At 58.8% G+C, this 93130-nt stretch carries 80 protein-coding genes, 9 pseudogenes and 1 riboswitch (1 of these 90 running past the window's edge); of the genes and pseudogenes, 53 read left to right on the top strand and 36 right to left on the bottom strand.

Annotation, left to right across the window (positions count from 1 at the left end; genetic code table 11):
• The coding region (gene ubiA, locus OKW39_RS43590) for a 4-hydroxybenzoate octaprenyltransferase (protein ID WP_429565633.1) at positions 1-660 on the bottom strand (660 nt) is incomplete at its 3' end.
• 152 nt (positions 661-812) lie between these two features.
• Between ubiA and OKW39_RS43585 the strand changes: the two genes are divergently transcribed.
• The 7 genes and pseudogenes from OKW39_RS43585 to OKW39_RS43555 form a co-directional block, all read left to right on the top strand.
• Positions 813-1463 carry a polyprenyl synthetase family protein gene (locus OKW39_RS43585; protein WP_429565632.1) on the top strand — a complete coding sequence of 217 codons (651 nt, stop codon included), beginning with the start codon at positions 813-815 and terminating at the stop codon, positions 1461-1463.
• A 40-nt stretch (positions 1464-1503) separates the two neighbouring features.
• On the top strand, positions 1504-2481 hold the full coding sequence (locus OKW39_RS43580; protein ID WP_429565631.1) for an IS5 family transposase: 978 nt from the start codon (positions 1504-1506) through the stop codon (positions 2479-2481).
• A 52-nt stretch (positions 2482-2533) separates the two neighbouring features.
• Positions 2534-2887, top strand: coding sequence for a polyprenyl synthetase family protein (locus tag OKW39_RS43575; RefSeq protein WP_429565640.1), 354 nt, complete (start codon positions 2534-2536; stop codon positions 2885-2887).
• A gap of 20 nt (positions 2888-2907) precedes the next feature.
• Positions 2908-3084: pseudogene (locus OKW39_RS43570) on the top strand (antirestriction protein); the annotation flags it as partial.
• Positions 3085-3146: 62 nt separating this feature from the next.
• A complete protein-coding gene (locus tag OKW39_RS43565; protein WP_429565630.1) occupies positions 3147-3479 on the top strand; it encodes a hypothetical protein in 333 nt (110 codons plus the stop codon).
• Positions 3448-3672, top strand: a pseudogene (locus OKW39_RS43560) (IS110 family transposase); the annotation flags it as partial. The gene OKW39_RS43565 and the pseudogene OKW39_RS43560, both read left to right, overlap by 32 nt.
• 3 nt (positions 3673-3675) lie before the next feature.
• Positions 3676-4178 (top strand): annotated as a pseudogene (locus OKW39_RS43555) (helix-turn-helix domain-containing protein); the annotation flags it as partial.
• Between the two features lie 463 nt (positions 4179-4641).
• Here OKW39_RS43555 and OKW39_RS43550 read toward each other — a convergent pair.
• Positions 4642-4872, bottom strand: coding sequence for a hypothetical protein (locus OKW39_RS43550; protein ID WP_429565629.1), 231 nt, complete (start codon positions 4870-4872; stop codon positions 4642-4644).
• 257 nt (positions 4873-5129) lie between these two features.
• Between OKW39_RS43550 and OKW39_RS43545 the strand changes: the two genes are divergently transcribed.
• The 4 genes from OKW39_RS43545 to OKW39_RS43530 are packed head-to-tail and all read left to right on the top strand — an operon-like array spanning position 5130 to position 8002.
• Positions 5130-5396: a hypothetical protein gene (locus OKW39_RS43545; protein WP_429565628.1), complete on the top strand. Its 267-nt coding sequence runs from the start codon at positions 5130-5132 to the stop codon at positions 5394-5396.
• Entirely contained in the window at positions 5371-6330 is a 960-nt protein-coding gene (locus OKW39_RS43540) for a tyrosine-type recombinase/integrase (RefSeq protein ID WP_429565627.1), read from the top strand. The genes OKW39_RS43545 and OKW39_RS43540 overlap by 26 nt, the downstream gene beginning before the upstream one ends.
• Positions 6331-6384: 54 nt before the next feature.
• Complete coding sequence (locus OKW39_RS43535) at positions 6385-7533, top strand: ImmA/IrrE family metallo-endopeptidase (protein WP_429565626.1); 1149 nt, start codon at positions 6385-6387, stop codon at positions 7531-7533.
• Positions 7520-8002 (top strand): DUF4411 family protein, encoded by a 483-nt coding sequence (locus OKW39_RS43530; RefSeq protein WP_429565625.1) that lies wholly within the window; start codon positions 7520-7522, stop codon positions 8000-8002. Before OKW39_RS43535 ends, OKW39_RS43530 begins: the two co-directional genes overlap by 14 nt.
• A gap of 320 nt (positions 8003-8322) precedes the next feature.
• On the opposite strand, the gene OKW39_RS43525 is transcribed toward OKW39_RS43530, so the two are convergent.
• Positions 8323-9855, bottom strand: coding sequence for a transposase (locus tag OKW39_RS43525; RefSeq protein ID WP_429562411.1), 1533 nt, complete (start codon positions 9853-9855; stop codon positions 8323-8325).
• A 343-nt stretch (positions 9856-10198) separates the two neighbouring features.
• On the opposite strand from OKW39_RS43525, the gene OKW39_RS43520 reads away from it, so the two are divergent.
• The 4 genes from OKW39_RS43520 (at position 10199) to OKW39_RS43505 (ending at position 15908) form a co-directional block, all read left to right on the top strand.
• Positions 10199-11629, top strand: coding sequence for an ISKra4-like element ISBte2 family transposase (locus OKW39_RS43520; RefSeq protein WP_429565624.1), 1431 nt, complete (start codon positions 10199-10201; stop codon positions 11627-11629).
• Between the two features lie 259 nt (positions 11630-11888).
• Complete coding sequence (locus tag OKW39_RS43515) at positions 11889-13052, top strand: M24 family metallopeptidase (RefSeq protein ID WP_429565623.1); 1164 nt, start codon at positions 11889-11891, stop codon at positions 13050-13052.
• Positions 13053-13152: 100 nt separating this feature from the next.
• Positions 13153-14376, top strand: a complete 1224-nt coding sequence (argE, locus tag OKW39_RS43510) for an acetylornithine deacetylase (RefSeq protein WP_429565622.1) — start codon at positions 13153-13155, stop codon at positions 14374-14376.
• Between the two features lie 93 nt (positions 14377-14469).
• Positions 14470-14559, top strand: a riboswitch (glycine riboswitch).
• 146 nt (positions 14560-14705) lie between these two features.
• Positions 14706-15908 carry a D-amino acid dehydrogenase gene (locus OKW39_RS43505; RefSeq protein WP_429565621.1) on the top strand — a complete coding sequence of 401 codons (1203 nt, stop codon included), beginning with the start codon at positions 14706-14708 and terminating at the stop codon, positions 15906-15908.
• 76 nt (positions 15909-15984) lie between these two features.
• On the opposite strand, the gene OKW39_RS43500 is transcribed toward OKW39_RS43505, so the two are convergent.
• Positions 15985-17169 carry a glycine C-acetyltransferase gene (locus OKW39_RS43500; RefSeq protein ID WP_429565620.1) on the bottom strand — a complete coding sequence of 395 codons (1185 nt, stop codon included), beginning with the start codon at positions 17167-17169 and terminating at the stop codon, positions 15985-15987.
• Positions 17170-17182: 13 nt separating this feature from the next.
• Entirely contained in the window at positions 17183-18142 is a 960-nt protein-coding gene (locus OKW39_RS43495; RefSeq protein ID WP_429565619.1) for an aminotransferase class IV, read from the bottom strand.
• A 637-nt stretch (positions 18143-18779) separates the two neighbouring features.
• Between OKW39_RS43495 and OKW39_RS43490 the strand changes: the two genes are divergently transcribed.
• Entirely contained in the window at positions 18780-19274 is a 495-nt protein-coding gene (locus OKW39_RS43490) for a hypothetical protein (protein ID WP_429565618.1), read from the top strand.
• Positions 19275-19342: 68 nt separating this feature from the next.
• Complete coding sequence (locus tag OKW39_RS43485; RefSeq protein ID WP_429565617.1) at positions 19343-19720, top strand: RidA family protein; 378 nt, start codon at positions 19343-19345, stop codon at positions 19718-19720.
• A gap of 1157 nt (positions 19721-20877) precedes the next feature.
• On the opposite strand, the gene OKW39_RS43480 is transcribed toward OKW39_RS43485, so the two are convergent.
• From OKW39_RS43480 to OKW39_RS43445, 8 genes are all read right to left on the bottom strand, one after another.
• Positions 20878-21975 (bottom strand): ABC transporter ATP-binding protein, encoded by a 1098-nt coding sequence (locus OKW39_RS43480; RefSeq protein WP_429565616.1) that lies wholly within the window; start codon positions 21973-21975, stop codon positions 20878-20880.
• Complete coding sequence (locus OKW39_RS43475; protein ID WP_429565639.1) at positions 21972-22862, bottom strand: ABC transporter permease; 891 nt, start codon at positions 22860-22862, stop codon at positions 21972-21974. The genes OKW39_RS43480 and OKW39_RS43475 overlap by 4 nt, the downstream gene beginning before the upstream one ends.
• A 2-nt stretch (positions 22863-22864) precedes the next feature.
• Positions 22865-23722: an ABC transporter permease gene (locus tag OKW39_RS43470; RefSeq protein WP_429565615.1), complete on the bottom strand. Its 858-nt coding sequence runs from the start codon at positions 23720-23722 to the stop codon at positions 22865-22867.
• A gap of 47 nt (positions 23723-23769) precedes the next feature.
• Positions 23770-24846 carry an ABC transporter substrate-binding protein gene (locus OKW39_RS43465; RefSeq protein ID WP_429565614.1) on the bottom strand — a complete coding sequence of 359 codons (1077 nt, stop codon included), beginning with the start codon at positions 24844-24846 and terminating at the stop codon, positions 23770-23772.
• A 65-nt stretch (positions 24847-24911) separates the two neighbouring features.
• Entirely contained in the window at positions 24912-25685 is a 774-nt protein-coding gene (locus tag OKW39_RS43460) for a maleate cis-trans isomerase family protein (RefSeq protein WP_429565613.1), read from the bottom strand.
• 72 nt (positions 25686-25757) lie between these two features.
• Entirely contained in the window at positions 25758-27269 is a 1512-nt protein-coding gene (locus tag OKW39_RS43455; RefSeq protein WP_429565612.1) for an amino acid ABC transporter permease/ATP-binding protein, read from the bottom strand.
• A gap of 40 nt (positions 27270-27309) precedes the next feature.
• A complete protein-coding gene (locus OKW39_RS43450; RefSeq protein WP_429565611.1) occupies positions 27310-28146 on the bottom strand; it encodes an ABC transporter substrate-binding protein in 837 nt (278 codons plus the stop codon).
• 381 nt (positions 28147-28527) lie between these two features.
• Entirely contained in the window at positions 28528-29007 is a 480-nt protein-coding gene (locus OKW39_RS43445) for an Lrp/AsnC family transcriptional regulator (RefSeq protein WP_429565610.1), read from the bottom strand.
• A gap of 334 nt (positions 29008-29341) precedes the next feature.
• Here OKW39_RS43445 and OKW39_RS43440 point away from each other — a divergent pair.
• Positions 29342-29639 (top strand): annotated as a pseudogene (locus tag OKW39_RS43440) (IS110 family transposase); the annotation flags it as partial.
• A 150-nt stretch (positions 29640-29789) separates the two neighbouring features.
• Here the strand turns inward: OKW39_RS43440 and OKW39_RS43435 are convergent.
• Positions 29790-30509: a hypothetical protein gene (locus tag OKW39_RS43435; protein WP_429565609.1), complete on the bottom strand. Its 720-nt coding sequence runs from the start codon at positions 30507-30509 to the stop codon at positions 29790-29792.
• Between the two features lie 83 nt (positions 30510-30592).
• Between OKW39_RS43435 and OKW39_RS43430 the strand changes: the two genes are divergently transcribed.
• Positions 30593-32125, top strand: a complete 1533-nt coding sequence (locus OKW39_RS43430; protein WP_429562411.1) for a transposase — start codon at positions 30593-30595, stop codon at positions 32123-32125.
• On the opposite strand, the gene OKW39_RS43425 is transcribed toward OKW39_RS43430, so the two are convergent.
• The 3 genes from OKW39_RS43425 to OKW39_RS43415 form a co-directional block, all read right to left on the bottom strand.
• Entirely contained in the window at positions 32094-32501 is a 408-nt protein-coding gene (locus tag OKW39_RS43425; RefSeq protein WP_429565608.1) for a DUF3800 domain-containing protein, read from the bottom strand. The two genes, OKW39_RS43430 and OKW39_RS43425, sit on opposite strands and share 32 nt — an antisense overlap.
• Before the next feature lie 129 nt (positions 32502-32630).
• Positions 32631-33152, bottom strand: a complete 522-nt coding sequence (locus tag OKW39_RS43420; RefSeq protein ID WP_429565607.1) for a hypothetical protein — start codon at positions 33150-33152, stop codon at positions 32631-32633.
• Between the two features lie 44 nt (positions 33153-33196).
• The gene (locus OKW39_RS43415) at positions 33197-33835 is read right to left on the bottom strand and encodes a hypothetical protein (RefSeq protein WP_429565606.1); all 639 of its coding nucleotides are present in this window, start codon (positions 33833-33835) and stop codon (positions 33197-33199) included.
• 140 nt (positions 33836-33975) lie between these two features.
• On the opposite strand from OKW39_RS43415, the gene OKW39_RS43410 reads away from it, so the two are divergent.
• Both OKW39_RS43410 and OKW39_RS43405 read left to right on the top strand, forming a co-directional pair.
• Positions 33976-34749: a hypothetical protein gene (locus OKW39_RS43410; protein ID WP_429565605.1), complete on the top strand. Its 774-nt coding sequence runs from the start codon at positions 33976-33978 to the stop codon at positions 34747-34749.
• Positions 34746-36665, top strand: coding sequence for a phage integrase family protein (locus OKW39_RS43405; protein WP_429565604.1), 1920 nt, complete (start codon positions 34746-34748; stop codon positions 36663-36665). The genes OKW39_RS43410 and OKW39_RS43405 overlap by 4 nt, the downstream gene beginning before the upstream one ends.
• 154 nt (positions 36666-36819) lie before the next feature.
• Here the strand turns inward: OKW39_RS43405 and OKW39_RS43400 are convergent.
• From OKW39_RS43400 to OKW39_RS43390, 3 genes and pseudogenes are all read right to left on the bottom strand, one after another.
• Positions 36820-37626, bottom strand: a pseudogene (locus OKW39_RS43400) (tyrosine-type recombinase/integrase); the annotation flags it as partial.
• 259 nt (positions 37627-37885) lie between these two features.
• Complete coding sequence (locus tag OKW39_RS43395; RefSeq protein WP_429565603.1) at positions 37886-38887, bottom strand: ParB/RepB/Spo0J family partition protein; 1002 nt, start codon at positions 38885-38887, stop codon at positions 37886-37888.
• Positions 38884-40095, bottom strand: a complete 1212-nt coding sequence (locus tag OKW39_RS43390) for a ParA family protein (protein ID WP_429565602.1) — start codon at positions 40093-40095, stop codon at positions 38884-38886. Before OKW39_RS43390 ends, OKW39_RS43395 begins: the two co-directional genes overlap by 4 nt.
• Positions 40096-41005: 910 nt before the next feature.
• On the opposite strand from OKW39_RS43390, the gene OKW39_RS43385 reads away from it, so the two are divergent.
• Complete coding sequence (locus tag OKW39_RS43385) at positions 41006-41251, top strand: hypothetical protein (RefSeq protein ID WP_429565601.1); 246 nt, start codon at positions 41006-41008, stop codon at positions 41249-41251.
• A gap of 320 nt (positions 41252-41571) precedes the next feature.
• On the top strand, positions 41572-42936 hold the full coding sequence (locus OKW39_RS43380; protein ID WP_429565600.1) for a replication initiation protein: 1365 nt from the start codon (positions 41572-41574) through the stop codon (positions 42934-42936).
• Between the two features lie 186 nt (positions 42937-43122).
• Here OKW39_RS43380 and OKW39_RS43375 read toward each other — a convergent pair whose 3' ends face one another.
• Entirely contained in the window at positions 43123-43428 is a 306-nt protein-coding gene (locus OKW39_RS43375; protein WP_429565599.1) for a hypothetical protein, read from the bottom strand.
• A 711-nt stretch (positions 43429-44139) separates the two neighbouring features.
• Here OKW39_RS43375 and OKW39_RS43370 point away from each other — a divergent pair.
• Positions 44140-44409 carry a DUF1778 domain-containing protein gene (locus OKW39_RS43370; RefSeq protein ID WP_116150182.1) on the top strand — a complete coding sequence of 90 codons (270 nt, stop codon included), beginning with the start codon at positions 44140-44142 and terminating at the stop codon, positions 44407-44409.
• On the top strand, positions 44406-44894 hold the full coding sequence (locus tag OKW39_RS43365) for a GNAT family N-acetyltransferase (RefSeq protein ID WP_116150184.1): 489 nt from the start codon (positions 44406-44408) through the stop codon (positions 44892-44894). Before OKW39_RS43370 ends, OKW39_RS43365 begins: the two co-directional genes overlap by 4 nt.
• Before the next feature lie 481 nt (positions 44895-45375).
• Here OKW39_RS43365 and OKW39_RS43360 read toward each other — a convergent pair whose 3' ends face one another.
• Both OKW39_RS43360 and OKW39_RS43355 read right to left on the bottom strand, forming a co-directional pair.
• Positions 45376-46209 (bottom strand): DNA-binding protein, encoded by an 834-nt coding sequence (locus OKW39_RS43360; RefSeq protein WP_429565598.1) that lies wholly within the window; start codon positions 46207-46209, stop codon positions 45376-45378.
• A gap of 118 nt (positions 46210-46327) precedes the next feature.
• Positions 46328-46632: pseudogene (locus OKW39_RS43355) on the bottom strand (integrase); the annotation flags it as partial.
• A 32-nt stretch (positions 46633-46664) separates the two neighbouring features.
• Here OKW39_RS43355 and OKW39_RS43350 point away from each other — a divergent pair.
• Positions 46665-46850, top strand: coding sequence for a type II toxin-antitoxin system YafQ family toxin (locus OKW39_RS43350; RefSeq protein ID WP_429565638.1), 186 nt, complete (start codon positions 46665-46667; stop codon positions 46848-46850).
• Between the two features lie 8 nt (positions 46851-46858).
• Complete coding sequence (locus tag OKW39_RS43345) at positions 46859-47722, top strand: hypothetical protein (RefSeq protein ID WP_429565597.1); 864 nt, start codon at positions 46859-46861, stop codon at positions 47720-47722.
• Between the two features lie 25 nt (positions 47723-47747).
• Here the strand turns inward: OKW39_RS43345 and OKW39_RS43340 are convergent, their stop codons facing one another.
• From OKW39_RS43340 to OKW39_RS43320, 5 genes are all read right to left on the bottom strand, one after another.
• Positions 47748-48350, bottom strand: a complete 603-nt coding sequence (locus OKW39_RS43340; RefSeq protein WP_429565596.1) for a hypothetical protein — start codon at positions 48348-48350, stop codon at positions 47748-47750.
• Between the two features lie 307 nt (positions 48351-48657).
• Positions 48658-48888, bottom strand: coding sequence for a DUF3717 domain-containing protein (locus OKW39_RS43335; RefSeq protein ID WP_429565595.1), 231 nt, complete (start codon positions 48886-48888; stop codon positions 48658-48660).
• Positions 48889-48942: 54 nt separating this feature from the next.
• Positions 48943-49251: a hypothetical protein gene (locus OKW39_RS43330; RefSeq protein ID WP_429565594.1), complete on the bottom strand. Its 309-nt coding sequence runs from the start codon at positions 49249-49251 to the stop codon at positions 48943-48945.
• A gap of 53 nt (positions 49252-49304) precedes the next feature.
• Positions 49305-50132 (bottom strand): DUF932 domain-containing protein, encoded by an 828-nt coding sequence (locus OKW39_RS43325; RefSeq protein ID WP_429565593.1) that lies wholly within the window; start codon positions 50130-50132, stop codon positions 49305-49307.
• Positions 50133-50196: 64 nt separating this feature from the next.
• Positions 50197-50613, bottom strand: a complete 417-nt coding sequence (locus tag OKW39_RS43320; protein ID WP_116150198.1) for an antirestriction protein — start codon at positions 50611-50613, stop codon at positions 50197-50199.
• Between the two features lie 195 nt (positions 50614-50808).
• Between OKW39_RS43320 and OKW39_RS43315 the strand changes: the two genes are divergently transcribed.
• Positions 50809-52848: a ParB/RepB/Spo0J family partition protein gene (locus OKW39_RS43315; protein WP_429565592.1), complete on the top strand. Its 2040-nt coding sequence runs from the start codon at positions 50809-50811 to the stop codon at positions 52846-52848.
• Between the two features lie 332 nt (positions 52849-53180).
• Here the strand turns inward: OKW39_RS43315 and OKW39_RS43310 are convergent, their stop codons facing one another.
• Positions 53181-53630, bottom strand: coding sequence for a hypothetical protein (locus OKW39_RS43310; protein ID WP_147308773.1), 450 nt, complete (start codon positions 53628-53630; stop codon positions 53181-53183).
• A gap of 600 nt (positions 53631-54230) precedes the next feature.
• Between OKW39_RS43310 and OKW39_RS43305 the strand changes: the two genes are divergently transcribed.
• Together OKW39_RS43305 and OKW39_RS43300 are read left to right on the top strand one after the other, a co-directional pair.
• Positions 54231-54596, top strand: coding sequence for a plasmid mobilization protein (locus tag OKW39_RS43305; RefSeq protein WP_429565591.1), 366 nt, complete (start codon positions 54231-54233; stop codon positions 54594-54596).
• A gap of 176 nt (positions 54597-54772) precedes the next feature.
• Positions 54773-57829, top strand: a complete 3057-nt coding sequence (locus OKW39_RS43300; protein ID WP_429565590.1) for an LPD7 domain-containing protein — start codon at positions 54773-54775, stop codon at positions 57827-57829.
• 469 nt (positions 57830-58298) lie between these two features.
• Here OKW39_RS43300 and OKW39_RS43295 read toward each other — a convergent pair.
• Together OKW39_RS43295 and OKW39_RS43290 are read right to left on the bottom strand one after the other, a co-directional pair.
• Positions 58299-59047: pseudogene (locus OKW39_RS43295) on the bottom strand (IS6 family transposase).
• A gap of 159 nt (positions 59048-59206) precedes the next feature.
• Positions 59207-59362 (bottom strand): hypothetical protein, encoded by a 156-nt coding sequence (locus tag OKW39_RS43290; RefSeq protein WP_429565589.1) that lies wholly within the window; start codon positions 59360-59362, stop codon positions 59207-59209.
• Between the two features lie 758 nt (positions 59363-60120).
• Between OKW39_RS43290 and OKW39_RS43285 the strand changes: the two genes are divergently transcribed.
• The 14 genes and pseudogenes from OKW39_RS43285 (at position 60121) to OKW39_RS43220 (ending at position 75357) form a co-directional block, all read left to right on the top strand.
• The gene (locus OKW39_RS43285; protein WP_429565588.1) at positions 60121-61494 is read left to right on the top strand and encodes an MmgE/PrpD family protein; all 1374 of its coding nucleotides are present in this window, start codon (positions 60121-60123) and stop codon (positions 61492-61494) included.
• Positions 61495-61734: 240 nt separating this feature from the next.
• Positions 61735-63144 carry an amidase gene (locus OKW39_RS43280; protein ID WP_429565587.1) on the top strand — a complete coding sequence of 470 codons (1410 nt, stop codon included), beginning with the start codon at positions 61735-61737 and terminating at the stop codon, positions 63142-63144.
• Between the two features lie 29 nt (positions 63145-63173).
• On the top strand, positions 63174-64412 hold the full coding sequence (locus OKW39_RS43275; RefSeq protein WP_429565586.1) for a pyridoxal-phosphate dependent enzyme: 1239 nt from the start codon (positions 63174-63176) through the stop codon (positions 64410-64412).
• A 270-nt stretch (positions 64413-64682) separates the two neighbouring features.
• Positions 64683-65657, top strand: coding sequence for a LysR substrate-binding domain-containing protein (locus OKW39_RS43270; RefSeq protein WP_429565585.1), 975 nt, complete (start codon positions 64683-64685; stop codon positions 65655-65657).
• A 392-nt stretch (positions 65658-66049) separates the two neighbouring features.
• Positions 66050-67208 (top strand): annotated as a pseudogene (locus OKW39_RS43265) (porin).
• Between the two features lie 245 nt (positions 67209-67453).
• Entirely contained in the window at positions 67454-68335 is an 882-nt protein-coding gene (locus OKW39_RS43260) for a transporter substrate-binding domain-containing protein (RefSeq protein WP_429565584.1), read from the top strand.
• Positions 68332-68991, top strand: a complete 660-nt coding sequence (locus OKW39_RS43255; protein ID WP_121311341.1) for an amino acid ABC transporter permease — start codon at positions 68332-68334, stop codon at positions 68989-68991. Before OKW39_RS43260 ends, OKW39_RS43255 begins: the two co-directional genes overlap by 4 nt.
• Positions 68981-69640: an amino acid ABC transporter permease gene (locus OKW39_RS43250; protein WP_429565583.1), complete on the top strand. Its 660-nt coding sequence runs from the start codon at positions 68981-68983 to the stop codon at positions 69638-69640. Before OKW39_RS43255 ends, OKW39_RS43250 begins: the two co-directional genes overlap by 11 nt.
• 19 nt (positions 69641-69659) lie before the next feature.
• The gene (locus OKW39_RS43245) at positions 69660-70460 is read left to right on the top strand and encodes an amino acid ABC transporter ATP-binding protein (protein ID WP_429565582.1); all 801 of its coding nucleotides are present in this window, start codon (positions 69660-69662) and stop codon (positions 70458-70460) included.
• 54 nt (positions 70461-70514) lie between these two features.
• Positions 70515-71291: a GntR family transcriptional regulator gene (locus OKW39_RS43240; protein ID WP_429565581.1), complete on the top strand. Its 777-nt coding sequence runs from the start codon at positions 70515-70517 to the stop codon at positions 71289-71291.
• Positions 71240-72496 (top strand): M24 family metallopeptidase, encoded by a 1257-nt coding sequence (locus tag OKW39_RS43235; RefSeq protein ID WP_429565580.1) that lies wholly within the window; start codon positions 71240-71242, stop codon positions 72494-72496. Before OKW39_RS43240 ends, OKW39_RS43235 begins: the two co-directional genes overlap by 52 nt.
• A 13-nt stretch (positions 72497-72509) precedes the next feature.
• Positions 72510-73517, top strand: a complete 1008-nt coding sequence (locus tag OKW39_RS43230; protein ID WP_429565579.1) for a succinylglutamate desuccinylase/aspartoacylase family protein — start codon at positions 72510-72512, stop codon at positions 73515-73517.
• An 81-nt stretch (positions 73518-73598) separates the two neighbouring features.
• Complete coding sequence (gene ehuB / locus OKW39_RS43225) at positions 73599-74483, top strand: ectoine/hydroxyectoine ABC transporter substrate-binding protein EhuB (protein ID WP_429565578.1); 885 nt, start codon at positions 73599-73601, stop codon at positions 74481-74483.
• 61 nt (positions 74484-74544) lie between these two features.
• Positions 74545-75357 (top strand): maleate cis-trans isomerase family protein, encoded by an 813-nt coding sequence (locus tag OKW39_RS43220; RefSeq protein WP_429565577.1) that lies wholly within the window; start codon positions 74545-74547, stop codon positions 75355-75357.
• Positions 75358-75801: 444 nt separating this feature from the next.
• Here the strand turns inward: OKW39_RS43220 and OKW39_RS43215 are convergent, their stop codons facing one another.
• Positions 75802-76341, bottom strand: coding sequence for an Lrp/AsnC family transcriptional regulator (locus OKW39_RS43215; RefSeq protein ID WP_121311348.1), 540 nt, complete (start codon positions 76339-76341; stop codon positions 75802-75804).
• A gap of 177 nt (positions 76342-76518) precedes the next feature.
• Between OKW39_RS43215 and mdeB the strand changes: the two genes are divergently transcribed.
• The 9 genes and pseudogenes from mdeB (at position 76519) to OKW39_RS43170 (ending at position 88602) form a co-directional block, all read left to right on the top strand.
• The gene (gene mdeB / locus OKW39_RS43210) at positions 76519-79233 is read left to right on the top strand and encodes an alpha-ketoglutarate dehydrogenase (RefSeq protein ID WP_429565576.1); all 2715 of its coding nucleotides are present in this window, start codon (positions 76519-76521) and stop codon (positions 79231-79233) included.
• A gap of 22 nt (positions 79234-79255) precedes the next feature.
• Positions 79256-81034 (top strand): biosynthetic-type acetolactate synthase large subunit, encoded by a 1779-nt coding sequence (ilvB, locus tag OKW39_RS43205; protein WP_429565575.1) that lies wholly within the window; start codon positions 79256-79258, stop codon positions 81032-81034.
• Between the two features lie 126 nt (positions 81035-81160).
• A complete protein-coding gene (gene aceF / locus OKW39_RS43200; protein ID WP_429565574.1) occupies positions 81161-82828 on the top strand; it encodes a dihydrolipoyllysine-residue acetyltransferase in 1668 nt (555 codons plus the stop codon).
• 18 nt (positions 82829-82846) lie between these two features.
• A complete protein-coding gene (gene lpdA, locus OKW39_RS43195; RefSeq protein ID WP_429565573.1) occupies positions 82847-84598 on the top strand; it encodes a dihydrolipoyl dehydrogenase in 1752 nt (583 codons plus the stop codon).
• Positions 84599-85216: 618 nt separating this feature from the next.
• Complete coding sequence (locus OKW39_RS43190; RefSeq protein WP_429565572.1) at positions 85217-86557, top strand: EAL domain-containing protein; 1341 nt, start codon at positions 85217-85219, stop codon at positions 86555-86557.
• Positions 86550-86933 carry a hypothetical protein gene (locus tag OKW39_RS43185; RefSeq protein ID WP_429565571.1) on the top strand — a complete coding sequence of 128 codons (384 nt, stop codon included), beginning with the start codon at positions 86550-86552 and terminating at the stop codon, positions 86931-86933. The genes OKW39_RS43190 and OKW39_RS43185 overlap by 8 nt, the downstream gene beginning before the upstream one ends.
• A gap of 245 nt (positions 86934-87178) precedes the next feature.
• Positions 87179-87523, top strand: coding sequence for a hypothetical protein (locus tag OKW39_RS43180; RefSeq protein ID WP_429565570.1), 345 nt, complete (start codon positions 87179-87181; stop codon positions 87521-87523).
• A gap of 200 nt (positions 87524-87723) precedes the next feature.
• Positions 87724-88418: pseudogene (locus OKW39_RS43175) on the top strand (FAD-dependent oxidoreductase); the annotation flags it as partial.
• Positions 88419-88449: 31 nt separating this feature from the next.
• Complete coding sequence (locus OKW39_RS43170) at positions 88450-88602, top strand: hypothetical protein (protein ID WP_429565569.1); 153 nt, start codon at positions 88450-88452, stop codon at positions 88600-88602.
• A gap of 147 nt (positions 88603-88749) precedes the next feature.
• Here the strand turns inward: OKW39_RS43170 and OKW39_RS43165 are convergent, their stop codons facing one another.
• The 4 genes from OKW39_RS43165 to OKW39_RS43150 form a co-directional block, all read right to left on the bottom strand.
• Complete coding sequence (locus tag OKW39_RS43165) at positions 88750-88920, bottom strand: hypothetical protein (RefSeq protein WP_166799490.1); 171 nt, start codon at positions 88918-88920, stop codon at positions 88750-88752.
• A 1482-nt stretch (positions 88921-90402) separates the two neighbouring features.
• Positions 90403-90756: a hypothetical protein gene (locus OKW39_RS43160; protein ID WP_429565568.1), complete on the bottom strand. Its 354-nt coding sequence runs from the start codon at positions 90754-90756 to the stop codon at positions 90403-90405.
• A 786-nt stretch (positions 90757-91542) separates the two neighbouring features.
• Positions 91543-92703, bottom strand: coding sequence for an enolase C-terminal domain-like protein (locus OKW39_RS43155; RefSeq protein ID WP_429565567.1), 1161 nt, complete (start codon positions 92701-92703; stop codon positions 91543-91545).
• Positions 92704-93080: 377 nt separating this feature from the next.
• Positions 93081-93130, bottom strand: partial view of an MmgE/PrpD family protein gene (locus OKW39_RS43150; RefSeq protein ID WP_429565566.1) — the end only. It continues 1354 nt past the right edge of the window; the window shows 50 of its 1404 coding nt (coding positions 1355-1404); its start codon lies off the right edge, out of view — the gene reads right to left on this strand; it ends in the stop codon at positions 93081-93083.

Raw genomic sequence — 93130 nt, 5'->3', positions numbered from 1 at the left:
GATGGCGAGCATACCCGCATAGCAGAACATGATGACAGCGACGTCGGATTGGCCCAGCGTAATCGCAGCACTACGGATCCCGATCCGGATGTCGTCGTCCCGATCTACCATGGCATATTCAGTGTCATAGGCGATGGACCAGAAAACATTCGCAACAAGAAGTACCCATGCTATCAATGGAACCGCCCCGGAGACGGCGGAAAACGCCATCGGCACGCCGAAACCGAAGGCGACCCCAAGATATGCTTGCGGTAGCGGAAAGAAACGCTTGGTAAAGGGGTAGGAAAACGCTAGAAGCAAAGCGCAGAGGGACAATTGGCGTGTAAGCGTATTTAGTGAAAGAACCAACGCGAACGCGATGGCCGATAAGGCGGCTGCCACGGCGACCGCCTCCCACGCGGCCATGTGCCCCGAGGCAAGTGGTCGGGATTTCGTGCGGTTCACGTGTCTATCAAAGTCACGGTCCGCGAAGTCGTTGATTGCACATCCTGCAGAACGCATGAGGAATGTTCCAGCAGTGAATATGACCACGAGCGACGCAGAGGGACTTCCTTTCGTGGCGATCCAGAGACCTGTGAGCGTTGGCCAAAGTAATAACAGACTCCCGACGGGCTTGTCGAGTCGGGCAAGACGCATGTAAATCAAAGCACGGTTTAGCATAAGATTGTATTTTGGAGCAAAGACGCATGTTATCTGTAACGGGAGCGCCCGCGCAAACGATATACATGTCGGGCATATGAAGGTGTGGTTGAGACTCACACGCTTAGTAGCTGGTCTCAACAGTGATCACAAGGGACACTAAACGAGGACCCATGGAAGCAGCAATTCAAGAGACCTTATCATTTGACGTGTGGAAGCAGAATTGTATTGAGCGGCTCGACACGCTGCTCAGCGCGTCGTTGACTGGCGTATCCACGGGCTCTGAAGCCCTCACCGAGGCCATGAGGTATGCGGTGTTGGATGGTGGGAAGCGTCTACGGCCCCTATTGTGTTATGCGGCAGCCGAAGCTGTCGGCGCAAGTCCGTACGATGCAGATGGAGCTGCCTGTGCTGTTGAACTAGTACACGCCTACTCGCTCGTCCATGATGATCTCCCATCCATCGACAACGATGTTCTTCGACGGGGCAAACCAACGTTGCATGTTAAGTTCGGAGAGCCAATCGCATTACTTGCGGGCGATGCTTTACAGTCGCTAGCGTTCGACGTTATCACCAGCACTCATCTTTCCCCCGACAGGGCGGTCGCTCAGATCCGCGTGCTCTCGAGGGCGATCGGTTTCAAAGGCATGGTGGCCGGACAAGCGCTGGATCTAGCAAATTCGGTGCGCAGTTCGACGAAGGAGAGCGTGGAAACGTTGCACCGTTATAAGACAGGTGCGTTGATCCAAGCAGCTCTTGTGTGCGGCGGCCTTTGCGCGAAAGACGCCGAAGCGTCCGAGATCGCCTGTTTAGGGCTACGCTGAAAAAGGTCAACGCCGTTGGGCGGTAAGACGTTAAATGCGGATGAAACAACAGACCCTTGCGATGGCGGCCGATCAAGGCGCCGGATTCGAACAGTATCGACGACCAACCAAACGTGATGTGTTCCTTGAGACGATGGAGCAGATCGTACCGTGGACGCAATTGTGCGAGGTTGTCGAGCCGCACTATCCGAAGGGGCAAGGCGGGCGCCCGCCAGTTGGCCTGGAGCGCATGCTGCGCATGCACTTTGTGCAGCACTGGTTCAACCTGGCGGATGAAGCCTGCGAGGAAGCGCTGCTGGACAGCACCGCATTGCGGCGATTCGTTGGGATTGACCTGGGGCGCGAGCGCGTTCCCGATGGCACGACGCTGTTGAAGTTTCGCCGGCTGCTGGAGCGCAACAAGCTCGGCGAGCAATTGTTCGCCAAGGTCGGCGAGGTACTGCAAGGGCACGGCCTGAAGGTTGGCACCGGCACCATCGTGGATGCCACCATCATCGGTGCGCCCAGTTCCACGAAGAACGCGGACAAGGCGCGAGACCCCGAAATGCATCAGACGAGGAAGGGCCAGCAGTGGTACTTCGGCATGAAGCTGCACGTCGGCGTGGATAGTCAGACGGGGCTGGCACACAGCGCGGTAGTGACGGCTGCGAACGTGCATGACAAGCATCCGCTGCCGGCGCTGCTGCATGGCGCCGAGCGGCGTGTGTATGGTGACAGCGCGTATGCGAGCCAGAAGGAACTCATCGCCAGCAAGGCACCGCAAGCGAAGGACTTTACCAACCAGCGTGTGCGCAGGCGAAGTGGTGAGGTCGATGACACCAGACGCCCGAAGAACCGCAACAAGTCGAAGATACGTGCGCGGGTCGAGCACGTCTTTGCGGTGGTCAAGCGGCTGTGGGGTTTCGTCAAGGTGCGCTATCGCGGTCTGGCGAAGAACGCCACGCGCGCCTTCACCGCACTGGCGTTGAGCAACATCTACATGAGCCGCGAGCGGCTCATGGCACAGGTGCGTCCATGATGGGCCAAAGTGGGTCGAGAGACCCGCTTGCAAGGCCCTTCAGGGCAAGAAAATCGAACCAATCGCGTCGCTGATCTCGCATTCCGACATTCAGCAGCAAACCGTCGCCGAAAACGGTGGCTTCTTCAGCGTAGCCTTAGAACACTACGCAGAGCAAATCGGGCTCGCCTATCAAATTGTGGACGACATATTGGATGTGTCGGCGGATTCCACCGTTCTCGGCAAAACGCCCGGTAAAGACAAGTTTTTAGGAAAAGCCACTTACGTTTCGCTGCATGGCATCGAGTCCGCAAGAGCGCTTGTGGAAACGTACCGCATAGCGGCCTTAGAGTCTTTACGAACGTTCGGCACCCGAGCCCACCGGCTGCATCGTCTTGCGGAGTCGCTCACGAATAGAGTCGCCTGATTGTGCATGCCTTTCCCTGGAACACATTTGACAACATGATGGGCGCGGACGCGTTCGGGATCGTCGTCACGCTGTTCGCCCTGTGCCACCTGGCGGAAAAGCGTGGCGATGACAGGATCATTGACCACTACCACTCCCTGCGAGCCTTTGCGACGCAGTACGCAGAGGCCGCGAACATTCTCCGCGCTATCGACTAATCAACCGGCCCCGGCCTGCGGGCCGGGGTCTTTCGCCCTACCTGAAAATCAGTGAGGAAGAAATGGACATGACGCAAATTCGCCCAACCTGGCTGACCGCGCTTCTGCCTTTGCTGGCTGTCTACCAGTATGGGGACCGTGAAATCGTGCGTGCTGAACTGTTCCGTATGGCGCTGTCGGCGGATGCGGCGGCGAAGACAGCCGACGCGCTGCACCGTATCGCCAACATGCTCGACCGGGAGGGTCATGCGATCGACATGCACCGCGAAGAGCTTCGCGCGATCGCGCGTGCCGCGCTTGCTGAGTTTGACCGCGTACCGCCCCGCGCGCCTCTGGTAGCGGTTCACGAAGCAGTCCGCCATCAACCTGCGCGCGTGGCTGCGCGGCGAGCGTGACCGCATGCACGTGGTTCACGTGCCGTCGCCGAAGGACGAGGCGTCGCGCCAGCTGATGCGCGATCGCGGGGAACTGCAGAAGGAGGTACTGTAGCATCGCGACCGGATGCGCAAACTGCTGGTCACGCTCGGCTGCTGGGATGAGGTCAACCACAAGGCCTTCGCCGGCCGGCTCGCCCGCGACCAGGTGCGGTAACTGTTCGAGATCGACGCACGCCGTATCACGTGCGCAGGCGGCACGGCGCGAAACTCGCCGCACAAGTGTAGGAGCAATTCGTGCTCAGCCGCATCCGGCAACGCTCTGACCACCAGCGCATGCAGATCGCCGCGCGCTACGGCATCCACAATCGCAAGCTGATTCAGGTGATCGGCGTGATGGAACAACACATGGAAGAACCGCTCTCGCCGGATGCGCTGGCGGAGGAAATTGGCGTAACGCGGCGCCAGTTGGAACGCCTGTTCTGCGCGGCGCTCAAAGACACGCCTACGCATTTCTATCTCGGACTGTGCCTTGCACGCGCCCGCGAGTTACTGCAACAAACCGACATGTCCATCACCACGGTTTGCGTGGCAGGCGGCTTCGAATCGCCTTCCCATTTTTCGCAAACCTACCGTACCTCACTTCCGAGAAGCCGGTTTCAGCCGCGCTGGTCCAGTCCGTGTTGTCGCCTCAGCTTGACGACCTGGAGCCGACCCTGACCCGTCACGGCTATCGCGAAGGATCTCGCGGAACAGTTCGACGCCAAACCGACGGAGATCAAAGCGCTCTTCAGCGACTCATTGGATCCGGTGCGGACCGCGACGTTGCGGGACAAGATGCTCGCGGCCGGGCTGCCGATCTGACTTCCGTCTGTTGCAGATAATGTGAGCACGCCATGATGGAATGCAAGCACGCGTGGCTGAATGCAAGCACAGTTGCAGATAATCCGAGCACGTGCGTTGCGCCAGTTGCAGTTATTTCGAGCCGGAAACCGCGTCGATTGCAAGCACGGCCGGTTTCAAATGCAAGGCGTTACACATAACGGCCCAGGCGAGTTGCTTACTTGCGTACGAAAAGTCCGTTTCCTGAGAAGGGCATTCCGCCCAGGTTTTCGCAGGCCTGTCAGTGCCTGCCTTTCGAGCCAACCAGCACGCTCTGATTCGGTGAGCATGCTCCACCAGGTCATCGCTTCATTGATGGTTTGCTCTGTCTGCTACAGTTGAGGGTCGGCCTCGCGACGTCGTCGATACAACCGTCGTCGATGAGCTGCGCGAGTGCCTGCCGGTACCAGTCGCCATACGTCGCGACGAGGTCGACGAACGCCACGTGATTGCGGCATTGCCCGGGAAGCGCGCCAAGCCCCACAAATCGGACGAGGATAGCGGCACGTGCTTCGTTACTGAATTCCATCATGGTGATTTTTCTCCATCGAGTGAGATCGTTGCCCGAACACCGATGGCGATCGGGTCGTCTCACCCATGAAATGGGTAAACGCGCGGTGCCAAACCCCCGAAATCATCATTAAATTTATTTATCATAGTCCCAAGACAATAGGCGCATCCATGACGACCGCTTACTATTGATAAAATATGTTATCAAGAGTAAATTGTGGCCGGTGGCGGTGAGCGGTCACGGGCATCGCCGGTGAGCCTTTTCAGGAGCCTGCATCAATGACAGCCCTTTCCAGTGGCGCGCACGGCGCGGTCCACCTGCTGACCGACGGCGACGCGCTGACCGCCAGCGTGCGGCGCACCGTGCGGCTCGAAGCCGCAGCCGATGGCAGGAGCCTGCTGCTGGTCGACGTCGATGCGCGCAGGCCCGGTATTCACCGCGAAGTGCGTTACGAAATCACGCCGGCCGAACTGATCGCCGCAATCCGTGCGCACGGCGCCGAGCTCCCGGGAGAAAGCCATGCCGATGCTGCCGGTTGCACCTGAGTCGCAGTCTGCCTGGCGACGCCTGACCGCCGCGCAGTTCCAGCAGCTCGCGGCCGTCCCGGCCGAAGCGGAGTGGTTCGCCAACCTCAACAACCCGCGTACGCGGCGCGCGTACCGGATCGACCTGCACGACTTCATGGACTTCACCGGCATCCAGCGGCCGGAGGAGCTTCGCGTCGTCACGCGTGCGCATGTGCTGGCCTGGCGGACAGCGCTCGAGACCCGTGCGCTGTCCGGTGCGACGATCCGGCGCAAGCTCGCCGCGCTGTCGTCGCTGTTCGAGTACCTGTGCGAAAAGAACGCGGTGGACTTCAATCCGGTCAAGGGCGCGAAACGCCCGAAGGTCGACAGCAACGAAGGCAGGACACCGGCACTGGGCGACCACCAGGCCCGCGCGCTGCTCGACGCCCCCGATCCGGCGACGCTGAAAGGCCTGCGCGACCGCGCGCTGCTGTCGGTGCTGCTGTATCACGGGCTCCGCCGCGAGGAGTTGTGCCGCCTGACGGTGCGCGACATTCACGCGCGCCGCGGCGTGCCGCATCTGCGCGTGCACGGCAAGGGCGACAAGACCCGCTATCTGCCGCTGCATCTTGCTACGGCCGAGCACGTGCACGCGTACCTGGAAGCGGCCGGCCACGGCGAGATGCCCAGTGCGGCGCTGTTCCAGCGCGCGCGCGGTGGCTCAGGTAACGCCATCACACCGGACGGCGTCTACAAGGTCGTGCTCGCGTACGCCGCGCAGGCGAAGATCGCGGTCGACGGCTTCGGCGTGCACAGCCTGCGCGCGACGGCAGCGACCAACGCGCTCGAGCACGAAGCGGACATTGCGAAGGTGCAGGAGTGGTTGGGCCATGCGAACATCGCGACGACACGCATCTATGACCATCGGCGTCATCGGCCCGAAGATTCGCCGACGTTCAAAGTGGCATATTGAGCCGTTGCTTCGGCGCCCAGATAGGTCAGATCACCGCTCGGTATAATTGCTTTTATGGAACGAATCCAGTCGATCAACCCGGAAAGGATCGCATGGTGTTGCGCTGACCTCGGCACAACGCCAGGTGATCTCGCGTCCGAAATCGGCATCGCACAGGCGACGATGGATCGTGTCATAGCTGGCGAAGGCGGTCTGACGTTTGCGCAGCTCAGCAAACTCGCGGGGTTCTTCGGACGCGGAGCACTGTTCTTTCTGGAACCGGGCCCTGTTGACGAAACACTCGCGCACACACCGGCTTTCCGGACGCTCGCGAATCAAAAGCCTGAGTTGACGCCAAAAATCAAGGCGCTGATCGAGCGGGTGGAGAAGCAACGCGAGATATACCTGAGCTTGCGTGAGGACCTCGGCGACGGTGGTTTACCGTCGTTCAACGAGCCCGATTTGCCGCGCGATAACCCGGCTGAAGCGGCGCGAGTTGCACGTCGATGGTTGCGTCTCGGCGACAACAATTCCTTTGATAGCTATCGTGCCGCAGTTGAGGCGCAAGGCGTGCTGGTTTTCCGTAGCAACGGGTACAACGGAAAGTGGCAGATCGCCAAAGAAAGTCCGATCCTGGGCTTCAGCATCTACGACGTTGCCTGCCCGGTCATCGTGGTCAAAAAACAGCCTTGGGAGCCGCAGCAGTCGTTCACGCTCATGCACGAACTCGGGCACCTGCTGTTGCATCGGGAAAGTTCGATCGATGACGAAACCGATATGCAATCGCGCCAGGGACACGAGCGCGATGCGAACGCCTTTGCGGGTCACTTGCTGGTCCCGGACGCGTTTCTCGCGAGGATCAACGACGCCAACCGGCCGCGAGAGGTTTCTCAGTTTGATGATTGGCTACAACCACTTCGGCGTGCATGGGGTGTCAGCGCCGAAGTGATCTTACGTCGTCTGCTCGACAGCGGAAGACTGGCGCAGCATCAATATGCAGCCTATCGGCAGTGGCGTGCAGAGCAAGCACAGCCGGTGCTGGATGGTGGCAGCAGGGCGTATCGCAATCGCGAACCGTCGCATATTTTCGGCGACACTTTTGTGCGCACGGTGCTGGATGCCCTGAACGGACGCTATATCACCTTGGCACGGGCGAGTAGCTACCTCGATGGATTGAAGATCAACGACCTGCATCAATTGGAACGACACTATGCAGGTGTTTGATGCGTCGTCCATGGTTCACGCGTGGGACAACTATCCCGCGCATCAGTTTCCCGGCATGTGGCGATGGATCTCCACCGAGATTAACGAACGAAGGCTCGTGATGCCCTCCGTCGCCTACGGCGAGGTATGTAATAGAGCGCCGGACTGTGGAGACTGGCTAGCCGCAGCAAACCTCGAGCGACTGGAAATTACAAACGCGATTGTCCAGGATGCGATGCGCATCAAAGGGCTACTTGGAATCGTGGACGACCGATATCATCCCAAGGGCGTCGGTGAAAACGATCTACTGATCATCTGCACGGCTCGTGTGCACGGGCGAGATCTCGTATCCGACGAAGGGCGACAAAATATCCCGCCCGACGTGAACTCGAAGCGCAAGATCCCTTCCGTGTGCTCCATGCCGGAGGTGGCCGTACCGTGCATTAACTTCATCGAATATATAAAGAGAGCCAACTTTGTTTTTGGCTGAACCGGTAATCCGAGCACGTGTGTTAATGATTCGGCGGGTCGCCCGAGAAGAGGTTGTCATACTTTTCGTGAAAATTCTGGCGGTTTGAATCTAAAAAGCCATATTGATCAATGGCTTGCGAGGTCGCTGATTCTGCGAAAGCCCGATAGCCGGCAATCCTTGCTGTGAGCGGCGCTACGTGCGACTACCGCCAGATTTCGTACGATTCGGACGATTACCCCCAGGCCGTGGCGCTAAGCACTATTCCCCGTGCTCCAGCTAAACCGGTCGTTCGTCGATAGCGGCGTATCCGACGACCCGGGCTTTTTACCCAACGGCGATCACCCCGAGGCAACAAGCAGATCATGAGTAATCCGAGGCAATTTCGAAGGGACGATCTGTGCGCAGATGTAGCGCAGCAGCGCGCGCCAGCGATCGAGTTTCGGTGATTGCTCCGCGAGCTGTCTGACATGCTGCAGTGCCTTGCGGATATTGCCCACCAGCGCACGGATGGTCTGCGTCATCGCATGCAACGGCGTGAGATAGAGCCGGGTGCCGCCAGCGTGGCTGGCGCTCGTACCGACGGCGGCCAGCAGCAGCGGCCGGCTCGTCACCGCTTCGAGCCGACCTTGCGGATGAGCGGCGCGGCAGTACCACGACCACCAGTTGTAGACCAGCGCGCCGATCCGGGCCGTCGTCTGGCAGCGCGTGATGTCCTGCGTCGTGAAGCCGCCCAGGCCCCACTGGTTCTTCAGTTCGTCGAAGCCGTTCTCGCAATCGCCGCGGTCGCGGTACAACTGCGCGATCGAGTCCAGCGGATACGGTGCGTTGGTGACGAGGATCGTGTACTCCCACATCTGATGGGCGTCGAGCACCGCCACGTCGGCGATCGGCAGCCGAAGCTGTTGCTGATCCTTGCGCGGCGCGTTCACCACGTCGTCACGAATCCGGCGGCGCACGACGACCACGCGGCGTGTGCGCGACCAGCCGTCCAGCCGCAGTTCGCTTTCGATCGCCTGGCATCCCTGGGCATCCGCCTGCCCCCAGCTGCTGCGCCCCGCCAGCCGGGTAATCAGACGCTTCGCATTCCTGGTCTGGCGCAAACGAAGCAGGTAGGGCTGCGCCCGTTGCTCCAGCACGGCCAGAACACCTTCGTTTCCATAGCCGCAGTCGCCTCGTACCAGCACCGGGCGACACCCATCCAGTTCGTCGAGCAGTCGACCGAGCCCCTCCCTGGCGTGCAGCGACGCATGCTGGTTGCCCGGGCTCACCTGCACGTCCAGCACCAGCCGCAGGGTGCTGACCCAGAAGGTGTGCAGCACGTGGCTCGGACGCCCCGGCTTGTGCGGGTTGTAGCCCAGTTCCGCGCCTTCCTGACGTCCGTACAGCGGCTTGATGCTCGCGTCGATGTCCATGATCCACGGCGTCGCGAGCGCCTCGCGTACGCTGTTCATCAGCGCCGGGCGCATCCACGCCTCGCTGGCCACCGCATCGATCTGCAACAGCGAGCGTCGCACGGTGTCCTCGCTGACGGTGCGCTTCATACCCAGCGCCTGCGCCGCTACCGCGTCACCGCGCAGTGCCGTCACGTGAGCATAGCGGCGGTGGCCAGCAAGGACCGCGAGCACCAGCGTGCCCAGCACGTCACGTTTGTCCGACGTATTGCCGCCGCGATGCACGAGCGGACAAGCATCGACCCACGCATCGAACACGCCGGCGGTCGCGAGAAACTCGGCAAAGAACACCAGCTGGCCGTTTGGCGTCGCGTGCGCGGCCTCGTCCCAATGCACGTGCATGCGCCCGCCCATCGTGTCGACAATCATCGGTTCGGCGTCCGGTGCCGCCGCAATATCCCGGTCTGTCTTTTCACCCATCGGGTGAGTTTGCCAGACTTCCGAAGACCGTTGCCCGCATTGCCTTGGCGCCTGATTTCAAACCTTCAACTGCCGTTTCTAGGGTAACCGACCAGGGCGCTCATAGCGGTGCTGTGCCGTGGTCAGCTCGAGGTCGCGGCTCTGGCGGGTACGGAAGCTCTGCCACTCGTTTTCGAAAATGTAGCCGCCCGTCCAGCGTTCTTCGACCGGAGGTAGTTCGCCTTGCGCCGGGTCTATCTGTCAAATGACACAAAGTCGTCCGGACCCAAGGGGACTGTTAAAAAGCGTGGGGTTTTCGGCGCGATAGGATGGAGCCTCTCTGGTGTGTATGCCGAGGTGTGCGATGAAAATCGTCGTTCGCGTCGAATTGATTACCGACTGGGGTGATACTAATACAGTCGAGGTAGGCCGCATTGACCGGCCAAGCCAAACGCTCGATTCCGGATCGGTCGGGCTGTCATTGGCGGACGGAAAGCAACTGCTGCATAGCTTGCAGCAGGCGGTGATCCCAGCTCAGACCGACGAGATTTGCGCCTTGCGCCGCATCTGTCGCCGATGCCATCGCTGGACGGGCGTTAAAGGACTACCGGAATCGCAAAGTCGATACCGTCTTTGGTACCGTCAGCTTTCGCAGCCCACGCCTCGTATCTTGCGCCTGCGAGCCGCCTTGGTATTTGGAAACAGCGTTCTGCCCGCTATGGCCGATCATGCCGGAGCGCGCTACGCCGGAGTTGTTAGCCCTCCAGGCGAAACTCGCAGCGCAGATGTCGTATCGACGAGTGGTCGAGACGATGCGGAATTTTTGCCGGTCGGCGACAAGATCAACCATGTGACGATCCGGAACAGGACGTTGCGGGTCGGCGCGCGGATTGACACCATCGAACTGCCGAGCATACAACCGCGAAGCCCGACTACCGAATGGACTCTGGCGATCGACGGTGGGTTCGTGCGAGGAAGAGGGAAGACAGAAATCCGGAGCTTCGAGATTCTGACCGGACGTCTTGCCGCGCCAGGAGGAAAGCCCCGCGTCTTCGCATGCGTGCGGAGCGAGTTGCCGGACGTGGCGGAACGGCTCACTTCGCTTGTGCAGACGCACAGCGGTACATCGCACCCACGACTCTCGGTGATCACCGACGGTGCCAACGGGATACAAAGCATCTATCGGCAACTCCCATTCACGGCGACGCCGATACTTGACTGGTTTCACATCTCGATGCGGGTGCGGCATCTCGAGCAGATCGTCAAGGGCCTACTGCCACGGTCCGAGACCGAGAAGTACACGAAGAAAGCGCTATGCACCTATGCGAACCGATTACGCTGGTGCTTCTGGCACGCCAACGCAGCGAAAACGGAGCAACGAATGCAACAGACCTTGCTGCTCTGTCGCATCGTGGTGGCGCAGACGGCGCGATTCACGAGAAGCCTGGAGCAACTCGACTACCGCGTCGGCGAGTTGCTCGCGTACCTCAAGAGCAATAGCGGCTCAACGATCGCCTACGGGAAGCACTATCGCGAGCACAGGCCGATTTCGACGGCGATGGCAGAGTCGGCGGTGAACCAGGTAATCAACGTTCGCATGTGCAAGCACCAGCACATGCGCTGGACGCCACGCGGCGCTCACTTACTTGCCCAGGTGCGATGCGCGGGAATCAATGGCGACCTGGCAGCCAAACTTGCGGCGTATAGGGCGCGCATTGACGAAGTACCGGAGGACGTGGCCCGCTTTCTCGAATTCATGCAACGGGCAGAAGAAGCGAAACCCCACGCTTTTTAACAGTCCCATCAGGAACCTGTGGACGAAGCGCTTGGCCGCCATCATGAAGTATCCGGACAGTACACTAAGCCTCCATATCGAGCGCGACTGAGCCGATGCGCATGCTTCAACCACAAGTCCTCCTTGAATGCACGATTCTTGCAAAAAGTGGGCAATTATTGCTGGGATCAATATTGAAACGTGTTTATAGTCAATCAAGAGACAACCTGGCCTTGTGAACGCATACCGCATCACTTATCCATCTTCACCACAGAACGAAATGGAAAATCTACCCTTTCCCCGCAGCGAATACGAGCGACGCATTGACCGTTTTCAAGAAAGCATGCAGCGTCGTCAGCTTGATGCGCTGGTTTTTACTACGCCCGCTAATTTTCGTTACGCCACTGGCTTGAACAGCCAGTTTTGGGAGAGCCCTACTCGACCTTGGTTTCTGGTTATCCCACGCACAGGCTCATCGATTGCCGTCGTTCCGGCGCTTGCCGAAGTCCCAATGAAGCAATGTGTATTCGGAAGCATCGAATCATGGATGTCGCCGTGTCCAGAGGACGAGGGTGTAAGCCTACTTACCTCGGTGCTTCAACGTCTTCCGAACCGTTTCGGAAAGATAGGATTCGAACTTGGTCGTGAATCGACGCTTCGAATGCCGATCCTTGACTTTTTCCGCATTCGCGACAATCTGACGAGTTTCCAAATTGTCGACGGGTCCCCATGTATCTGGGAGGTCAGGAATGTTAAGTCAAAACTGGAGATCGAAAAGATCCGCAGCATTTGTCAACTCGTTAGCCAATCCTTCGAAGCAGTCCCTTCGTTCGCACGACAAGGTATGACTGAAGCGGAGGTAGGTCAACGTTTCACTATTGACATCTTGGATCGTGGCGCACACACGATACCTTATCTTGCTTGTGCTTCAGGACCCGGCGGATACGATCAGGTGATCACACGAGGAAAGAACCGCACTCTCAGCGAAGGCGATGTATTGATTATGGACGTTGGTGCCACGATCGACGGCTACCACTGCGACTTCGATCGCAACTACGCGATCGGGAATATCTCAGACGCGGCGGATAATGCAAACGAAGCGGTGTGGAACGCGACCAACGCCGGAATCAACGCAGCTCGCCCCGGTGCTAAAGTCTCGGACGTTTGGCGAGCCATGATGCGCGTGTTGGAAGATGAAGGAATGCAAAGCAACAACGCCGGGCGCATGGGTCATGGTCTCGGCCTTCAACTCACAGAACCACCGTCTAACTGCGCGGATGACGAAGCAGTCCTTCAGCCTGGAATGGTGATCACGATTGAGCCGGGAATGGAGTATCAGGAGGGCAAGATGATCTTCCATGAAGAGAACATCGCAATTACGGAGGACGGCATGCCGGATCTCTTGACTGTCCGAGCGCCTCGAGAGATGTGGCGGGTTCGTTAGAGCGAAGTGTTCACAGGCAAAAATGCGTTGCCTGACATTTTCCTGATACCCCTGCAATTAAGTTTCCGCGCATGAGTCACTACCCGAAGGCAACCAATTGATGATGCAATATGCAACCAACGTCGACGGCAGCGACAAGCAACAGCAACGCGATAGCGATGCGGTCCAATGGACACGACGGCTGGTCGGATTTGATACGGTCAGCCACAAAAGCAACTTGGCGCTTATCGATCTCGTCGCCGGCCATCTCAAGACGATCGGCCTCGACGTCACGGTCCTCCCCGATGGTAGTGGTCAGTGGGCCAACATACTGGCCACCTTACCTGCGCAGGACGGGAGCCGAACGGGAGGGCTTATTCTCTCCGGGCACACCGACGTTGTCCCGGTAGACGGGCAAGACTGGTTGACCGATCCATTTTGCGCCGAAATCCGGGAGGCGCGCATCTATGGACGCGGCGCGTGCGATATGAAAGGCTTCATCGGCGTAACGCTCGCGCTTATTCAACGCCTAGCGAAGCTGCCACACGAAAAGCCGGTGCATTTGGCTTTCTCGTTCGATGAGGAGGTCGGATGTACGGGAATCCCCATATTGATCGAGGAACTAGCACGCCGAGGGTTGAATGCCGAAGGCTGTGTCGTCGGCGAACCTACAGATATGTTGCCGGTATATGCTCATAAAGGCCAGAGCGCTTATCGCTGCTGCGTGCACGGAAAAGCGGCGCACTCTTCATTGACCCCCTACGGCGTCAATGCAATCGAGTATGCATCATTGCTGGTAAGACATGTCCGCGACACTGCAGATGATCTAAGAAGGACCGGCCCCTTTGACAATGCATTCGATGTTCCCTACTCCACCGCACAGACAGGGTTGATATCGGGTGGCATCGCGACCAACACTGTTCCCGATACGTGCGAGCTAAGCTTCGAGTTCCGTACCTTACCCGGTGTAGATCCAGACGACTGTTTTCAGCGAGTGAGAGAGTACGCGTACCAATCCGTACTTCCCCAAATGAAAGAAGAGAACCAAGCGTGCAACATTGAGTTCTCGCGTATCGCTGACGTGCCAGCATTCGAGGCTCCCGATGAGGCTCAACTCACGAAAGTCGTCAGACAGTTGCAGCAAGATTTTGTGCCTCGGAAAGTGGCGTATGGCACGGAGGCCGGGTTCTTTTCGAAGGCACAAATCCCCACACTCATTTGCGGGCCGGGAAGCATTTCGCATGCACATAAAGCAAACGAGTTCATATCTCTTGAACAACTTCGCTCCTGCGAGGTCTTCCTGAACAACCTCATTAGTTACTTTTGCAAACGCACTTCGGCATGACTTTGAGTAGTTCGATATGGGCGTCTTAGACTTGTATTCAGGATAACAAACATTGCAGGAATATTTGCACTGATGTAACGTAGACAAGTTCCAACATGCAGTATGGAAGAGTTCGTCTTCAAGACGGCGCCGACGGAGCAACCGCCCCGGAAACTCTCAGGCGAAAAGGACCGTGCTGTTGGAGCATCTGGAGAGCGGCGCTGCGCGCGCCCACCGAAGGGGAGCCATTGTTCGATTGAGTAATGGCGAAACTCTCAGGTACATGAACAGATGGTGCATTGAGCCAACCACAAATCAGTGGCCGGCGTTCTAAACCATCTGGGAAAACCATGTCACGTATTGCTATCATCGGCGCCGGCGTTACTGGCGTCACCACCGCGTATTCGCTTTTGCAACGCGGTCATCAAGTCACCGTCTTCGAACGTCACCGCTATGTGGCTATGGAGACCTCGTTCGCCAATGGCGGCCAACTTTCCGCATGCAATGCGGAAGTCTGGAACAGCAGCGCAACGATATTGAAAGGCATCCGCTGGATGTTAGATCGTGACGCTCCCCTCCTCCTCAATCCGAAACCAAGCTGGCACAAGTACAGTTGGATCGGCGAGTTTGTACGTCAGATTCCTCGGTACAAGGAAAACACTATCGAAACTGTCCGACTCGCAATTGCTGCGCGTGATCCTTTTTTCAGCATTGCCGAGCGAGAAGGCATCGAGTTCGACCTTGAGCGTCGGGGCATACTCCATGTCTACGGAACGCGTAAGGAGTTCGACGCAGCTGCGCGCGTGAACGAGATACTGCGCGAAGGTGGCTTAGTCAGAAATCCGGTGTCCCCTGAAGAAATCGCTTCTATTGAACCGAGTCTTTCAGGCGAGTTTTACGGGGGGTTTTTTACCGAATCCGATTCGACCGGCGACATCCATAAGTTTGTGCGCGGATTATCCGCAGCTTGCGAACGGCAAGGGGTCGTGTTCAAGTACGAGGCGCTGGTCCGTTCAATAGCGCATGACAGTCACGACAAGATCGTTATTTCCTTGGAGCAGGGCGAGCAGGTCTTCGACGCTATGGTCATCTGTGCAGGGGTGGCAAGCCGGGCGTTTGCCTCGATGTTGGGTGATCGAGTGAACATCTATCCGGTCAAAGGATATTCAATCACTGTCAATCTAGAAGATGAACAGAGTCAAAGCTCCGCTCCATGGGTCAGCTTGCTCGATGACCGGGCAAAGATTGTTACCAGTCGACTCGGTCCGACTCGATTGCGCGTTGCCGGAACTGCAGAGTTCAATGGAATGAATCGCGACATTCGTGCAGATCGCGTGGCCCCGCTTGTGGAGTGGACTCGACGGCATTTTCCCGGCGTCTCCACTTCCAGCGTGATTCCATGGGCGGGCCTCAGACCTATGATGCCTAGTATGTTGCCGCGGGTCGGACGGGGGCAGCGTCCAGGCGTCTTCTACAATACCGGTCATGGGCACTTGGGATGGACCCTATCGGCTGCGACCGCTGAGACGGTGGCTCAAGCAATTGATAGATAGAGACAATGGGAACGGCCGGCTGTGAAGCCGGCCGGTGTTGAGAAGTAACGCTCTATATACTGCTCAGTCCGCTCACTTACAGTAAAGACTGCGCTGATTTGAATGCGGCGATGACGCGCTCGATATCCTGCTCCGAATGCGCGGCGCTGACCTGCATTCGAATGCGGGCAGCGCCATTCGGCACAACCGGATAAGAGAATGGAACGACTAGGATCCCAAGCGACCTGAGATGATCGGCAACGCGCACCGCGACGGCGGCGTCTCCCGTGATCACCGGCACAATCGGATGATTGGTTCCGGAGACGGTGTATCCAAGTTCTTTTAGTCCCAATCGTAGCTGCAGCGTTCGCTCAACCAGATTCTTTCGCAGATCCTCGCCTTTTTCGGCCAGCTCGATGGCAACGAGCGAGGCTTCGCAGATGGCTGGCATAAGGGAGTTTGAAAACAAATATGGCCGGGCGCGCTGCCTAAGCCATGCGATGATCTCAGGTCGTCCCGAAACATATCCGCCGGACGCACCACCAAGTGCCTTACCGAGCGTTCCCGTGACTATGTCAACTTTGTGTTCGAGCCCGAACAAAGAGGGTGTGCCTCGACCGTGCGGACCAATGAAGCCGACCGCATGTGAATCGTCCACCATCACCAATGCGCCGTAACGCTCTGCTAGCTCGCAAATCCCCGATAGGTTCGCAACGACCCCATCCATCGAGAATACGCCATCGGTCACGATAAGCACTGTCCGGCACTGGCGGGCGTCTTTTAAGCCCTGCTCAAGTTCTTCCATGTCGTTGTTGGCATATCGGAACCTTTGCGCTTTGCACAGGCGAACACCGTCTATGATGCTAGCGTGATTGAGACTATCGCTAATCACGGCATCCTCAGCACCAAGCAATGCCTCAAAAATCCCTGCGTTCGCGTCGAAGCACGAACTGAACAAGATCGTATCTGCCGTACGAAGGAACTCGCTGATTCGTCGTTCCAGGCTGCGATGGACCGTATTAGTCCCGCAGATAAAGCGCACGGATGACATTCCGAAGCCGTGCTCATCGAGAGCCGCGCGAGCGGCTTCGACGATAGCAGGGTGATTTGCGAATCCGAGGTAATTATTCGCGCACATGTTGAGAAGGCGCTTCTCACCCGTGTCTTGGAGCTGAATTTCCGCCCCTTGAGGAGAAGTGATCTCGCCTTCGACCTTATAAAGGTTGCGCGATGAGAGGTCCTTAAGATCGTTCCGAAGTCTTTCAGTTAGTGACTGCTTCATACCCGACCTCGCCTTACGCGTACGTGACAGCCGTCGACCATGCCGGATCATCGTGTTTTGCCCAGTAAAGATCCATGAGACGGCGAGTCACAGGGCCAACGTTTCCGTCGGCAATGACGGCATCATCGATCCGGGTGACCGGCATGATGCCACCGGCTGTCGACGTAATGAACACTTCGTCAGCCGCTTTGAGCGCGTGTCGATCGACGTCCGCGGCCGTAACCTTCAAGCCCAATTCTGCGCTCAGGTCGAAAACAGTTCGACGAGTGATGCCAGGCAGAACGCCGAAGGCTGGCGTCAGAAGGTCTCCACGTTTGACGACAAAGACGTTGAAGCCCGGACCTTCTGCAATAAAGCCGTTCGTATCCAAAACGAGCGTTGTCTCTGCTCCCATGTCGTAGGCCTCAAGTAGCCCTTTGACGAGATCCAGCCAATGATAATTCTTGATTTTCGGATCAACCGACTTTGGGGGAATGCGAACGGTGTCACTGATGGCGACATGCAAGCCCCGTTGCAGTTGCTCTTCGTTGGCCACGGAGCCGTACGGAACTGCAAAAGCAATAAATCTATTTTCAGATTGCCGCGGATCTCGACTGAACGTGGGCGACGACCCGCGCGTGCAGATCATCTCTACGTAAGACGCCCTATGTCCAGACAGAGCGACGCAATTTGCGAGAATCGCAGCAATTTGATCGCGATCATATGGCAGTTTCATTCGGAGGCGTTCCATTCCGCCGAAGAAGCGATCTAAATGCAAGTCGAGACGAAAGAAACGTCCGTTCCACACGTGTACAGTGTCATACGTTGCGTCAGAGTGGAGAAAACCCCAATCTAGGACGGAGATTTTAGCTTCTGACATCGGCAGATACTGACCGTCCATGAAAGCGACTCCGTGCGGATAGCGTCGATGGTCATTGTGTCGGGTCGTTACAGCGGGCAGCGAGGTTTCGAGCCCTGAAGTGGCGTTGGTCATTTCGATCTCGGGACAGAGACGTTGGTCACGCTCATTTAGTGTAACGAACGTCTGGTGATATAGAGTGAGTCAAGCATTAAAGGCAGGTTTTTTCCTTGTCGACCAGCGACTGTTTAGCGTCTGCCGATCTGGTTACATGGAAGCTCACACAAAATGCTACCTGCGGAAAAAGTATAACCACGTACCGCGCTCGAGAAATTCATAGTTGAGCGCCGTCTCGCGGGATCATTGCGTAATCGATGATTAAATGCAGATTTTTTGTTCCACGGCCAAAAGGTTGGCGGCAGGTGTCAGCAGCTGCCAGAGAAGCATCGCGCTCTCGCTGATCAATTTGACTTGCCCTGCTTCTTGAGGCTTGGCTCGTGCAGACAGTCACGCGTTGCCACACTCTATTGCACGACTGCGGTGAACCCCTAGACGTTCAGACGTTTGCGCAAGTGCTTTGAACCAAAAATCGCTACAAGTGCATGATTGTTGCGACACGTCCCCTATTTTCGCGTGGATCGATATCAAAACTTGGGTATAGTCAACGTACAGAGTGCTCACCCGTATGTACTACCCTCTCAGCAAGAAGCAACCATAGAGCGGGCGATTTGGCACACACAGTGTCGATAACAATAGCGCGCTGGACACAGGTTTGAAGAAACATGCCATTGCTAATTCCCGTGCGATCTCCGGCGAAAAACGTCGTATCAACAGAGCGGCTCTTATGGAATTGTCGCTGCGTAACTATCTCTGTTTGTTCGCGCTACAGACAGAACACGGCACGGCGTTCCATGTCGGGACAATTGTGCGGACGATGTTCGATTCGTTTTTCCTCTTCGATGCTGGGTTCGGGGAAGGCGATTTGGCGACTTACACGGCAGTGGACCTTAAGCTCGGGGAGGTCGTCTTGTCATTCTTCCCTGGACGACCGTGGCGCCTTAGTTCAGACGCCGTGTTGTCGGTTGCACGCTTGCTAAACCTCTTTGACAACCCGCTTCAAACGGCGCCTGTGAGTGAGATTGTCACTGCGCACAGGCTAGCGGAAGCAAACTTCCAAGCGCCGTCGGACAAGCGGCTCTCAATCGCTGCGCTTGTTCAGAGTTCGAAATGCAATGGCGCGGAAGTTCCATCTTTCGCTATTGCATAAAGAAACTGTGGCGCGACGCTTGACACTCGTCCCTTCAACCGCTGAACCATCAACCTCGAGAGGAACATATGAAGAAAATCGATACAGCGCAGGCTCCATCGGCTATCGGCCCATACTCGCAAGCCATTGCAAAGGACGGCTTTCTGTTCGTGTCAGGGCAGCTTTCGCTTGACCCGGCCACCGGCGAGATTGCTGGGGCGAACGCTGCGCAGCAAATCGAACAGGGCTTGAGAAACATGAGCGCCATCGCGGCGGCCGCCGGTACGTCGCTCGCGAAGACAGTGAAGACCACCGTCTTGTTGACCGACTTGGGTGAATTTGCCGCAGTCAACGAGGTTTATGGTCGCTTCTTCAGTGAACCATATCCAGCGCGTGCTTGCTATCAGGTGGTCGCGCTGCCAAAGGGAGCTCGTGTCGAGGTAGAGGCCGTGATCGCGCTCAGCTGATCCGAACTGTAAATTGACCCCGTCAATTGACCTTGTGGGTGCATCTGCGACAGCCGATGTACTGGACTTGTCTTTCTTCGATAGCGGTCGCTCAGTCGAATACTCTTCACGGTTGCGCGTGGTGCCGATAGCCGTGGCCTCCAGTGCCGCTGCGAGGGCGGCTTGTTCGCCTCACTGTGGCCGCGGACGTCGAGCGCAGTTGTAGCTGACTTAGCACTTCAAGGTTCTTCACAATGGTCACCAGGTTCGGATCATAATCTCCTCGTTAGAAATTCGTTCAATTTTCTAGATCGTTGTTCGCCTTTGCATAACTATCCTTGTCCAACGAGGACGCGATAACGGCGGCGTTTCAGTGGTTCCTTCCGAAGCATGCATCTGCGGCCTCAGCCGGCGACAGGCCACCGTGGAAGTAGCCTTGGAGACGCTTTATGAGCGTCGCATCAGGGTGAAACGGCGGGCGCACAAGATTCGCTGCGACGGCGGCATCGTACCAGGCACACGTCCATACCTCCAGCTCCCGAGCGTATTCGAGCGTTAGCGGTTCCGACTCATCAAGCATTTTTTAACTCCACTCATTCCTAGACTTGCCAGGCGTTAGATCGACCCGCAGATGCCTCAATCTCGCTGCACTCGGAGGAAACACTCATCGCCGGACGCTCGGGCTCAGGCGGGAACACGCACCAAGCGCCGTCATGGTGGCGGAAGAAGAAAATTGCAAGCGGACCTGCAGGTCTCGATGCCTCGACGCAGATATACCCTCTGGGACTCGAGCTTGTCCGACTGAATCGGGTTATGCGAACCGGCATCGCCGGCGTTGGCGCAAACCATTTTTCGACCAGCGTACGCAAAGACTTCTCCGCCTTTTCCATGGGTTTCCCCTTCAAACTCGATCCCGGTGACGCAGTAGCGGCTTGCTGCAATCGCCATTGCGCAGCTTGTGCCACCGGAAATTCGATCACTTCGCGCAATCCGCAGAGGCTTGTCTCGACAACGTGTCGATGGACAACATGACGCATACCTTGCATGCGAATTTCTAACTCAGGACACTAGCCGGGGTAGGCTTACTCGTAGGAGTATCGACCGCGAATGAGCTCAAAGCGCAAACCACCGGACCGGCGCAGCCAACTTATCTTCGCCCGCGCCCGGCAAAGATGGCACTAGAATACTTTGACGTCCTCTGCGAAGAAGGTGACGGCGACTGGACGCCCGACCGCGAATTCAGTAGAGCCAAAGGAACGGCTGTTTTTGCATACAACTAGCATTCTAGTCGCATCCGTTAGCTGGACAATGATGTGGGAGTCTGCGCCAAGCGGCGCGACATCCGCTACCGTGCCTTGAATAACATTTACGTTATCTCCTGTCTGCCGCGACTGATCGTTGCCTCCGAAAGCAAGTTCGACGTTCTCGGGTCGCACACATAAGCGCAATGGGCCGGATTGAGCCGCCGTCTTTGTTGCAAGTGCCCGGACGATAATGCCGTCGTCGGTCCTGCATGATATAAGTCCGTTAGAGCTCGAACCTTCACAGCTGGCTGAAAACCAGTTCGAGCGTCCGATGAAGTCCGCCACAAATTGATCTTTTGGGTTGTCATAGATATCTGAAGGCGTTCCTCGTTGGACGATCCGCCCAGACTTCATCACTACGACCTCATCTCCCAAACTCAGCGCTTCTTCTTGATCATGGGTGACAACAATCGTAGTCGCTCCTACCGAGCTGAGGATTTCCTTTAGCTCTAACCGCAACTCGACCCGAAGCTTGGCGTCAAGGGCGGAGAGAGGTTCGTCCAATAGCACGATCTGCGGGTCTGTCGCTAATGCCCGAGCCAGTCCAATGCGTTGTTGCTGACCGCCGCTCATCTGAGAAGGGTATCGGTCACCCATGCTCTCAAGACGCACAAGCGACAGCATTTGCTGGGTCTTCGCGGGGACGTCTGCTTTCGGGTAACCGCGATGACGCAGCCCGTAAGCGACGTTTTGCGCCGCGGTCATATGGGGAAATAGCGCATAGTCCTGGAAGAGAAGCCCAACGTTGCGTTCATAAGGCTTCATGCGGCCTACGTCATCGCCGGCGATACGGACTGTTCCGCGGTCAACTGTCGTGAAGCCTGCAATGACGCGGAGGGTGGTTGTCTTGCCGCAACCGCTGGGCCCCAAAATTGAGATTGTTTTGCCTTTTTCGATGGCCAAAGAGACATCGTCCATGGCGTGAAAATCGCCATACTTCTTCGTAACACCTGATAGTTCCAAGACGTTCATTTGTCTTCCGTCCTATAAAGACTTTGTCCCATCACTTTCTCCAGCCCGATTACCCTATCCAAGATTAACAGTAGAACGAGGGTTAGAACCATGAGGAATACTGCCGCCGCGGCAACCGTTAAATCGAAGCTGGATCGAATAAGGCTCACCAGCGCGATCGGCAATGTGAACGTGTTGTAGTCGCTTGCAAACATGCTGATTGCCACATCGTCCATGGAATAGGCGAAGGCAAAAATAGCGCCGGCTGCAATTCCGTTCTTGGCAAGAGGCAAGGTCACTGAGAAAAGCGCCTGCCGTTCATTCGCGCCTAGACTCAGTGCAGCATCTCTGAGCGAAGGATTAATACCCGCCAATCCTATCAACGTCATTCGAACCGTATAAGGAATCGTAATGATCAGATGGCCAAGAAGGATGCGCCAAAACGCTGGGATAGGCGTGAACGACAATACCAGCAACAGCGCGAACCCGATAATAACAGAAGGTAATACAAGCGGCGAAAGAAACAACGTGGTGACAAGATCTCGCTTACCGGGCTGCATCTCTACGATAGAGAGTGCAGCCATGGTTCCTACGACAGTGGATATGACCGTTGCCGCTACGGCGATCAAGACACTTGTCTTAAAACCATTAATGATGTAGTCGCTAGTCAAAAGCTTTGAAAACCATTGCGTCGACAAGCCAGGCGGCGGAAACGGTCCAAAGTATGCTCGGCTGTCGAACGCCATCAGCGTAGTGACGATCACCGGGAATATCAAGAAGATGGCCGTCACAACGATCAAAATTCCTACAATCACGCCCGCCGGCGCGTCTAAGACTCGCTTAAAATTTTGCATTCTTAACGAGTTAACATTAACCGGCGCCTCTAAGACTCTTTTCATGTTTTGCATTTTCACCGTGTTCCCGTTGGATCCAATTTCCCCGCTACGCGAGACAGCAAGAATATCAACGCAAAAGATAGGATCATCATGACAACGGAAATGGCCGCGCCGCTAGGGTAGTCTGCCACCTCGCTGAATCGACTGTAGACGAGGTTTGAAACAAACAACACTTTCCCTTTACCGAGAATCCATGGGATTACAAACGCGCTTATACCAAGCGTGACCGATACGATGAACGCAGATATGATACTCCTCGCGCACATTGGCAATGTGATTGTCAAATGAGCTCCGAACGTCGAAGCGCCAAGCGATTCCGCAGCCTCATGTAACCGCGGATTGAGCTTCTGTATCCCGCCGATCAATATCAACATCGACATTGGAATCGCGTAGTGCAGCAGCCCCGCGATGACGACGCAGTCCAAATAAAATCCGCTGTTCATGTTGATGCCCAGTGCACGAAGCACGGGAGCTACTACTCCCGTATTTCCGAAGGTCAGCTGAATCGAATAGACACGCACAATCGCACTGAGGAACATCAGTCCGACAATTCCAGAAATCAAAGTCTTGCGCCATGTCTGGGACGGGTGACGCGCGACATAATAACTCGCAGGAAACGCGAAAATAGTTGCTAGAATAGAGGCTACAAATGACAGCCAGTATGTTTTCAGGAAAAAAATCGCATAGACCGACTTGAAGATTTCCGTGTAATTGACTAACGTCCGTGGGGCATTTGCCACGGCGCCAACGCGCCCCGGCGTGAACGTCTGGAAGCTTTCATTAAGCACGGCTAACATCGGCAAAACTAGAAACAAGCCGAAAATTAGAAGCGCCGGAAGCAGTAGCAATGCTTTGGTGCGCCAGCTTTTCATTCAAAACTCCAAAAAACCAAACGTGCCGACGGAAGCGCTGTGCAGATTCACAGAAGCGGAGCGATTTCCTGTTCCCAACGCTTCAACCAGGCATCCGACTGGGACGATACGTACGACCAATCCGGGATATACGCATATTTATCCATTTCCTCAGAATTGAACACCATATACTTCAGCTCTGCTGGGACGACGGATTTAGTGTTGACTGGAATTCCGTCAATGCCTTTGTTAAATTCTGCGTTGTTGACGGGATCGATCGCGAAGTTAGCGAATTTGAACGCGCCGTCAGCGTTCCCGCCTTTTAGTACGCACCAGCCTTCTTGATAAATGAAAGCTCGAAATCCCGTCTTAGGATCAAGCTTAATTAAGTTCTTCAGCTTCACGGTACGTCCCAACTTACTCGCCAACGAACCGGCCTGGAAGGCCACACAGGTTTCTCCTGAACCGATCGACGTAGTAACGTCAGTGTCGGCGTTCGCAACACGACCAATGTTGCCCGACTTCGCGAGCTTCTTGACGAAGTCCCAAGCTGGTTCCATGTTCTTCTCATTTCCTCCGCGATGGAGGGCGATCGAGATCATCTGGGTGTTCGAGTTCAGGATCGGAGACGGAAACAGAATCTTTCCAGCTAGTCGCGGATCTAATAGGTCATCCAACGTCCGGATCGCAAATGGGGCGTTGTCTTCACGATAGAACCAATGGAAGGCAGTCAGCGTTCGCGGAATGTTGACGATATGTCCCGCAGCGTCCGCCACCAACAATTTTTTTGGAATGTCAGCAAGGTTCGGTACCTTAGCGGCGGTAACCGGCTCCGCCCACCCTTCTCGCGCCACAACCTGCCAAGATACATCCCATCCTGTTAATAGATCAATTCCTGGCTTGGGCCAAGTCGCCTTGATCTTCGGCAGAATCGCGGCAGCGCCACCCGCATGCAATTGCCAATTGATCGACACGTCAGACTGCTTTGCTGCAATACGCTTTATCGAGTCGATATAAGCGCCGCCCCATTCGATCGCCGTAATGGTCGATGCAGCGAAGGCTTGATTAATTTCCGCGAACGGCGTTCCTATTAGCGCTGCGGCAGTTGCAGTTGTCTTAATGAAATTGCGGCGTGAAATAGACATTTTTGCTTCCTTTATGCTGTGAGTTGTCACGGGACGGGGGCCGCCACCGGCGGTGGTGGTCCTAATCAACTGAGAGTAGTTAGCAAGCGTCCGTAACCACTCAAGGGTCGTTTAAACCCCGCTAGCGTCAACGCATCCCACAACATCGCCTGGTGAGCAGTAATCACTGGTACACCGAGCCTCTGCTCCAGGTCGTGAATAACGGATGAGGTGCGGAAACCGGTGCATGGGATAAACAGCGCGTCGGCTGCAGGATCAACAGCAACCTGCGCTGCCTCAGAGATGCATTGAGGCGCTATGTTGCCTATCTCATAGTCGTTTTCGATGTGGAATGACGTGCTCCCTACAACCGAGACCCCAGCCTTCTCGACGCACCGAATCATAATTTCGGCAACGTCGTCCGGATACGGGGTCAACATTGACACTTTCCGAATGCCTAGCGCTTTGAAAGCGCGCAAAGCGCCAGTCATCGGAGATGTGAGTTTTGCACCCGGTACCGACGCGTGCAGTTTCGCTTCAAGCTCTTCTTGGCTGCTGATGGCGGAGCCGGACGTGCATGCATAGGCAAACACATCTATGCACCCTGGGGGGTCATACAGGGTCCCCGCCTGCGCGATCTCAAGTGCGTGGCCGGCGAGGTTTTCGATCGTGATTGGGTTATGCGTTTTGATTCTGGTCGTTGCGAGCGTGATGCCGTCAGGGGGCAGCATTCGGCGCAACTCGTATTCTGTAACGATGTCACTTGATAGCGTAATCAAACCGATCGCTATCTGGTCGGACATTCCCGTGTCGAACTGAGGTTCGACATGTCGTGCAGAAAATTCAGTCTCGTTGTTCATGGTAATTTGAACGTCGTTTAGTAGTTACGGAAGCGTTAGTGGTCAGCGCCCGCTTGCCTATCAAGTCCAAATTCATCGATAACCAGTCATGAAGCGACGGACTCGTGAGTCCGTCGACATCTCTCTATATGAACTTGGTGTAAGGTCGTGAACGATCACGCCGCCTTCCATGAAGACGACACGATCAGAAACCTTCATAGCGAAGTCAATTTCATGGGTGACGATGACCATGGTCATTCCTTCACGAGCGAGCCCTTCGATAATGCCGAGCACCTCGCCTACCAACTCAGGATCGAGGGCGGAGGTCGGCTCGTCAAACAGGACGACCGAGGGCTCCATAGCGAGCGCCCGCGCTATCGCGACCCGTTGTTGTTGTCCACCGGACAGCTGGTGCGGGTACTTACCTGCGTGCGCGCCCATGCCAACTTTATTGAGCAAAGTCATTCCATGGCTTTGTAACTCAGCGCCTTTCTTCTTCCCGTGATAGCCGGGTGCAAGAGTCACGTTGTCGAGAACGGTCAGATGGGGGAAAAGGTTAAACCCTTGAAAGACCATGCCGAGCTCGGAAATCGCATGTCGGTAGTTGGCGCGAGACCGATTTCCATGCGATTCACTTCGTGACCCGAGAAACGGCTTGCCATGCAAGCGTACGTGTCCTTCGTCGATCGTTTCGAGTCCATTGAACGTCCGAATCAAGGTAGTCTTGCCAGACCCAGACGGTCCAATAATGGAAATTACTTCACCGCTTTTGACAGTAAGATCGATTCCTCTCAGCACGTGATGCGGCCCGTAGGATTTCTGAATGTTCACGGCTTCGAGAGCGGGCGCCTTCTTGCGTACCTGCGTGGCCACTGCGATCGGAAGAACCTTATCTCCACGTGAGGTATCGGCGGTCCCAACACTTCCAGACCGACTGGTGAAGTCGAGGCGCTTCTCCAACCAGGTAAGCAGGTAGCCAAAACCTGTCACGATGACGACGTAGTAGAAAGCGACGGCTAACATCGTCTCGAGCACCTTGAAGTTCTGGGTGTATAGACGCTCACCGACCAGCAGGATTTCTTCAAGTGAGATAACAGACACTAGCGACGTCAGCTTGACGATACCGATGTATTCGTTGATTAGAGCCGGAAGTGCGATGCGAAATGCCTGCGGCATCACAACTAGTCGTTGCAGCCCGAAGTAGCCAATACCTAGCGCTCGGCCCGCCTCTAATTGTCCTCTGTTAACGCCAGCGAGGCCGCCTCGATGAATCTCGGCAATGTACGCCGTTTCGCTAAGCGCCAACGCAACGAGGCCCGCGCAAAAAGCATTGGAGAAAAAGCTTCCCGTCCACGGGAACATCTGAGGCAGGTTGTAGACAAAAATGAGCAGCACGAGCAGCGGCAAACTGCGAAAAAGCCACACGTACGCCCGGCAAACGTATCGCACCGGGACCCACGGCGCTTGTTTCCCAAGCGCAATCAAGAACCCAGCGACGATTCCAATCAACCATGCCGCCAGACTCAACTTGATAACAAGCCAAGCAGCGGCCCAGAAATCAGAGAACGTAAGCAGCGAGAGCGCATATCGCCAGTCGAAGATCATCGCCGCCCTTTATGTCAAAGATCCGTCTCGAAGGGTGAGATCAGCTTGCCGCGCCAGTGGCGTTCGCAACATCCGCTGCCGTCGGCTCGGTCAAGTGATACTTGCCGAGGATTTCCTGGTACTCGCCTTTACTTTTCATCTCGGAAATCGCTGATTCGATGGCAGTTTTCAAGGCGGTATTCCCTTTCTTGAGCGCGAGCCCGCAAAGCACCGGATCGATCGGACCATTGGACGTGATGTGAAGCCTCCCGCCTGAGCGTTCGGCGATCATTCCTGCAATCGCCATGTCGTCATATTGGACATCCACGCCTCCGGAAAGGACCGCTTGAGCGGCTTCCGCAGAGGTGTCAAATTCTCGAACCGCGATAGCAGGCTTCCCGGTACCCTCACACGACTTCTTGGAAACGTCGTTGAGCGATTTAACTAACGCACCGCCTTTGATAGTCGCAACTCTTTTGCCGCACAGTTCGGCTAGCGATTTGGGGGAAAACCCGTTTGAGGCACTTCCAAGTACCGCACCGCCGGTCATGAAATAAGGGACAAAGTCCACAACTTTGGCGCGCTCGGGGGTCACATAGAGCCCGGATGCGACGAGGTCGTACCGGCCCCCGGTTACGCCAAGAATGAGATTCGCAAAGCGCGTGTCGACGAATTTGGGAGTGGTCCGCATATGCGACGCGAGCTTTGCCACGAAGTCCGCATCGAAACCTGCCGGCTTTCCATTGTCGAGGTACGTGTAGGGTGGCAGAGTCTCGTCGCTGCCGACGGACAGAACGCCTGCGATCAGCGTCGGAGCTGCCTTTGCAGCACCGCTAGACAGAAAGCTGCCGACGATGAGCGAAGACATCGCTAAGCTGCGGAAAAGCTTCGATTTCATTGAAACCTCGCGGGGCTAATAGTCTGTTCCAAGGGAGCGTGGAATCTGCGCCGTTGCATCTAGATAGTCGCCGCAAACGGGGACTATCTTTGCTTCCTGGGAGGGGCGCGAGATCACGCTTCGTTACAAAGACTATATCGACGTTTCAATATTGATCCGGGCAAAGATGACCTGCGGCTTGCAATATTTTTGCGTGTATAGGAGCTTTTTGATTGTTTCCCCCGGCGCGCTTGTGCCGATTAGGGGAAACCAGAGTTCGACCGAGTGACGACCTGCAGCGAATTGGGAGTCTTTGCGTTCCGATTTTCCATCGCTAAGGCGTTTCAGAGGAATCCCAATTAAGCGTTGCAGCAACTCGCGGACGGGCGAGCTAAGCGTCCCTCAGTCGAAATCTTCTGGATCAATAGGGAAAGCGAAACTGGCCTTAACTCGGTCCATAACCACCATTGTCTTGAAGCTCTTAATGTCCGGGTTTTCGCGAAAAAACCGGCGCGTGAACTGCTCGTAATCGGCCATGGTTTTCGCCGTGATGACCAGTACGAAATCCGCGTCGCCTGTCGCGTAATAGCCCATCATGACTTCTCGCGTCGTGCGCACCGTGTGCTTGAAGCGGTCAACAATGTCTGCTCGCTCGCGCTCTAGTGCTACCAGTACGACCATTGTGACTGAGCGGCCTAAAGCCTCCGGCGAGACGATCGCGACTTCTGCTTCAATAATTCCTTCACTACGGAGCCGTTTGAGCCGCCGCTGGCAGGCCGACGGCGAGAGATTGACTTGGCTGCCCAGCTCATCCATCGTGAGGCGGACATTGTTTTGAAGTAATTCGAGAATTGCGGCGTCAGTACGATCGAGGCTGGCCATGCAAGGTTTTTGCGAGAAGGTGGGGACTGTGCATCTTTATAGACTAACAAGCAGAAAGCGTGCAGTCAAATTGCTGCTTCAGCGTGCCAGTCGAATGAGGCGTCGAAGGGCGCATTCCAGTCGTACGAGATGCATGTCGGGCGTTACACATTGACAAGGCGACATCGATGCTACTGCAACTGACGAACTCCGGCGGACGGCGGGAACTGGCCCAGATGGAATGGACACCGCCCTCCCTCCGGGGATGTGAGCCTCGTTGAGGGCCCCCAGAACCGAGGCATCAATGTGCCAAAGTGGAGTTGCAACACAACCACTTGAGGAACGGAGGCCCCAAATGAATGTTACGACCTATGGACTGGATGTTGCAAAGCGCGTGTTCCAGATGTACTGGGTTGATGCACAAACCGGTGAGGCCAAATCGCCGGTTCGGACGTGACGACCTGATCACGTTTCTGGCACAGCGCCCTGCTGGTCGAGTGGCGCTCGAGGCCTGCGGAAGCGCTCATTGGTGGGCACGTAAGATTCAGGCGCTCGGGCATCAGGTAGTGCTCTTGCATGCCCAGTTCATCCGGCCATTCGTGCAAACGAACAAGACCGACGCAGCGGACGCCAAAGCAATATGGACTGCCGTTCTTCCAGAACGGCTTCACTCAGCACGTTGCTCTCCTATGAAAACCTTCGTGAACGGGATTGTCAGGCCGCCGGAGCGTGCCGAGGCAACTTGACGCGGGTTCTCGTGCTTTGGTCGCAAGTTTGATAGCGACCGCCGGGACGCTGCTGGCCTACGGCTCTCGACGATCGAAGTAGCCGACTTCGCTCAGAAACTGGGCCGCGCCGTCAACGAGGCTGGACTGGCCGGGCTGGCGCTCGTTACTCCTGCCGACTTGCGTCGACGGCAACATCCCGTCGACGATCAGGTCCGGCAGACGCGTCGATCTCATTGCTTCGTGAAAACCAGTTGAGGGTTTCTTGCCCGACTGGGCGAGGAGGCAGTCGATCGCGGCGCCCGCGATCAGGTCGGCCATCTGAAGCGGTGCGTGATACGCTGAATCGGCGAACTCCAGGTTGCGGATTCGCAGCGGCAGTTCCACCTGACGCGTTCCGTAGCCGAACGTCCGCTTCGCGGCAGGCGTCATCAGCGCACGTAGAAACGGCTCGTGCCGCCGGAGCGGCTTTGACTGGTCATGCGTTACGTCAAAGAGGCTGGGGCCGGACTCCATCCACTTGTTGATCATCATGATGAAAAGATCCGGCGCAGGGTCGAACGTGTGCATCGGAAACGGTTTGAGGAATTCGCCGATGCGCCCGAACGAGAGTACAAGGCCAGTCGCAAAGTCACGGCTGCCCTCAGGCGCGGCGAGAAACGCCGTGCGAAGCGTCTGATCGAATTCAGCATAGGCGGTGGTGTTGCGCTCCCGTATCGCACGCAAAAAGGAGCGTTGCACTTTTTCCCAGGCGCCGTCCGGGAAGATGGTGTGCCCGGCGTGATACCAGACGTTCACCCTAGAAACGGCAGTTGAAGGTTTGAAATCAGGCGCCAAGGCAATGCGGGCAACGGTCTTCGGAAGTCTGGCAAACTCACCCGATGGGTGAAAAGACAGACCGGGATATTGCGGCGGCACCGGACGCCGAACCGATGATTGTCGACACGATGGGCGGGCGCATGCACGTGCATTGGGACGAGGCCGCGCACGCGACGCCAAACGGCCAGCTGGTGTTCTTTGCCGAGTTTCTCGCGACCGCCGGCGTGTTCGATGCGTGGGTCGATGCTTGTCCGCTCGTGCATCGCGGCGGCAATACGTCGGACAAACGTGACGTGCTGGGCACGCTGGTGCTCGCGGTCCTTGCTGGCCACCGCCGCTATGCTCACGTGACGGCACTGCGCGGTGACGCGGTAGCGGCGCAGGCGCTGGGTATGAAGCGCACCGTCAGCGAGGACACCGTGCGACGCTCGCTGTTGCAGATCGATGCGGTGGCCAGCGAGGCGTGGATGCGCCCGGCGCTGATGAACAGCGTACGCGAGGCGCTCGCGACGCCGTGGATCATGGACATCGACGCGAGCATCAAGCCGCTGTACGGACGTCAGGAAGGCGCGGAACTGGGCTACAACCCGCACAAGCCGGGGCGTCCGAGCCACGTGCTGCACACCTTCTGGGTCAGCACCCTGCGGCTGGTGCTGGACGTGCAGGTGAGCCCGGGCAACCAGCATGCGTCGCTGCACGCCAGGGAGGGGCTCGGTCGACTGCTCGACGAACTGGATGGGTGTCGCCCGGTGCTGGTACGAGGCGACTGCGGCTATGGAAACGAAGGTGTTCTGGCCGTGCTGGAGCAACGGGCGCAGCCCTACCTGCTTCGTTTGCGCCAGACCAGGAATGCGAAGCGTCTGATTACCCGGCTGGCGGGGCGCAGCAGCTGGGGGCAGGCGGATGCCCAGGGATGCCAGGCGATCGAAAGCGAACTGCGGCTGGACGGCTGGTCGCGCACACGCCGCGTGGTCGTCGTGCGCCGCCGGATTCGTGACGACGTGGTGAACGCGCCGCGCAAGGATCAGCAACAGCTTCGGCTGCCGATCGCCGACGTGGCGGTGCTCGACGCCCATCAGATGTGGGAGTACACGATCCTCGTCACCAACGCACCGTATCCGCTGGACTCGATCGCGCAGTTGTACCGCGACCGCGGCGATTGCGAGAACGGCTTCGACGAACTGAAGAACCAGTGGGGCCTGGGCGGCTTCACGACGCAGGACATCACGCGCTGCCAGACGACGGCCCGGATCGGCGCGCTGGTCTACAACTGGTGGTCGTGGTACTGCCGCGCCGCTCATCCGCAAGGTCGGCTCGAAGCGGTGACGAGCCGGCCGCTGCTGCTGGCCGCCGTCGGTACGAGCGCCAGCCACGCTGGCGGCACCCGGCTCTATCTCACGCCGTTGCATGCGATGACGCAGACCATCCGTGCGCTGGTGGGCAATATCCGCAAGGCACTGCAGCATGTCAGACAGCTCGCGGAGCAATCACCGAAACTCGATCGCTGGCGCGCGCTGCTGCGCTACATCTGCGCACAGATCGTCCCTTCGAAATTGCCTCGGATTACTCATGATCTGCTTGTTGCCTCGGGGTGATCGCCGTTTTTAGGTTCACCAGTCCCACGTGGGCGTCCCCGTCATAGAGGTCAAGCCCATTTTCATAGACTGTCGGCTCGATCAGCTTGTCGACGAGATGGGTGATGAGGTAATACCGCTTGTCGGTCACCAAGGCTTTCGAGCTCGCCCGCGTGAGGTCGGGCGAGGCAAAAAACAGCAGCAACGCTGCCTGTCCGTCGCGGCTCCTCTGTAGCTTGGTGTACTTAGCCTCAGTCTGTTTCTGACGCAAAAGGGGTCGCACAAGCTCCGCGGCGCGTTCGCTATCCAGACACGTGCTGGCCAGTGCAAAGAGGGGCTGGTCAACATTGAGGAGGTCGACACCCGTGTTACCTGATTCGTCGCAAAACAGATGCATGTCGCTCCTACACAAAATGAGACGTCAGCGGTTCGCTCAGGTCTGCTACTGCGCGAGTGCGTCACAAACACGTCCCCAAAACGCTATCGCTCCCCCGGGGCCGTACACGTGATCATCGGCGCTGAGGACCTACAGGTGAGGTAGCAGCTTCGGTTCGTATTCTTCGCCCTCGTCCGGCGGGGGCGCCAGGTTCAGGTAGCTCTCCCAAAAGGCGAGCGCGCGATCGGCAAGATGAAGTGTCGTCAGGAACGGTTCGCCCACTTCCGACTGCTCCGCGTCCGAAAGCTCGACGATCAGCAACGTCTCAACGTAGTCGTTCGCGTAGTCGTCCTCCGCGTATCCGCTGCTGACGATGTTCTGGACGGACGGGTGTTGCACCGACTCCGCCGCAAAGTGCTTCGAGCCGTTAGCCACGCGGGAGACGATCCGCAGAACAGGACTGCTTTTGCGCAGCGCCGCCTGCTTCGCTTTCGGGCCTTTGTCCATGCCAGGGAATACCCAGTCCAGCATATGTTCGGCCGTAACGAAAAAGTCGAACGCCGCGTACGGATCGCGCGGCTCCAGCGCCACGCGCTTGGGGTCGTGCACGAGCTTCAGGTAAAGGTCTGCAGGCTGCTGGAGTTTCGCGAAACCCTTGAACGGGGTGGTCATCATCATTTTTCTCCAGGCGATCGGACCGGCGACCGCGAACGGCTTCAGTGCGAACTGCTCGTCCTCACGTGCGTCAGGACATCGCGCCGTTCGCCCGGCGTGAAGCCATGACGGTCAAGCAACTCAACCAGCGTCAGCAACACTTCCATTGTCGACACGCCCGGTTCGCCCCAGTGCATGCTGATTGCGCGGGTGCGACCGTTCTCTGCAGCCGCCCGGCGCCAGTCATCCGAGGCCAGCACCGCGGCACGCCATCCCGCGCGATCGGCAAAGCGCACCTCACGTCGATCGAGATCTGCGAGGAAGCTGTCGACTTCGGTCTGTTGCGTCTCGGCGCTTTTGACGGTGCCCAGAATCGCATCGTTGATGTTGCGCGCCGCGACGATCAGTTCCCGCTGCCCCTTTGCGATCAGTTCGATCTTTTCGTTGCTCACCGGCAAGCGGCCGTCGGAATACAGCTCAAGCCGCGCCTGCTGGCGAGCAACCATCTCGATCCAGGCGGCCTGATGCTCAATCAGGGTTTCGAGTCTCTTCTTGCGTTCGGCTTCGTTCATATCGGATAGGGGCTGGCTGATTGAGGGGTCAACCCGCTGCTCTGCGCAGCGAGACAGCGAGCATACGCCACTGGCGCGCGCCCTTCGCACACCAGCGGCAAAAAAGCGATCGTTTTCCCGGCCAGCCATTCTGCACATCTGATAACTGGAGTTATCACGAATGTGAAGTTTGCTCGTCAGATTTCGCACGTTCCGCTACACTTCGCTGGAACGCCCGCCGGGCAAGGGTCCGCGGGCGACTCCAATCTTGTGAGGCAAAGGATTCCCTGATGACGCCACCGAAGATCGACCCGACGAATCCGAAGGCGCTGCTGCATGAGTTGTTCGACGACGATCGCTGGGTCAAGGATCAGTTTGCCGAGCGGCTGGGCGAGCCGATCCTCGACCTGTGCGAGGCCCTGGCGGCCTGCTTCCGCCTCGTGCCGTTGCTCAATGAAGCCGCCAACAGGACGGGAACGATACGCGCCGCGTTCGTCGCGGGGTTCGTGTATGGCGTGCTCGACGACATCCTGATCTCGACCAAGCTGCTGCTGACCTGCAAGCTGCCCGCTTCGGGCAACGTGATGCGCCAGGTGGTCGAAGGCATTGCCATGCCAATCCTTTGCTCCGCTGACAGCCCGGCGACCGTCAGGCAGGCAACGAAGAAAAAGAACGAGGTCAGGGCGCTGTACTGGGAGCGGCTGGAGCAAGACGACACCTGCACGCAGCGCCATCTTGCACTCAGCCAGCTGGAATGGAACGCTCTCGCGCTGGGTGTGAGCGCCGGAGTGGTCGAGCGCCTGCGTCTGGCCAAGAACCACTACAACATCTTCACTCATTGCGGCAAGGTGACGATCGCCAGCCGGATGGCCCTCGAGCAGGTCGGCGCAGCCTACGTCGACGGCCACTTCGACCTGGCAAAGCGGGGCGGAGATCGCAACGAGCTGGATCAGCGCATCGGCCTGTGCCGGGTGCTGCCGCCCTTCATCGAACGCATGCTGGCCGCGATCACCCCACCGGCCGCCGCGCCCGGCGCGACCGCGCAACACGCGGAGCCGGCATGAAGCCGGCCGTACGCCGCCTCACGCGACAGCATTTCGCCCTGTATCGCGGCTGGCTGGAAGGCGCGACGATCGAAGGGCTGCATGCCGCCTACGGCGAGCCGGGCACCGACGTCCGGGTCACGCGCCGGCTGGTCGCCACGCTGCGTGATGCGCTCGCGGCCGCCGCGCGGCGCGCGCGCGACATCGAGGCCGCGCACCTGCTGCGCCTGAAACCCGGCAGTATCCCGCCCGCCGAGCTGCACGGCCGTGACGACACCCCGTCCCTCGAGGACTATCGCGCGCAGGTTGACCCGGAAGGCGTCTATGGCGAGGCCGAGCTGCTGGAACTCTACCGCGCCGATTTCCCCCCCGAGAATTCACCCCGCGTCGACCGGAAAATCGCCCGCAACGCGCGCCTGCGCGCCCGCCAGGCTGCGGCGCTGGCCCGCATGGAAAAAGCACTCGCGGAGGCGCCCGCCCCGGACCATCCGCTCGACGGCTGGTTCGAGCCGACGCTGGCCGCCCGGCTCACCGCAGCCGGACTGTCGACGCTGGCCGATCTGCTCGCGCTGATCCGGCGCCGCCGGCACCGCTGGTACACGGGCGTGCCCTGGATGGGTCCCAGAGGAGCGCAGCGCGTCACCGCCTGGCTGTCGCTGCACGCCGCGTCATTGGGCGAAGAACTGTCGATACTTGCGACCACGCCACGCCGGCATCTCGCCGCCGGCCACCCGGCGCTCGCACGGCCACCCCAGCTGGGGACGTCGGTCGATATCGTCCCGCTGGAGTCGCTGCGCGTACCGAACGAATTCGACGGCTCGTGCGGCCTCAACCGTGCGCCCCTGCCCGCGCATCAGGCCGCACTCAACACGGACCTCGACGCCATCAACGCGTGGATCTCGATCCGCGGGTCCCGCAGCGAGCATACGGCGCGCGCCTACCGGCGCGAAGCGGAGCGCCTGCTGCTGTGGGCCGTGATCGTCAAACGCAAACCCCTGTCGTCATTGAATACGCCAGACTGCGGCGAATACATCAACGGCTTTCTGGCTGACCCACAGCCCGCCGAACGCTGGATTGTCAAGGGCAAGGCGGAACGGTTCGACCCCGCGTGGCGGCCCTTCGCCAAACCGCTGCCAGAGAGCAGCCGGGAAATCGCCCGCAAGCTGCTGTCGGCCATGTGTGGCTGGCTCGTCAAGCAGCAATACCTGCAGGTCAATCCTTTCTTGGGCCTGCCCAGGGTCGGCAGCCGGGGACCCGACATCGACGCGACCGGCCGCACACTGACGCACGCGCAATGGCGCTTTGTGCTGCAGACCGTGAGCCGTCCCAGGGCGACGCCTGCGGAGCAGCGTGACCAGTTCGCGCTGCTGCTGGCCTATGCGACCGGCCTGCGTCGCGCCGAACTGGTGGCCGCCACCACCGGGGCGCTGTCGCGCAAGGCACTGGATGGGGCGCTCGAGGACGCCTGGACGCTGAAGGTGAAGGGCAAGGGCAAGCGCGAGCGGGTCGTGCCGATGCCTGCCCGGCTGATCGACACCCTCGCCGGCCTGCTGCGCTCGCGCCCGACACCCTGCACGCTGGAGACGGCCCCGAAGGATACGCCGCTCATCGGCCATCTGAAGACGGACCGGCCGCTGACCCCGGACGCGCTGGCCCGGCTGTACAAGCGGATTTTTGAACGGGCAGCGCAGCAGCTCGAGCGCGTCTATCCCGGCGCCGCAGCCGATCTGCGGCAGGCGAGCACGCACTGGTTGCGCCACACCCACGCGAACCATTCGCTGGATGCGGGTAGCGATCTGCGCGACGTGCAGGCCGGCCTTGGCCATGCCAGTCTGGCGACTACAACGATCTACACGAAGGGCGACGCGGCCCGCCAGTACCGGGCGGTGGAGAAGTTTTACGAGGCAGGTCTCGTGACGGACCCGTCGCCCGTCTAGGGGAAAGTCTTCCGCGAGAAACCGCCTTTACGGCGGTTTTTTTCGCATGCGAAATGCCATCCGCAATTCGTCCGATCTCGAGCTCTTTGTGAACTCTCGCCCCGAAACCCGCGCCCCGCAAGCATCCGCCGAAGTAATGGTGTGCGTTTTGCCCCCATTTTTCACGTGTGACCGGCAACCGGCGTTGCGCCAGATACTGGTCGAGCGCCCTACGCGCCAGCGCCGGGAGCGCCACCTTCCCAGTCTTGCCGCCCTTGCCGACAAGGTGCAGCCAGTGATCGCCATGCTCGTCGATGCGATGTCGCCGAGCGTTGTGCCAGTCAGACACTGGCTCTCAGGCCGGTCGTGCACCCGAAATCCAGCAGGAACCGAAGGCGTTGTGCGGCCGTCTCGCTCCGGCCGTAAGACCATTCGAGGCCATCTGCGATCGTGCGGAGCAGCAGCCATTCGCCTTCTGCAAAGCCGCGGTTGACATCGAGACCCGTCTTCATGCGCCCTCGCGCCTTGACACCCGCGAACGGATTGGCGAGGACGCAGCCTTGTTCGACCAGCCCAGCGAACCAGTGCCGCAAGTACGGTCAGCGCGTACGCGGCAGAGCGCGTCGATAATGGTCCGCTGAACGGTCGCCATTCCACGCTTTGTCGCGACCGCGCCGCGCCGACCCAGCGCTCGCGCGGTGTCGGCCGTCGCAGAAACGTCCGGTAGGTGATCGCGTCATCGGTGGTCAACGAGGACAGCGCGCAGCCCCCCTCGACGATCGCCCACAGAATCAGGCGTTCCGCCTCCTTACGGTAGGCGCGCTGTGTGGCTGTGGACTCGTGCAGGGAAAGCCCGCACGGCCTCGTAGTCGTTCGACGCCTTGAGCAAGCAGACGTGCCGTGGTGCGCGAAACTGTCCCTGCGAGCCGTCGACCTCGTGCGGCACGCGCAACTGTTCCCACGGCACGACCGGCCCGGAAGGTGCCGCCGCAACAAGCGCACAGATTGAAACTCCCGTGTCCTTTAAGGACACGCTTCGAGGCGCCATGGCACGCAGGCTATTAACGATCTCATCGTCACTCAGTGTCCTTTAAGGACACGCGCGCTCGCGGGGCATCGAATCCGGACTCCCACTTCGAGCATGCGCCGAGAGTGTCGTGCTGCCGTGTCCTTTAAGGACACGTTCCGACGGGGTGAAAAAAACCCCTCACGGTGAGGGGCTTCGACGGTCTGATGTGACTTCAGGCGTTCGGCCCGTCGCCGTACAACTCGGAAATCAACGCACGAATGCGCTCCTCCTGGGCGGGCGTAACTGCCGAGCTTTTTAACTTCACGGTGAAGTTCAACGCATCTTTGGTGATGCTGCCTGCCTGCGATTTCCCAGCGTAGACCTTGCGAATGTCACGCTGAGACGTGTGATTTGCCGATGAGGATTCCCTCCGGGCGACAGCAGCCGTCAGCGTCGGCGCGAATTTGGACTGGTCCAGACTTCCGGCCTTGAGTTGCTCCCACAGTTCTTTCGCAGTGGCGTCCGCCGCCGCGCCAAGCTTCTTTAGCACCGCCACCGTGTCACTTGCCGCATTGCCGCCGAACAACTCGGGAGCTTCTTCAATGTCGGCAATCATGTACGGAGGCAGCTGGCTGAACGACAAGAAGCGATAGAGAGTGCCACGGCCCAAACCCAGCGCCTCCGCCATGCGTTTGCGGTCCGGAAATTCGTTTTCTACACGTTGCATCGCCTTGCTGATTTCATAATCCGTCAGGTCTTCACGGCTGATGTTTTCGGTCAAGGCCATGACAGCCATTTCAGCGTCGGTGGCTTTCGTGATGATGACGTCAATCTCGCTCCAGGCAAGAATCTGATGCGCTCGCCACCGACGTTCACCCGCTATCAGCTCGAAGAACTCTTCGCCATTTTCCTCGGTCACGCGGCGCAACAGCACCGGCTGCATCAGCCCGACTTCCTTAATGCTCTCCGCGAGTTCCTGAAGCCTGGCTTCAACAAATCGCCTCCGCGGCTGCCAGGGGTTCGGGCGAATTCGAGCGACAGCGACCTTGCCAGCCGCCCCTTTAGCGGCCAGTTCCGCTTCTAGTTCGGCAATGCGGCGGTCGGCCTGGCTGAGCTTGTTTACCAGACCGATGCCTGTTTTGGGACGTGTATCCTCGGCCGTTTCCGTGACCTCTCTGTCCGCAGCAGGAGTCAGGTTTGCCGTGTTCGCCTTGAGACGGTCTCGCATATTCATTGTTCAGCTCCCAGCTTTGCAATGTAAAACTCATCCAGCCAACGGCAATACTCCTCCAGAGGGTCCTTAACGCGGGCAAGGGTCTTGTTACCGCCCTCCCATTTCGAAACGTCGAAGACGGTAGAAAGGCCGACGGCACCGGTGCTCATCACCGAGCTTGCCGGCACCTCTGTTTGACTCATCCAGGGGCCGTACGCAGCCTGAACCCAGCTTCGAACAATCGAAGCCGACGAAGTCGCGCTATTGTCGACTCGGGACAACAACACACTTACGAAATCGAACTTTTTGCTTCCATCGCCGCCGGCCCTGAACGTCGCCGTCATGTCGTTGAACAAACTCCAGAACGACACCGAGCTGATAAAGTCCAGGCTCTCTGGGACCAACGGCATTACCATGCTGTCAGCAGCCATCAGGCCGTTGATAGTCAAGAAGGAAAGCGACGGTGCGGTATCGAGAATGATGTAATCGTATTTGCTCCGTAGCGACCCCAAGCCATTTTGAAGGTAGCCCCAGAAGCGGAACGAGGCATCATTTTTCTTGATTTGCGCGGGAATGAAGAACTCGGCCGCATAGAGCGTGGGGTGTGCAGGAATAACGTCAATACCATCCCAGTACGTATGCTGGACCACATCCTCAAGCTGCACCTCATTCGGGTCGTAGATGTATGGAAGCACGGTGTCGTCTTCCCCGAGCATCTTTTCCGCGTACAGACCACACAGCTCCGTGAGCGACGCCTGAGGGTCGAGGTCTACCAGCAGCACCTTGCGCCCGCGCAAGCTCAGACCTTGTGCAAGACACATGGTCGTCGTTGTCTTGCAGCTGCCCCCCTTGAAATTGGATGTCACCAGAATCCGGCCCATTCCTTCGCCCTTTTCCAACAACGGCGATTTCGGGATGGGCGAGACCTGCTGAATCCATTTGCGCGTCTCGGCAAGCGTAAAGTTCCGAATCCGACCGTTGCTCTGCACTTCTCCCGGCGGCAGGTCGGCGCCTTCCCTGGTTGCCAGGTATTGAAGTTTTTGGCGGTCGATACCGCACATCTCAGCAACTTGAGTCGACGTAAACGTCGGGGGATGTTTCCGTGGATTCGGAGTGAGGATGTCCTTTCTCAGGTCTCGCGTTAACTCCTCGAGTTTCTTCGAAAGATCTTCGACCGATTCTAGCGTGACCGTTCTGTTGAGTTCGGGAAATTCACTCTTCACTAGCATATTCTTCGTTCCCCTCGAAATTTGCGTTGATGCGTAGAATAAGCGATGGATGGGAAAACTTCACCTATTACCTTAAGTTTTTGGTAAAAGCGACGCCCACAATCGCGCTCCACGGGCCTGGCGAGCGGTCGGAAATGGTCTCATGTGGGCGAAAGCGGCAAGCCGACCACGAGCCTATAAAGCGGCTTCTCGCCGCTCGGGGCAAAATACCGCGTGCGCGAACGGCTTTCGTATCTAGCTGGCACCTCCTCGCGGAGGGGAGGGCGCCGGATAGGACTACATCGTACTAAATCGCTGCGTGCGGAAAGGTCACCGTAGGAGCGAGCGCTAGATGGACGTTTTCATCGGAAGCAAAGTCACCGAAATTGTTCTGACCGTTAGCACAAGACGCAAGGTCACCAAAATTGTGGGACTTGCACTCGAGCAAAGTCACCAAAACTGTTGGATGCCTTCGACTTCTATGGCGACCGCGCCCTGAACGGGCGCGCATCCAGATACGCGGGCCCCGGACGATACAATTCTTACAATTAACCCTGTACAATGCGCTTGACATCAAAGGAAAATAGTACATGGCCCCCGGCAAAAGCATGCCTTTACGGGGTTACGGCCTTCAGTTCTACATTTTTGGTGACTTTGCCTCGCCTACGCCTTTGTCCGGCCCAACAATTCTGGCGACTTTGCACCGTCGCCCTGCGTTACCAAGGCGCACGACAGGGCCGGCTCGCCACATTTTTGGTGACTTTGCTGTCCAAGGAGAGGTGTTGCCTGAGCGCGAAGCCTCCGAGCTTACATTTCTGGTGACTTTGCTAGGTAGGGCGGGATCTCGGCGTCACAATTTTGGTGACCTTGCCGCTTGTGCTTACCGGGTGACGCCTCTTTTTTGAGCGTGGTGAGTCCCTTGGGGGCCGCCTTGAGCATCCTGAACAATTCTGGTGACCTTTCTCCGAAAAAATCCCACCAAACCCCGTCATTACAAGCTCTTGTGGCTGTCAGCACAATTTCGGTGACCTTCGCCACAATTCCGGTGACCTTCTCTTACGGCTGCGCCGCGCACGATACAAATCTGGTGACCTTCCTGCCACGAGTTATGACCTTGACGAACAATTCAGGTAACCACGCGCCCCTGGAATGTGACCTTTCCGAGCTAACTTCTTGATTTTTAAGATCACGCATTTTCCTTGGTTAGTATGTTTGGTTTCTTTAAAAACACGAACTACCAAACCCAAACACCAACCTGGGCGGGAAGCGTCATCGGCTCCGACCGGAGTATCGGCACAGTCGCAGTTGCGGCAAACCGCCCCGAAAGCAGAAATCGAAAGGTCACCAAAATTGTGCTGATGTACCTAACCCCGGGCCGGACCCGAATAGTTGAGGCCCGTGGCCGAACAACGGTACCACCAAGGCAAAGTCACCGGAATTGTTTTGACATATCGACCTTACTAGGTCACTCTCCCGCCCAGGACAAATGGAGAGGGTATGGAGAGCGCGGCACATCAACTCGCGCTGGCCTTGTTCGAAGACTACACGGCCAGAAGCGAAAGCGTTATTACGGCGCCCCATGACTTGGGTTTCCGACGGAGCAACGCTTTCGTCAAAATCGTGGACCTGAGTCTGGCCGCCCGTCGCCTTGTGGATGTCGCGTACTTCCTTGTTGCTGACGACCCTGAGATTCGTAAGGAATACCGGGTCGACTTTGGCCTCTTCAAATGGCTGATGTGCACGACGAGCGAGAACCGTCGGCACCTGACCAAACTCATTCGGGAAGCCCAGAAGGCCGCAATCGAATTGAACGAAATCGACGTTGCGGACCCGACCAGGGAACGGTGGGGTTCGGTTCCGTTGATGGGCCCGGCTTTCGTCGACGACGGCGAGTTCACCTTCGAGTTGGCTGAGCGCCTTCAGCGCGCCATCAAGAATCCAAGCGCCTCGCACTTTCTGAGCTTGCGCTACGTTTTCAAGTCGATTCACTCCAAAGTCCTTTTCGACCGCATGCAACCCTACATGGCTGACGGTGTCACTCCGTGGTTCGAGGTCACAGCCATGCGAGCCTTGATGGGCTGCGAAACAAAGACCTACGACCTCTTCAAACACTTCCGCAGCAAAGTGCTTGAGGTCGCCATGAGCGAGATTTTGGAGGTCACCGGGATTCGTATCGACATGCTCACGCAGAACGTTCCCGGGTCAAAACGCATCGGCCAGCTGCGCTTCCGGCTTCAGGGGGCGCACCCCTCAGATGAGCAGAAAACAGCACTCATCGTCCTCAAGTCCCTGTACGACACGCTACGCACGGAATTCGCACTCAACAAGACGGAATTCAACGAAATCATCGCGAACAGGTCGACCTACACGGACGACCGTATCAACCAGGCTATCGAGTACACGCGCCATGCCGCTGCTCGAGGCAGGGTGAAGCTCCGCGCCGGAGGCTATTTCATGAAGGCGCTGCGCGAAGATTACCTGCTGGGCACCATCGACAAGGACATTCATCAGCAGGCACTCGCGCTTGAATCAACCCAGCAGGGCATCCAGCAAGAGGCCGATAGCCGCGACGCTCAATTGTCGGCTGCGGACGCCGACAAGAAGCAGAAGGAAGTGGCGCTTGGCTGGGAGCACTACAACACGCTCTCGCACGAGGAACAGACGAGCATGGCCGCCGCTTTCACTAGCAGCCCGAGCGCGCGACTCATCGCGAACGTAATCAAGGTAGAGCCGCAGTCGCTGCTCTCCTATCTGACCGACCCCAAGGTGCACAGCACGTTCGGCTCCTTCGTTGCGAGCAAGGTGCTGAATAAAGCCAAGGCCAGGCGAGCCACAACCGCAGCAGTCGTCGACGAAGCATAGGCGGGCAGGGTACTCGGCTCCGCCGGAGCGCTGGTGCGCGGACGGCACCTAGCCACCCACTTTGTAGACCTGCTCTCGGAGGTGTCAGGAATTTTGTGTGCTGAGGTCGGTTAAAAATCTCAGCTGACGGCGGCGGTGAATCGCTCGCCGAACAGGACAGCTTCAACCCGGCGCACGTCCGGCTATTCAAAAGGCGGACACCTGAAGCTCGCTCATGCGCCGATCAACTACCTGCGCAAGCTGCTGCAGACGCCCACCGACTTCCGTCACCGGCGGCTGGCCCGTCAGACCGCGGTGGCTGCGAGCCGCGACGCGCAGCGTCACGCCCAGCAGGTGCAGGAGGAGCTTGCGCGTTGCGCCGGCCGCACGTCCTTCGACCCTGCCGGCACCTCGCAAGATCGTCCTCTCGACCGACGTGTCGATGATGACGCTGCACGAGGCCCATGAGGCGCAGCCGCGGGTCGCGGCCGGGGCATAGGCAGGCGGATTCATCGATGCGCTTCGTCGCGGGCGAATCGTGCCGGCGACAGCCGGGCTCGACGAGCAGTTCGCCGCCCGACGTCGTATGCAGCAGCCGCCACGCACGCCGGCTCCCACGGCGTCGCAGCCGCGAGTCCTGACCGCAGCGATCGGCGAACGGCTGCAGGAACTCAGGCGGCTAACGCGCGCGGTAGCCCGAACCGGTGGGGCGGCGTTTGCGTGACGGGCCGCCGTCGATCCCGGTCGGCGCGCGGGCAGAGGGGCACGAGGCACCTGAACCGCCGCGTTCACGGCGTCACCGAGCGGCGCGGCGAAAAGGCCGCGACATCCCATCCGGCATAGCGGCACCGTCCGACTGTCGGGGGTATCGCGGCGTCGGACCAGCGGTCATGACGGGGCAGGGGACACGCCGTGTCCCGTCCTTCCGGACCGGTTGAGTCCCGTACGGCACGTTTTCCCGCTGCATCGGGCACGCGGGGCTGCACCGCGACCGGGCGGCGACACTCCGGGCGTACGCGCGCGAGGTTGAGCGCTTCGTCCTGCAGGCCGTGATCGTGCGCGGGGTTGCGGTCTCGTACGGGTGGCCGCCGGCGGCCGTCCACCGGTCGTCGGGGTGGAGGGTGCGAGTACGCGTCAGCGGCAGCGACGCTGCCCGGCAATTTTCCGTACACCTTTACAGACCCGGCAATTTTCCGTACACTGGCGACTCGGAGGTAGATGGCTATGACAACCACCAGATTTGAAGCCCGAATTGAGTCGGACCTGCATGCGGCGATCAGACGAGCCGCGGAGATCCAGGGACGCACGATGACCGATTTCGTTGTATCGGCCGCCCGCGAAGCCGCGCAACGGGCGATCGCGGACGCCGAGGTGATTCGCTTGTCGCTCGCGGATTCGCAGCGCTTTGCCGACGCGATTCTGTCGCCGCCTCAGCCGGTCAACGCGCTCCAACGTGCGATCGCCAGCCACGACCAGTTGCTGCGTAACAAGTGAGCGCTGGGCAGCTGGTTGTCGCCGCGCTTGATTCCACTCACGATCGGTCCCGGTTCGAGTGTGGGTTCACCGCGCTTGACCGCTATGTCCGCGAACTGGTCACCCAGGATGTCCGGCGACGGGTCGCGGCATGCTTCGTCATGCTCGACGGTGACGTTGTCGCCGGCTACTACACGCTTTCCGCGGCCAGTGTGGCGCTCGCGGAACTGCCACACGATGTGGCTCGCAAGCTGCCGCGGTATCCGTCGATCCCCGCGGTTCGCATGGGTCGATTGGCGGTCGATCTAAAATATCGGGGCAGGGGGTTGGGTGCGGCGCTACTCGTCAATGCGTTGCAGCGAGCGGCGAGATCGGAGATTCCAGCGGTTGCCTTGACAGTTGACGCGAAGGACGAAACGGCTGCTGAATTCTACCGGCATTTCGGATTCGTTCAGCTGGCGAACGATCCGCTGGCGTTGTTTTTGCCGTTAGCTGCCGTCAAGTAGGTGCGAACAGGTGGGGACGGCACTTCGGGGGCAACCCGGGGGATCCATCGACATGGCAGACCGACGTGTTCGGGGAGGATCGTAGCGTCGACGAGAGGCCCGGGGGCCCCTGCTGACGGCATTTGCGACTCCGCACTACGTTTCGTGGCGTGCGCTACCTGATGCCGTGGCCCAGGCGGGACCCTCCTCGAGGATGCGGTCCAGCGCGTCCTGCGTGCCGGGATGGTCGCGCGCTGCCCGTCGACACAAAGGACGGGACGGGCAGGGTTTCTATCCGCATCACGGGCTTCATTATCTTTGCTGATGCGCCGCCGATGCTGTTCCACACGGCGTCGACCGCACGAGCCGCTGCCAGCCGGGACTGAACGGCAGCGGGAAACTCATTGGAGGTCAACCGGTGCACCGCCGGGCACCCACCGGGGCGATGGCGGCGCCCGGTCAACAACGCGTAGCATTCTGTAACGGGCGCGGGGATGCACCCTCACTCAGGCTTCTTGCGGGTTCGCGTCGCAGTCGGTGACCCGGCGGATCGCGGCTGGACGGTCCCCAGCAACTCTGCGCGCACGGCATCGGCCGCGGAGCGCGCATCCTTCAGATCCGCCCGCACACTCGCCAGTTCGGCATCCTTCTCCTGTTCATGACGCCTCGCTTCGCCGAGCGTGCGCTCCATCGACTGCCGCGCCTCAAGCGACGCTTCGAGCTTTGCGACGGCTACGGCGGCGGACTGTTCTGCGTTCACCCGAGCCACACGCTCGCTGTCGAGCTCACGACGTGCGTCATGGAGATCCTTTTCAAGTCGTGGCATTGCCTCCAGCCGAAGCAACGCTTTCGCCAGGTCGGTGCGCGCCGATTCCGCGGCCCTGCGCTCGGCAGCCGCCTCCTGGCGCGAAGCGTCACGTTCTGCCTCCACCTGGCCGAGACGCCCCGATAGCTCGGCCCTTTCCGCGTGCACCTTCTCAAGTGACGCAGTCAGGTTCTCGACGATCAGACCTTGTCGCTCGGATTCGATAATGAGGTCAGCGTTGGCCTGGTTCGCGATGTCCAGTTCCGTGCGCAACTCGATCCTGCTCCGGTCGACCTCGGCAGCGACGAAATCAAGCAGGCCCCGCTGCAGCGCCTGCGGCAGGGCGGCGGGCGGCTCGGCAGGCTTGACCTGCGCGTCCTGCCAGGCCTGAAAAAACCTGAGCACCGTCGCCATCGATCCGGTGCCGAGGCGTTCGCGTATGGCGCGTGCCGTGGGCCGACCGCCGGCTCCACGGATGCTCTCCGCGGCTTTGCTGACCTGGTCCTGGGTGATGTTGGGTTCGCGAGCCATAACATATCAATTAAGTGTAACGTTATGTTATGATATGTTATTTTGCGTAAAAACACAAACCTCGGTCGCGCGGGTTTCGCAAAAAGCTGCAGGGTGGCGGGCGCCGACGAGTTCGCCTGGCACGCCGGGCCCGTGCGTAGCCAAAGTCGAGCAGGAAGCCCAATCGCTGTGCGGCCGGCGCCGACCAGCCGTACGACCAACTCGAGATCGTCCGCGATGGTCCGCAGCAGCCGCCGCTCGTCTTCTGTGAAGCCCGCGTGTCGTGTCGAGTTCTGGCGCTGCGCCGGCCACCGCGTACCTTGACGCCCGCAAACGGGTTGGCCAGCACGTAGCGCTGCTCGATGAGCCCAGCGAAACAGGCGCCCCGAGGACCGTCAGTGTGTAAGCGGTCGAGCGCGCCGAGAGGCCGCCCGTCACGCTCCGGTTTCAGTTTGAATTTGTAGCCGCTCAAGACGCTGATCGCCCTGCTGCTCGATGGCTCACCGCTCCCCGCTGCGTATCGCGATCATCCGCTCAGGGGCGAGTGGGGCAGTTTCCGCGACGCCCATATCGAGCCGGACTGGCTGCTGATCTACAAGACTGATGGCACGACGCTTCGCCTCGAGCAAACGGGCACGCACGCCGATCGGTTCGACGAGTAGGAGATGATGTGGACCACGGACCGGATCCCGCTGTCCCCACCCACGCTGTCGTGCTGTCCGCGCTACGGCAGGTCCGGCTGCGGCAGGTGACCCGTCCGAGGCGTACGCGACTGCTCGACGCGCTGCACGGGCTCGGGCTGATTGACTGGATCCGGCAGCCATTGCGGGCTTCGCACCATTTGCTGTCCGCGCGCGCAAAAGCCCACCTCGTGCCGGATGAAATTGCACAACTGAGCGACGCCGGCCGTGCGGCGCTCGAACGGCTGACAGCGCTCGCAGAAACGGTGGACTGGCCCGGTCTCGCCAGACAGCCCCTACGACCACGGCCGGCAGGACCGGTATCGCGATGCGCCGACCAACTGAACAGCTGGCGCCCGCCGCCGCGCAGCGACACGCGGACCGACTTCGCCGCGCTGCGCGTCTGCGTGCAGCGCGTGCCGCCCCTCACGATCCCGCGGCTGTACTTCGATCCGGAGGCGCCGCCCGCGGCGTCATCCGAGGCGATCGAGCGCTACCTGAAGCCGATGCGCGCTGACCTGGTGCGGCTCGCGCTGCTGCACGGCTCATCGGTGCTCGCCGACCATCTCGAGCAGTCGATCCGTCGGCACGGCAGCGCGAAGCTCACCGCGGTCGGACTGCGCATGGTCGAACAGGCGTCGAAACCCGCTGCGGCGACTCCGGCCGCGGCGCATGCCGTTGGCCTGAAGTCAGGCCGCTCATTGCGCAGCGCCTCGCAGGCGAGGGCATCGCCTCGCCTCGCGAGCTCGTCGCGACCTTCAACCACCGCGGCGGCAGCTGGTGGCGATCGGTGCCACCCATCGGTCTGTTGCGTGCGCGCCCGATCGTCGCGTGGCTGCCCTGAGCGATGCTGACTGGCCGGGCGAGCGCAGCTGGATCTCATGCCAGGTCCGTCCAGCTGGTTATCACCTTGAGCTTTTCCTGAGCCTCAGCAATCCGCTGCTTCAATTGCGCCGAAATGTTGTGGGTCTTGCCCAGCATGGTTACGGCATGCTCGGCCTGCCGGATGCGAATCAGGGCATCGCGGCATTCGCCGATACTGGCAACCGAAGCCGGGACTTTCCCGCTCCAGACGCTGTCGATCTGTCGTTCGGCCAGCTCGATACTTTCCAGAAGTAGCCCGTTCTGTCCCGGCGCTGCCCGGTCAGCATCGACCGCCTTCTGATCGACGGCCGCGTTTTCCCCTCGCCAGATCCGCTCAAGGCCTGCCACATCGCAAAGTAATGCCCAGCTGGGGTACGGAATTGGTGCTTCGCCACCCGTGTAACGTCGGATGCCGCGACCCGTGGCCCCTTTCATGCCGAGGAGCCGCGCTGCAGCGGTGCCCGTCAGTCCTGCGCGTCTGAGCACTTCACGCACTTCCTCACCCGTCGGTTGAGCCCACAGGTCATCAGCGGGGCGCAGGCACTCGGGCCGAATAGGTATCTGTGTTTTGTCGGTCACATTAAGTTCTCTCTTGCTGCAGATGCGCGTAAAGCGCATGACGCCGTTATATCGAGCCCCCACGGCTTCGCCGCGGGGGATTCACGCGCCCTCCGGTCGCTTGACGACCCCGAGCCGATGGTCTGCCCGCGCCCGAGCCGGATCGTCACACCGCGATCCGCGGCGCGCCGGCGCGCTCCCCACGCGTTCCGCGCGGGTCCCCGGGCGCCTCGATCCGGGCGCGCGGCGCGCGCGACGCACCCGTGATTATCCAATGTCTGGCTTGCAGGAGGGAGGGTCGGCCGGAGCGCGGCGCATTGGCCAGCACCCGGAGATGCCGACGGCGGCCCGAGAACGCCGCCTGACGTCACAGCGGTAACTCCTGTGGATACAACGCCACCCGGAGCGCGTCCCACTGATCATCGTTGAGCTTCGCCGCTTCGACGGTGTCGCGATGCTCGAAGATCATCAGGCCGTACAGGTCAGCCAGCGGACGGGCCTTCGCGCAGAGTGCGCCATTCTCGCCGGGAACCTGCCGGGCGCACCAGTAGTTGATCGCCTGCTCGATCTCGGCGATTGAAAATTCGGATTTGTTCATGTAATTCTCGCAGGCCCGCGCAACCCTCGCGCGGGCGTTGATTGTCAGTCGGCGCTATTGCAGTTGGCCCCGGTGTTCGATGGCCATCGCGACCGGCGCGGAAGGCGGCACGCGATCGAAGTCAGCCAGGGCAGAGCGGGCGATCGCACGCAACTCCTCGCGATGCATGTCGATTGCGTGGCCGTCACGGTCCAGCATGTCGGCGATGCGCCTGAGCGCATCAGCGGAGTGTGCCGCCGCGTCAGCCGACAGGGCCATGCGGTACAGTTCGCCGCGAACCTGGCTTCTGTCGCCGTACTGCCAGATGGCCAGCAGCGGCAGCAACGTGGCCAGCCATGTCGGGCGGGTGTTGAGCGTGTCCATATGGTGTCCTCAATATCAGAAGACGCCCTGACCCGCAGGCCAGGGCGAGCCGGTTAGCCGCGCAGGCGGCGCAGTTCGTCAGCAAGGACCCACAGGGCACGGTTCAGGCGGATATTCTGGTCAATGCCCGTCACGGGGCGCGTAGTGGTCGCGCGGCCAGCAGCATTGCGACCCTGCAACCCGCCACGTGTCATGTTTTCCTGCACGCGGTTGAAGGTTTTCCAGAGATCGGACCCACGGTCCTCGATTCGACGCGGCGCGAGAAGCTGCGCTTCGGTGACCGGCGCGGGCTTGTCATCGTCATAGCGCAAGGCAAGCGCCGCGCGTGCAAAGGCGTGCTGTTCGCCCTCATCAAGGACCGCCCCAGCCATGCGTTCGCGCTGCTCTGTCTGTTCCTCGAAGCCGTCAAGCACCTTGAATGCGCCTTCAATCACCTGGCCGACTACGTCCCCCTTGTGCGGCACGCGGATATCGTTCAATGCATTGCCGCATACGATCCCGTTCTGGCAGACAAAGCGGATCATGCCGGAAACCATCTGAAATTTCGACTGGCCGTTGTGGCTGTTAAGGAGGATGACTTCGTTCGCCTCACGACCCTGGATCTGGTCAGCATGTCTCAGGCGCAGCAGATGTTTCGTGTAGTCCCGCATCCCATCATCCCGCACGCGCGTCTGGCAGACCATGAAGGGTTGAAACCCTTCCTTGCGCAACGCGTCGAGTACATCAACGGTCGGAATGTAGCTGTAGCGCGCCGAGCGGCTTTCATGCGGAGCGTCGGCCAGGATGGAAGGGGCAACCCCCGCGATTTCATCATTCGACAGCGGATGATCGGAGCGCAGGGCGACGGCGTTGCGGCTGAAACGGCTGGCAAGCATGTTCATTTGCTGTTCCTCAATCAGGGGAGCAGCCCCGACCCGCAGGCCGGGGCAGTGAGTGGTCGATGCGTCAGTCGATAGCGCGGAGGATGTTGGCGGCTTCCACGTGTTGCGCGGCGAACTCGCGCAACTGGTGATAGCGCTCGATGATGGTGTCGTCGCGCGTCTTTTCCGCGAGATGGCAGAGGGCGTACAGCGTGACGGTAATGCCGAAGGCTTCCGCGCCCATCATGTCGCTGTACCCGTTCATGTGCCAGCGAACATGCACACGGCCCAGGTTCGACGGCGCCATAAAGAAGCCGTCATTGGACAGCGTAAAGAAGTTCCAGTAGCCGCCCTCATAGCTGCGGTCCAGACGCGCGGCCCAGTCGTACACCAGCGACTCACCTTCCATATAGTGGCGCCCCAGGTAGCGAGGCAGAACGTTCAGGCGCAGTTCTTCGGGAACGACAGCAGACGAGATGCGGGCTTGTGTATCAGTGGTCATCGGAAAATCTCCCGGTTCTGTGTCCCAGCCGGATTGCTTGGACAACGATTCAATAATAGGACACAAAGACCTACACCGCAAGAACAAAGCTCAAATAAATGCCTAATAATCGCCTTGCATGATGGGACATAAAGTCCTACAATGGTTGTGTTGTCCAGGCAATCCGGCTGGGACACATAACCGGAGGAAACTCTGATGCAGACCGTCACTGAACAGAAGGTTGAACGCACAACGATTGAATATGTGGCCTATTCGCGGCTGATCCTCTCGCCGCTGAATGTGCGCAAGAAAGCGCCGACCGGCATCGAGGCGCTGGCCGGGACGCTCGCAGAGAAAGGCATCCTGCAAAACCTGGTGGGACACGAGATGAAGGGTCGCAGAAAACAGCCAAAGCTCGGTGTGTGCGCCGGTCAGCGACGGCTTGCCGCGCTCGATCTGCTGTTTTCGCAGGGCCGCATTACGAAGGACTACCAGGTGCCAGTGCTGATCGTCAGCGAAGGCGAAGCGGTGGCGGCTTCGCTGATCGAAAACCGCGAGCGCGAGGACATGTGCCTCGCCGACGAGGCGTTGGCGTTCCGGCTGCTTGCGGAGGAGGGAAAAAGTACGGGGCACATTGCCTCGTTATTCAAGGTGTCAGAAATGGTGGTGCGTCGTGCCCTGAAAATCGCGAATCTCGCGCCGGCACTGCTGGACCTGATGCGCGACGACGCCCTCGACTACGAGCAGGCGAAAGTGCTGGCCCTTGCCGACGATCACGCGACGCAGGAGCGCGTCTGGAACGACGCCCTTAACGCATGGCAACGCCGTCCGTCCGAACTGCGCGCGGCGATCACGCAGACCGAACTCGACGCGCGCGACAATGCGCTCGCAAAATTCGTCGGGCTGGACGCCTATGAGGCCGCTGGCGGCTATGTGAGGCGGGATCTGTTCAGCGACGACCAGAACGCCGGATACATCGCGGACCCGGACCTGCTGCACCGGCTCGCCACCGACCGACTGATCGAGCTATCCCGGGCAATCTCCGAGGAAGGATGGCAATTTGTGGAGACCCGCACGCGTGGCGACGTGATGGAGATGATGCGTTATGGCCGTCTGGCATCGACCACGCGCACGCCGACGAAACAGGAAAAGACCGAGCTTGCGGCGCTCGTCGCGGCGCGGGACGCGGCACAGGCTGAACTCGACGCGTACTACGACGAGGACGGCGAGGAAGACGAGGCCCGGTATGAGCGTCTGGACGCAGCGGTGACCGCAGCGGCCCACGCGGTCGACCGGTACGGCGAGCGCTTTGAATCCTTCGGCCCGGACGACATGAAAAGGGCGGGCGCGTTCGTCTACCTTGACGAGGACGGCCAGGTGAACATCGAGCGCGGGCTGATCCGGCGCGACGATGCGCCGCCTGCGCCAGGCGATGGCGCGCGTGCTGTCAACGCGACGGCAGGCCGGAGCCAGCCTCCGAAGGACAAGCCGCTGCACGGCGAGAAGCTGTGCAGACGGCTCACCGCGCACCGCACCGCCGCCGTTCAGGCGGAACTCATCAGGCAGCCGAACGCGGCGCTCGCCGTGCTGATGGTCCGCCTGATCCCGGTCGTGTTCGATGAGGTCTACGAGCGGCAGTATTCCGATCACGCAGTCCGGATCGACGTGCACACGTCGCGTGACGCGCTGGTGTCGAATGCCGACGACATGGCCGCGAGCGTCGCGTGGAAAGCGCTCGAAGGCGAGCGCGCGAAATGGGCGCGGATGCTGCCGAAGCGTACCGACCAGTTGCTCGCCTGGCTGCTGGAACAGGACGCGGACGTGACGTCCAACCTGTTTGCGTTCTGCGTGGCGGCGACGCTCGACGGCATCAGCGGGGCCGACCGCGCGCACCCGATCAATGAACTGGCGAACGTGCTGAATGTCGATCTGGCGACTTACTGGCAGCCCACGCAGGCGAGCTACTTCGAGCACGTGTCGAAGGCGCGCATCGAGGAAGTGGTGCGCGAAGCGGTGTCGCCCGAGGCCGCAGCGGACCTGCGGGGCATGAAGAAGGACGCGGCAGCGGCAGCCGCCGGGCTTCGCCTGTCGGAGTCGGGCTGGTTGCCGGAAGTGCTGCGCAACCGGGAGGTGCCGGAGCACCGCATCCATGGTTACAACGACGAGGAAGCGGACGAAGGGGGCGGCGACACCGGCGACGAGGCCGATGCCGACGTGACGGGTGAGGCGACGGAGGATGAAGCCGAGCCCATCTGAGCGGCCGGTCAGATGACGTGACGCGAAGCCGTCGGGGCGAAAGCCCTGGCGGCTTTTTTGTGACGGCGAAAAAAAGAAGCCTGGCCGGAACAGCCGGGCTCCGTGAACAACACACGCCGGACAGATCCAGAGATCAGCCAGCTAACCGTGTTATCGGCACGCCGCGTGAAAGCCCGAAGGCTTCCTGCTGCACGCTCAATCCGGACCTGGAGGGAGCGCTTACGCATTCGCGCGCGCCGCGCGCCCGGATCGAGGCCCCTGGGGACCCACGCCTGCGGCGTGGGGTGCGGGCCGACCCGGCGCATTGCGACGGGGCGATGCGGCTCAGCGGCTCAGGGGCTGGAGTGCTTTGTGGGTGGCGGCGGATATTTTCTCTTGAACTCTTCGATCTCTTGCGGGCTTAGGACCGGGCGGTCGTACTGCTGCGCGTAGAGTTTGTTGATCTGGATGCGCGGGAGGGTGGGATTTTCGGCGCGCAACTGTTCAGCGCTTTTGAAACCAGGCGGCTCGGAGCGGTCGGGAGCGACGGGAGGCTCTGGACGCTTCGCCACGGCGGAGCGGGGTTGCGGGGCAGCAGGGGGACTGGATACCGGGGCGTGCTTCTGGAGATACTTGCCGACGCTGGACAGGGTGGTGGTGAGACCGTTGATGCGAAGGAATTCAGCGATCTGGGCCAGGGTGCAGCCAGCCGCGCGCAGCTTGAGAATGTCGGGATGGAACGCGCGCAGGGCGGACGTACGCAGGCCCGGTTTTATGCTGTTCAGGTATTCATCGGCGTTCACGGAATGGCCACTTGTCGGCATGTCGGGGTTCGCATAACCTTAGTGGGCTTTCGCGTTTTCTTCAACCATTTTCGCGTATTGACGGAACGCGTTTTCTGTCCAGCGGAACTGTTTCGCACAACTTCGCGTCATTTCGAAGACGAGGGGGCGTATACTGATGGCGAGGCGAGGCACGTCGGATATGTTTACGCATCGCTACGCGCTCCGTAAAATATCTCGTGCCAAAGGGGCGAGCCCCTTTGAAACCCCGACGCGGGCCACTGCACCGCGTCCATCGCGCCGACGAGTCCGTCGTCGACACTAAGCACTGCCTGGTATGCAATACGAATAGGAGGCGCGTGTGATGATTCCGACCAGCGAATGGGTGATCCAGCTTGTGATGAAGCCACGCGCGCCTGAGCACAACAGGCGGTGGCGGTATCTCCCATGGGCGGGTTATACGTATCCCATGACGGGCGACCAGGCGATGTGTGCCTTGAGCGAATGCGAGAGGCATTGGCCGGCGTATGAGTTCCGCGCACATCCGATCGACGGCGACGCGACACGGTTCGATCTGCCAGGTCAGTCGGCAGACTGGACGCATCCCGCGGAGCTTTGACCATGCCGCGCAAGAAAAGCAACGATGGGGCAGGGCTTGGAAAACCGATCGCGTTCCGGTTGTCGGATGCGGACCGCGCGGTCTATCTTGAAAAGGTGAACCGAAGCGGGCTGACGCAGTCTGAATTTTTCAGGCAGGCCGTGCTGACGAACCGGACGCAGGTGATCGCACGACCAGTCGCCAGCGCGGACCGCAAGCGGCTCCTGTACATCTTCAACAAGACCAGCAACAACCTGAACCAGATTGCCCATCGCGCGAATTCGGAACACCGGAGGGGTGAGCTGTCGGAAGTGACCTACGAGCGACTGCTCACGCAACTGCAGATGATTTCGCGCTATCTGAAAAGCACGCTCGAGAAAGTGGACTGACCGGATACAACGCACATGGGAATCGATCATCCCTATCAGGCAACTGTCGTCATGCGGAAGACGAAACGGAATGTCGCGCGTGATGACGATGGCATGTACGTCACGCATCACGCTCCGCTGTTGCTCCCTCGAGCTGTTCGGCCCGCAGGTGGATCGTTCACCAGGGACGATGAACGATGTTAATCCGGGTACGCGGCTATCACGACGGCATCAAGGCCTATCTGGAACAGGGCCAGAAGCAGGACCGTGAGTTCGAGCGTGACGAGATGGATGAACGGGTGATTCTGGCGGGGGATCTGGCGTTGACCAACGACATCATCCAGTCGATGGACACGCAGGCGGAGCGCTACATCAACGTCACGCTGTCGTTCAAGGAGGACGAGGTCTCGCGCGAAGTGCTCGCGGAGATCGTGCGTGAGTTTGAGGCGTTCGCGTTTGCTGCCTACCGGCCCGACGAATACAACTTCTACGCTGAGGCGCATGTCCCGCGGCTCAAGAGCTACGCTGACCGGCGCAGTGGCGAGCTTGTCGAGCGCAAGGTCCATCTTCACGTGGTGATCCCCGAGGTGAACCTGCGCACGGGACGGCGGCTGGAGCCGTTCGGCAAGGTCGACCGGCATCACCGGTTCCTCGAAGCGTTCCAGGAGCACATCAACGCCAAATATGGGCTGGCGAGCCCGAAAGACAACCGGCGCGTGCAGTTCACCGATGCGTCGGAAATGATCAGCCGGTACAAGGGCGACGTGTTCGAGCCGATGAACCGCGAGCTGAAGGCCGCGATCCTCGAGGCACTGATTTCACGCGACGTCACCCGTTACGAGGACTTCAGGGCGCTGATTGCCGAATTCGGCGAGACCCGCACACGCAACGCTGGCCGTGACGGCGAATATGAAAACGTCAAGCCAGCAGGCGCGGCGAAGGGTGTGAACCTGAAGGAATTCGTGTTCTCGCGCGAATTCATCGAACTCGATGCCGACGGCAAGCGTGAATCGCTTGATCGGAACGTCCATGCAGAGTACATCGAGACGGGTATCCCGCGCGCGACACCCCGGCATTATCTCGATGCGCTTTTCGAGTGGAACGATATGCGGGCGAGAGAGATCAAGTATCTCAACAGCGGTAGCAGCTTCTACAAGACATATCAGGCCGCGTCGCCGACTGAGCAGCGGCGCATTCTCGACCACCGCGAACAGCGGTTCCATGACGCAGCAGGAGGACTTGATGAGCGAACACGACGAAGCAGTGGTGGACCAGGAGACTGGCGAGATTGGCGAGAGTGGCAACGACAGCGGTGGCCCGAGCCGCCACTCGCGCAACACGAACGCCGGGGCCGGTGGCGAAAGTGGAGAAAGGGAGCGGATCACGACCTTGACACTCGTTTCGATCGATCCAGCTCGTCGCCCCGATCCCCACACCGTGTGCGAGGTGTGCCCGGCCGCGGTGTGGATGGCGACGCCGCGCGACGTCAAATGCTTCTGCCGGCTGATGCACTACTGGAGCTGGGAAACCACCAAGCCGACCGAATTGACCAGCTGCGATGGACTGGCGATCGCGAGCGAGCGGGAAGAGAACAGCTAGATCCTGGCAGTAACCCCCTGCTCAATGCACTCGCGGCACGCATGTATGGTTCATGGGACGTTGCGGACAGTGCGGAGCGGGCGCGGCTTGCGGCGACAGCCGCTGACAAGTTCACGCGCGCCGGCGGACCGTTTGGCGGCCCGGCACAAAGGAGCGAACCATTTGGTCTGAATCCGGCATTGGGCGGTGGCCGGCTGCCAGCGGATTTCGGTCCGCGAGATGAAATCCGCTGCCTCGCAGACGTCCAGTCGTTCGATGCGATCCGATCGCTTCCTTTCGCATCGTCCGACGCCGACGAAGAGACTCGGACAGACCCGTTCAATTCGCGCGCGCGGGCGGCAACCGGCCGGGAAGCGGATACGGTTCGGGACCAGTTCGCGCGTGATTATGCCGAGTCACGCAGTGTCGGTCGCTCACGGGAGCGGACGGAGTTCGAAGAGATCCGCGCGACACTCGATGCCAGTCGCCTGCTCGCCGCACTGGCGTACTCACACGGGCTGATTGTCGGGAAGTACAGCATTGGCAAGGGTGCGGATGGCGGTGACCGGATCAGGGCGGGCTCGCGCAACCTGAACGTATCCGATTTTCTGACCAAAGAAATGAATCTGCCATGGGCGGAAGCCGCGCAACTGCTTCGCGAGACGTACCGGGCGCAGGTCGGACTTAGCCCTGGCCATGCGCCACGCCACATGCCCGAACGGGACCTGTGGGCCGAATTCCAGCAATGGCGCGCAGCGTATCGAGACGGGCTGCGCCGCGCCTGGGATGAACAGACGCGGCACGAGAAGGACCGGCGCGGCGCGATCAGGGAGGCGTTCTACCGTGCCAGGAGCGCCATCGCGGATCGAAAGGATCTGAGCGTCACCGAGCGGCGCGAGCGACTCTCGGGAGCGCGTGTGGCGCGCCTCGAGGCAGAGGCCGCGCTGCGCGATCGCACCACCACGGAGCGTGACGCCATCAAAGATGCAGGACGCCAGCCCATCACGGATCAGTATCGCGACTTCCTGCAGGAGCGTGCTCAGCGTGGTGATGAGCGGGCACTGCGCGAGTTACGACGCATGCAGCAGCTCCGTCTGGGGGCGAAGCGCGCCGACGGCGAGCGCACTGTCAACATCAGTGGGCCATCTCAGGGCGCGAAGCAACCGGTTGGGTTTGATTACAACGAGATCATCTACCGCGGGCCATCGATTACGTACGAGGTGCGCGCCAGCGGCGAGGTCGACTACCGCAAGGACGGTGTGGCATTCCTCGTCGACGAAGGCCGCACGCTGCGGTTGTGGGACCGCGAGCGCGAAACAATCGAGATTGCGCTGCGTTTCGCGCAACAGAAGTTCGGTTCGATATTGTCACTCTCCGGTCCTGAAGCATTCCAGGCCGCCGCCGCGCGCGTGGCGGCTGACACGCGCATGCGCATCGTTTTCGAGCAGCCGGAGCTGGAGCGCATCCGGCAGGTCCGGCTTGCCGAGCTCGACGCCGAGGCGCAGCAGCGGCGGACCGCGCAACGTGAGCGTGACGCGTGGGAGCGAGATGAACTTCGCGACGCCATCCATAACACGCAACTAACCGTCCGCGATGGCGAACCCGCCCGAAATCCGGACGCAGAACCGCCCACTGATCCAGAGATACCCGACGGCGACCCGCGTACAGAACGATGAACCGCCAGCCCGTTGCGCGGGCATGTGGCGGTTGTGGTGGAGCGCCTGAAAAGATGAATTGACGAGGAGGGTATCCAGATCATATGTGACGAAGAGGGAAGGTGGAATGGAGCGCCATCGATCAAGCGGAAATACCCCCGGAGCGATAGACCTTGATAGGTATGCAGCACTTATCGATCACTTCCGTGCTGCGGCCCGGGCATAGATCACAGACAAATTCCGACGCGGCCGCGGGCCAGGGTGACTGGCCTGAATTGCAACCGTAAAGTTACGTCAGCAAATCCGGCTATTAATGAAAGAAAACTTATATTAAGAGCGCTATTGGGCGCTCGTTATTTTGAGGCCGCCCTGCAATGACCGAGGGCGTTGGTGTATCGGAAGCTGCACGTCGACTGTCGATATCAATGAATGGTATTGTCAAATTGTTGAAGGGCGCGCAGGCGAGAGCGCTTAATATAAGGATCACTAATTATGCGGCAATGCGATTCAGTATCGGATTGTCCGTTACGGTTTCCCACGCCTCGAACGCCTGCTTGCGGGGCTGCCATTTCTGTTGCGCGTTCGCGTTGTAGCGGCAGTGCATGAACAGGTTGCTCACCTGAGCATGGACCGACGTTAACGTTGTAGATGGCGCGCCGACTTGAAGCGCCGCATCACCTTCTCGCGCACGCGTGTGGGCTGGTGCGAATTCTCCGCCCGGTTGTTCAGTCTTTTGTGCTGCCGATGCTCGACGTTCAGGCCCAGTTCGTTGTTCGGCGCCGCGTAGCTGCGCAGCTTGTCCGTTACGATCACGCGTGGGCAGCCGTGGTGCCTGAGCAGCTTGCGCATCAGCCGGTTGGCCGCCGCCTTGTCACGGCGGCTCTGCACCAGCACATCGAGCACTGCGCCTTGCTGATCGACGGGCCGCCACAGCCAATGCTTCCTGCCGTTGATCGTCACGACCACCTCATCCATGTGCCACTTGTCGCGGCGACCCGGCGCTGTCGAGCGGATACGCTTCGCGATCGCCAGACCGAACTTCGTCGCCCAGCACCGCACCGTTTCGTACGTAAGCTCGATTTCCCGTGCCGCCAGCATCTCCTCAACCATGCGCAGGCTGAGCGGGAACCGGTAGTACAGCCAAACCGCGTAGCTGATGATTTCCGGCGGAAATCGATAGCCCTTGAACGAAATCGGCGCCTCGGCCGACGGCAAAACGGAGACGGAAGCTTTCTTCATGCCCCATTATATTCGTCGACCCCGGCGCCAACTTGACAATACCCTCTGCGGGCGATGACCGTCAGAAACTCCACGAAGTCGGGTAGGGATGCGACGTTACCGCCGCATCCTCCCCTAAGAACCCTGCATGCAATTTTGACCGCACAAGGCTCAAGCCTCTCAAAGCCCTGTTGCCAAAGCCGGTGCCATCTGGAAGATGGCACCTTCACGATATGCACTTGCAGCCGCCGAGTGAAACGGTAGCACCTCAAGTAATTCATAAAGATGCCAGCCGCAACTGGAGGGCGCACCAGTGCCAAATTGCTGCACCGTCATCTGCTTCCCCTCCTGTGGAGGTGAACAAGCTCTCTCGTGACGAGAGACCAGGCGGAAGTCTGCCCGCTTTCGCGTGGAATGATGTTGTCTTGCGACGCAACTCCTGTCCGACCCATTACAGGCTGGCGTTCGCTTTCTCCGCCATCCTCTGCCCGCACCGCCAACAGTCTTCCTTGCGGTTGACCTGCCCCAGACAAACGGGCAGCGATACGGGTTTACCGTGTTCCGCGTCGTTCGCACGAATGGTTTAGGTTCCGCCTTTCCACCGGTGGCAATCTGTCCGTGCTGCCCGAGTACTTAGCGAGCAGACCTGCCACATTCCCGTTTGGGTGAGGCCTGTCAGTGCCTTTGGCCTCTTGGTATTGAGGTATTGACGATGTTTATGGGCGGTTCAGATCCCTTAACCTTGCCATCCAGTCTAGCGCCCCCTCCGCATTGACACTTGCAGAGGAGCCTCGATCTCACGACCTCAGCATGGCTTGCGCCGGGCTGCATTGTCTCGGTGGCTTCACACGGACCCGTTGCCAGCTCCGCATGCACCAATAGACTACGGGCGACGGAACGCCCGGTTTCCTTCCGTCCGACTTCGACGGTAAAACAACGAACTACGCGACTTTCACGTCGCACAGGTACGTATACCCCAAGGAGTCCGTCCCATCGTAAAGCGAGGAACAGATGCCGCTTGACAGACGGATTTTGTTATGATCACATACCTGGTATACTAGGTACATCTGGTCATAATACTCCGTTCACGGGCGATGACCACGAAACGTTTATGCGAGCGTTTAATGAGTGATACGGCGTTACTTCTTGGGGAATTCGTCGCGAGGCTGACTTCGGCGGACGTATGCGAGAGCGCTCTGCGGCGCGCGGCGCACTCAGTCCTGGACACCTTGGCTTCTGCCGCTGGAGGCTTTCGGACCAAGAATGCCTGCGAAATGCGGGAGGCAGCTTTCGCAGCCTTCGGCCGTGGCGTCGACAATGTGTGGTTTGCGAACACAACGGCACACAGAGCTGCTGCACTCCTTTCCAACTGTGCGGCAGCAAGTGCTCTGGACATTGACGACGGTCACCGGCGAGCGAGTGGTCATCCTGGCGCGGCAATAGTGCCCGCTGTAATCGCAGCTTGCAGCGCGAGCGGACAGTCGGTAACCGCGCACAAGCTTCTGGGCGCGTGCGTAATCGGCTACGACATTGCATGCCGGATAGCGGCAGCGAGGCCCCGCGGTTCCGTGAAAACATATTCGTCAGGACGATGGGTCGGATACGGCGTAGCAGCAGCACTCGGTTGGCTCGAGAACCTTTCCCCGGTGCAGATTGCAAACGCGGTAGCGATAGCGGGAGCTGAGTCGCCCGAGAACCTCCCTGCCGGTACTTATCGACGTATGAGCAGTGTGAAAGGAAGTAGCCCGTGGTCAGTTGTGACCGCCCTTGTCGCGGTCGAGAGAGCAAAGGCTGGAGCGGATGGCCCCTTGGACTGCCTCGATCGACCGGAAGTTTTTTCTTCCGCGGCCATAATCGAGAATTTGGGGGGGCGATGGGAGGTGGAGCACACCTATCTCAAGCCGTATGCGTCATGCCGCTACGCGCACGCTGCGACTGACGCAATGCTGGCACTCGCTAACGACATCCCGATTGCAGTGGCGAACGCGGAAGAGATCATAGTCGAAGTGTTCCCGGAGGCGCTCTCAATCACAAATGAGGTAGCACCGCGAACGCTGGAGGGCGCTCAGTTTAGCATTCCGTTCAACGTCGCGGTAGCGGCCTCGCGCGGGGCCGCGGCATTGCGCCCACTTGAGCAGTCCTTGCTCGATGACGAAGAAGTATTGAGCATTGCGAATAAAGTAAAGTTGCGAGTCGCAGCCGACTTTGAGCACGCTTTCCCGGAATTTACACCCTCGCGAGTTTCTATAAAAGTGCAAGACGTTTTCTACACGCACGAAGTCCGGTTGCCGGTGGGTGACGTTGAAAACCCGATGACATGGGTGCAAACGGAAGACAAGTTCTGGGATCTGGTCCGAGGCCAGCCTGCCGAGATACAACGGCGAAGCGACAGGATCATCGCGGCATGCTCAGACATCGCCGCGGATTTTGATTTGCCTGCAAGCCATCTCACCGTTGAACTGAGATAGCCAAGAAAAGAGGATAGGGCGAAAGCATGATGCGGTGCGACACATTAAGCGAGTTGAGAGAACTATTGGAGAAGCAAGGCATTGGGATTGAAGATTGCGACCTTGAGGCATTGTTGGAAGCGCTACCACACGTCTGGCGCATGTGTGAGCGCCTTAGCGCATTTGGGCAACAGGAAACAGTTGAGTACTCACACCTTTTCTCGGTGCTCAACGTCAATCTGACTGTGGATAGATCTCTCAATGCAAATACCAACGATTACTGAAGCGTCGAATCTGATTCGCAGGCGCAAGCTATCGCCGGTCGAACTTGTCGATGGATGTTTGGCGAGAATCGAGTCCGTCGACCCGCGCCTGAACGCATTCATTACGGTAACGGCAGAACGCGCGCGCCGGGAAGCGACAGCTGCGGAGCGTCGGATGATGAAAGGTGAGTTACGTGGAAAGTTGGACGGGATTCCCATCGCCCACAAAGATATCGTCTTAACCAAGGGCGTCCAAACAAGCGCACATTCAAAACTGCTTAAAGGTTGGATACCCGAAGTGGACGCTTGCGTCGTGCGCTCGCTCGCGGACGCCGGAGCGATCTCGTTGGGAAAACTCGCGACGCACGAGTTTGCATTGGGAGGCCCGTCATTTGATCTCCCTTGGCCTCCTGCCCGGAACCCGTGGGATACGCGGCGATTCACGTCTGGTTCATCTAGTGGCACGGCGGCCGCTGTGGCAGCGGGACTGATTTTGGGAGGTACAGGCACCGATACGGCGGGGTCCATCAGGGCGCCTGCCGCCCTATGCGGAGTGGTGGGGTTGAAGCCGACGTACGGCCTATGTAGCAAACGAGGAATCTTGCCGCTGGCGCCCTCTTTGGATCATGTCGGCACCATCGCCTGGAACGCCGAAGATTGCGGGTTGCTTCTTCAGGAGATGGTCGGGCATGACCGTGCCGATCCGGGGAGTGTAGAGCTGGCCCCTTCCGATCTCATGTCGCGCGCTGAAGACAACGTGCGTGGGATTCGTATCGGTGTCGCGTCGGACTGGCACGAAACAGAAAATCCGGTGACGCCCTCTGTCAAAGAGGGTTTGGATCGAGCAATTTCGGTGTGGACGGCGCTGGGCGCACACGTAGATCGACTGAAAATGCCGCGTCTTGAAGACTATCAGGCAACGAGCTTTGTGATCATGACCGCAGAGGCTCACTCCATCCACCAGAAGACGTTGCGCTCTAGCCCAGCAGAATTTGGAGAGCAACTAAGACTACGACTGTTGCTTGGGGCAGTCCTCACCGCAGCCGATTACGTTAACGCGGTCCGCGAACGGCGACGGTTATGTGTTGCGACTGCTGCTGCGGCAGCCGGCGTGGACGTGATTGTTACTGCCGGCGCTTCCAATGAAGCTCCGTTCATGGCCGATGTGTCCCGTTGGGGCGGTCTAGCAAAGCCCGGGTTCTACGATCCGTTCAACGTTACAGGTTGGCCAAGCATCGTTATATGTTCTGGATTTGGGATAGGAAACATGCCGGTGTCAGTTCAGATAGCAGCGAAACCGTTTATGGAAGACAAACTTATCCAGTTAGCTTCTGCCTTCGAAAAGGCTACGACCTTTCGTGACATCCGTCCTAGCGTCGCAAACGAACGTGAAGTCGTCGAAAGCTGATTATTTCCTCCCTCGGGCACCATCCTGCAATGAACCCACAAACCAATCCGCTCATGGACGCAAGGCTGGACATTATTCGTAATCCTCACCTCCAAGGCTTTAGAAGCCTGGACGGAAAGTCATCGTATGCAATCGGAGACTGGTTTGAGGGCGACCCGACCTCAAGGCGGGAAGGGTGCCCAACTTCTCTTGCGGCAACGTACAGCCAGCTTCCGGCATCGCTTCCTGCGATAGTGGGGCCGATGGTTATGTACGGCGATTGGCTGCCATACAAAAATTTTCCTAGTCTTGGAGAAGGAGGAACTCCGCTCGTCGCGCTCGCAAACTTGGCGAAAGTGCTTGATGTCGGGTCCGTTTTGCTAAAGCGGGAAGCTGCCAACCCGACGGGAAGCCATAAAGACAGGATGACACCGCTCGTCGTCGCTCGGGCGATCGACGTTGGGGCACGGGGATTGGTATGCGCAAGTTCCGGTAATGCCGCTGTTTCGCTTGCCGCGTATTCAGCGGCGGCCGGGGTGCCGTGCGTTGTTATAACGACCCCATCGATCACCGACGCTTACCGGCATTTTCTAGACAGGGCAGGCGCCGAAATCATTGTTGTTTCCAGCCCGCGGGAACGATGGGACCTGATGGCCAAAATGGTGGCCGATGGTTGGTATCCGGTGACTAACTATTCGATTCCGGCAGTTGGAAGTAACCCGTGGGGTGTTCAGGGATACAAAACCGTTGCATATGAACTCTGGCAACAGGCCGGACCGCTGGATGCCATTGTCGTGCCTTGCAGCCGAGGTGACCTTCTCTGGGGAATTGCGGAAGGGTACAGCGACCTACAGCGCAGTGGTCTCGTTACTCGAAGTCCAGCGCTGTATGCGGTAGAGCCGTTCCCCCGGCTCTCCCTCGTTCTGACTGGCAGGGCCAGCGTTACTTCGGAATTCGCGGGAACGACACGCCAGTTTTCCCTCGGTGGCGACACTGTGACCGATCAGGCAGTCAGGGCAGTCAGAAACAGTCGGGGAATCGCCGTCTGCGTAAGCGACTTCGCTGCTATAGATGCTCAGAAGTTAGCCGCTCGCCACGGCGTCGACCTAGAGCTCGGCTCAGCGGCAACGTTGTCGGCCGTAGCAACGCTCCGGGAAGAGGGGTTATTGGATGAGAAATCGATGCTTGCTGTTCTTGGCACCGCAGCTTCGCCACGCGAGCCTGCCGCTGCGCTTCCTCCGCTGCAAATTCATTCCCACGACGAAGGACGGCAACCGTTCGCGGGATAGTAGCCGGACCAGGCATGTCAGCGGGATCGTAAGATTTTTTGCGGACCGGCAGGCAGCCATCGAAGGCGCCTGCTCTGAGACATGCGATCGCGCGGGCACCAGAACTGGATTGCCGGGCATCCTACGTAATGCCTTGGCGGTTACAAGGCTGGGATGCCAACGGTCGAGGCGCTATAAGGCTCGCTGAGATAGACATCCTCGGTAGAGGACAGGACATGGTGCCGCAGTTTGATGGCTTCCGTCCGGTCTTTCACTGCGGGGGAGAGAACCATGGACAACTATGACGGCATCGCTACTGAAACGCCCGTATCGCCGAATATCCGGCAGATAGAGGCGTTCAGGATGGTGATGATTACCGGTACAGTGACAGCGGCAGCAGAGAGGTTGTGCATCTCACAACCAGCTGTCAGTCGCCTCTTGTCCCTGCTTGAGTATCGAACAGGGTTGAAACTTTTCACGCGGAGTAAGCAGAGACTTCAACCCACGGCAGAAGCAGCCCAGTATTTCAGGGAAGTACAACGCGCGTACATAGGTCTGGAAAAGCTCCAACGGGCCGCGTGGAACATAAAGCACTCCGCCACCGGCGAGCTTCGCATTGCAAGCATCCCCGTCGTTGGGCTAACGCTGTTGCCGCGAGCTATCGCACGATTTCGCGCATCGCATCCGGACGTGGCTATCACCCTGCAGACACGAAGCTCCGCGACAGTGCTGGACTGGATTGCGGCGGGAAAGTGCGACTTAGGGTTCGCGACTACAAGCCCTGATCAGCCCGATCTGCACGTCGTTCAATATGCGTCGATGCCCGGCGTTTGCATCATGCCGGCGGAGCACCACCTCACGACGAAAGACATCATCCGTCCGAGAGATCTGGACGGGGAGGAATTCGTTTCGCTGGATTCAACTGACGCCAATCGTGTGGCCCTCGATCGCATGTTCGAGACACTAAATGTCAGGCGCCGGACGACCTTGGAAGTCCCGTACGCAGCTGCCATTGTCGCGATGGTCGCGCAAGGGTTGGGCGTATCAGTAGTTAGCCCACTCGCCATCCTTGATCGACAGAGTTCGATCGTAGTCAAGCCGTTTGTACCAACGGTTCGATTCGGATTTTCTCTGGTACACCGACGCAATTTCCAACCGTCCCTTTCGAGCTTGGCCTTCTTGGACTGCGTGAAAGCCGAGTTGACGCAGGTTGAAGGCGCGAAAGAGATCCGGAGCGAGGCCACGCTCCTGCCAAACGGAGCGTAGTCGATTACTGCCTTAGCGTGCGCTGTGCGTTCAGGATTTCCCTGAACGCCAGCTTCTCCGCGCTCGACGTCGGGGCCAGAGGCAAGGAGCTCAGACGCGCCTTGCTAACGCCCATCGCGCAGGGTCGAAAAGCGTGCCATGTGTCGATTGTGGGCTGGGAACGATATATGGAAAGGATTACTACACGATGGTGTGGCGAGATCATGCACTGATGTTATGAAGTTGCTAGATTTTTGTATTAGACCATCGTTTTTGGCTACTCGAATCTTCGAACTATGCGTAACCAGAGCTCGTCGCTGGAACGCATCAAGTGGACGAACTTAAGGGCAGACGAGCATACGTGTGGATAAACGATGCTCGATCATAAAAAAGGAAGATTTGGAGATTCGATGATGAAAAAGACCATGATGTTTGGCGCCGCCGCGGCACTCTTTGCGGGCGCAGCCCACGCTCAAAGCTCCGTAACGCTGTATGGCATTCTTGATGTGGGCGTCACCTTTGTAAACAACGCAACGGGTGCCCAACAATATCTCATGACCAGCGGTAACTTGCAGGGCAGCCGTTGGGGGCTGAAGGGTGCGGAAGATCTCGGTGGGGGCTTGCAAGCTATCTTCGTCACTGAAGGCGGTTTTAGCGTCCCCAATGGGCGCCTGGCGCAGGGGGGAGATCTCTTTGGCCGGCAAGTATACGTCGGCCTGTCTTCAAATCAGTACGGGACGCTAACGCTCGGTCGTCAGTATGAGTCAGTGCTGGATCAGACATGCCGCTTCGCTGCCGCATGCCAGTGGTTTCCCTACTTTGGTGCGCACCCCGGTGACCTCGATAACATGATCGGGGGTAACCGTGTCAATAACGCGATCAAGTACAAGACTATTGATTACGCTGGCCTTTCCGGGGAGGCGCTCTACAGCCTGGGAGGAAATGCCGGTCAGTTTCACCGGAACCAGATCTGGTCGCTCGGAGGTAGCTATCACCGAGGACCGTTTGATTTCGGTGTCGCGTATCTCAACGTGGACAGTCCGAACTATTCGTTCTTCGGCAACATGGCGACTTCGAATACCTCGACATCCAACATGACGGGAAACCGTATCTACTCCGGCTACGCGTCGGCCAAAACTCAGGCAGTGTTTGCTGCAGGCGCTTCGTACGTCCTTGGAGCTTCGACGTTCGGAGTCACGTATAGCAACACGCAATTCAAGGATCTGGGTGCACTGCCGAATCTAGGCGGCGCTCAATTCAATGGCGGTTCGGCAAAATTCCACAACGTCGAAGCGAATTACAAATATCAGTTCACGCCTTTCCCTCGTGGTCGGCGTCGCCTATGACTATACAAAAGGATACGGGGTGAACGATGCCAGGTATCAACAGGCCATGCTCGGTGCAGACTATTTCCTTTCGAAGCGCACGGACGTCTACGCATCCGCCATTTACCAGCATGCGAGCGGAACTGATTCGACCGGCGGGAGAGCCGTGGCAAACATCACGTCTCTATCGGCATCTTCGACTTCGAACCAGACGGCTGTGATCGTCGGAATCCGCCACAAATTCTAGGAAAAACCCGTCGGTCGATGCTCGCAGCTCGATACAGCTCAGTCCTCCGGCAAGCGACTGGCGGATGACTTCCCCGGGCGTACGGCGCTCCTACTGGCTGACGCTGTACACGCCAGGAAAGCGCGGAGACACAATATAAGGTCAGGTGTTTCCCTAGTGCTGCCAACCTGATATACCTAGTATTATTTAGTCAATCGCAGTGTCACTGCATCGCAGTCTGACTCTGCGTCTCAGTGAGACTTGACATGCGTCCCTTTTCCACTTTCGCGGTTATCGGTCTGCTCCTGGCATTGCTATTTCCGTCGGCATCGACCGAAGCGCAGTCGGCACCGCCGCGGCGTCTAACGCAAGACGGAATCCTAGTCGCGATTCATAACCAGGCCCCGTGGGGATATGTCGACAAGGCTGGCGCGGTAGTCGGGTTTTATCCGGATCTGATTCGGGCCGTTTTCGGCCCCGAACTGATGAAGAAAATTCATTTCAAGGTGGTGGACTGGCCCGCGCTAATCCCAAGTCTCGTCGCTCACAGGGTGGATATGGTGGCCTCCGGTATGGCAATAACCCCCCAGCGCTGCAAGCAGGTCGCTTTCAGCAGCCCGGATGTCGCGATCGGCGATGGGGTATTGGTACGAGCTGGCAATCCGCTGCGCATCCATAGCTATGCAGATATGGCAGCAAACCAAGCGATCAGAATGGGCGGAGGGCGCGGAAGTACAAACACGGAAAATGCGGTCAAAGCAGGCGTTCCGAAGGACAGGATGCAGCTATTCGATGTCGAGACCGGCGTCGCGGCGCTGAAGTCTGGCCGCATAGACGCGTTGACCGTATCGACCGCAACTGCGATTGCGGTGTTGGCGGGTTCCAATGAAAAAGGAATAGAGCGAGCGCTTCCCTTCACCGGCTATATCGAGAGTGGCCGTCCCGCTTTGAGTTACGCAGCCGTGGCTTTTCGACTTGAAGATCACGACTTACTTGATTTTTATGAAACGGAGCTGAGAAAACGCCAGTTGGATGGCACGGTTTCAAAAATCAGCAGCAGATATGGCTTTTCCCCGGCGGAAATGGCTCCGTCGAGTTTAACAGCGGATGCTATCTGCTCTGGAAACGCTGAGGAGAAGCAGGAATGAGTTTTTTGATGGTCTTTCTCGGAATTTTCAAAGGTTTCGAAATTACAGCAATCGTCACCTTTGTCGGCTTAATGTACGCAGTCCCATTTGCTCTGCTATTTGGCGTTCTGCAGACTTTTTCGCGTGGTACGTGGCACGGGGTCGTCACTGCAGTTATTGAATTCTGGCGGAGTTCGCCAGCAATCATACTTTTATACGCATTTTACTATTCGCTTCCGGCGTTTGGTATCAACCTCTCAGCCATCACGGTTGGCGCAATGGTGCTGGGGCTGAACATTGGCGCCTACGGAAGTCAATCGGTCAGAGCCGCGTTGCAGTCCCTCGAGCGGGGTCAGGCGGAGGCCGGTATGGCGCTCGGCATGGATCGATTGAGTGTCCTGTGGTTTATTGAATTTCCTCAGGCGATTACTTCAACTATTCCCAATTTTATAAATCTAACGATACAACTTATTAAGGGAACAGCACTCGTCTCGCTCATCACATTGAGTGACATGACCTATCGCGCGAAGGAGATATCGCAGATTCAGTACAACCCGGTGATGGTCTACACCGCGCTGGTGCTGGCGTACTGCATCGTGTGTTATCCCGTGACTATTCTTGGCCGGCGGCTTGAGCGGACTCTTGGAAAAAAGAGGCAGGCAATCAATGAACTTTGATCTCGCGTTTGCGATTCATATCATCCCTCGAGTACTCGATGGTATTGGCAACACCCTTCTTACGGCAATTATCAGCTGTGTTGGGGCGTCCGTGCTTGGTTTCTTGTGGGAGATGCTTCGAAGGTCTTCTAAGGTCATGCGCCATGTTACGTCGATTGCTATCGATCTCGTTCGGTGCACGCCGGTTCTGGTGCAGCTGTATTTCATGTTCTTTGTCCTTCCCTATTACGGAATTGAGTTGCCTGCGATGGTCGTCGGCGTTTTGGGACTGAGCTTGTACTTCTCTGGTTATCTCTCTGAAGTCTTCAAGTCGGGGATCGATGCCATCCCTAAAGGACAGGTCGAGGCGGCGAAGTCTCTTCAGTTGAGCCGCATCGACACGATAGCCTTCGTTGTCGCACCACAAATGCTGCGCAACATCGCCGCGCCGATGGGCAGCTACTTCGTATCAATTCTGAAAACAACGCCAACGCTAGCCGTTCTGGCAGTTCCGGAAATGTTGGGTAGCGCATTCGATGTCGCATCAGACACATACCGCTATGCCGAGCCGATGCTGGTGGCAGGAATCGTGTTCCTTGGGCTGGCATTGCTTGTCACTGCGCTGGTGCACAGGCTTGAGAAACGGCTGTTCCTTTCGAGCCGGCGCTAACAACCATCTAGGGGGCATAATGCAAACGCTTAGGAAGATTGAATTTGAAACGGCTCCGGCTAACGAAGCCAAAGGTCGACCTGCAATCCAGATTTCTCGCCTGAGTAAGTGGTACGGGAAATTCCAGGTTTTGAGAGATGTAAATCTGACCGTGACCACGGGCGAGCGCATCGTCATTTGTGGGCCGTCCGGTTCGGGTAAGTCAACACTGATCCGCTGCATCAACCAGCTTGAGAAGCATCAGGCCGGTCAGTTGGTTGTCGACGGAACGGAGATCGGAGCGAAGCCCGGAGCGAAGGGCAGAAGCCTCACGGCAGTCCGGCAAGATATCGGCATGGTGTTTCAACAGTTCAATCTGTTTCCCCACCTTACCGTACTTGGCAACTGCATGCTTGCACCAGTGCGGACAAGGAAGTACTCAAAGCATCAAGCGAGGGAAGCTGCGCTTCGCCATCTGGACAAAGTACACATTGCAGACCAGGCGAACAAGTATCCGTCACAATTGTCCGGTGGTCAGCAGCAGCGAGTAGCGATCGCTCGAGCGCTGTGCATGGAGCCCAAAATCATGTTGTTTGACGAGCCGACTTCCGCTCTGGATCCGGAGATGGTAAATGAAGTGCTTGAGGTGATGACAGCGCTTGCCCGCGACGGTATGACGATGCTGTGTGTGACGCATGAGATGGGTTTCGCCCGAAGAGTGGCGGACCGAGTGATCTTCATGGACAAGGGCGAGATTGTCGAAGACGCAACGCCGCAAAAATTCTTCGACAACCCGGACAACGAGCGTAGCCGACGGTTCCTCTCGCAGATCGTCCACTGAGCGGGGCTGTCGCTCAGAGGGTGTGCAGACATTAAGGATATGGGGATAATTGCGATGGCCATGGCCACAGAAAGAGCGAGTCCAAAGGGCATGATTTCGTCAAGCCGCTCGCTTCACGAGAGCGTCAGAGCTGAGATCAGCAAACGGATCGAAGACGGCTTTTATCAGCCTGGCGACGCCATTGCGTCTACTGCGCAGATGAGCGAGGAGTTCGGAGTCAGTGCGATCACGATCAAGCGTGCTATCCGCGATCTTCAGTCGGCGGGCGTACTTGAGTCTGTGCCGGGAAAAGGCACGTTTGTCAAAGAGAAGAGGCGCTTCATCCGGGAGCTGGACGTCTGGATGTCTTCGATGGACAACGCACGCCGACTCGGCTTCGAGCCACGCATGGAGCTTGTCTCGATCACAAAAGAAAGGATCGCGGATCCCACGCTTGCGATCTTCGGGCCTCCTGACAACGTCTATCTGTGCGTGAGGAAGATCATCTATGCCGATGAGCAACCCATCATGTACGACGCTGCATACGTTCCGACGTCGGTGCCGGATGAGATAGCCGACGAGTTCGGAGAGCACTTTATTGTCACTGCCCTGAATCGGCATGACGTCGCGGTAAAAGACATGTCTCTGATTATCGATGCTGCTCCCGCGTCGTCAGGGGCGCAAAAGATATTCGCCATCCCGAACACATATCCTATGTTGCGTCGCCTGTATCACATAAGTACGGAGAGGCCAGGAATCGATGTATTCGGAGTTGTCGAGTCACCGTTTGATCGGCTCGCATGCTCGATCAACCTGTCCACGGAAGCGATATCGAGAATGGAGAAAAAATGATGACGGAAGCTAGGCGTATTAGTGACACTAACGTGGGTATAACATTGCCGCCTGCCCCCGATGTCCCGTTGGCTGAACTGGAACAGCGGCTCAGCCGTGTCCGTTACGAGATGGAGCGTAATCAGTTAGACGCGATCGTGCTAACAGACATCAAAAACGTCCAGTATTTTACGGACTTCTTCACGCTCTCGTGGATGTACAAGGCAAGGCCGGTGTTCGCATTGCTGACAGCGGGCGATCTAATCGTCATAGGCAGCAAGACCGAACAGAAGAACATCAGCCACAGGCCACGTTCGTTCAATGCCGTCTACTATCACGGATATCTTAGCGAGGGTGTAGCGGCTCTGTCGGAAACCATTCAAGCGCATTTCAGTGGACGGACGGTCCGCCTTGGAATTGACTACGGTCAGGACATGACCGGCCTTGGCTCGCTCGAAATGATCACCACGTTGAGTGGTTTGAGCGCGGGAGGGAAAGTAACCGATGCAACGCCCACGTTGTGGAAGGTGAGGCTGATCAAGTCGGATTTCGAAGCGAATCTGAAGAAGACTGCCTTCGCCATTGTGAACGACGCTTTCGATCGAACAATTGCCGACGCGTATCTTGGCATGACGGAAATCGAGCTATATCGTCGGATGCAAGCACAGATGTTTCTGAACGGTGCCGAGAAGGCCGACCCGATTGCTATGCTTTTCGCGAAGGGCGATTTCGTTTATAGCCGGCCCCCCAGCGAGCGGAGATTAGAAAAGGGCCATTATGTCTGGACAGACTTTCGGGCGACCTACGGAGGCTACCCGGCTGACAGAAACCGGACGGCTCGGGGCGGTCAGCCGTCGGACTGGGAAATCAAGACGTACTCAGCTGTCCGCGAACTGACCCATACACTGTGCCGCTCTGTAAAGGCCAGTATGACGTGCGCAGACGTCTACGCTAACTTTGCCAGTATGTGGAAGGAACTCGATGTGGGGCAGGTGTACACGGCGGTAACCCGGATTGGCCATGGCGGCGGCTTCGATGTAACCGAGCCGCCTTCGCTGTCAGCGACAGATACAACGGTGATTGAGCCGGGAATGATTTTCCACATTGAACCGAAGCTGGAGCGTGAAGGCGCCGTTTTCCAGTTCGAAGAAGTAGTTTATGTCCGCGAAAATGGGATCGAGTTCCTCAGCGAACTGTCACCCGCGGCCATTCCTGTCATCAGCTAATCAACTCGATAATATGTCCACTCCCACCCGTATCTGGTCGCCTATCAGTTTTGAGAAAGAGGGCAAACAGACTGGCTCGTTGCGTCTGCCTATTTCCAGTGATCTCTCAGCGTATGGCTGGATCCCGATTCCAGTAGTCTGTCTGAAAAATGGCAAAGGACCTACCGCTGTTTTGTTTGCCGGGACCCACGGAGACGAGTACGAAGGTCAGATAGCGCTGTTTGAACTCGCGCGGGAAATTTCTCCAGACGATGTCAATGGCAGAATCATTATCCTTCCCTCGCTCAATTTTCCGGCTGTTGAGGCGGGGCGGCGTGTGTCGCCCATGGACGATGGCAATCTCAACCGTGTTTATCCGGGCAAGGCTCACGGCACGCCGACAGAGATGATCGCGCATTATGTTACGTCGGTTCTGCTGCCAATGGCGGACCTGGTTGTCGACCTTCACTCCGGTGGAAGGTCGCTGGAATACGTTCCATGTGCGCTGATCCGCCCATCAGCCGACGCCGAGCGGCACGCGCGATTGATGCAGCTCGTCAGTGTATTTGGCGCGCCAGTTAGCTATCTTACGGACGGTAAAGGTGGTGGAGGAAATACGACATTGCCCGCTTCCGCTGAAGCGCAGGGAGTTCCTGTCATTACCGCTGAACTAGGCGGCGGTGCGACGCTCCAGCATATCGGGAAGCAGATTGCTAGCAACGGGGTTCGCCGCCTCTTGCATCATATGGGCATCTATCGAGACGACTCGCTTGATGTACCAGCGCCTACGCGATTCACGGAGGTGCCGACGCGTGACTACTTTGTATATGCAGATGACGACGGGCTATTCGAACCCGCCGTTGCGGTTGGAGCTGACGTGGTCGCGGGGCAGCTGGCAGGGTATCTCCATTCCATCCATCGCCCTACGTCCGCTCCGGTAGAGCTGTGTTTTCCTGTAGAAGGCATGGTGGCATGTCGTCGCTTTCCCACGCTGACGAGGCGGGGAGATTGCCTTTTCGGTCTAATGAGAGATTTGCATTAAATCCGTAGGATTACAAAATATGAATTCCATGGGATAGCGTACTGGCCGCGCCCATGGAGCCAAATCATAGAGAGGCATGAGATGAAAAGTGATTCAAAATGGCGCTGTGCTTTCCTTGTTGCACTGTTTACTCTTGCGTTGAGCGCGTCCGTTAGCTCCGCCCGAGCTCAGACGCTTGGTGACCAGGTAAAGAACGATGGAACCGTAACGATCGGGGTTCACAACCGTTGGCCGTGGGGATACAAGACGGACTCGGGGGAGGTCACTGGACTTTATCCTGATGTATTTAAGGCTGTGACAGACGGCATGGGCGTCAAAAAAGTGGGCTTCATCGTGATGGATTTTGGCGCGCTCATCCCGAGTCTGCTGTCCAAGCGGATCGATGCGGTCGCCTCCGGTATGGCTATCACGCCTGCACGCTGCAGGCAGGTCGCCTTCTCCGACCCTTTTCAGGCGAATGGCGACGCGTTGCTAGTGAAGAAGGGAAATCCGCTCAAGATCCACAGCTACGCCGACATAGCGAAGAACCCGGCCATCCGTATTACTGACATCAGGGGGGCTTCTACCACTGAGAATGCCGTTGCTGCAGGCATTAAGCGCGATCGTATCCAGCTCTACCCGGATATCGAATCGGGCTTAGCTGCACTTCTTGTGGGGCGCTCTGATGCGCTAATGATGGGGCAGGCGACCGCGATCGGCCTGCTTCGCGATCAGAATACCGCTGGCGTCGAACGCGCAATGCCTTTCACTGGGTACGTCGGACCGAATGGCCAGGAAAAAATGAACTATGGAGCGATCGCGTTCAGGCCAACTGACGTGGACTTTGTGAAGCTTTTCAACGAAAGTCTCGCGAAGCGGAAAGCTGACGGAACTATCGCGAAGATTATGGAAAAGTACGGATTCAGCAAGGATGACATTCCGTCAATTAATGTCAAGGCTACGCATCTTTGCGAAGCTACAGAGTGACGAACGAGTGAGTGAGCTGAGGCTTAACCCTGCCTCAGCCGCTAAGCACGCGAGGTATTGAATGACGAATCAATCTGAATCTCAGGCGCCGCAGTGGGTATCCGTACCCTATGAGCTCACCACCGGAATCGGCAGTCGCGCGCACATAGGGATGGTGGTGATTTCTAATGACCAGACACTCTCGCACGAAGCGAGAGCAATGCTGTCCCTTCCCGGTATCGCCTTGTATGAAAGCCGCATTCCGACCGCCCGGGGCAGCGGTCAAGCCGTCTCAAAGGACACGCTGAGGCAGCAGGCGGATAAAATCGGCACCGCGATCAAGCTGATAAACTCCATGCGCCCGTCTGACGTCATTGCTTTGGGCTGCACATCGGCCGCAATGGTGATCGGGCAGTCAGAACTCGAACGTCTGGTGCGAGAGGTTCACCCAAGCGCACTCGTAACAGACCCTTTCCGTGGAATTAAGGCTGCACTGAAGGCACTAAAATCCAAGAAGATTGGATACGTCTCTCCATATCCCCAAGACGTTGCATCAGATATGGTGCACGCATTGGAAGACATCGGAATGGACGTGACCTCAGTTTGTACGTTTTCCAATCCTACCGGTTTTATCGGTGATGAAGCACCTTTCATTTCGCCAGAAAGCGTTGCTGACGGTATTCGAAAGGCGGTCCATACTGCAGAAGCGGACACTATTGTCGTTGCGTGTACCCAGATGCGGGCTGCGCAAGTCATCGACGCACTCGAACGAGAAACGGGAAAGCGAATCATTTCCTCGAATCAGGCGTTGTGCTGGCATGCCCTGAGACTTGCTGAATGCGATGATGCAGTCACCGGCTGGGGCCAACTCTTTCACCTGGGGATAGGAGATTAGGCGCTGATCGAAAGACGCAGCTCTGAACTGTGACAAATGTCTGGCTAGTTGCTTCAGTGTTCTTTGCGAATATCCAGCGCAAGAACCGAAAATCCGCGCCATTCGACTCGGATCTTGCGATCGCAGTCGACGTGTGAGTCGCGCTAGACCAGCCGAGCTTGCGGGCGCTACCCAAGTCGTGATTTCTTTGAGATTCAAGAAGGACCCTTTGCTTTCGCGGCACGAGACTGATGACCCGCAGTGTCACGTCTTTTCCCGAGACTGCGGGCGCCGCGCGTACCCTGTGAGCGAAAACGCGGGAGAAGTCCGATGTCAGTTTGCGATTGCACAGAGCTATGCCTTTCGATTGCCGTGGGGCTCACTTGATCCGGCGGCCGCATTGCCGTAACACACTCCCAGCACGCAAGGATAGACATCGACGAATAGACATTCGTTGCAGCCTCTTTAGGTCCATTCCTGACGGACCGCGTCGCCGCTCGGGAGCACTAGGCCTGCAGTCGGAAGCGGCAACGCGGTCTTATAACGCACTTGTTTGAGCGCAAAGCTGGAGCGGATGTTTGATACACCGGGTATCTTCGTCAACCATTGCACAATAAAGTTCTCAAGGCTCTGCATGTCGGGCACCACAACCCGCAGCAGATAGTCTGCATCCCCTGTCATTAGATAGCACTCCATAACCTCGGGCCGATCTGCGATCTCCTTCTCAAAGACGTAAAGCACTTCTTCCACCTGTTGTTCCAGGCTGACCTGAATGAACACATTGATACGCAATCCGAGCGCACCGGCGTCGAGGAGGGTGACGTGTTGCCGGAATAAGCCGAGCTTTTCAAGTGCGCGTACGCGATTGAAGCAAGGAGTGGGTGACAGGTTAACCGCGCGTGCGAGCTCAGCGTTCGTGATGCGCGCGTTGTCCTGCAACTGGCGGAGGATTGCGATGTCGGTGCGGTCCAAGCGGCGGTTCGGGTGCTTTGTTTCGGATGTCATAGTATGGGAATCTGATGCGAGGCCTTGTTTCCAGAATTTATACCCTATCTGAACTGAAAACTACCAGCAAAAGAGACGCACATTTTGTGAAGAGATAGCTAAGCTCTTCTGACACGTTCGAACTGCCCGATTCAAACCGCACGAGTATCGAACCTCACTGTTTACCCTGGAGTCGCCATGACCGATTTATCGAACGGTGTTCAGCCCGTTCTCGCCCTCACTCAAACCCGCATCGACAACGATCCGCAGGAGACTGCCGAGTGGATCGCCGCACTGGATGGCGTGGTGGAGCATGTCGGGCTCGAGCGCGCCCAGTATCTTTTCGACCGCCTTGCCGCGCATGCATTGTCGAGCGGCATTGCAACGGCGCGTGCGAATGTCACGCCCTATACGAACACAATTCCGGTCGACCAGCAGCCGCCGTTTCCAGGCGATATCGATACCGAGGAGCGACTTGCCGCCGCGTTACGCTGGAATGCGCTCGCGATGGTTGTGCGGGCGAACCGCGCGTACGGCGAACTCGGTGGACACATCGCGAGCTATGCATCGGCAGCCGATCTTTTCGAAGTCGGTTTCAATCATTTCTTTCACGGTGCGAATGATGCGCAGGGCGGCGACCTCGTCTACTTCCAGCCGCATTCGTCGCCGGGCGTGTACGCGCGCGCTTTTCTTGAGGGCTTCCTGAGCGAGGAACATCTTGAGCACTACCGTCGCGAGATCTCGGGCCCAGGCTTATGTTCTTATCCGCATCCCTGGCTGATGCCTGACTTCTGGCAGTTTCCGACGGGCTCGATGGGCATCGGGCCAATCAACGCGATCTATCAGGCGCGCTTCATGCGTTACTTGCAGAATCGTAGCCTGCTGAAGACGGAAGGCCGTAAGGTCTGGGGCTTTTTTGGCGACGGCGAGATGGACGAGCCAGAATCGATCGGCGCATTGTCGCTCGCGGCACGCGAGGGGCTCGACAACCTGGTCTTCGTGATCAATTGCAATCTGCAGCGGCTGGACGGGCCCGTGCGAAGTAACGGTCGCATCATCGACGAGCTCGAAGCGCAATTTACGGGCGCGGGATGGAACGTCATCAAGGTCGTGTGGGGCTCCGACTGGGATGGCCTTTTCGCACGCGATCGCACCGGCGCCTTGTTACGCGCATTTGCGCATACCGTCGATGGACAGTTTCAGACCTTCTCAGCCAACGATGGCCTCTACAACCGCGAGCGCTTCTTCGGACAGAACGAGGATCTGGCAGCGCTTGCCGCCCATCTGAGCAACGACGACATCGACCGCTTGCGGCGGGGCGGCCATGACGTGCGCAAGCTGTATGCGGCGTACGACAAGGCACTGAAGCATAGGGGTCAGCCCACGGTCATTCTCGCGAAGACAATGAAGGGCTTCGGCATGGGTTCGATCGGCCAGGGGCGTATGACGACGCACCAGCAGAAGAAGCTCGACGTCGAACAACTGAAGGAGTTTCGCGACCGGTTCCGTTTGCCTCTTTCAGACGAGGATGTCGAGCAGATGCGGTTCTATAAGCCGGCGGATAGCAGTCCGGAAATGCGGTATCTGCATGCTCGACGAGCTGCACTCGGCGGGTATCTGCCCCGGAGACGAACAGCGGCGTCGCAGACGCTGACCGTGCCGGCAATGTCGGCCTGGGGGCAATTCGCGCTGGATGCCAACGGTAAAGAGATGTCTACCACGATGGCGATCGTGCGGATGCTCGGTAGCCTCTTGAAAGATGTGTCGCTTGGGCCGCGCATTGTTCCCGTCGTCGCCGACGAGGCACGCACGTTCGGTATGGCGAATCTGTTTCGCCAGGTCGGGATCTATTCGCCGCTCGGGCAACTGTATGAGCCGGAAGACATGGGCTCGATGCTTTACTACCGGGAAGATACTGGCGGACAGATACTGGAAGAGGGCATCTCGGAGGCTGGCGCTGTGTCGTCGTGGGTCGCGGCGGCAACTTCATACAGCGTGCACGATCTTCCGATGCTGCCTTTCTACATCTATTACTCGATGTTCGGCTTTCAGCGCATCGGCGATCTGATCTGGGCGGCCGCAGACCAGCGTGCACGTGGCTTTCTGGTTGGCGCCACTGCGGGCAAGACGACGCTCGGTGGCGAGGGATTGCAGCATCAGGACGGCACGAGCCATCTGGTGGCTTCAACGGTACCGAACTGCCGCGCATACGATCCTGCATTCGCCTACGAGGTGGCCATGATCGTGGACGAAGGCATGCGCGAAATGATCGAACGGCAGCGCGACGTATTCTATTACCTGACCGTGACGAACGAAAACTATGCGCAGGCTTCGCTCCCCGGTGCACCCATCGAAAGCGTTCGCGAGGGCGTGCTCAAGGGGATGTATCCGCTTGACTCCGCATCGCTCGAACGGGCCGAGGTCCAGTTGCTCGGCTCGGGCGCGATTCTGGGTGAAGTGCAGGCGGCGGCGCGCATCCTGAAGGAAGACTGGAATATCGAAGCATCAGTATGGAGCGTGACAAGCTTTACCGAGTTGCATCGAGACGGCGCCGCAGCCGAGCGCATCGAGCGTTTGGTCGTAGAGGATCAGAGCACTGCTCCGTATGTGACGTCTGCGCTGTCTACCTCCCACGGACCCGTGATCGCGGCGACAGACTATGTTCGCGCCGTGCCAGAACTCATCCGCGCGTACGTGCCTCGCCGCTACGTGACGCTCGGTACGGATGGCTTTGGGCGCAGTGACACCCGAGCGGCGTTGCGAGCCTTCTTCGAAGTCGATCGGAATTCGATCGCGATTGCTGCGTTGAAAGCACTTGCGGACGACGGTGCAATCTCGGCCGATATCGTTAGACAGGCCGTTGATCGCTATGGCAAGCGAGACGAGCACAGAGCCGCGCCGTGGCAACGGTGATCCGCACTACGTGGAGCTAAAAATGAAGATTGCGGGTTCGGAGATGCAACAGGTCGCGAAGGCGGATCCTTCGGGCACGTCGGGCAAAGACCTCCATGCATCGGGAGCACAGATTGTCATATCCGTATTGCGTGAAGAGGGGGTTGATACGGTTTGGGGATATCCGGGCGGTGCCGTCCTGCCGCTTTACGATGCGCTCCAGGAAACTGTCGATATCACGCATTTACTGGTTCGCCATGAACAGGCCGCCGTGCACGCAGCAGATGGCTATTCGCGTGCAACGGGAAAGGTGGGTGTTGCGCTGGTGACGTCAGGGCCGGGCGTGACGAACGCGGTGACGGGCATTGCTACCGCCTATTTCGATTCGATTCCGATGGTGGTGATCTCCGGCAATGTGCCCACACACTCTATAGGAACCGATGCGTTTCAGGAGTGTGATGCTGTCGGGATCACACGGTCGATCGTGAAGCACAACTTTCTGGTGCTGGACGTTTCACAACTTGCGAGGACATTAAAGAGCGCGTTTCACATCGCCCGCACCGGGCGTCCCGGACCTGTACTGGTCGATATTCCCAAGGACGTACTTCAGGCGAAGACGCCATCGTGCATCCCTGAAACGGTTTCCTTGCGATCCTATCGCCCGCGCGTGGACCCTCATATCGGGCAGGTGCGCCGCGCGGCCCAGGCGCTCGCGCGCGCACATAGGCCGTGTATTTTTGTGGGCGGCGGAGCGGTCACATCCGGTGCAAGCGACGAAATCGGGGAACTCGCGCATCGACTCGATTCGCCGGTGACAAACACGTTGATGGCGTTGGGTGCATTTCCCGGCTCGGACAAGCGGTGCTTAGGGATGCCGGGACTGCATGGTACGTATGAAGCCAACATGGCGATGCAGTATTGCGATGTGCTGATTGCGCTCGGTGCGAGATTCGATGACCGGGTCATTGGCAATACCAAGGACTTCCGGTCGGACGGAAGGACGATTATTCATGTTGATATCGACCCCGCGACCATCGACAAGCGGGTTCAAGTTGATGTTCCGATCGTAGGGGACGTCAAGATTGCGGCGCGCGCGATGCTGACCCTGCTCGAAGAACCGCGTATCAATGCTGAAAATCGCAGCGACTGGTGGCGTCAGATAGGGATCTGGCGGGAGAAGCGTTGCCTCGCCTACGAACCGGGCGCCAACGTAATCAAGCCGCAGTTCGTCATCCAACGGCTCTGGGAAGCCACTGCGGGCGATGCCTATATTTGCTCCGACGTAGGGCAGCATCAGATGTGGGCCGCGCAGTTGTACGGGTTCAACAAGCCTCGTCGATGGATCAATTCGGGCGGCCTGGGAACGATGGGAGTGGGACTGCCTTACGCCATGGGAGTGAAACGGGCGTTTCCGGATGCCGATGTCGTATCAGTGACAGGCGACGGGTCAATCCAGATGTGCATCCAGGAGTTGTCGACCTGCAAGCAGTACGACCTCGGGGTCAAAATCGTTTCGCTCAACAATGGCTATCTGGGCATGGTGCGGCAACTGCAGCATGTGAGTTACGGCGACCGGTACTCACATTCGTACATGGACGCGTTGCCTGACTTTGTCGCGCTTGCCCGCGCATATGGGCACGTTGGTTTCCGCATCGAGCGCCCGGGCGATGTCGAGCCCGTGTTGCGCGAAGCACTTGCCATGAAACACCGGACAGTGTTCATGGATTTCGCAATCGACGCATCGGAGAACGTTTGGCCTATGGTTCGAGCAGGCGCGGGCTTGACGAACATGCTGATGAATTCGGGCGACCTCGACCGCTAGATTAGTGTGGCTAGGACTGAGGGCCGCCGTGGGACTTACTGTTTGTTCCGTCATTGATGCATTCGCGAGACACGGTACGAATTCATCGTCGGTCTCGCGTTGAACCGCCATTGGGAGATTACTGAGGTGCATGTTACAGAGATTCAGGTGCCTGACATCGGCGATTACAAGGACATTCCTGTGATCGAGGTGCTGGTCAAGGCGGGTGACACAGTCGAGAAAGAGCAATCGCTTGTCACGCTGGAATCCGACAAGGCGACCATGGACGTGCCGAGCTCGGCCGCCGGCGTGGTCAAGGAAGTGAAGGTCAAGGTCGGCGACAACGTGTCGGAAGGCTCTCTGATCGTCGTGCTGGACGGCGCTGAAGGCGGCGCGGCTGCGCCGGCTCCGGCGTCTGCTGCACCGGCGGCGGCCCCGGCCCGGGCCCCGGCGCGCACACCGGCTGGCGCGCCCGTGGCTGCCCCGGCCGCAAGCGGCGGCGGCCTGCACGAAGTCAAGGTGCCGGATATCGGCGACTACAAAGACATTCCCGTGATCGAAGTCGCTGTAAAGGTAGGCGATCGTGTCGAGAAAGAGCAGTCGCTGGTGACGCTCGAATCCGACAAGGCGACCATGGACGTGCCGAGCTCGGCCGCCGGTGTCGTCAAGGAAGTGAAGGTCAAGGTCGGCGATACCGTGTCGGAAGGATCGGTGATCGTCGTACTGGACGGCGCTGAAGGCGGCGCGGCTGCGCCGGCGCCGGCTCCCGCAACGAAACACGAAACCGAGAAGCTCTCGGATGCGCCCGCTGTTCCCTCGCCACCACCGGCCTCGCCGTCGGCGCTCGCGCAGGCGCTGCTGATTCCGGCGGGCGAGGGCGGCACGCGCCGCATCAGCCACGCTTCGCCGTCCGTCCGCAAGTTCGCGCGCGAACTCGGCGTCGACGTGACGCAAGTGCAGGGAACGGGGCCGAAAGGCCGTATCACGCAAGCCGACGTGACCGCGTTCATCAAGGCCGTCTTGGCCGTTCAGTGCGCGACGCCGGCTAGTGCTGCGGCGCCGGCTGCGGCAGGCGGCGGCGAGCTGAACCTGCTGCCGTGGCCGAAGGTCGACTTCTCGAAGTTCGGCCCGTTCGAGGCGAAGCCGCTGTCGCGCATCAAGAAGATCTCCGGCGCGAACCTGCACCGTAACTGGGTCATGATTCCACACGTCACGAACAATGACGAAGCGGACATCACCGATCTGGAAGCGCTGCGCGTGCAGTTGAACAAGGAAAACGAAAAGGCCGGCGTGAAGTTCACGATGCTCGCGTTCGTGATCAAGGCCGTGGTCTCGGCCCTGAAGAAATTCCCGACGTTCAACGCGAGCCTCGACGGCGACAACCTCGTGTTCAAGCAGTACTTCCACGTGGGTTTTGCCGCGGATACGCCGAACGGTCTGGTGGTCCCGGTGATTCGCGACGCGGACAAGAAGGGTCTTGTCGAGATTGCGAAGGAAATGACCGATCTGTCGAAGGCCGCGCGCGAAGGCAAGCTCAAGCCCGATCAGATGCAAGGCGGCTGCTTCTCGATTTCGTCGCTCGGCGGCATTGGCGGCACGAACTTCACGCCGATCATCAACGCGCCCGAAGTCGCGATTCTCGGTTTGTCGCGCGGCGCCATGAAGCCGGTTTGGGACGGCAAGCAGTTCGTGCCGCGTCTCACGCTGCCGCTGTCGTTATCCTGGGATCACCGAGTAATCGACGGGGCGGAAGCTGGGCGTTTCAATGCGTTTCTGGCGGCGCTGCTTAGCGATTTCCGTCGCGTGATTCTTTGAACGAGAGGTGGATTGTTCATGACTCTCATTGAAGTCAAAGTACCCGATATCGGCGATTTCGGCGATATTCCCGTCATCGAGGTACTGGTCAAAACGGGTGACACGGTCCGGAAGGAGCAATCGCTCGTCACGCTGGAGTCGGACAAGGCGACGATGGATGTGCCGAGCGCGGAAGCCGGTACGGTTAAGGAAGTGAAAGTGAAGGTTGGCGATAAAGTTTCGGAAGGGACGCTGATTGTTCTGCTAGAAGCTACAAACATTAGGGCGTACGAGGCGTCCGTTGCGGGAGCACCGTCGAGCATCACCGCAAGCGTGGCTCCGCAAGCAGGCAGCATCTCCGGCAATGCGGATATCGAGTGCGACATGCTTGTGCTCGGTTCCGGCCCCGGCGGTTACTCGGCGGCGTTCCGCTCGGCCGACCTCGGCATGAAGACCGTGCTCGTCGAACGTTATTCAACGCTTGGCGGCGTCTGTCTGAATGTCGGCTGCATCCCGTCGAAGGCGCTGCTGCATACGGCGCTCGTCATCGACGAAGCCGAAGCGCTCGGCTCGCACGGCATCACGTTCGGCAAACCGCAAATCGATCTCGACAAACTGCGCGACTTCAAGTCGGGCGTCGTCAAGAAGCTCACCGGTGGCCTTGCCAGCATGGCCAAGATGCGCAAGGTGGAAGTCGTGACGGGCACCGGCTCGTTCGTCGACCCGTATCACATGGAAGTGCAGACCGAAGGCGGCAAGAAGGTCGTCAAGTTCAAGCAGGCGGTCATCGCCGCGGGCTCAGAAGCGGTGAAGCTGCCGTTCATTCCGGAAGTTCCGCGTGTGGTCGATTCGACCGGCGCGCTCGAACTGCATCAGATTCCGCAACGCATGCTGGTGATCGGCGGCGGCATTATCGGTCTCGAAATGGCGACGGTCTACGCGACGCTCGGCGCGCAGATCGACGTGGTCGAAATGCTCGACGGCCTGATGGCCGGCGCGGATCGCGATCTGGTCGAAGTGTGGGAGAAGTACAACAGCAAGCGTTTTGCGAACGTCATGCTGAAGACTAAAACCACTGCGGCAGAAGCGAAAGACGACGGTATCTACGTGTCGTTCGAAGGCGAAAAGGCGCCGGCCGAAGCGCAACGCTACGACCTCGTGCTGGTCGCCGTCGGCCGTACGCCGAATGGCAAGAAGATCGGCGCGGACAAGGCAGGCGTGGCGGTGACGGATCCAGGCTTCATCGAGGTCGACAGGCAGATGCGCACCAACGTGCCGCACATCTTTGCAATCGGCGATATCGTCGGCCAGCCGATGCTCGCGCATAAGGCCGTGCACGAAGCTCACGTCGCGGCCGAAGTGGCTCACGGCGAGAAGGCGTACTTCGACGCGCTGCAGATTCCGTCGGTGGCCTACACCGATCCTGAAGTGGCGTGGGTCGGCAAGACGGAAGACCAGTTGAAGGCTGAAGGCATCAAGTACGGCAAGGCCGTGTTCCCGTGGGCTGCTTCAGGGCGCGCGATCGCCAACGGCCGCGACGAGGGCTTCACGAAGCTGCTGTTCGACGAGGAAACGCATCGCGTGATCGGCGGCGGGATTGTCGGTCTGAATGCGGGCGACCTGATTAGCGAAGTGTGCCTCGCAATCGAAATGGGCGCGGATGCAACGGACATCGGCAAGACGATTCACCCGCACCCGACGCTCGGCGAATCGGTCGGCATGGCCGCCGAGCTGTACGAAGGCGTGTGTACCGATTTGCCGCCGAAGCGCGAAAAGGCAGGTCCGAAGTAAACGTATGTCCTCGGGGTCTGTCAATCACGTGTTGCTGCGAGCCAGTCACTACCTTCGATCCTCAGGATCGCCGTACTGTGACCTTCACAAAGGATGAGGAAGTTATGACGATTGTGGGGATGTCGTTGAGAAATATGGTGCAAGACTGGTTGGCGCCCGACCCTAAGAGAGGATTTCGGGTCAGCCACTACGGACGATCCGGCGTGGGACGTTACGTTTGCGTCGTCGCAGACAACGGAAGCGGGTCAAAGGCGATGTTCTTTTTTCGACACCGAAACGGAAAATGGTGCATTTTCCCGCCCGATCCAGAGAGGCCTGCCATGCGCATCGATGAAGTTCCGTATGCCCGAGACTGAAGGCGAAAACAAGCGTCAGGCTGAACATTCAGAGCCCGGTCGGCGCCACCGACAATGCGCCAGGGACTTTCTTCGTGTGCTGTGGGTGAGCGTCGTTGATGGCTCAGTTTTTCCACGTCCTGATTCGTGGTGGCGTGGCAAGTTCGCTGCGATCATCGAACACGTGCCGGCCGGGAACCGGTGAATGCGTGTTCCGCGCCACGCGCGGCTACGCGGCGTGCAGCGAAAAGTACGTGTGGACCTTTAGCATACCGAGGTGATTATGGCATCCAAAAATCCTGCTCACGAGCTGCGCAGATCCGCGTCGATCCGGCCTGCCGGGCGGGAGGCCGGTGATAGTAAGTGCGAAGCGTGGAACGCGAATTTCGACGATCAGAGAAAGACGGAAGTTCGTCCACGTTCGTGCCAGCGGTCGATGCCCGCTCGAACCGACGCGCAGGCGGAGCCTGCCGGATCGGTCGGGGAGCTCTGCGTCGTCGCAACGCTCGTAAATCTGCGCGAGATCGAGCAGGTGTATGGCGAGACGACTGCACTTGCAGTGCGGCATGTTGTACATGAGCGGGCCCGGGCGCTCTCACGATCAGGGAGGGCTACCGTTGCAACAACCGGTGCGCATATCTTTTTTATCTTCGACCTGTCCTGCCTGTCCTACAAGGGCGACGCGTCGGAGGAGTTATGCGGGCCCATCATCGAGCACCGGATAGTCAAGGTACTTGGCGCGCACGCCGTGCCACTGGGAGACGCGGCCATCATGCCTGTGGTACGCGCGTCAGCGATGCGCTCCGGGTATCAACCATTTCAGGATTTCATCGATGCGGCAAACCTGGCAACTGCGGGCCATCACTGGTGTGAGCGGTACAGGGCCGATATGGTGGTAGCCGCTGCCGTCTTCGCGGCACTGGAGGAGAAAAGGCTCGATTTCGATCGGGAACCCGTTTGCGCGGCGGGCAATTCGCAAGACGTGACGTACTACGAGGTACTGCTTTGCGAGATGAAGAATGGCCGACGGATGCGTATCGGTAGTCTCGTGGGGGCCGTTGAGCGCCTGGGGATGGTGAGGCGGCTCGACGAATGGGTTGTCGACGCGACGATCGCCGCATTGCGCCGCAATCCTGCGCTCCGGCTCGGCTGTAATGTGTCCGCGCATAGCGCCACACTCGATGCGTGGTGGACACCCATCGCCTCACAGTTGCATGCAGACAGATGCCTTGCTTCGAGGCTGACGATCGAGATCACGGAAACAGCCGCATTGACTTCGACGACAGAGGCACGGAACTTCGTCAGGACGTTCCAGGCTCTCGGCTGCCAGATGGCACTGGATGACCTGGGGAAAGGCCACAACAATCTGATCGCCCTAATCGGGCTTGGCGTCGATATCGTCAAGATCGATCTGCGTTGCCTGAGACAGGAAGGCGGCACCCGAAGTCCCCTGGGTCTGCGTCCGCTTATCCAGTTCGCGAAGACTTACGCGGCGAGCGTCATCGTCGAAGGCATCGAGACCGAGGACGACGCGCAACAGGCGCGGGAGTGCGGGGCGACGTGGCTTCAGGGCTATCTCTATTCTGGTCCTTCTGCATCAGACATTGGTGCGCAACGTGGATGAAAGGGTTTTCATGAAAGTGGGCGCGATGTTGAACATGATCGAGCTGCAGACGTTTGGGGCTATTGAACTGAACGATGTCGCGCGCACTGCGCTCGCGCGAGGCTGGGAGCATGTACAGGCCCTTGACCCGCAAATCGCCTGGTGCGACACGCAAGTCGCCACGCACGTGAAGCACGACAGCAACGCGCAGCGCGCGGTGGCGATCATCGGCATCGGGCCGCTCACCGCGTCGGCCACGGTGGCTACGTGCGTCGACCACGGCGAGTGCATCGTCCGATCGAAGGAAGGCCGCGATCACGAGCGCATCGGGGTGATCGCTTGCGTGCAGCGAGCGAAGAAGGCTTTGCGCTACGCGGTCGAGCGTTACGCTCGATAACAGCGCGGTGTGCGAAATGAAGTTGGAAACGTGAGTCATGGTTTGAATTTTTATCGAAGCGGGCATCGGACACCTGCCGCCAATGCGTCCCGGAATGCAAGCCTATGCATCCGATATAGATCGCATTGATCTGCTGATCGAAAGTGTGCGCACACCGAATGATGCGTGAAACGCCCTGATATTTCCGCCAAGGTGACGCCGCCGTCACGCGATCCTTGAGGGACCACCACTAAGAGGATCGTTTCATGGAAAACCAGAACTCGCCGCAAGGCCAGATCACCAACATTGTCGCCGACAGTCTTAACATCAATCCGGGCGTGACGACAGAAAACGCAGCGCCCACCGATGTCGTGTCGGAGACGGCCAACGAACTGTTGCAAGCCGCACTCGCGTCGGGCAGCCATCTGGAAGACGGCATCAAGATCCCGTCGCTCGAACGCGAAGCTGGCAGCGACGGAAAACTCACGGAAGACGAAGTGCGCGCGCTGCGAGACAAAATGATGCGCCGCGCAGCAAAGCAGCGTGAACAGGTTCGGCAGGCCTGGCCCGGTCGGAATCGGGTACCGCAGTCCTGCAACTCGAAGCCGTGATCAAGAGCCGCCAGCTTTCGTCGGCGTTCCTGCGCTGGTTCAGCGCGATCGACCAGTGCGTCGCAAACGTCCAGCGCCGCGGCGAAATGTTGCTGGGCGAAGCGAAGGGCGGCGACCTGCTTGATGCCCTGCGCACGCAGATCGAAGCGGTGGAAGCCGACGCTCAGGTTGAACTTGCGCGCGTCCAGAAGCTGGTCAAGGACAGCCGCGAAGACGGCATCTACGTGAAGTTCGAGGGCGAGAAGGCGCCGGCGGAAGCGCAGCGCTACGACCTCGTGCTGGTCGCGGTGGGCCGCAGCCCGAACGGCAAGAAGATCGGTGGCGACAAGGCCGGCGTTGCGTCACGGATCACGGTTTCATCGACGTCGACAAGCAGATGCGCACGAGCGTCCCGCACATCTTCGCGATCGGTGACGTCGTCGGTCAGCCGATGCTCGCGCACAAGGCCGTGCATGAAGGCCACGTCGCAGCGGAAGCCGCGCACGGCGAGAAGGCGTACTTCGACGCACTGCAGATCCCGTCGGTGGCGTACACCGATCCGGAAGTGGCGTGGGCCGGCAAGACCGAAGACCAGTGCAAGGCCGAAGGCATCAAGTACGGCAAGGCAGTGTTCCCGTGGGCCGCTTCGGGCCGCGCGATCGCCAATGGTCGCGACGAGGGCTTCACGAAGTTGATCTTCGACGAAGAGACGCATCGCGTGATCGGTGGCGGCATCGTCGGCCTGAATGCGGGCGATCTCATCAGCGAAGTGTGCCTCGCGGTAGAAATGGACGCGGATGCGACCGATATCGGCAAGACGATCCATCCGCACCCGACGCTTGGCGAATCCGTCGGCATGGCGGCCGAACTGTACAAAGGTATCTGCACGGACCTGCCGCCGCAACGTAAATGGTGAGCGTGCCGATCAGCGATGCGGCGCACGGCCAGTGTCGTGGATCGGCGACAAGTCAACCTTCATCGCGGCCGATGGCCACTGGAATGGCGTCGATAGCGGAAAGTTGGTCGACGACGAACAGAAGTCGATCGTAAGCCTTGAGTTGGATGATGGGGGCGCGCAGCTACGCCTCGTCGTCGGGTAGCGCCTTTGAATCGGCGCTCATAAAAGATTGGGCGAAAAGGTCGTCACGAGTGTAGCCAGAATTCTGCTGCGGTAGGTCCACATAGAGGACCAGAGCGCGCAGTCCAGGCCAGCCTTGAGCAAATGGCGCATGGGCGGTATAGATGCGCTATCTTCGCTCGCGAAAAGAATCCTCGCTGGTGACGGACTCGCGAACACTGTCAGCAAAGCGCCGTAGCGCCTCCAGCGATCCGTAGACGCTCTTGTATTCTTCGCGGCCGATCCGGCCGTCGAGCACGATCAGCATGCCAGATTCACGCGCCATGGTTTCCATGTCCATCGCCGTCTTCCTTTCCCATGCCGGCGAGTGCGCCGGTGTGCTTCATTCGGTCATCGCAATCGCTCTAAAGCTCGGCCGCTCCAATGCGGGAGGAAACACGCACCACGATCCGTCGTCATGCCGAAAAAAGAATATCGCCTGAGCTCCTGACGCTCCGAGAGATTCCACCCGTACACATCGGATGGATCTGGTTTTGGCATGCCTTGGCCGACTCAAAGATATCGTCGAACCAGGCGCAGGGGCGAGCCACTTGTCAATCAGGCTTCGAAGAGACGTACCGTTGCTGCTCATCTTCTGCTCCTCGCCTTCAGTCGCTTAGCGCTCCCGCAGGCAATCTCCTGCAAAGGATTGCCACGCAGGCCCAGTGCATCCCCAGCCGCAAGATGACGTAAAAGCGCTTGCCGTACAGCAGATGGGGCGCTTTTTTTCGTGCTCGGCAATCGCAAGCTCGGCCGCGGACACTGGATCGTCCACGACAGGCATGCAAGTGTGCCGCTCAAAAGCTGGGAGAATCCGGTCCTTCGCAGCTCAGTGATTTAACTATACTAGGTATATCTGGTATGTATAGAAGGGTTTTCACTAGGAGTCTTGGCAAAAACCAGATGAATCTCTTGGGTCGCATTCCCCGTCGCTTGCGACGAAGGCCGGTCGAAGACCGGCTGCTTGGAAAGGGGATGTTCATACCCCGCCCCTTGGGGCGGGGTGCTTGATTCGTCCGGCTCGCTTATGGAGAGCTAGCCGTGGTTCGAAAAGCGCCGATTTTGGGTAACACGGACGAGCTGAGCCGCACCGCTCGTGGAGGGCGGTGTTTTGATTTTTGACTAGTTATCCCGATGGATTTTGAGGTCTTAGGTATCGACCTCTCGCGCTCAGGCTTGCCGCGATTGAAGCGCTCCGAGTCCAGCATCGTGAGCCAGTGCGGGTGGCCCCGCCGCCGTCATCAACTGACAAGGACTTTTGCCTTGACGCTCGGCCCGGCGGCTGCGCACGAAGCGCCGATGATTCAGGAAGAAGCGCAGTAGGTCGAGGTAAAAATTGTTCCTTCGGCCTACAGTACAAGCAATTTTGTATCCTTTGCAACACGTTTGTCGCTGCTTCGACGTGAGCGGCTCACTGCGGCCCAGTGTTTCGAACTGCTGGCCTTTCCTGACGATGAGCCTGCGGCAACACCGCGGCGATCATGACCCGCTCGGCATAGCCGTGCTCATGATCTATCTGCGTTGTCCTGCAGCGTGGAGTGTACGGGCTGCTCACCGAGCGGCTGACCGGCGAGCAGAGGGTTGGAACAAAATTACTTGCAAAACGGAAACGAATTTACTTGAACCAACGGCTGACAATCAACGGGAGAAGGATGCTAATAAATTTGACATAAAAGGAATTAGCGAAGTTTGATCTGTAGTACTGAATAACCCAGCTGGACCTAGTCGCGGTTGGAGCGGCGTCGATCACCGCTCCAGACTGCTCATCACTGGCGCCGCGGTGTCAGTTGATTTCCAGAAAACCAATGCGGTCTAAAGGAGAACCGTTGCCAATCAACGCAAGCGCCATATTGGCTTTCGCTACCAGATCGAGCGGTCGAAGATTTTGCACGTAGTGCCCGTGCGTTATGCGGTCCATGCCAACACCAGCAAGTTTCGCCACTGTGCGCAGGCTGGCTGCCAGCGCCACGCTATCGAGCCGGCCACTGTGTAGAACGAGGTGTCGTTGACGGTATAACCGGTGAAAAGATTCGCCGATCGAATCTCGGATTGTTTGCAATTCCTGACCGGGATTAGCAAGATGCTTCTTTATCCGAGTAACTGCTGCTTGCTCCGGCACCCGTGGCATTGGTGGCATTCGGTCCTCAAGTATCATTCGAACCAGGATCCGGCAACGCTCGCGATTCGTTTGTACGCCGTCAAGCTCGGCTCGCACGTCGACGTGAAGGTCTTTCCGATGCGACAACGCCGTAAGCTCAGCCCTGGGAAATGAGCACGTGCCAGCCTAACCTGTCCAGCGAGGTGGGGTGGACCATCCCATTAGTGGCATTTTGCATTTATCGCCTGCGATGCTACTCGACCGTTGGCGGGGTCTCAATCGCAACGCTCGATTCGTTCAAAGGACGTATTGGTGATACGTTCCAGCGCCCGGGTCCCGTCCGACGTGGCGTCATCCTCGGACTGGAAACCCGGTTGGTTATAAGCGATTACCTGAAATCCGAAACCATGTCCGCGTGGGACGGTGATGCCCCAATGCCAGGCGCCATCTTCGGCGAATACGTGAAGAGTGCCGGGTTTTCTATTCATTACGCGCCGCAGCGTAGACATCGCAGTTGCTCTCACGAAGTGTTCATTTGCAGAAGTCGTTTGCAAGCATCAGATTGTCGATTCGCCCCGTTGTTGCGAACAGCCCGGCAGCGCTTGCGACCAAGTGCGGATCGTGCTTGACCCACCTTCCGTGTCCCAGTTCGCTGCCGCGGTCCCAACGCAGCTCAGGGCTGATACCATCTGCCCTCGCGCAAAGTACCAGTGGCCGGACCTGCAGGCCCGATTCGACCTGCCCCGAACGAACCGGAGAGGCTGTCCGGAGTCAGGCTTCTCGCATCCCCTCATGCTTTTCGTCCGGCCCGCGATCGTTAGCAGTTCACTGCGGTGATCGAAGATGAAATCCGCTTACCGCCATGCGACGCACATGCGCCTCGTCTACCTCCACGCCCAACCCCGCTTTCTCCGGAAGATGCGCTACCCCCTGCCGCACAAAAGAAGAAAAATCGGTCGGGTCCTCGGCGAGCCGTAACGTTGACATAAAGGCGTGGCCGACGTCGACGAGATTCCCTATGGTTACGGCGTGCTGCAGTGAAGCGGCTTGCGTCACTCCGAATTCAATCATCGAATTCATGTAGCAGCGAATCCCAAACGCCTGGGCCACTGCCGCAATGCGCTGAGCACGCAAAGGGCCTCCATTTTTGCTGCTCTTAACACTGAAGACACTAGCGGCGCCGGCGCTTGCGATCCGCGCCGCATGCGAGAGTCCGGCCACTGCTTCGTCGGCCGATATTGGAAGCCTAGTGTCCCTGGCCAACGACGCCGCGCCCTCAAGATCCGCCTTTTCCAATGGCTGTTCGACGAACGCAAGACGGGAGCCACTAACTCCTTCCAGAAACTCACGCGCTTCTTCGCGGTTCCACCCTTCGTTGGCGTCGGCGATCAGCGTTATGCGGCTCCCGTAACGCGCCTCTAGCTCAGACACCCGTTGTATCTCGTCACGTATTGGCGACGTGCCCATCTTTAACATAAAGCTCGTGAAACCTTGCTCAATCCGCTCGTCGATCACGCGGATATCGTCCTCGTATGTACCATTGCTGAGAGGCCAAAGCACCGGAAGCGACTTCCGCAGCGCTCCCCCCAGCAGCGTTGCAACGGGGACACGAAGCCGCTTGCCGAGTATATCAAGCAGAGCCATCGTCACAGCTCCCTTGGCGCTGAGGTGCCCAGCGAGCCGCGTGTCGAGTTCCTCATCAATGCACCCTGGGGCTGGACACAACGAGGCCAGGACTGCAGGCAGCAGCGACTCTTTCAGGGCACGTGCAGCATCGCTGGACGTGCCGCCGGTAAAGGCGTCGTAAGGATTGGCCTCGCCCCAGCCTACGACGCCATCGGCGTCAGTCAGCTTTAGCAATACGGCGCGTGTCGAAACCAGTGTTCCTTCCGACAGCTTGTACGGGGTTACAAGCGCCGCCTCAATTTCGAACACCTCGGCTGCGACAACCCGCGCCATCGAAGTAACGTCGGATCCATCTAGCATCACATCTCCCCACAAAAGGTCACAGACAGAGAATCACGCATCCGCAGGTACGAACCGCAGACGCTGTTCTCCTCTGTCATTTTGAATTACGGCACTTCCCTCTCGGTCAAAGTACCGGCTTCTTTCGCATCCCAAAGCACGCGCGAAAATGAGGTGAGCGCACGTTCGCCCTGTATCGCGTTTTACCCAAAAAAGGCGATATTTTCGAGCGCCTGTAGCTTACGTCTGTGGTGGATGTGGCCTCCACTCCCGGAGACGATTCAGATCGGCGTACTCCACCAATACTACGTCGCTCCAAAGTCCTCAACCACATCAGCCGACCCACCATCAACTTTTCGCGTTAAATAGCTTCGTCCCTCTTACTCTGATAGAAGTAGCTAGGCCTTACTGGCTTGGCCTTTGTGAATCTCGCCAAATTTCATCTCCG

This window comes from Paraburkholderia sp. MM6662-R1, from assembly GCF_050436245.1.
Lineage (GTDB): Bacteria > Pseudomonadota > Gammaproteobacteria > Burkholderiales > Burkholderiaceae > Paraburkholderia > Paraburkholderia tuberum.
Note: the sequence above shows the minus strand (reverse complement) of the source record. Positions and strands in the feature narration are given on the sequence as shown.

Excerpts from the sequence above, each read along its gene's own strand:
- OKW39_RS43585 (WP_429565632.1), top strand. The coding sequence starts at position 813 with ATGGAAGCAGCAATTCAAGAGACCTTATCATTTGACGTGTGGAAGCAG.
- OKW39_RS43580 (WP_429565631.1), top strand. The coding sequence starts at position 1,504 with ATGAAACAACAGACCCTTGCGATGGCGGCCGATCAAGGCGCCGGATTC.
- OKW39_RS43565 (WP_429565630.1), top strand. The coding sequence starts at position 3,147 with ATGGACATGACGCAAATTCGCCCAACCTGGCTGACCGCGCTTCTGCCT.
- OKW39_RS43550 (WP_429565629.1), bottom strand. The coding sequence starts at position 4,872 with ATGATGGAATTCAGTAACGAAGCACGTGCCGCTATCCTCGTCCGATTT.
- OKW39_RS43545 (WP_429565628.1), top strand. The coding sequence starts at position 5,130 with ATGACAGCCCTTTCCAGTGGCGCGCACGGCGCGGTCCACCTGCTGACC.
- OKW39_RS43540 (WP_429565627.1), top strand. The coding sequence starts at position 5,371 with ATGCCGATGCTGCCGGTTGCACCTGAGTCGCAGTCTGCCTGGCGACGC.
- OKW39_RS43535 (WP_429565626.1), top strand. The coding sequence starts at position 6,385 with ATGGAACGAATCCAGTCGATCAACCCGGAAAGGATCGCATGGTGTTGC.
- OKW39_RS43530 (WP_429565625.1), top strand. The coding sequence starts at position 7,520 with ATGCAGGTGTTTGATGCGTCGTCCATGGTTCACGCGTGGGACAACTAT.
- OKW39_RS43525 (WP_429562411.1), bottom strand. The coding sequence starts at position 9,855 with ATGGGTGAAAAGACAGACCGGGATATTGCGGCGGCACCGGACGCCGAA.
- OKW39_RS43520 (WP_429565624.1), top strand. The coding sequence starts at position 10,199 with ATGAAAATCGTCGTTCGCGTCGAATTGATTACCGACTGGGGTGATACT.
- OKW39_RS43515 (WP_429565623.1), top strand. The coding sequence starts at position 11,889 with ATGGAAAATCTACCCTTTCCCCGCAGCGAATACGAGCGACGCATTGAC.
- argE (WP_429565622.1), top strand. The coding sequence starts at position 13,153 with ATGATGCAATATGCAACCAACGTCGACGGCAGCGACAAGCAACAGCAA.
- OKW39_RS43505 (WP_429565621.1), top strand. The coding sequence starts at position 14,706 with ATGTCACGTATTGCTATCATCGGCGCCGGCGTTACTGGCGTCACCACC.
- OKW39_RS43500 (WP_429565620.1), bottom strand. The coding sequence starts at position 17,169 with ATGAAGCAGTCACTAACTGAAAGACTTCGGAACGATCTTAAGGACCTC.
- OKW39_RS43495 (WP_429565619.1), bottom strand. The coding sequence starts at position 18,142 with ATGACCAACGCCACTTCAGGGCTCGAAACCTCGCTGCCCGCTGTAACG.
- OKW39_RS43485 (WP_429565617.1), top strand. The coding sequence starts at position 19,343 with ATGAAGAAAATCGATACAGCGCAGGCTCCATCGGCTATCGGCCCATAC.
- OKW39_RS43480 (WP_429565616.1), bottom strand. The coding sequence starts at position 21,975 with ATGAACGTCTTGGAACTATCAGGTGTTACGAAGAAGTATGGCGATTTT.
- OKW39_RS43475 (WP_429565639.1), bottom strand. The coding sequence starts at position 22,862 with ATGCAAAACATGAAAAGAGTCTTAGAGGCGCCGGTTAATGTTAACTCG.
- OKW39_RS43470 (WP_429565615.1), bottom strand. The coding sequence starts at position 23,722 with ATGAAAAGCTGGCGCACCAAAGCATTGCTACTGCTTCCGGCGCTTCTA.
- OKW39_RS43465 (WP_429565614.1), bottom strand. The coding sequence starts at position 24,846 with ATGTCTATTTCACGCCGCAATTTCATTAAGACAACTGCAACTGCCGCA.
- OKW39_RS43460 (WP_429565613.1), bottom strand. The coding sequence starts at position 25,685 with ATGAACAACGAGACTGAATTTTCTGCACGACATGTCGAACCTCAGTTC.
- OKW39_RS43455 (WP_429565612.1), bottom strand. The coding sequence starts at position 27,269 with ATGATCTTCGACTGGCGATATGCGCTCTCGCTGCTTACGTTCTCTGAT.
- OKW39_RS43450 (WP_429565611.1), bottom strand. The coding sequence starts at position 28,146 with ATGAAATCGAAGCTTTTCCGCAGCTTAGCGATGTCTTCGCTCATCGTC.
- OKW39_RS43445 (WP_429565610.1), bottom strand. The coding sequence starts at position 29,007 with ATGGCCAGCCTCGATCGTACTGACGCCGCAATTCTCGAATTACTTCAA.
- OKW39_RS43430 (WP_429562411.1), top strand. The coding sequence starts at position 30,593 with ATGGGTGAAAAGACAGACCGGGATATTGCGGCGGCACCGGACGCCGAA.
- OKW39_RS43425 (WP_429565608.1), bottom strand. The coding sequence starts at position 32,501 with ATGCATCTGTTTTGCGACGAATCAGGTAACACGGGTGTCGACCTCCTC.
- OKW39_RS43420 (WP_429565607.1), bottom strand. The coding sequence starts at position 33,152 with ATGACCACCCCGTTCAAGGGTTTCGCGAAACTCCAGCAGCCTGCAGAC.
- OKW39_RS43415 (WP_429565606.1), bottom strand. The coding sequence starts at position 33,835 with ATGGCTGGCCGGGAAAACGATCGCTTTTTTGCCGCTGGTGTGCGAAGG.
- OKW39_RS43410 (WP_429565605.1), top strand. The coding sequence starts at position 33,976 with ATGACGCCACCGAAGATCGACCCGACGAATCCGAAGGCGCTGCTGCAT.
- OKW39_RS43405 (WP_429565604.1), top strand. The coding sequence starts at position 34,746 with ATGAAGCCGGCCGTACGCCGCCTCACGCGACAGCATTTCGCCCTGTAT.
- OKW39_RS43395 (WP_429565603.1), bottom strand. The coding sequence starts at position 38,887 with ATGAATATGCGAGACCGTCTCAAGGCGAACACGGCAAACCTGACTCCT.
- OKW39_RS43390 (WP_429565602.1), bottom strand. The coding sequence starts at position 40,095 with ATGCTAGTGAAGAGTGAATTTCCCGAACTCAACAGAACGGTCACGCTA.
- OKW39_RS43380 (WP_429565600.1), top strand. The coding sequence starts at position 41,572 with ATGGAGAGCGCGGCACATCAACTCGCGCTGGCCTTGTTCGAAGACTAC.
- OKW39_RS43375 (WP_429565599.1), bottom strand. The coding sequence starts at position 43,428 with ATGAATCCGCCTGCCTATGCCCCGGCCGCGACCCGCGGCTGCGCCTCA.
- OKW39_RS43370 (WP_116150182.1), top strand. The coding sequence starts at position 44,140 with ATGACAACCACCAGATTTGAAGCCCGAATTGAGTCGGACCTGCATGCG.
- OKW39_RS43360 (WP_429565598.1), bottom strand. The coding sequence starts at position 46,209 with ATGGCTCGCGAACCCAACATCACCCAGGACCAGGTCAGCAAAGCCGCG.
- OKW39_RS43340 (WP_429565596.1), bottom strand. The coding sequence starts at position 48,350 with ATGCGCTTTACGCGCATCTGCAGCAAGAGAGAACTTAATGTGACCGAC.
- OKW39_RS43335 (WP_429565595.1), bottom strand. The coding sequence starts at position 48,888 with ATGAACAAATCCGAATTTTCAATCGCCGAGATCGAGCAGGCGATCAAC.
- OKW39_RS43330 (WP_429565594.1), bottom strand. The coding sequence starts at position 49,251 with ATGGACACGCTCAACACCCGCCCGACATGGCTGGCCACGTTGCTGCCG.
- OKW39_RS43325 (WP_429565593.1), bottom strand. The coding sequence starts at position 50,132 with ATGAACATGCTTGCCAGCCGTTTCAGCCGCAACGCCGTCGCCCTGCGC.
- OKW39_RS43320 (WP_116150198.1), bottom strand. The coding sequence starts at position 50,613 with ATGACCACTGATACACAAGCCCGCATCTCGTCTGCTGTCGTTCCCGAA.
- OKW39_RS43315 (WP_429565592.1), top strand. The coding sequence starts at position 50,809 with ATGCAGACCGTCACTGAACAGAAGGTTGAACGCACAACGATTGAATAT.
- OKW39_RS43305 (WP_429565591.1), top strand. The coding sequence starts at position 54,231 with ATGCCGCGCAAGAAAAGCAACGATGGGGCAGGGCTTGGAAAACCGATC.
- OKW39_RS43300 (WP_429565590.1), top strand. The coding sequence starts at position 54,773 with ATGTTAATCCGGGTACGCGGCTATCACGACGGCATCAAGGCCTATCTG.
- OKW39_RS43290 (WP_429565589.1), bottom strand. The coding sequence starts at position 59,362 with ATGACGGTGCAGCAATTTGGCACTGGTGCGCCCTCCAGTTGCGGCTGG.
- OKW39_RS43285 (WP_429565588.1), top strand. The coding sequence starts at position 60,121 with ATGACCACGAAACGTTTATGCGAGCGTTTAATGAGTGATACGGCGTTA.
- OKW39_RS43280 (WP_429565587.1), top strand. The coding sequence starts at position 61,735 with ATGCAAATACCAACGATTACTGAAGCGTCGAATCTGATTCGCAGGCGC.
- OKW39_RS43275 (WP_429565586.1), top strand. The coding sequence starts at position 63,174 with ATGAACCCACAAACCAATCCGCTCATGGACGCAAGGCTGGACATTATT.
- OKW39_RS43270 (WP_429565585.1), top strand. The coding sequence starts at position 64,683 with ATGGACAACTATGACGGCATCGCTACTGAAACGCCCGTATCGCCGAAT.
- OKW39_RS43260 (WP_429565584.1), top strand. The coding sequence starts at position 67,454 with ATGCGTCCCTTTTCCACTTTCGCGGTTATCGGTCTGCTCCTGGCATTG.
- OKW39_RS43255 (WP_121311341.1), top strand. The coding sequence starts at position 68,332 with ATGAGTTTTTTGATGGTCTTTCTCGGAATTTTCAAAGGTTTCGAAATT.
- OKW39_RS43250 (WP_429565583.1), top strand. The coding sequence starts at position 68,981 with ATGAACTTTGATCTCGCGTTTGCGATTCATATCATCCCTCGAGTACTC.
- OKW39_RS43245 (WP_429565582.1), top strand. The coding sequence starts at position 69,660 with ATGCAAACGCTTAGGAAGATTGAATTTGAAACGGCTCCGGCTAACGAA.
- OKW39_RS43240 (WP_429565581.1), top strand. The coding sequence starts at position 70,515 with ATGGCCATGGCCACAGAAAGAGCGAGTCCAAAGGGCATGATTTCGTCA.
- OKW39_RS43235 (WP_429565580.1), top strand. The coding sequence starts at position 71,240 with ATGCTCGATCAACCTGTCCACGGAAGCGATATCGAGAATGGAGAAAAA.
- OKW39_RS43230 (WP_429565579.1), top strand. The coding sequence starts at position 72,510 with ATGTCCACTCCCACCCGTATCTGGTCGCCTATCAGTTTTGAGAAAGAG.
- ehuB (WP_429565578.1), top strand. The coding sequence starts at position 73,599 with ATGAAAAGTGATTCAAAATGGCGCTGTGCTTTCCTTGTTGCACTGTTT.
- OKW39_RS43220 (WP_429565577.1), top strand. The coding sequence starts at position 74,545 with ATGACGAATCAATCTGAATCTCAGGCGCCGCAGTGGGTATCCGTACCC.
- OKW39_RS43215 (WP_121311348.1), bottom strand. The coding sequence starts at position 76,341 with ATGACATCCGAAACAAAGCACCCGAACCGCCGCTTGGACCGCACCGAC.
- mdeB (WP_429565576.1), top strand. The coding sequence starts at position 76,519 with ATGACCGATTTATCGAACGGTGTTCAGCCCGTTCTCGCCCTCACTCAA.
- ilvB (WP_429565575.1), top strand. The coding sequence starts at position 79,256 with ATGAAGATTGCGGGTTCGGAGATGCAACAGGTCGCGAAGGCGGATCCT.
- lpdA (WP_429565573.1), top strand. The coding sequence starts at position 82,847 with ATGACTCTCATTGAAGTCAAAGTACCCGATATCGGCGATTTCGGCGAT.
- OKW39_RS43190 (WP_429565572.1), top strand. The coding sequence starts at position 85,217 with ATGGCATCCAAAAATCCTGCTCACGAGCTGCGCAGATCCGCGTCGATC.
- OKW39_RS43180 (WP_429565570.1), top strand. The coding sequence starts at position 87,179 with ATGGAAAACCAGAACTCGCCGCAAGGCCAGATCACCAACATTGTCGCC.
- OKW39_RS43165 (WP_166799490.1), bottom strand. The coding sequence starts at position 88,920 with ATGGACATGGAAACCATGGCGCGTGAATCTGGCATGCTGATCGTGCTC.
- OKW39_RS43160 (WP_429565568.1), bottom strand. The coding sequence starts at position 90,756 with ATGCCACCAATGCCACGGGTGCCGGAGCAAGCAGCAGTTACTCGGATA.
- OKW39_RS43155 (WP_429565567.1), bottom strand. The coding sequence starts at position 92,703 with ATGCTAGATGGATCCGACGTTACTTCGATGGCGCGGGTTGTCGCAGCC.